This window comes from Rhodococcus wratislaviensis, assembly GCF_041228765.1.
GTDB classification, from domain to species: Bacteria; Actinomycetota; Actinomycetes; order Mycobacteriales; family Mycobacteriaceae; genus Rhodococcus_F; species Rhodococcus_F wratislaviensis.
Genome location: NZ_CP150488.1, coordinates 4,672,683 through 4,784,979, shown reverse-complemented (window position 1 = coordinate 4,784,979; position 112,297 = coordinate 4,672,683). Strand labels below are relative to the sequence as shown.

Annotated in this window: 114 protein-coding genes and 3 pseudogenes (1 of these 117 running past the window's edge); 57 read left to right on the top strand and 60 right to left on the bottom strand. The window is 65.8% G+C overall.

What is annotated here, in order from left to right; translation table 11 throughout:
- A protein-coding gene (locus tag WKC72_RS22160; RefSeq protein WP_112298273.1) for a GTP cyclohydrolase II crosses the window boundary here: on the bottom strand, nt 1–165 show its beginning. The gene continues 1,107 nt to the left of window position 1, outside the view; 165 of the gene's 1,272 nt are visible here — the first part of the coding sequence; it begins with the start codon at nt 163–165; the stop codon falls past the left edge of the window.
- Between the two features lie 270 nt (nt 166–435).
- On the opposite strand from WKC72_RS22160, the gene WKC72_RS22155 reads away from it, so the two are divergent.
- On the top strand, nt 436–1,821 hold the full coding sequence (locus WKC72_RS22155; protein ID WP_370179185.1) for a DUF2252 domain-containing protein: 1,386 nt from the start codon (nt 436–438) through the stop codon (nt 1,819–1,821).
- A gap of 242 nt (nt 1,822–2,063) precedes the next feature.
- Here WKC72_RS22155 and WKC72_RS22150 read toward each other — a convergent pair whose 3' ends face one another.
- Nucleotides 2,064–2,357 (bottom strand): hypothetical protein, encoded by a 294-nt coding sequence (locus WKC72_RS22150; protein ID WP_370179183.1) that lies wholly within the window; start codon nt 2,355–2,357, stop codon nt 2,064–2,066.
- A 183-nt stretch (nt 2,358–2,540) separates the two neighbouring features.
- On the opposite strand from WKC72_RS22150, the gene WKC72_RS22145 reads away from it, so the two are divergent.
- Nucleotides 2,541–3,149 (top strand): TetR/AcrR family transcriptional regulator, encoded by a 609-nt coding sequence (locus WKC72_RS22145; protein WP_112298275.1) that lies wholly within the window; start codon nt 2,541–2,543, stop codon nt 3,147–3,149.
- 70 nt (nt 3,150–3,219) lie between these two features.
- Here WKC72_RS22145 and WKC72_RS22140 read toward each other — a convergent pair whose 3' ends face one another.
- Nucleotides 3,220–4,014, bottom strand: a complete 795-nt coding sequence (locus WKC72_RS22140; RefSeq protein WP_052033254.1) for an IclR family transcriptional regulator — start codon at nt 4,012–4,014, stop codon at nt 3,220–3,222.
- An 87-nt stretch (nt 4,015–4,101) separates the two neighbouring features.
- Here WKC72_RS22140 and WKC72_RS22135 point away from each other — a divergent pair, with 87 nt between their 5' ends.
- From WKC72_RS22135 to dmpG, 3 genes are read left to right on the top strand one after another with little or no spacing between them, the layout of a single operon-like run.
- Nucleotides 4,102–4,914 (top strand): 2-keto-4-pentenoate hydratase, encoded by an 813-nt coding sequence (locus tag WKC72_RS22135; RefSeq protein ID WP_370179180.1) that lies wholly within the window; start codon nt 4,102–4,104, stop codon nt 4,912–4,914.
- Nucleotides 4,911–5,882: an acetaldehyde dehydrogenase (acetylating) gene (locus WKC72_RS22130; protein ID WP_370179178.1), complete on the top strand. Its 972-nt coding sequence runs from the start codon at nt 4,911–4,913 to the stop codon at nt 5,880–5,882. Before WKC72_RS22135 ends, WKC72_RS22130 begins: the two co-directional genes overlap by 4 nt.
- Nucleotides 5,879–6,892 (top strand): 4-hydroxy-2-oxovalerate aldolase, encoded by a 1,014-nt coding sequence (gene dmpG / locus WKC72_RS22125; RefSeq protein WP_370179176.1) that lies wholly within the window; start codon nt 5,879–5,881, stop codon nt 6,890–6,892. The genes WKC72_RS22130 and dmpG overlap by 4 nt, the downstream gene beginning before the upstream one ends.
- A gap of 136 nt (nt 6,893–7,028) precedes the next feature.
- Here dmpG and WKC72_RS22120 read toward each other — a convergent pair whose 3' ends face one another.
- Both WKC72_RS22120 and WKC72_RS22115 read right to left on the bottom strand, forming a co-directional pair.
- Nucleotides 7,029–7,406 (bottom strand): hypothetical protein, encoded by a 378-nt coding sequence (locus WKC72_RS22120; protein ID WP_370179174.1) that lies wholly within the window; start codon nt 7,404–7,406, stop codon nt 7,029–7,031.
- Nucleotides 7,403–8,047: a TetR/AcrR family transcriptional regulator gene (locus WKC72_RS22115; protein ID WP_370179172.1), complete on the bottom strand. Its 645-nt coding sequence runs from the start codon at nt 8,045–8,047 to the stop codon at nt 7,403–7,405. Before WKC72_RS22115 ends, WKC72_RS22120 begins: the two co-directional genes overlap by 4 nt.
- Nucleotides 8,048–8,181: 134 nt before the next feature.
- Between WKC72_RS22115 and WKC72_RS22110 the strand changes: the two genes are divergently transcribed.
- The 7 genes and pseudogenes from WKC72_RS22110 (at nt 8,182) to WKC72_RS22080 (ending at nt 14,663) form a co-directional block, all read left to right on the top strand.
- Nucleotides 8,182–9,816 carry a bifunctional 3-(3-hydroxy-phenyl)propionate/3-hydroxycinnamic acid hydroxylase gene (locus tag WKC72_RS22110; RefSeq protein ID WP_370179170.1) on the top strand — a complete coding sequence of 545 codons (1,635 nt, stop codon included), beginning with the start codon at nt 8,182–8,184 and terminating at the stop codon, nt 9,814–9,816.
- A complete protein-coding gene (locus WKC72_RS22105) occupies nt 9,813–10,667 on the top strand; it encodes an alpha/beta fold hydrolase (RefSeq protein WP_370179168.1) in 855 nt (284 codons plus the stop codon). The genes WKC72_RS22110 and WKC72_RS22105 overlap by 4 nt, the downstream gene beginning before the upstream one ends.
- 9 nt (nt 10,668–10,676) lie before the next feature.
- Entirely contained in the window at nt 10,677–11,732 is a 1,056-nt protein-coding gene (locus WKC72_RS22100; protein ID WP_112298283.1) for a VOC family protein, read from the top strand.
- 84 nt (nt 11,733–11,816) lie between these two features.
- Nucleotides 11,817–12,548: pseudogene (locus tag WKC72_RS22095) on the top strand (amidohydrolase family protein); the annotation flags it as partial.
- 70 nt (nt 12,549–12,618) lie between these two features.
- Complete coding sequence (locus WKC72_RS22090; protein ID WP_370179165.1) at nt 12,619–12,903, top strand: amidohydrolase family protein; 285 nt, start codon at nt 12,619–12,621, stop codon at nt 12,901–12,903.
- Nucleotides 12,904–12,953: 50 nt separating this feature from the next.
- Complete coding sequence (locus tag WKC72_RS22085; RefSeq protein WP_370179163.1) at nt 12,954–14,054, top strand: calcium:proton antiporter; 1,101 nt, start codon at nt 12,954–12,956, stop codon at nt 14,052–14,054.
- A 78-nt stretch (nt 14,055–14,132) separates the two neighbouring features.
- Complete coding sequence (locus WKC72_RS22080) at nt 14,133–14,663, top strand: hypothetical protein (protein WP_255221529.1); 531 nt, start codon at nt 14,133–14,135, stop codon at nt 14,661–14,663.
- Nucleotides 14,664–14,669: 6 nt separating this feature from the next.
- Here WKC72_RS22080 and WKC72_RS22075 read toward each other — a convergent pair whose 3' ends face one another.
- The gene (locus WKC72_RS22075) at nt 14,670–15,203 is read right to left on the bottom strand and encodes a PadR family transcriptional regulator (RefSeq protein WP_370179160.1); all 534 of its coding nucleotides are present in this window, start codon (nt 15,201–15,203) and stop codon (nt 14,670–14,672) included.
- A gap of 103 nt (nt 15,204–15,306) precedes the next feature.
- On the opposite strand from WKC72_RS22075, the gene WKC72_RS22070 reads away from it, so the two are divergent.
- On the top strand, nt 15,307–15,789 hold the full coding sequence (locus WKC72_RS22070; protein WP_370179158.1) for a DUF1707 domain-containing protein: 483 nt from the start codon (nt 15,307–15,309) through the stop codon (nt 15,787–15,789).
- Between the two features lie 38 nt (nt 15,790–15,827).
- On the opposite strand, the gene WKC72_RS22065 is transcribed toward WKC72_RS22070, so the two are convergent.
- On the bottom strand, nt 15,828–16,538 hold the full coding sequence (locus WKC72_RS22065; protein WP_370179156.1) for a tyrosine-protein phosphatase: 711 nt from the start codon (nt 16,536–16,538) through the stop codon (nt 15,828–15,830).
- Nucleotides 16,539–16,754: 216 nt separating this feature from the next.
- Here WKC72_RS22065 and WKC72_RS22060 point away from each other — a divergent pair, with 216 nt between their 5' ends.
- The 3 genes from WKC72_RS22060 (at nt 16,755) to WKC72_RS22050 (ending at nt 17,624) form a co-directional block, all read left to right on the top strand.
- Nucleotides 16,755–17,081 carry a hypothetical protein gene (locus WKC72_RS22060; RefSeq protein ID WP_268790506.1) on the top strand — a complete coding sequence of 109 codons (327 nt, stop codon included), beginning with the start codon at nt 16,755–16,757 and terminating at the stop codon, nt 17,079–17,081.
- Between the two features lie 94 nt (nt 17,082–17,175).
- Nucleotides 17,176–17,370: a hypothetical protein gene (locus WKC72_RS22055; protein WP_037233944.1), complete on the top strand. Its 195-nt coding sequence runs from the start codon at nt 17,176–17,178 to the stop codon at nt 17,368–17,370.
- 5 nt (nt 17,371–17,375) lie between these two features.
- Nucleotides 17,376–17,624, top strand: coding sequence for a hypothetical protein (locus tag WKC72_RS22050; RefSeq protein WP_037233947.1), 249 nt, complete (start codon nt 17,376–17,378; stop codon nt 17,622–17,624).
- Between the two features lie 23 nt (nt 17,625–17,647).
- On the opposite strand, the gene WKC72_RS22045 is transcribed toward WKC72_RS22050, so the two are convergent.
- The 5 genes from WKC72_RS22045 to WKC72_RS22025 are packed head-to-tail and all read right to left on the bottom strand — an operon-like array spanning nt 17,648 to nt 22,034.
- The gene (locus WKC72_RS22045; RefSeq protein WP_112298289.1) at nt 17,648–18,061 is read right to left on the bottom strand and encodes an OsmC family protein; all 414 of its coding nucleotides are present in this window, start codon (nt 18,059–18,061) and stop codon (nt 17,648–17,650) included.
- A complete protein-coding gene (locus WKC72_RS22040) occupies nt 18,058–19,422 on the bottom strand; it encodes an LLM class flavin-dependent oxidoreductase (protein WP_370179152.1) in 1,365 nt (454 codons plus the stop codon). The genes WKC72_RS22045 and WKC72_RS22040 overlap by 4 nt, the downstream gene beginning before the upstream one ends.
- Before the next feature lie 12 nt (nt 19,423–19,434).
- Nucleotides 19,435–20,520 (bottom strand): NrtA/SsuA/CpmA family ABC transporter substrate-binding protein, encoded by a 1,086-nt coding sequence (locus tag WKC72_RS22035; RefSeq protein ID WP_037233956.1) that lies wholly within the window; start codon nt 20,518–20,520, stop codon nt 19,435–19,437.
- A 36-nt stretch (nt 20,521–20,556) separates the two neighbouring features.
- Nucleotides 20,557–21,294 (bottom strand): ABC transporter ATP-binding protein, encoded by a 738-nt coding sequence (locus WKC72_RS22030; protein WP_370179149.1) that lies wholly within the window; start codon nt 21,292–21,294, stop codon nt 20,557–20,559.
- Nucleotides 21,294–22,034 (bottom strand): ABC transporter permease subunit, encoded by a 741-nt coding sequence (locus tag WKC72_RS22025; RefSeq protein WP_370179147.1) that lies wholly within the window; start codon nt 22,032–22,034, stop codon nt 21,294–21,296. The genes WKC72_RS22030 and WKC72_RS22025 overlap by 1 nt, the downstream gene beginning before the upstream one ends.
- Before the next feature lie 348 nt (nt 22,035–22,382).
- Between WKC72_RS22025 and WKC72_RS22020 the strand changes: the two genes are divergently transcribed.
- Together WKC72_RS22020 and WKC72_RS22015 are read left to right on the top strand one after the other, a co-directional pair.
- A complete protein-coding gene (locus WKC72_RS22020; RefSeq protein ID WP_268790504.1) occupies nt 22,383–23,006 on the top strand; it encodes a GntR family transcriptional regulator in 624 nt (207 codons plus the stop codon).
- Nucleotides 23,007–23,114: 108 nt separating this feature from the next.
- Nucleotides 23,115–23,837 (top strand): DUF3105 domain-containing protein, encoded by a 723-nt coding sequence (locus tag WKC72_RS22015; RefSeq protein WP_370179144.1) that lies wholly within the window; start codon nt 23,115–23,117, stop codon nt 23,835–23,837.
- A 289-nt stretch (nt 23,838–24,126) separates the two neighbouring features.
- On the opposite strand, the gene WKC72_RS22010 is transcribed toward WKC72_RS22015, so the two are convergent.
- The 3 genes from WKC72_RS22010 to WKC72_RS22000 form a co-directional block, all read right to left on the bottom strand.
- A complete protein-coding gene (locus tag WKC72_RS22010; RefSeq protein ID WP_370179142.1) occupies nt 24,127–25,095 on the bottom strand; it encodes a nucleoside hydrolase in 969 nt (322 codons plus the stop codon).
- A gap of 93 nt (nt 25,096–25,188) precedes the next feature.
- On the bottom strand, nt 25,189–25,554 hold the full coding sequence (locus WKC72_RS22005) for a peroxiredoxin (RefSeq protein WP_037233968.1): 366 nt from the start codon (nt 25,552–25,554) through the stop codon (nt 25,189–25,191).
- 50 nt (nt 25,555–25,604) lie between these two features.
- Nucleotides 25,605–26,060, bottom strand: coding sequence for a hypothetical protein (locus WKC72_RS22000; protein WP_370179140.1), 456 nt, complete (start codon nt 26,058–26,060; stop codon nt 25,605–25,607).
- A gap of 9 nt (nt 26,061–26,069) precedes the next feature.
- Between WKC72_RS22000 and WKC72_RS21995 the strand changes: the two genes are divergently transcribed.
- The gene (locus tag WKC72_RS21995) at nt 26,070–26,603 is read left to right on the top strand and encodes a poly-gamma-glutamate hydrolase family protein (protein WP_235214357.1); all 534 of its coding nucleotides are present in this window, start codon (nt 26,070–26,072) and stop codon (nt 26,601–26,603) included.
- 4 nt (nt 26,604–26,607) lie between these two features.
- On the opposite strand, the gene WKC72_RS21990 is transcribed toward WKC72_RS21995, so the two are convergent.
- On the bottom strand, nt 26,608–27,876 hold the full coding sequence (locus WKC72_RS21990; RefSeq protein ID WP_370179137.1) for a serine/threonine-protein kinase: 1,269 nt from the start codon (nt 27,874–27,876) through the stop codon (nt 26,608–26,610).
- A 165-nt stretch (nt 27,877–28,041) separates the two neighbouring features.
- Between WKC72_RS21990 and WKC72_RS21985 the strand changes: the two genes are divergently transcribed.
- Nucleotides 28,042–28,230 carry a hypothetical protein gene (locus WKC72_RS21985; RefSeq protein WP_370179135.1) on the top strand — a complete coding sequence of 63 codons (189 nt, stop codon included), beginning with the start codon at nt 28,042–28,044 and terminating at the stop codon, nt 28,228–28,230.
- A 23-nt stretch (nt 28,231–28,253) separates the two neighbouring features.
- On the opposite strand, the gene WKC72_RS21980 is transcribed toward WKC72_RS21985, so the two are convergent.
- The 8 genes from WKC72_RS21980 to WKC72_RS21945 all read right to left on the bottom strand — a co-directional run bounded on the left by WKC72_RS21980 (nt 28,254) and on the right by WKC72_RS21945 (nt 36,195).
- Complete coding sequence (locus WKC72_RS21980) at nt 28,254–28,469, bottom strand: hypothetical protein (protein WP_268790499.1); 216 nt, start codon at nt 28,467–28,469, stop codon at nt 28,254–28,256.
- Nucleotides 28,469–28,657 carry a hypothetical protein gene (locus tag WKC72_RS21975; protein ID WP_268790498.1) on the bottom strand — a complete coding sequence of 63 codons (189 nt, stop codon included), beginning with the start codon at nt 28,655–28,657 and terminating at the stop codon, nt 28,469–28,471. Before WKC72_RS21975 ends, WKC72_RS21980 begins: the two co-directional genes overlap by 1 nt.
- Nucleotides 28,654–29,280: an NAD(P)/FAD-dependent oxidoreductase gene (locus WKC72_RS21970; RefSeq protein WP_370179132.1), complete on the bottom strand. Its 627-nt coding sequence runs from the start codon at nt 29,278–29,280 to the stop codon at nt 28,654–28,656. The genes WKC72_RS21975 and WKC72_RS21970 overlap by 4 nt, the downstream gene beginning before the upstream one ends.
- A gap of 32 nt (nt 29,281–29,312) precedes the next feature.
- The gene (locus tag WKC72_RS21965; RefSeq protein ID WP_370179130.1) at nt 29,313–29,564 is read right to left on the bottom strand and encodes an AAA family ATPase; all 252 of its coding nucleotides are present in this window, start codon (nt 29,562–29,564) and stop codon (nt 29,313–29,315) included.
- Between the two features lie 95 nt (nt 29,565–29,659).
- Nucleotides 29,660–30,775 carry a CapA family protein gene (locus tag WKC72_RS21960; RefSeq protein ID WP_370179128.1) on the bottom strand — a complete coding sequence of 372 codons (1,116 nt, stop codon included), beginning with the start codon at nt 30,773–30,775 and terminating at the stop codon, nt 29,660–29,662.
- Between the two features lie 89 nt (nt 30,776–30,864).
- The gene (locus WKC72_RS21955; RefSeq protein WP_037233983.1) at nt 30,865–31,254 is read right to left on the bottom strand and encodes a hypothetical protein; all 390 of its coding nucleotides are present in this window, start codon (nt 31,252–31,254) and stop codon (nt 30,865–30,867) included.
- Nucleotides 31,255–31,397: 143 nt separating this feature from the next.
- Nucleotides 31,398–34,436: a serine/threonine-protein kinase gene (locus WKC72_RS21950; protein ID WP_037233986.1), complete on the bottom strand. Its 3,039-nt coding sequence runs from the start codon at nt 34,434–34,436 to the stop codon at nt 31,398–31,400.
- A 352-nt stretch (nt 34,437–34,788) separates the two neighbouring features.
- A complete protein-coding gene (locus WKC72_RS21945) occupies nt 34,789–36,195 on the bottom strand; it encodes a diguanylate cyclase domain-containing protein (protein WP_370179125.1) in 1,407 nt (468 codons plus the stop codon).
- Nucleotides 36,196–36,330: 135 nt separating this feature from the next.
- Here WKC72_RS21945 and WKC72_RS21940 point away from each other — a divergent pair, with 135 nt between their 5' ends.
- The gene (locus WKC72_RS21940; protein ID WP_174233728.1) at nt 36,331–36,813 is read left to right on the top strand and encodes a hypothetical protein; all 483 of its coding nucleotides are present in this window, start codon (nt 36,331–36,333) and stop codon (nt 36,811–36,813) included.
- 81 nt (nt 36,814–36,894) lie between these two features.
- Entirely contained in the window at nt 36,895–37,107 is a 213-nt protein-coding gene (locus tag WKC72_RS21935; protein ID WP_037233989.1) for a molybdopterin-binding protein, read from the top strand.
- Nucleotides 37,108–37,143: 36 nt separating this feature from the next.
- On the opposite strand, the gene WKC72_RS21930 is transcribed toward WKC72_RS21935, so the two are convergent.
- Together WKC72_RS21930 and WKC72_RS21925 are read right to left on the bottom strand one after the other, a co-directional pair.
- Nucleotides 37,144–38,421, bottom strand: a complete 1,278-nt coding sequence (locus WKC72_RS21930; protein WP_128638496.1) for a sensor histidine kinase — start codon at nt 38,419–38,421, stop codon at nt 37,144–37,146.
- Between the two features lie 81 nt (nt 38,422–38,502).
- Nucleotides 38,503–39,660 (bottom strand): hypothetical protein, encoded by a 1,158-nt coding sequence (locus WKC72_RS21925; protein WP_255221694.1) that lies wholly within the window; start codon nt 39,658–39,660, stop codon nt 38,503–38,505.
- Nucleotides 39,661–39,928: 268 nt separating this feature from the next.
- Here WKC72_RS21925 and WKC72_RS21920 point away from each other — a divergent pair, with 268 nt between their 5' ends.
- On the top strand, nt 39,929–40,846 hold the full coding sequence (locus WKC72_RS21920; RefSeq protein ID WP_370179121.1) for a hypothetical protein: 918 nt from the start codon (nt 39,929–39,931) through the stop codon (nt 40,844–40,846).
- Nucleotides 40,847–40,911: 65 nt separating this feature from the next.
- Nucleotides 40,912–41,229: a hypothetical protein gene (locus tag WKC72_RS21915; protein WP_037239461.1), complete on the top strand. Its 318-nt coding sequence runs from the start codon at nt 40,912–40,914 to the stop codon at nt 41,227–41,229.
- Between the two features lie 38 nt (nt 41,230–41,267).
- Here WKC72_RS21915 and WKC72_RS21910 read toward each other — a convergent pair whose 3' ends face one another.
- Nucleotides 41,268–42,182: an exodeoxyribonuclease III gene (locus WKC72_RS21910; protein ID WP_112298302.1), complete on the bottom strand. Its 915-nt coding sequence runs from the start codon at nt 42,180–42,182 to the stop codon at nt 41,268–41,270.
- 155 nt (nt 42,183–42,337) lie between these two features.
- On the opposite strand from WKC72_RS21910, the gene WKC72_RS21905 reads away from it, so the two are divergent.
- The 6 genes from WKC72_RS21905 (at nt 42,338) to WKC72_RS21880 (ending at nt 47,950) form a co-directional block, all read left to right on the top strand.
- Nucleotides 42,338–43,912, top strand: a complete 1,575-nt coding sequence (locus tag WKC72_RS21905) for an LVIVD repeat-containing protein (RefSeq protein WP_370179118.1) — start codon at nt 42,338–42,340, stop codon at nt 43,910–43,912.
- A complete protein-coding gene (locus tag WKC72_RS21900) occupies nt 43,902–44,555 on the top strand; it encodes a DUF305 domain-containing protein (RefSeq protein WP_128638493.1) in 654 nt (217 codons plus the stop codon). Before WKC72_RS21905 ends, WKC72_RS21900 begins: the two co-directional genes overlap by 11 nt.
- 308 nt (nt 44,556–44,863) lie before the next feature.
- The gene (locus tag WKC72_RS21895) at nt 44,864–45,622 is read left to right on the top strand and encodes an SDR family oxidoreductase (RefSeq protein WP_112298305.1); all 759 of its coding nucleotides are present in this window, start codon (nt 44,864–44,866) and stop codon (nt 45,620–45,622) included.
- Between the two features lie 75 nt (nt 45,623–45,697).
- On the top strand, nt 45,698–46,330 hold the full coding sequence (locus WKC72_RS21890; RefSeq protein WP_037239451.1) for a VOC family protein: 633 nt from the start codon (nt 45,698–45,700) through the stop codon (nt 46,328–46,330).
- A 557-nt stretch (nt 46,331–46,887) separates the two neighbouring features.
- Nucleotides 46,888–47,298: a hypothetical protein gene (locus WKC72_RS21885; RefSeq protein WP_245973244.1), complete on the top strand. Its 411-nt coding sequence runs from the start codon at nt 46,888–46,890 to the stop codon at nt 47,296–47,298.
- Between the two features lie 151 nt (nt 47,299–47,449).
- Nucleotides 47,450–47,950 (top strand): helicase associated domain-containing protein, encoded by a 501-nt coding sequence (locus WKC72_RS21880; protein WP_112298306.1) that lies wholly within the window; start codon nt 47,450–47,452, stop codon nt 47,948–47,950.
- 54 nt (nt 47,951–48,004) lie between these two features.
- Here the strand turns inward: WKC72_RS21880 and WKC72_RS21875 are convergent, their stop codons facing one another.
- Both WKC72_RS21875 and WKC72_RS21870 read right to left on the bottom strand, forming a co-directional pair.
- Nucleotides 48,005–48,643 carry a carboxymuconolactone decarboxylase family protein gene (locus tag WKC72_RS21875; protein WP_112298307.1) on the bottom strand — a complete coding sequence of 213 codons (639 nt, stop codon included), beginning with the start codon at nt 48,641–48,643 and terminating at the stop codon, nt 48,005–48,007.
- 28 nt (nt 48,644–48,671) lie between these two features.
- Nucleotides 48,672–49,238, bottom strand: a complete 567-nt coding sequence (locus WKC72_RS21870; protein ID WP_112298308.1) for a VOC family protein — start codon at nt 49,236–49,238, stop codon at nt 48,672–48,674.
- A gap of 86 nt (nt 49,239–49,324) precedes the next feature.
- On the opposite strand from WKC72_RS21870, the gene WKC72_RS21865 reads away from it, so the two are divergent.
- The 6 genes from WKC72_RS21865 (at nt 49,325) to WKC72_RS21840 (ending at nt 55,207) form a co-directional block, all read left to right on the top strand.
- Nucleotides 49,325–49,960 (top strand): TetR/AcrR family transcriptional regulator, encoded by a 636-nt coding sequence (locus tag WKC72_RS21865; RefSeq protein WP_112298309.1) that lies wholly within the window; start codon nt 49,325–49,327, stop codon nt 49,958–49,960.
- A 44-nt stretch (nt 49,961–50,004) separates the two neighbouring features.
- Complete coding sequence (locus WKC72_RS21860) at nt 50,005–51,270, top strand: CaiB/BaiF CoA transferase family protein (protein ID WP_370179113.1); 1,266 nt, start codon at nt 50,005–50,007, stop codon at nt 51,268–51,270.
- Nucleotides 51,267–52,190, top strand: coding sequence for a hydroxymethylglutaryl-CoA lyase (locus tag WKC72_RS21855; protein ID WP_370179111.1), 924 nt, complete (start codon nt 51,267–51,269; stop codon nt 52,188–52,190). Before WKC72_RS21860 ends, WKC72_RS21855 begins: the two co-directional genes overlap by 4 nt.
- Nucleotides 52,191–52,270: 80 nt before the next feature.
- Nucleotides 52,271–52,657: a nuclear transport factor 2 family protein gene (locus WKC72_RS21850; protein WP_112298841.1), complete on the top strand. Its 387-nt coding sequence runs from the start codon at nt 52,271–52,273 to the stop codon at nt 52,655–52,657.
- A 1-nt stretch (nt 52,658) separates the two neighbouring features.
- Nucleotides 52,659–53,843: an acyl-CoA dehydrogenase family protein gene (locus tag WKC72_RS21845; RefSeq protein ID WP_112298312.1), complete on the top strand. Its 1,185-nt coding sequence runs from the start codon at nt 52,659–52,661 to the stop codon at nt 53,841–53,843.
- Nucleotides 53,840–55,207, top strand: a complete 1,368-nt coding sequence (locus WKC72_RS21840; protein WP_370184450.1) for a phosphotransferase family protein — start codon at nt 53,840–53,842, stop codon at nt 55,205–55,207. The genes WKC72_RS21845 and WKC72_RS21840 overlap by 4 nt, the downstream gene beginning before the upstream one ends.
- Before the next feature lie 76 nt (nt 55,208–55,283).
- On the opposite strand, the gene WKC72_RS21835 is transcribed toward WKC72_RS21840, so the two are convergent.
- The 7 genes from WKC72_RS21835 to WKC72_RS21805 form a co-directional block, all read right to left on the bottom strand.
- The gene (locus WKC72_RS21835) at nt 55,284–56,348 is read right to left on the bottom strand and encodes a branched-chain amino acid ABC transporter permease (RefSeq protein WP_370179108.1); all 1,065 of its coding nucleotides are present in this window, start codon (nt 56,346–56,348) and stop codon (nt 55,284–55,286) included.
- The gene (locus WKC72_RS21830) at nt 56,345–57,229 is read right to left on the bottom strand and encodes a branched-chain amino acid ABC transporter permease (protein ID WP_112298314.1); all 885 of its coding nucleotides are present in this window, start codon (nt 57,227–57,229) and stop codon (nt 56,345–56,347) included. The genes WKC72_RS21835 and WKC72_RS21830 overlap by 4 nt, the downstream gene beginning before the upstream one ends.
- A gap of 16 nt (nt 57,230–57,245) precedes the next feature.
- On the bottom strand, nt 57,246–57,953 hold the full coding sequence (locus WKC72_RS21825) for an ABC transporter ATP-binding protein (RefSeq protein WP_112298315.1): 708 nt from the start codon (nt 57,951–57,953) through the stop codon (nt 57,246–57,248).
- Complete coding sequence (locus WKC72_RS21820; RefSeq protein WP_112298316.1) at nt 57,950–58,735, bottom strand: ABC transporter ATP-binding protein; 786 nt, start codon at nt 58,733–58,735, stop codon at nt 57,950–57,952. Before WKC72_RS21820 ends, WKC72_RS21825 begins: the two co-directional genes overlap by 4 nt.
- Nucleotides 58,732–59,967: an ABC transporter substrate-binding protein gene (locus WKC72_RS21815; protein WP_370179104.1), complete on the bottom strand. Its 1,236-nt coding sequence runs from the start codon at nt 59,965–59,967 to the stop codon at nt 58,732–58,734. The genes WKC72_RS21820 and WKC72_RS21815 overlap by 4 nt, the downstream gene beginning before the upstream one ends.
- Nucleotides 59,968–60,079: 112 nt before the next feature.
- Entirely contained in the window at nt 60,080–61,612 is a 1,533-nt protein-coding gene (locus tag WKC72_RS21810) for a long-chain fatty acid--CoA ligase (RefSeq protein WP_112298318.1), read from the bottom strand.
- A 44-nt stretch (nt 61,613–61,656) separates the two neighbouring features.
- Nucleotides 61,657–62,583, bottom strand: a complete 927-nt coding sequence (locus WKC72_RS21805) for a cyclase family protein (RefSeq protein ID WP_128638482.1) — start codon at nt 62,581–62,583, stop codon at nt 61,657–61,659.
- A gap of 150 nt (nt 62,584–62,733) precedes the next feature.
- Between WKC72_RS21805 and WKC72_RS21800 the strand changes: the two genes are divergently transcribed.
- Both WKC72_RS21800 and WKC72_RS21795 read left to right on the top strand, forming a co-directional pair.
- Nucleotides 62,734–63,693 (top strand): GlxA family transcriptional regulator, encoded by a 960-nt coding sequence (locus WKC72_RS21800; RefSeq protein WP_128638481.1) that lies wholly within the window; start codon nt 62,734–62,736, stop codon nt 63,691–63,693.
- Nucleotides 63,694–63,825: 132 nt separating this feature from the next.
- Entirely contained in the window at nt 63,826–64,464 is a 639-nt protein-coding gene (locus WKC72_RS21795; protein ID WP_037239444.1) for an HD domain-containing protein, read from the top strand.
- Between the two features lie 16 nt (nt 64,465–64,480).
- On the opposite strand, the gene WKC72_RS21790 is transcribed toward WKC72_RS21795, so the two are convergent.
- Nucleotides 64,481–65,704: an MmgE/PrpD family protein gene (locus WKC72_RS21790; RefSeq protein ID WP_037239442.1), complete on the bottom strand. Its 1,224-nt coding sequence runs from the start codon at nt 65,702–65,704 to the stop codon at nt 64,481–64,483.
- Between the two features lie 445 nt (nt 65,705–66,149).
- Between WKC72_RS21790 and WKC72_RS21785 the strand changes: the two genes are divergently transcribed.
- On the top strand, nt 66,150–67,454 hold the full coding sequence (locus WKC72_RS21785; RefSeq protein WP_370179100.1) for an MFS transporter: 1,305 nt from the start codon (nt 66,150–66,152) through the stop codon (nt 67,452–67,454).
- 176 nt (nt 67,455–67,630) lie between these two features.
- On the opposite strand, the gene WKC72_RS21780 is transcribed toward WKC72_RS21785, so the two are convergent.
- The 3 genes and pseudogenes from WKC72_RS21780 to WKC72_RS21770 all read right to left on the bottom strand — a co-directional run.
- On the bottom strand, nt 67,631–68,182 hold the full coding sequence (locus WKC72_RS21780; RefSeq protein WP_370184448.1) for a UTRA domain-containing protein: 552 nt from the start codon (nt 68,180–68,182) through the stop codon (nt 67,631–67,633).
- Nucleotides 68,183–68,290: 108 nt separating this feature from the next.
- Nucleotides 68,291–69,548: pseudogene (locus WKC72_RS21775) on the bottom strand (IS256 family transposase).
- Between the two features lie 138 nt (nt 69,549–69,686).
- Nucleotides 69,687–69,848: pseudogene (locus tag WKC72_RS21770) on the bottom strand (GntR family transcriptional regulator); the annotation flags it as partial.
- Between the two features lie 367 nt (nt 69,849–70,215).
- Between WKC72_RS21770 and WKC72_RS21765 the strand changes: the two are divergent.
- The 5 genes from WKC72_RS21765 to WKC72_RS21745 all read left to right on the top strand — a co-directional run bounded on the left by WKC72_RS21765 (nt 70,216) and on the right by WKC72_RS21745 (nt 75,901).
- Complete coding sequence (locus WKC72_RS21765; protein WP_037239438.1) at nt 70,216–71,406, top strand: acyl-CoA dehydrogenase family protein; 1,191 nt, start codon at nt 70,216–70,218, stop codon at nt 71,404–71,406.
- Nucleotides 71,403–72,614, top strand: a complete 1,212-nt coding sequence (locus WKC72_RS21760) for a CaiB/BaiF CoA-transferase family protein (RefSeq protein ID WP_037239432.1) — start codon at nt 71,403–71,405, stop codon at nt 72,612–72,614. Before WKC72_RS21765 ends, WKC72_RS21760 begins: the two co-directional genes overlap by 4 nt.
- A gap of 7 nt (nt 72,615–72,621) precedes the next feature.
- Nucleotides 72,622–73,599 carry a CoA ester lyase gene (locus WKC72_RS21755; RefSeq protein ID WP_037239430.1) on the top strand — a complete coding sequence of 326 codons (978 nt, stop codon included), beginning with the start codon at nt 72,622–72,624 and terminating at the stop codon, nt 73,597–73,599.
- 30 nt (nt 73,600–73,629) lie between these two features.
- A complete protein-coding gene (locus WKC72_RS21750) occupies nt 73,630–74,133 on the top strand; it encodes a MaoC family dehydratase (RefSeq protein WP_037239473.1) in 504 nt (167 codons plus the stop codon).
- 331 nt (nt 74,134–74,464) lie between these two features.
- The gene (locus WKC72_RS21745) at nt 74,465–75,901 is read left to right on the top strand and encodes an aldehyde dehydrogenase family protein (RefSeq protein ID WP_037239428.1); all 1,437 of its coding nucleotides are present in this window, start codon (nt 74,465–74,467) and stop codon (nt 75,899–75,901) included.
- Nucleotides 75,902–76,123: 222 nt separating this feature from the next.
- Here WKC72_RS21745 and WKC72_RS21740 read toward each other — a convergent pair whose 3' ends face one another.
- From WKC72_RS21740 to WKC72_RS21725, 4 genes are all read right to left on the bottom strand, one after another.
- Nucleotides 76,124–76,861 (bottom strand): IclR family transcriptional regulator, encoded by a 738-nt coding sequence (locus WKC72_RS21740; RefSeq protein ID WP_037239426.1) that lies wholly within the window; start codon nt 76,859–76,861, stop codon nt 76,124–76,126.
- A 109-nt stretch (nt 76,862–76,970) separates the two neighbouring features.
- Nucleotides 76,971–77,417, bottom strand: coding sequence for a PaaI family thioesterase (locus tag WKC72_RS21735; protein ID WP_037239423.1), 447 nt, complete (start codon nt 77,415–77,417; stop codon nt 76,971–76,973).
- Between the two features lie 190 nt (nt 77,418–77,607).
- A complete protein-coding gene (locus WKC72_RS21730; protein WP_037239421.1) occupies nt 77,608–78,492 on the bottom strand; it encodes an alpha/beta fold hydrolase in 885 nt (294 codons plus the stop codon).
- Nucleotides 78,489–78,896, bottom strand: a complete 408-nt coding sequence (locus WKC72_RS21725; RefSeq protein ID WP_037239417.1) for a hypothetical protein — start codon at nt 78,894–78,896, stop codon at nt 78,489–78,491. The genes WKC72_RS21730 and WKC72_RS21725 overlap by 4 nt, the downstream gene beginning before the upstream one ends.
- A gap of 484 nt (nt 78,897–79,380) precedes the next feature.
- On the opposite strand from WKC72_RS21725, the gene WKC72_RS21720 reads away from it, so the two are divergent.
- Nucleotides 79,381–80,442, top strand: a complete 1,062-nt coding sequence (locus WKC72_RS21720) for a 3-isopropylmalate dehydrogenase (RefSeq protein WP_037239414.1) — start codon at nt 79,381–79,383, stop codon at nt 80,440–80,442.
- Here the strand turns inward: WKC72_RS21720 and WKC72_RS21715 are convergent.
- Nucleotides 80,402–80,785 (bottom strand): helix-turn-helix transcriptional regulator, encoded by a 384-nt coding sequence (locus WKC72_RS21715; protein ID WP_037239412.1) that lies wholly within the window; start codon nt 80,783–80,785, stop codon nt 80,402–80,404. The genes WKC72_RS21720 and WKC72_RS21715 overlap by 41 nt on opposite strands.
- Before the next feature lie 104 nt (nt 80,786–80,889).
- Here WKC72_RS21715 and WKC72_RS21710 point away from each other — a divergent pair, with 104 nt between their 5' ends.
- Both WKC72_RS21710 and WKC72_RS21705 read left to right on the top strand, forming a co-directional pair.
- Complete coding sequence (locus WKC72_RS21710) at nt 80,890–82,176, top strand: MFS transporter (RefSeq protein WP_037239470.1); 1,287 nt, start codon at nt 80,890–80,892, stop codon at nt 82,174–82,176.
- A 142-nt stretch (nt 82,177–82,318) separates the two neighbouring features.
- Nucleotides 82,319–83,332, top strand: a complete 1,014-nt coding sequence (locus tag WKC72_RS21705; protein WP_037239410.1) for an alcohol dehydrogenase catalytic domain-containing protein — start codon at nt 82,319–82,321, stop codon at nt 83,330–83,332.
- A 29-nt stretch (nt 83,333–83,361) separates the two neighbouring features.
- Here WKC72_RS21705 and WKC72_RS21700 read toward each other — a convergent pair whose 3' ends face one another.
- From WKC72_RS21700 to WKC72_RS21685, 4 genes are all read right to left on the bottom strand, one after another.
- Nucleotides 83,362–83,793: a DUF5313 family protein gene (locus WKC72_RS21700; RefSeq protein WP_268790477.1), complete on the bottom strand. Its 432-nt coding sequence runs from the start codon at nt 83,791–83,793 to the stop codon at nt 83,362–83,364.
- A gap of 50 nt (nt 83,794–83,843) precedes the next feature.
- Nucleotides 83,844–84,320, bottom strand: a complete 477-nt coding sequence (locus tag WKC72_RS21695; RefSeq protein WP_037239406.1) for a MarR family winged helix-turn-helix transcriptional regulator — start codon at nt 84,318–84,320, stop codon at nt 83,844–83,846.
- Between the two features lie 73 nt (nt 84,321–84,393).
- Nucleotides 84,394–85,041, bottom strand: coding sequence for a hydrogen peroxide-dependent heme synthase (gene hemQ / locus WKC72_RS21690; RefSeq protein WP_052033558.1), 648 nt, complete (start codon nt 85,039–85,041; stop codon nt 84,394–84,396).
- A gap of 51 nt (nt 85,042–85,092) precedes the next feature.
- On the bottom strand, nt 85,093–85,920 hold the full coding sequence (locus tag WKC72_RS21685; RefSeq protein ID WP_370179091.1) for a sulfurtransferase: 828 nt from the start codon (nt 85,918–85,920) through the stop codon (nt 85,093–85,095).
- Between the two features lie 105 nt (nt 85,921–86,025).
- On the opposite strand from WKC72_RS21685, the gene WKC72_RS21680 reads away from it, so the two are divergent.
- Nucleotides 86,026–87,708, top strand: coding sequence for a nitrite/sulfite reductase (locus WKC72_RS21680; protein ID WP_370179089.1), 1,683 nt, complete (start codon nt 86,026–86,028; stop codon nt 87,706–87,708).
- Nucleotides 87,709–87,780: 72 nt separating this feature from the next.
- On the opposite strand, the gene WKC72_RS21675 is transcribed toward WKC72_RS21680, so the two are convergent.
- From WKC72_RS21675 to WKC72_RS21665, 3 genes are all read right to left on the bottom strand, one after another.
- On the bottom strand, nt 87,781–87,945 hold the full coding sequence (locus WKC72_RS21675; protein WP_167344056.1) for a hypothetical protein: 165 nt from the start codon (nt 87,943–87,945) through the stop codon (nt 87,781–87,783).
- Complete coding sequence (locus WKC72_RS21670) at nt 87,945–88,271, bottom strand: ANTAR domain-containing protein (protein ID WP_037239398.1); 327 nt, start codon at nt 88,269–88,271, stop codon at nt 87,945–87,947. The genes WKC72_RS21675 and WKC72_RS21670 overlap by 1 nt, the downstream gene beginning before the upstream one ends.
- A 175-nt stretch (nt 88,272–88,446) precedes the next feature.
- Nucleotides 88,447–89,241: a class I SAM-dependent methyltransferase gene (locus WKC72_RS21665; RefSeq protein ID WP_235214729.1), complete on the bottom strand. Its 795-nt coding sequence runs from the start codon at nt 89,239–89,241 to the stop codon at nt 88,447–88,449.
- Between the two features lie 168 nt (nt 89,242–89,409).
- On the opposite strand from WKC72_RS21665, the gene WKC72_RS21660 reads away from it, so the two are divergent.
- Nucleotides 89,410–89,868, top strand: coding sequence for a hypothetical protein (locus WKC72_RS21660; protein ID WP_037239394.1), 459 nt, complete (start codon nt 89,410–89,412; stop codon nt 89,866–89,868).
- A gap of 44 nt (nt 89,869–89,912) precedes the next feature.
- Here WKC72_RS21660 and uvrA read toward each other — a convergent pair whose 3' ends face one another.
- The 5 genes from uvrA to WKC72_RS21635 all read right to left on the bottom strand — a co-directional run bounded on the left by uvrA (nt 89,913) and on the right by WKC72_RS21635 (nt 98,061).
- Nucleotides 89,913–92,450: an excinuclease ABC subunit UvrA gene (gene uvrA, locus WKC72_RS21655; protein WP_037239392.1), complete on the bottom strand. Its 2,538-nt coding sequence runs from the start codon at nt 92,448–92,450 to the stop codon at nt 89,913–89,915.
- Between the two features lie 205 nt (nt 92,451–92,655).
- Nucleotides 92,656–93,822, bottom strand: a complete 1,167-nt coding sequence (locus WKC72_RS21650; RefSeq protein ID WP_370179086.1) for an NAD(P)/FAD-dependent oxidoreductase — start codon at nt 93,820–93,822, stop codon at nt 92,656–92,658.
- Nucleotides 93,823–93,870: 48 nt separating this feature from the next.
- A complete protein-coding gene (locus tag WKC72_RS21645) occupies nt 93,871–95,019 on the bottom strand; it encodes a Glu/Leu/Phe/Val dehydrogenase (RefSeq protein WP_037239379.1) in 1,149 nt (382 codons plus the stop codon).
- Nucleotides 95,020–95,055: 36 nt separating this feature from the next.
- Nucleotides 95,056–96,612: an aldehyde dehydrogenase family protein gene (locus tag WKC72_RS21640; RefSeq protein ID WP_370179083.1), complete on the bottom strand. Its 1,557-nt coding sequence runs from the start codon at nt 96,610–96,612 to the stop codon at nt 95,056–95,058.
- Nucleotides 96,613–98,061, bottom strand: a complete 1,449-nt coding sequence (locus WKC72_RS21635; protein WP_037239365.1) for a VOC family protein — start codon at nt 98,059–98,061, stop codon at nt 96,613–96,615. It lies immediately after the preceding gene.
- Nucleotides 98,062–98,231: 170 nt separating this feature from the next.
- On the opposite strand from WKC72_RS21635, the gene WKC72_RS21630 reads away from it, so the two are divergent.
- Nucleotides 98,232–99,161, top strand: coding sequence for a LysR family transcriptional regulator (locus tag WKC72_RS21630; protein ID WP_037239362.1), 930 nt, complete (start codon nt 98,232–98,234; stop codon nt 99,159–99,161).
- A gap of 21 nt (nt 99,162–99,182) precedes the next feature.
- Here the strand turns inward: WKC72_RS21630 and WKC72_RS21625 are convergent, their stop codons facing one another.
- Entirely contained in the window at nt 99,183–100,313 is a 1,131-nt protein-coding gene (locus WKC72_RS21625) for a CdaR family transcriptional regulator (protein ID WP_037239359.1), read from the bottom strand.
- Nucleotides 100,314–100,609: 296 nt separating this feature from the next.
- Between WKC72_RS21625 and WKC72_RS21620 the strand changes: the two genes are divergently transcribed.
- Entirely contained in the window at nt 100,610–102,034 is a 1,425-nt protein-coding gene (locus tag WKC72_RS21620; RefSeq protein ID WP_370179078.1) for an amino acid permease, read from the top strand.
- Between the two features lie 78 nt (nt 102,035–102,112).
- On the opposite strand, the gene WKC72_RS21615 is transcribed toward WKC72_RS21620, so the two are convergent.
- Nucleotides 102,113–104,962, bottom strand: a complete 2,850-nt coding sequence (locus tag WKC72_RS21615) for an FAD-binding and (Fe-S)-binding domain-containing protein (protein WP_370179076.1) — start codon at nt 104,960–104,962, stop codon at nt 102,113–102,115.
- A gap of 51 nt (nt 104,963–105,013) precedes the next feature.
- Between WKC72_RS21615 and WKC72_RS21610 the strand changes: the two genes are divergently transcribed.
- A complete protein-coding gene (locus WKC72_RS21610; RefSeq protein ID WP_037239349.1) occupies nt 105,014–105,742 on the top strand; it encodes a GntR family transcriptional regulator in 729 nt (242 codons plus the stop codon).
- An 8-nt stretch (nt 105,743–105,750) separates the two neighbouring features.
- Here WKC72_RS21610 and WKC72_RS21605 read toward each other — a convergent pair whose 3' ends face one another.
- Complete coding sequence (locus tag WKC72_RS21605; RefSeq protein WP_370179073.1) at nt 105,751–107,475, bottom strand: PucR family transcriptional regulator; 1,725 nt, start codon at nt 107,473–107,475, stop codon at nt 105,751–105,753.
- Nucleotides 107,476–107,631: 156 nt separating this feature from the next.
- Between WKC72_RS21605 and pruA the strand changes: the two genes are divergently transcribed.
- From pruA to WKC72_RS21580, 5 genes are all read left to right on the top strand, one after another.
- A complete protein-coding gene (gene pruA, locus WKC72_RS21600; RefSeq protein WP_370179070.1) occupies nt 107,632–109,269 on the top strand; it encodes an L-glutamate gamma-semialdehyde dehydrogenase in 1,638 nt (545 codons plus the stop codon).
- Complete coding sequence (locus WKC72_RS21595) at nt 109,269–110,234, top strand: proline dehydrogenase family protein (RefSeq protein WP_370179068.1); 966 nt, start codon at nt 109,269–109,271, stop codon at nt 110,232–110,234. The genes pruA and WKC72_RS21595 overlap by 1 nt, the downstream gene beginning before the upstream one ends.
- A 291-nt stretch (nt 110,235–110,525) precedes the next feature.
- Entirely contained in the window at nt 110,526–110,795 is a 270-nt protein-coding gene (locus WKC72_RS21590) for a Rho termination factor N-terminal domain-containing protein (protein ID WP_370179065.1), read from the top strand.
- A gap of 78 nt (nt 110,796–110,873) precedes the next feature.
- Entirely contained in the window at nt 110,874–111,287 is a 414-nt protein-coding gene (locus WKC72_RS21585) for a VOC family protein (protein WP_112298844.1), read from the top strand.
- A gap of 127 nt (nt 111,288–111,414) precedes the next feature.
- Entirely contained in the window at nt 111,415–112,002 is a 588-nt protein-coding gene (locus tag WKC72_RS21580; protein WP_037239144.1) for a TIGR03086 family metal-binding protein, read from the top strand.
- Nucleotides 112,003–112,297 lie beyond the last annotated feature (295 nt).

Sequence of the window (112,297 nt, the reverse complement as noted above, 5' to 3'; positions counted from 1 at the left end):
GTTGCGGTGGGCGCGGTTGGTGGTGGTGCCGACCACCGGACCGCGCTCGGACGCCGTGGGTGCGCCCCAGTGGATCGGCAGGGCTCCGACACCGCCGCTGTGTGAGGTCAATCGGATGTGGCCGCCGGCGGACTCGGGGGTGGCGGCGACGGATTCAGCGGACATGGCGTTCCTCCGTTAAGGAAGGCCCGGCGGCACGGCATGCCGCCGGGACGTGTCTCCAGCGCCGGATGCTGCCGACCACCGGAAACCGAAGCATAACCACTCGGCCGCCACAATGTCGTGTGGCGGAGACGGCGACCCGTCCTGGCGATACGGCAGCACGATGGATCCGGCTCGCGAGGCCCATTCTTCGCAGGTAGCGACGGCAGACGCGCGCGATGGGATGGCGCCGACGAGCGGATAGCCGCGAGGACCTGGGATAGTGTCGCCGTGGTGACGAAGAATCGAGCGCGAGCCGTCGACCTGCGAACCCCGATCGAGGCGGACGACGTCTTCGCGTGTGGCGACGCGTTGCGGGCCACTGTGCCGTCGAGTGCGCACGAGAGCGCCGCGGCCGGCGCAGGACGGCCGGATGTGCTCGAATTCGTCGAGACCAGCAATCAGGGACGGCTGGCAAATCTGATCCCGCTGCGAATCGGCCGGATGATCGCCTCCCCGTTCGCCTTCTTCCGCGGCGCCGCCGGCCTGATGGCGGCCGACCTCGCCACCTCTCCGGTTACCGGATTGACAGCGCAGCTGTGCGGTGACGCCCATGCTGCCAACTTCGGCCTGTATGGGACGCCGGACGGTCAGATCGTCATGGACATCAATGATTTCGACGAGACAGTCCCCGGCCCGTGGGAATGGGATCTCAAGCGCCTCGCAGCAAGCCTGGTCCTCGCCGGACGCGAGGGCGGTGTGTCCGAAAACGGCTGCATCGAGGCCGCCGAAGACGCCGTCAAATCGTATCGACGCACCATCCGCGATCTCGCCGAACTGCCATTCCTTCAGTCCTGGAATGCGTTGCCGGACAAATCGGTGCTCGAGCGGGCAAAGGCCGACGCGCTGCTCGACGACTTCGACAAGGCTGCGCAGAAAGCACGACGTAATACGAGCGAGAAGGTGGCGGAGAAATGGACCGCCCACCTCGAAGATCACGATACCGGGATCCGCCGACGACGGTTCATCGACGACCCGCCGATCCTCACCCACGTCGATCGCGCCACCGCCGATGCCGTGACCGATGGTCTGGAACGGTATGTCGAGTCACTGCGCGAGTCTCGCAGGAACCTGATCACCCGATTCGCCGTGTCCGACGTCGCGTTCCGGATCGTCGGAACCGGCAGCGTGGGTCTGCGCAGCTATATAGCCCTGCTGCACGGTAATCGGGACGAAGTGCTCGTACTTCAACTGAAGCAGGCCCGGCCGTCCGCACTATCGGCGTATCTACCTGTCGACGAGCCGAAACACGAGGGCAAGCGGATCGTGCACGGCGCCCGGCTGGTGCAGGCGGAATCAGACATTCTGCTGGGCTGGACGACCATCGACGGCCTCCCTTACATCGTGCGGCAGTTCCGAAACCTCAAAGGGGACATCGATCCAACCGGTCTGGAACAAGACCATCTCGACGACTACGGCCGGCTCGCCGGCGCCCTGCTCGCGCGTGCACACACCCGCTCGCTCGATCCGCGGGCGCTCGCCGGCTACTTCGCCAGCGACACGGACCTGGACGAGGTGATCGGACGGTATGCCGTCAGCTACGCCGATCAGACCGAATCCGACCACGCAACGCTGGTCGCCGCGGTGAAATCGGGGCGGATCGCAGCAGAGCCGGCCTGACCCGGCACGGCGGAATTGCCCAGTGCGGAACGTGTAGCCAAGGGGTGGCGAGCCGAGAAAGGTCGCCACTCCCCCGAGATACGAGGCGCGGTTGCACCTCGTATCCACCCGAGCCGGAATGCCTCGGATGCGTGAGTGTGAGTGGCGACCTCTTTCGTCGCAACCAGAACATACCTCGCTCCCCCGACACGAATTGTCACCCGTGAGGCCAGCGGTGCGAGTGAGAGCCTCCGCTCGCGCCGCTACAGGCGTTCACAGGGCTCGGCAGCTGCCGACCGCCCGCGCCGCCAGCTCATCCACCGGACGGACACGGCAAGCACACGCGGTACGACGAGATACACCGCGGTGGGAACGACTACACCGGTGAGCGACAGGGCCCGCAGCCACGTCGGCCAGGCGGCCGTGATCGGGCCCGACAAGGCCATAACGGTCATGCCCAACGTGACGAGCGGGAATATCGACACCCAGGTGGCGACCACCCGCACGTGGATGGACGGAGGCGGCGCCGGCACGAGATCCCGAGCAAGCCGGTTCACCCGTACAGGCCTGTACCTCGTAGTCGTCGGAGCGAGATGTTCCACCACCGCGGATGCGAGAACGAGAGATTCCATCCTGAGGCAACCCTTCCCAAAACTCCAACTATTCAGTTGCACTTTGACCGTAGAGCCCGAGGCGGCAGATTGCAACCAAACAGTTGGAGTCTGTCGTAGGATGCAGCCGTGGCGTGGGATACCGAACGAACCAAGAAGCTCCTCATCCAGGCCGGAGTTACCGAATTCAGCTCGTTCGGCCTGGCCGGTGCCCGTGTCGATCGGATCGCCGACACAGCAGGAGTGAACAAAGAGCGCATCTACCAGTACTTCGGCAAGAAGGAGGCGTTCTTCAGCGCGGTCCTCGAACACGAACTGGCAACCACGCTGGCCGCTGTCGAACTCTCCGGTCACGGGGTTCCCGCCATCGCAGACTATGCCGGTCGCCGATTCGACTACCAACGCGAGCACCCCACTTTCACGCGGCTGCTGTTCTGGGAAGGACTCGAGCTCGAGGCACCTGTCGCGGAAGCATCACGACAGAAGCACGCTCGAGCGTTAGTCGCCAGCGCACGGGAAGCGGTCCCCGAACTGTCCGAGAGCGATGCACAGGAATTGCTCATCACTGTGATCACGCTCGTCGACGGATGGGTAGCTCTCCAGACCGCAGACCGGCTGTTCTCGACACCCCTTCCGCGTGGTCGCGACCGGGACTCGCGCCGACGCGACTTCATCGTCCTGACAGTCGAGGCCGCGACCCAGGCCGCACTCACCCGAGCCCAGTCGGCCCGGACATAGCCGTCGCGTCATCTCTGCGAGGGTCAGGTATCGGCGCGGGCGAAAGCCAGCAAAAGCGGCCATCGGCGCTTCATGCTCGACGGTCTCGATCACCACCCTCGGTGAGTGCACGGGTAATGCTCAGGGCGGTCGTATGCACAGCGGGACCGACTCGTCGGATGTCGACCTTGCCGATCCACCCGGACGCGGAGACGGCCGCCACCGGCGGACCGTCGTCGACGCGAACGGCGCTGGCAACGCATGCGACGCCCGGCGCCGACTCCTCGTGCTCGTAGGCGATGCCGCTCGAAGCGATCCGCCGCAACTGCCGCACCAGCGGCCCGGGCGCGGTGATGGTGCGTGGACCGACCCGGACCAAGCCGGCTGCCAGCACGTCGCCGATCACCTGAGGCGATGCTCCCGCGAGCAGGGCCTTACCCACCCCGGTGGCGTGCGCGGGGAGACGACCACCCACGCCGGACGGCAGCCACGGTGCGTCCCGCCCCGGCAGGATCTCGACGTAGACCACCTCGGTGCCGTCGAGGATCGCCAGATGCACGGTCTGCCGTGTCGCCTCCCGCAGGTCGGCGAGGAACGGCAACGCCACCTCGCGGACCGACCGGCGACGAGAGGCCCGCTCGCCTAGCTCGAACAGCCGAAGGCCCAGCCCCACCTTGACACCCCGGCGTTCGAGAAACCCGACGCCTTCCATCTCCTTCACCAGCCGCGACACCGTCGCCTTCGGTATCCCGGTCCGCCGGGTCAACTCGTTGACGCCCAGCGCCGTGTCGGTGGGACCGAAGGCGGCGAGCAGATCCGACATTCGCCGGACCACCGATGTCGGCTCGTCACCCCGTTCCACAGTGTTCCGTTCTACGGGACTCATTCGTTGAGTATCACCATCCGGCCCGGCACAGTACAACCAACAACGCACCCAACATCCATCTCGAACCAGCCCACCGTGAGGTCATCGATGCCAACCACCACGCCCGAAGCCCTGTCGAATTCGTCGATCGTGGCCGCAGCCGACCGACTTGCGGCCGCAACCGCGGGTCCGTGCGCACCCGTGCGAGATCTACTGGGAGTCACCGATATCGACGCCGCCTACGCCGTCCAGCAGCGGTTGACCGACCTCCGCGTCGCCGCCGGCGGCACCATCACCGGACGGAAGATTGGCCTGACCTCCCCCGCCGTGCAACAGCAACTCGGAGTGGACCAACCGGATTTCGGTGTGCTGTTCGCCGACATGGACGTCACCGGCCTACCCGAGGTCCCGAGCGGCCGGTTGCTGCAACCGAAGGCCGAGGCCGAAATCGCCTTCGAACTCGGTGCCGACCTCGTCGACGGCGACCTCGGCCTCGCCCAGGTGCGCGCCGCCGTCGCCCGCGCCGCAGCAGCCCTCGAGATCGTCGATTCCCGCATCGCCGACTGGGACATCACCATCACCGACACCGTCGCCGACAACGGCTCCTCCGGACTCTACGTCCTCGGCGAAAGCTGGCTCACCCTAGACGAATTCGAACCCCGCGAGGTATCCATGCGCCTGTTCTCCGGCGAGGAATTGGTGTCCGAGGGCACCGGCGCCGCCTGCCTCGGCGACCCCCTCGAAGCCCTCGCCTGGCTCGCCCGCACGGCCCGCGACTACGGCCACCCCCTGCGCGCCGGGCAGGTCATCCTCTCCGGTGCCCTCGGCCCGATGGTCCCCACTCCACCCGGAACGGTCATCCGCGCCGAACTGTCCACCCTCGGCACCGTGACCGCCGCCTTCTCGAAGGACAACGCATGACACACACCCACAAGATCAAAGTCGCGATCATCGGATCCGGGAACATCGGCACCGACCTGATGATCAAGGTCCTGCGCAACTCCGACAGCCTCGAGATGGGCGCGATGGTCGGTATCGACCCGACTTCAGACGGCCTCGCCCGCGCCGCCCGCCTGAATGTGCCCACCACCGCCGACGGCGTGCACGGCCTCATCGCCCTCGACTGCTTCGACGACATCGACATCGTCTTCGACGCCACCTCCGCCAAGGCCCATCAGGCCAACGCCGCAGCGCTGGCCCCCTACGGCAAGAAGCTCGTCGACCTCACCCCCGCCGCGATCGGCCCGTTCGTCGTGCCCCCGGTCAACCTCGACGAGCACCTCGACTCCGGCGTCGACAACGTCAACATGGTCACCTGCGGCGGCCAGGCCACCATCCCCATGGTCGCCGCCATCTCCCGGATCACCCCCGTCGCCTACGCCGAGATCGTCGCGTCCATCGCCTCCAAATCCGCCGGACCCGGCACCCGCGCGAACATCGACGAGTTCACCGAAACCACCTCGCACGCCGTCGAACAGGTCGGCGGCGCCGCCCGCGGCAAGGCCGTCATCATCCTCAACCCCGCCGAACCACCCCTGCTGATGCGCGACACCGTCCTCGCGCTGATCGGCGACGCCGACCACGACGCGATCCGCGGCTCCGTCGCGGAGATGGCCGCCCGGGTCGCCGAGTACGTCCCCGGCTACCGGCTCAAGCAGGACGTCCAGTTCACCCCGATCCCCGACGGCGAACCCGTGCACACCCTGCTGCCCGCCGGCGGCGGCCCGGTCACCACCAAGGTGTCGGTCTTCCTCGAAGTCGAGGGCGCCGCGCACTACCTGCCCGCCTATGCCGGCAACCTCGACATCATGACCTCCGCGGCCCTGCGCACCGCCGAGTCCATCGCCCGGCGCATCCAGACCACGATCCCCGCGGAGGCACACCAGTGACCGACACCCAGCTCTACATCCAGGACGTCACCCTCCGCGACGGCATGCACGCCGTCCGGCACCGCACCACCCCCACCGACGTCGGCCACATCGTCGCCGCTCTCGACGCGGCCGGTGTCGACGCCATCGAAGTCGCCCACGGCGACGGACTGGCCGGCGGCTCGCTCAACTACGGTCCCGGCAGCCACACCGACTGGGAATGGATCGAGGCCGCCGCCGACAACCTGAACCACGCCACCCTGACCACGCTGCTGCTGCCCGGTATCGGCACCATCGCCGAACTCGAACACGCCTACCAGCTCGGTGTCCGCTCCATCCGCATCGCGACGCACTGCACCGAGGCGGACGTGTCCGCCCAGCACATCGCCAAGGCCCGTGAGCTCGGCATGGACGTCTCCGGATTCTTGATGATGAGTCACATGAGCACCGCCGACGACCTGGCCAAGCAGGCGAAGTTGATGGAATCGTATGGGGCGCACTGCGTCTACGTCACCGACTCCGGTGGCCGCCTGACCATGGACGGGGTCCGCGACCGGGTTCGCGCCTACCGGAACATCCTCGACCCCGCCACCCAGATCGGCATCCACGCCCACGAGAACCTGTCACTCTCGGTGGCCAACAGCGTCGTCGCCGTCGAGGAGGGCGTCACCCGCGTCGACGCATCCCTCGCCGGGCACGGCGCCGGCGCCGGCAACTGCCCACTCGAGGCATTCGTCGCCGTCGCCAACCTCCAGGACTGGAAACACAACTGCGACCTGTTCGCCCTCCAAGACGCCGCCGACGACCTCGTCCGGCCCCTGCAGGACCGGCCCGTGCGCGTGGACCGGGAAACCCTCACCCTGGGCTACGCCGGTGTCTACTCCAGCTTCCTCCGCCACGCCGAAACCGCCGCCAAGCAGTACGGCATCGACGTCCGCACCATTCTCCTCGAAGTCGGCAAACGCCGACTCGTCGGCGGACAGGAAGACATGATCACCGACATCGCGCTCGATCTCAGGTCCGAGGACTGAACAGCTCGAAGCGCAAGTGAACGGGCGACCGCTGGGTAGTTCTCGGCCCGGCGGTACGCCCCGCCCTTCCAACTCGTCTTCGGGCGATCAACGTAAATGCTATGAACAATTCAACCAAGCTCGAGCGTTCGTAACTCTACTGTGTCACAGCGCTATCCACCTGTCCGCGGGTGCGATGCCTGGGTTGAACTGCGGCGCGGCTGTCCAACTCCACCCAGGTCGGCTCGAAATCATTGTGGCCGAGGCATTTTCCCTGGGCATTCGATACCAACACCACACCATCTGCGTTGAGTTCGTCGAAGACCCGTCCGATCTCGCCCCAGACCCGTCGATGTCGGGCAGGAGCACTCAGGAGAGGATCCCGGTTGCGATTTCCGAGCGGTGCATGAGGTCGATCGCCGATGCCGGTGACCAGTCCGGGGTGGCCAACCCCCGCGGTGAGGCCGCGGTCGTCGAGCATCCGACGATAGGCGGGTGGCATCAAATGCCGGTGGGTGTCGATGCGAGCGGTCACGAATGCTCCTGGGTCGATTTCCGGTTGCCGGCCCGAAGCCCGGTGAGTGCGTCGAAGACGAGCGAGGCGTGCAGTTCGAACAGAGCGAGGAGGTCCACGGTGTCACCGCCGATCTCCTTGGCGATGAACAGACCGTCTGCCGATGCCACGGCATACGTCGTCAACAGGTGAACGGAGGCGCCGTCCAATTCGGGTGCGAACTCCCGGACCGTGTCCGCTATTCGCCGGGTGGCTTCGTCGCGGACTTCGAGGAACATCGTTCGGGCGCGTGGTTCGGTCGGACGACGCTCGAGTGCCAGCATCAGTCCGAGCCGTAGGAAATCGGGAGAATCGAGCAGCGCCTTGGCGATGTGGATCGACATCGCCGTGATGCACTCACGAGGCGTCCCCTCGGCCGGCAGGGTGACCGCTTCGAGCCAACTGGCGAAGGAACGCTCGATCACCGCCGCGATCAGATCGTCCTTGTCCTTGAAGTGCCAGTAGATCGAACTGGCGGGCAAACCACACGAGGCACTGACGAGTGCGATCGAGGTTCCGTCGTATCCACGTTCGCTGGCGACCTCGACAGCCGCGTCCAGAATGCGGCGCCGCGATTCTTCGCCGTTCGAACGTGTACGTCGCGGTTTCCGGCCCTCGGGCATTCGTAACCTCCACAGGTTGTGTCTTGACTCTCAACGTATCCCATCTTACTGTAGCGATCAATACATATTGTAGTGACCACTACATTAAGTAGTGGCAGCGGTGGAGATACTCCACCCGGCGAGAGGTCCTCGAAGTGCCCGACACGACATACGACGTAGCCGTCATCGGCTACGGACCTACTGGTGTGACCGCCGCGAACCTATTGGGAATGAACGGATTACGCGTTCTGGTCATCGAGCGTGACCCGAACATCTACGGGCGCGCCAGAGCAATTTCCACAGACGAAGAAGTGCTGCGGATTTGGCAACAGGTAGGCCTGGCCGACCGCCTGAACGTTGAGATGCTGCCGGGTAAGCCGGTCAACTTCGTCGATTCCCACGGTAAACCGTTCGTCCGCATAGCCCCGGTCTCGCGCGGCGCGGGGCACCCGCCCCAGCAGTTCATCTATCAGCCGGCCGTGGAGAAGACACTTCGCAGCGGTGTCGAGCGGTTCCCCAATGTCGAGCTATTACTCGAACACGAGTGCCTGCGGGTGGTCCAGGACGGCACCGGCGTGCAGCTCATGCTCGCCGACCTGACGACGGACGTGTTCACGCGCGTTCGGGCGTCGTATGTGATCGCGGCTGACGGGGGGTCGAGCCCGACTCGCGGGCAGCTGGGCATCGGATTCGAAGGACAAACCTACGAGGACCGATGGGTGGTCATCGACACCAAGGTGCTCCAGGAGTGGCCGGGCCACGACTCGTTACGTTTCCACTGCGACCCGGCCCAGCCCACTGTCGACTGCCCCACGCCCCTCGGTCATCACCGCTGGGAATACCCGGTTCCCACCGGCGCCGACGAGAAGGAACTGGTCGCCCACGATGCCATCTGGGCGGTCCTCGAACAGCAGGGCATCACGAACACCCAGGTCGAGATCCTGCGCGCGGTCGTCTACAGCCACCACGTGCGGTTCGCCGACCGGTGGCGCGTCGGGCGGATATTTCTCGCAGGAGACGCCGCACACGTGATGCCACCCTGGATCGGGCAGGGAATGTCGGCGGGGGTGCGCGACGCGGCGAACCTGTGTTGGAAGCTGGCAGCCGTCGTCACCGGGTCGTTGCCCGAGGCGGTCCTCGATTCCTACCACATCGAACGCATGCCGCACGTCCGCGAAGTGACCCGCAGAGCCGTGAAGACCGGCAACATCATCACCGAACGCCGCCCTGCGATCTCTGCCCTGCGCAATCACGGTCTGCGACTGGCAACCAAGGTGCCGGCAGTGAACAACTGGCTCCGTGACAGTCGCTGGATCCCGGCAGCGTTCTACCCCGAGGGGTTTCTCGCAACGTCGCCGACAACCAGGCTGCCCGGTCGCGGCGGCACTCGCGCCATCGGCCATCAAATTCCGCAACCGTGGGTCCTGGACGAGAAAGGCGAGCGGGAACGGCTCGACGACGTCCTCGCTGGACAGTGGGCAATCCTTCGGGCTGGAAGCTCGGAGGGCACCGCCTCCTGGACGGCGGCCGGTGTCCCCGTGCTCGACATCCTGCCGGCCGGGGCGTACGCGCGAGAAGGGGCGATCGTCGACGCCGACGATGTCCTCATCGACTGGATCCGCGGCAAGAACGCCACCGTGCTCGCGATTCGACCCGACGGATTCGTCTACGCGGCAGGCGGACCCGACACCGGTCTCGCTCGAGCGCCACAGGGCCTCGATCTGCACGTATCCCCCGTGACCGTCCCGACGATCGACTCATTCGACCACCTACCTCGGAGGACCAAGTGACCACCTCGACCATGACCGAGAAGACAGTGCACGTCGGCGGTAAGGACATCTTCTACGCCGAGACCGGAGAGGGTCCGGTCGTGGTGCTCCTCCACGGCGGCGGACCCGGCGCGTCCGGCGTGTCGAACTACTCGCGCAACATCGACGCACTCGCCTCGTCGTTCCGCGTCATCGTTCCCGATCTGCCAGGATACGGGCGGTCGACGAAAGGCGTCGATCAGAGCGATCCGTTCGGCTACCTCGCCGATGCGATCCGCGACCTGCTCGACGACATCGGTGTCGACAAGGCCCATCTGCTCGGCAACTCCTACGGCGGTGCGTGCGCGTTGCGGCTCGCGCTGGACACCCCGGGCCGCGTCGGCCGCATGGTGCTCATGGGACCCGGCGGTATCGGTACCACCCGCGGCTTGCCGACGCCCGGCCTCAGATCGCTGCTGGCCTACTACGGCGGGGACGGACCGTCGCGGGACAAGCTCGAGTCGTTCATCCGCGACTACCTGGTATTCGACGGCGCAGCCGTTCCCAACGCGGTGATAGATCAGCGTTTCCAGTCGAGCATCGACCCTGCTGTGGTCGCCGACCCCCCTTTGCGACGCCCGTCCGGCCGCAATGCGCTCGGGACCCTGTGGCGCATGGACTTCACCCGCGACAAGCGACTGTCGTCGCTGCAGACCCCGACCCTCGTGGTGTGGGGCGCCGCAGACAAGGTGAACAGACCGTCCGGCGGCCGCATGCTCGCCGACACCATGCCGAACTGCGACCTGCTGCAGGTCTCGAACGCCGGCCACTGGGTCCAGTGGGAACGTGCCGAGTTCTTCAACGACGTCACCCGCACCTTCCTGTCGGCCTGAGGACACCAGATGAGCACACACACGCTGAACAGTGAAGACACGGCCGCCGACGATGCGGTCGTCGGCCCGTCCGTCTTCGGCAACGTCCAACTCGGGTACATCGTCATCGAGACCCGCAAGTTCGCCGACTGGAGACGCTTCGGGGCCGAAGCCATCGGCATGCACGTCGACGACTTGGACACCGGACGCATCCGATTCCGCATGGACGACCACGAGTGCCGCTTCCTGCTGCAGTACGGCCCCGCCGAGGACGTCACCGCCATCGGCTGGCAGATCGACGACCACGAGACGTTCGACCGCATCGTGGCGAGGGTCGTCGCGAACGGAGTCCCCATCGATGAGGGCACTGCCGACGAAGCCGCGCTTCGCGGAGTGGAACGGCTGCTGCGTTTTCCGGGCCCCAAAGGGATCATCCAGGAGATCTTCACCCGAGCACTGATCAGTGCGACGCCTCTCGTGATGAAGAATCACGCCTTCGTCACCGGTGCCGGTGGCATGGGACACGTGGCGATCACATCGAAGGAGCCGTACAAGCTGCGCGGCTACTACGACACCGTCTTCGATGCTCGCCTGACGGACTACATCGACGAGACCATCAGCGGTCTGACGCTCGAGATTCGATTCCTGCGGGTCAACGAACGACACCATTCGATCGCGATCGCGAACGTCCGGGGCATGAAGATCAACCCGATCCGCACGCGAATCCAGCATCTCAACATTCAGGTGGCCGAGCTCGACGACATGATCCAGTCATTCGAGCGGGTGAAGAAACTGGGCTTCGGGATGGCCCTCGGTGTCGGTCAGCACACGAACGACCGTGAACTCTCGTATTACGCCCAGACCCCGTCGGGGTTCGAATGGGAGGTCGGCTGGAATCCCCTCGTCATCGATGAGAACACGTGGGAGCCCGCAACGCATCAGGGCATCAGCATCTGGGGCCACTCACGCTCGGGGCAGACCGTGATCGACAAGCTGGCACAGTTCAAGGCCGCCGTTCACTGGGCCGGCGTGGCAGAAGAGACCGTCCCCGCCCTCAGCGGGAACGGAATACCCGACTACCAGTAGTCCTCCGGATCCTTTCGAGGGAATCCGTCAACGGTGTGGCGACACGACACAAGGAGCTCAGTGAACAACAACAACGGTGCGACGATGACGCGGCGAGGGCTTCTCGGTGCGACCGCCGCTGTGGGAGCGGTGCTGGCAGTGGGGCGAACAGCCTCCGCGGCGCCAGCGGTGGATGCCCAACTGCCCGCTGGTAACTACCGCATCGATCTGCATGCGCATTTTCTGCCACCCGAGTATCGGTCCGCGCTGTTGTCGCACGGGTACGTCACCATCGGCGGATACCCGACACCCACCTGGTCACCAGAAGCGGCACTCGACTTCATGGACCGATACGGCATCGGCGCCCAAGCACTGTCCGTCTCCGATCCGGGGGTTTCTTTCCTACGCGGCAGGGAAGCCAACGACCTGGCCCGCTACTGCAACACCTATGCCGCGAATCTGTTCCAACAGCACCCCACACGATTCGGTGCGTTCGCGGTGCTGCCCATGCCCGACGTCGCCGCGTCGATCGCCGAAGCCGAATATGCTTTGGACACATTGCACCTCGACGGTGTCGTGTTGCTGTCCGCGTACGACGGAATCTATCTCGGCGATCCGCGCTTCGATCCGTTGATGGCAGTCCTGAACGCCCGCGGCGCCTACGTGTTCGTCCACCCCGCATCCGTTCCCGGGGATGCGAAACCGGAGTCGCCGATACCGGATTTCGTCGAGGAGTTCACCTTCGACACCACTCGTGCGGCGACGTTGACGATCGCGACCGAAACGCTGACGCGTTTCCCAGAACATTCGCTTCCAGCTCGCACATGCCGGCGGCACATTGCCGTTCCTGTCGCACCGCATCGGTCTCGCCGCGCAGACTCCGATCGCAGACCTCTGGCCCGCGGGCGTGCAACGGCTGTCGGTTCTGGACGTGAAGAACCGCGTCAACCGATTCTTCTACGACACCGCACTGAGTCCCGCTCCACCGTCGATGACCAGTGTCCTGGCAGTGACATCGAAGGACCACGTCGTCTTCAGCTCGGACTGGCCGTTCAGCCAGGTCACGCTCCTCGAGTCCGGTGACCCTCAGCCAGAGTTGAGCGAGACATTCTCGGCAGCGGATCGCGTGGAGATCGAACGAACGAATCCGCTTCGCGAACTGCCCAGACTGTCCGCGGTGCTGGGCGGCTGAAACTCGGCATTGCCGTGCACGTCAGCGGACCGAGCTGGCAAGGTCTAATCATGGCGTTCGGGTGGCGGTCGGTCACTGCGGAGTGGCCGCTGCTGATTCCACCGGTCTCCGTTGCGGTGTTGGGCGTGACCTGGGGCCGAGACATCGGCACGGTTCTGGCGCTCGTCGTAGCGGTGGTGCTGGTCGGTGCAGTGCTGGCTGCTGTTCATCACGCCGAAGTGGTTGCACACAGGGTCGGCGAGCCGTTCGGATCGTTGATTCTCGCTGTCGCCGTCACCGTCATCGAGGTCGGATTGATCGTGACGTTGATGATCTCCGGTGGCCCGGCGACGGCCTCGCTTGCCCGCGACACGGTGTTCGCGGCGGTGATGCTCACAGTCAACGGCATCATGGGGTTGTCGCTGTTCGTCGGCTCGCGAAGATACGGGGTCGCGCTGTTCAACGCGGAGGGTACCGGCGCCGCACTGGCGACGGTGGCGTCACTGGCCACCTTGAGCCTGGTGCTGCCGACCTTCACCACGAGTCGGCCCGGTCCCGAATTTTCTTCGGCACAATTGATATTCGCCGCAGTGGCCTCGCTGGTTCTGTACGGGATGTTCGTCCTCACCCAGACCGGACCGCATCGACACTTCTTCCTGCCCGTCATCGCCGATGAACCGGTGGACGCCGATGGCCGGAACGCCGCACCCCCGACAGGCAGGATGGCGGGAATGAGCCTCGCCCTGCTGGTACTGGCGTTGTGCGCCGTCGTGGGATTGGCGAAGGTCGAGTCCCCTGCGATCGAGGACGCGGTCGAGGACGCCGGATTGCCACAATCCATCGTCGGCGTGGTCATCGCGCTGCTCGTGCTTCTGCCGGAAACCCTCGCCGCGGTGCGGGCGGCGCAGAGAAACCGGATCCAGATCAGCTTGAATCTGGCCCTGGGATCGGCGATGGCCAGCATCGGTTTGACCATCCCGGCCATTGCCGTCGCCTCGATCTGGCTGGACGGCCCACTTCTGCTCGGACTCGGTCCCACTCAGGTCGTGCTACTCGCCATCACCGTGGTGGTGGGCATGCTGACGGTGGTCCCCGGGCGTGCCACCCGCCTCCAAGGCGGCGTCCACTTGGTGCTGCTGGCTGCTTACGTGTTCCTCTCCGTCAACCCCTGACCATCGCCCGGCGCCTCACCGCTCACGGAGACGTCACCAGCGAGCCTCCCCGAAATGCGTTCGGGTAAGTTTCCGCGCATGAGAACCGCATCGTGGGTCAGCGCGGCGGCTGCGGTGCTGTTCGGTGCCACCACCGCCGCAGCGTGGCGGAAGGCAACCCTCGCCGAACAGGCCAGACACGAGGCCGAGGCCGCGCTGGACGCGGCGCTCGACCAAGTCGCCGCGTTGACCCGGATCGCCGAAGCCGCGCAGCGAGCATTCCCACAGCCGCAGCACGTCGAGTTCGACGTCCAGCGCATCCGTGGACCCGTCGACCGATTCCGGCTCCGCAACGTGGGAACCGGTACCGCCACCGACGTGCGGTTCATCGTCGATCCCGCCGAGGAGCAGAACCGCCGGATTCCCACGCCGCAATGGCTGCAGGAAGAACCCGTGACGTTGCTGCCGAAGGAATGGGCCGAATTCGCCGCGAGCGCGTTGTCTCCTGTCGGCGGCTCGTGGCGAATAGTGTTTCCGGCGTTCGTCACCGTGATCTGCAACGAAGCCGGTGCGCCGCAACTGGTGGACCTGCCGACGACTGTCGGTGCCGAAGACGGTGTGATCGGCTGACAGTCCTCAGAGACCTGTCTGCCCCTGACCCAGACGGTTCCCGACACGATCGAACCATTCGAGTACCGCACGTTCGTACACGATCCCGAAGTCGAGTGTGGCCAGCGCGAATCGGTTGGAACCGTGCGCTGCGGCGTCACGCTCGTATTCGGCGAGCTGGCGCTCGTGCGCTGCGCGGTGTGAGTCCAGCATCGCGGCCAACCGCTCGGGCGGAAGGTGCGCGCCGAACGCGACGGTGAGCAGCATCGGATAGCGAATGTTCTCCGGGCCGGGGTCGCGCTCGATCCAGTCCGCGAACGCCTGGCGACCATCCTCGGTGAGCGTGTAGGGCTTGCGCTCTCGGGCGCCCCGTTCCCCCGCCTCGATCAACCCGGCACGCTCCATCGCGGCGAGTTCCCGATACACCTGGCTGGTCGTGATCGACCAGAACTTGCCGATGCGTTCCTGCGCGGTCACCACCAGATCCCATCCCGTTTTGGATCCCTCGTGCAGGAACCCGAGGAGCGATGCCGCAGTGGCATTGAGGGGGCGTTCGGCCATGGCACGGTCCTTCGCGCAGTCGGGGGTTGACATTCCACTGTGGCATATCGATCATGGTAGTAGCGACATTCCATAGTGGAATGTCATCGCCGAGGAGGGTCCGATGCAGGACGCGGACAACATCCGAATATCCGATTCCGAACGCGAACAGGTCGTCGGTGAACTCGGGCGGCACCTCACCGCCGGGCGACTGACCATCGGCGAGTTCGACCAGCGGGTGGCACAGGTGTATCGGTCGACCACCCAGCAGCAGGCGCATGAGGTGTTACGTGATCTTCCGTCGGCACCCTCCGCGGTCGCCACCGCGCGGCCCGCGGCACCGACGATCCGCCCCGCGCGTCGTCTCATCCCGGGTCACCAGCGGATCGAGTGGCTCGCCTGGCTCGCCGCCGGAGGAATCAACATCGTGATCTGGGGCATCGTCTCGCTCGCGACCGGCGTCATGATCTACCCGTGGCCGGTCTGGGTGATAGGCCCGTGGGGCTTGGTGCTGCTGGGCAGGACACTGCTCGGCCGCGAGGGCGGCTGCAGCAGAATCACCGGTGCTCCGCACGACGACCGGACGAGAGTCGCCGTGAGTCGCTGAGTCCCGCGGAAGAACGGCGGTGCGCCCGGGTCCGTCGGTCACCCGGTGAAACGCGCGATCCAGAGCCGGATCGTCTCGTCGGTGGCACCGTGCGACCGCAGCCACGCGTGCATGCCACCCGGGTGGGTGTCCCAGCGGGCGAGGACACCCTCGATGGCTTCGGGGACCGCACCCCGCAGATCGCGGTCGCTGGGATGCGCCCGGCCGAGTTCGGGAGCGAAGCGGGTAATGCGGGCCACGACGGCGTCCATGTGCTGGTTGGTCGATTCGTAGTCGGCGACGATGTCGTCGGGCTCGACTCCGGCCGTGCGCAGCAGCAACGCCACCGCGACCCCGGTGCGGTCCTTACCTGCCGCGCAGTGCAGCAACACCGGGCCGGGGGCGGTGGCCGCCACCTGCAGGACGTCCACGAGACGCTCCCCCGCATTGTTCAGAATCCCGAGATAGACGTCGGCGAGCCGGTCACCCTGGTTCGGCGCGGCGACCTCGGCATCGGACAGCAGCGAGATCCGGTGCACGGCGGTCTTCTCAGACCGCAGCGGATGCTCGCGGGTCGCGAATTCCTGGGGACTGCGCAGGTCGACGACGGTGCGGGCCGGCCACTCCTCGACCGTGGTCGGTCGGGCATCGCCGGGCGCGGGCAGAGCGCTGCGGTAGAGCACCCCGGCCCGGGTCCGTCGCCCCTCGGTGAGCGGAAGCCCGCCGAGGTCGCGCAGGTTGGGGAGGACATCGAGGTCCGTGACGGTCATAGGAGCTTCCTTCCGAGGCGAGAGGCCGTGACCAGGCAGAACGGCCCGTGTCCCCGCCGGACGAGGGCCGCGGGGACCAGAAGATAGGTATACCCCCCGGTGATTCGGCCGATGCGCCATCTCCCCGCAGTCGGCGATGATGTGACCTGTCTCATACTCACGAACCGGGGTCGCCCGTTGGTCCGACGCCGCCACTGACGGAGGGTGCTCGCACCGATGAATGCAGAACCGATTACCTGCGGTGACTACGTCACGGCAACCTTCGCGCGCGACTTCGTCGCCGAGGGTTTCGACCACGACGCCGTCGAACGCATCCACAGCGGTCTGTTCGACGAGTGGAGTCATGCCCTTGCTCAATCGGGTCTGTTCACCAACAGAACCGTCGCGGCGGCGCTGCACTCCTGGCAGGACGATCCGCACTCCCTCCTCGACGCCCTGCTCGCGAACGCGGACGAGATGACCCTCAAGCGCTACGACCTCGTCTGGGAGGCACTGGAGCGCGCCCACGTCGGTTCGGCCGAGCCTGTCGCCGAATACGCATGACGCTGCCGCCGACAGCAGTGGCGCCGCGAAGTCCGCCCCGGCCGTTCAACCCCACTTTCACAGACACCGCCGACCACACCGACGAACGAGAGCAATGAGCACCAACACGTATCCCACCATCGAAACCATCCGCATCGGGCAGTCCGGTCACGAATGCCGCTACTGCGGGCACACCGTCGCCAAGGACGGTCCGGGCTACCGGCACACCACCACCGGTCAGTACCGCTGCGATCCCGCCAGCCGAGCATTGAACGAATCCCGGCTGTCCAACAGCATGGTTCGGAGCTGAGCACGATGAACGTGCAGACGATGCCGGTGAGCGAGGCCCCCGAGGGGCTCGGCCGGTTCCGCGACGCGGTCGATGCGCTGCACGCGTTCGACAGTCCCGGCCACCGGACCGACCCTCACACGGCACTGCTGTTCGACAGTCTCGTCGATGATCTGATCGAAGCAGCCCAGACGGCCGCGGGCGACACGGTTCCACAGCGCGACATCTTCGCCGTGATCGACACCGCGATCTCTCGCACACGCCCGTCACTCTGAATCTGCGCCACTCGCGACCTCGACTAGGGGTGGGCAATGACGGTCAAATCGATTCCACTCCCCCGCCCGATGGTGTTGTAGATCGGGCAGGACGCCGCGAACTTCGCCGCCAGTGAGTCGGCCGTCGGCTGGTCCACCCCGTGAATCTCGATGCGCACTTCAGTGAAGTCGTAGCGAGTCGGGTCGGTCGTACCCCGTCGATGGGACGCGTGTACCTCGATGTTGTCGACGCGGATGTCGTCGGCCTCGGCGTTGGACTGAATGTTCGCCATTGCGCACGAAACGATCGCTGCCAGGAGCAGTTCGCCGGCCTGAATGGCCTCGGCCGGGCCGAACCGTGAATCCGAGACGAGGTGGTTCTCGCGGGCATCGAGGATGAATCGTCCCGGCGCCCCGGATACCGTGTGCCCGGACACTTCCGCGACGCCGGAGCTCACCGCGCGGCCTCGGCGGCTCGACGCACCCGGTTGGCCCACTCCCCGCTCTGCACTCGGGGTAGCCCGAGGTTCTCGCGCAGGGTGCTCCCCTCGTAGTCCTTGCGGAACAGTCCTCGCCTCTGCAACTCGGGAACCACGTGGCGGGTGAAGTCCTCGAATCCTCCCGGCTGGTACGGAGCCTGCACCATGAATCCGTCGCAGGCCCCCCGCCCGAACCATTCCTCGAGCCCGTCGGCGACTTCTGTTGCAGTGCCGATGAATCCACCTTCCACGCGACCGCCGTAGCGCTTCCCGAGCTCACGCAGGGTCAGCCCCTCCCGCTCGGTCATCTCCCTGACCTCCTGGTAGTGGCCTTCGACGCCGGGAACCTCGACGTCGGGGAGTCGCTCGTCCAGTGGGAACGTCGACAGGTCCACGTCCAAGTGGTAGGCAAGTGTGGACAATCCACCGAGGGGCGGTACGAGGTCGAAGAGTTCTTCGAATGTCTGCTGCGCGATCGCCGTCGTGGCCCCGACGACGGGCGCGATGGACGGGAGGATCTTCACAGCCTCGGGGTCGCGGCCGTGAGCGGCAGCCCGTTCCTTGATCTCCTTGTAGAAGTCCTGCGCGGACTCGAGTGACGCGTGGCTGCAGAAGATCACGTCGGACCACCGTGCTGCGAAGTCCTTGCCCTTGGCGGACGCACCGGCCTGGATCACCACGGGGTAGCCCTGTGGAGGCCTGGGGACGTTCAGCGGCCCCTGCACGGTGAACCAGTCGCCCTTGTGACGGATCGGGTGCACTCGATCCGGGTCGGCGAACAGGGGCTGTTCGGTATCGAGGACGAGAGCGTCGTCCTCCCAGCTGTCCCAGAGCTTTCCCGCAACCTCGAGGAACTCGTCTGCCCGCTCGTATCGCTGTTCACGGGGAAACTGTTCGTCCCGGTTGAAGTTTCGCGCTTCCGACTCCTGGAAGGAGGTCACCACATTCCAGGCCGCACGCCCCTCGGTCAGGTGGTCCAGGGTGGCGAAGGATCGCGCGACGGTGAACGGTTGCGCGTACGTGGTGGAGACCGTGGCGGCGAGGCCGAGATGCGAAGTGACCGCACCCATCGACGACAGCACGTGGAGCGGGTCGAGGCGCATCGAACCGAGTGCACCGTTGCGTAGCTGGGTGTCGGGGCTGCCGCCGAAGCGGTCGGGCACGGAGAGGATGTCCGCGAAGAACGCGAGATCGAAACGAGCGTCTTCGAGCGTGCGGGCGATGTTCTGGTAGTAGCCGGCGCTGAGCCAGCCGGGTACCGACCCCGGGTACCGCCAGCCGCCGGGCCGACCCGGGCCCGCGGTAACGAAGGCGGCCAGATGCATACGGGAGGAAGACATGTGTGATGATACCTACTTCGCGAGAGCCTGAGTAATGACTGACTTGATCGAGTCGAAACGCGAATCCTGCAACCAGGTGGTGACGTCGACCCGGTCCGGGTACACACCGAGGTCGTGGAAGTTGTCCGCGAGGTCCTGGGTTCCGTTGATCGCGGCCGCATCCAGCGCAGTGAATTCACCTGCGCCGGAATAGGACAGGCGTCTCGCCTTCACAAGGTCGAGATACACCTGCTCCTCGAGATCACTGTTCCCGAATCCACCCAGTTCGGCGAACGCGGAGACCGCGACCTCGGGGTTGCCGTCGATCCAGCGTTGCGCATCGCGCACGTTCCGAACCAGTGTGGCCGCGGCATCCGGATGGTTGAATGCGAAGTCCTCACTCGCGACGAAGAAGGCGTAGTCGTACGTCTTCACGTCGGGAAGTGCGACCGCGTTGTGTTTGCGCTTGGCCAACTCGATGGTGGGCTGCCAGCTGATCCACGCGTCGACCTTGCCCTCCGCGAAGGCGGCCTCCGCATCTGCGGCGGGAAGATTGACGTACTCGATGTCGTCGAGTGTGAGGCCGACCGACTCCAGATACTTCACCAAGCTGTACGTGCCGGTGGTGCCGCGATGATCCGCGACTTTGCGTCCTCGCAGATCTGCACCCGACTTGATGTCCGATCCCTGCGGAACCAGGATGTCGACCTCGTTGGCGGGAAGTGGATATGCAACCAGCGGAACGATCGGCACACCACCGCCGATGGCGTAGATCACCGCAGTGGCAGTGGCGAAGGAGAAATCGACACTTCCCGATTTGACGGCCTCCATCACCGGGAGTGAAGCCGGGAAACCGGACGGCCACTGGACGGGGACCCCTAGATCCGTGGCGAGGTCGAATCCGCCCAGGTTGTTGCGCAGGATCGTGCCGGGCTCAGCCTTCCCGTCGCCGATCAATGCGTAACGAACCTCGGTCAGCGGGCCACCCGCCGCGCCGGATGCCGACGCACCGCAGCCGGTCAGCGAGAGGGCGGAAAGACCCAGGACTCCGGCGCCGGCGGCCCTGAGGAATCCTCGCCGATCGAGGGCGCGGAGTTGTGAAGTGACGCGGGGTGACATGAGGTGAGGGCCTTTCAATGGGACCAGGAGGTGGGACTAGGGATAAGAGAGCGCGTTGTCTGCTTGGAGGAGTCCGTCGAGCAACTCCTCTTTCCAGGCCGCGAGTTGGGCGTCTCCGCGGTGTCGTGGTCGGGCGTGCGGGATCCTGAGATCACGGGTGATGCCCTGTTCGGTGAGGAGCAGCACGCGGTCGGAGAGCACGAGCGCCTCTTCCACGTCGTGGGTCACGAGCAGAACCGTCCTCGGCTGCTCGGCCAGGACGCGTTCGAGAAGTTGCTGCATCGCCACGCGGGTGATCGCGTCCAGGGCGCCGAACGGTTCGTCGAGCAAGAGGACATGAGGCCGATGCAGCAACGCCCGGGCGAGCGCAACCCGTTGACGCTGCCCTCCGGAAAGCTCTGACGGCCAGTCTCTCTCACGCCCCGACAGACCTACATCGCGCAGCAGCTCGAGGGCGCGTTCGCGTTGACTCCGAGTTCCGAGCTGCACGTTGTCCAGGACGTTCCGCCACGGAAGCAGACGGTCCTCCTGGAACATCATCCGCGACATCGTGCCACCGGAGGTGCTGCCGGTGGATTCGACGGCGCCGTGCGTCGGTTGTTCGAGCCCGGCGATGATCCGCAGAAGCGTGGACTTGCCGACTCCGCTGGGGCCGAGGAACGAGACGAACTCACCGGGTGCGACGGTCAGGTCGAGATCGTGGAGAACCGTCTTGTCACGGTATCGGTGCCCGATGCCGATCAGATCGAGGCCGACGAGGTTGGTGGCAGGCATCAGCGATTCCCTCCCTGATAGTGGGGATTCCAGCGCAGGACCCGGGCCTCGATCAGCCTGGTGACCTGGTCGGCGAGCAGTCCGGCGACGGCGTACAGCAGGATTGCGAGAACGATGCGGTCATTGCGCAGCATGTCCCGGCCGTTCTGAGCGAGGAATCCGATGCCCTCGCTGGTGGCGATCGTCTCGGCGATCACCAGCGTCAACCAGGCGACGCCGAGTGCATAGCGGATTCCCGTGAGAATCATCGGCATGGCTCCGGGAACGATGATGTCGCGGATTCGGGCGCCTCGACCCAGCCCATACGACTCACCGAGCTGAACGAGTTTCGGATCGACCGTACGAATTCCCGCGACCGTGTTGAGGTACACCGGAAAGATCACACCCAGCGTGACGAGCACGACTTTCGGGAGCTCACCGATACCGAACGCCGCGATCAGAAGCGGGACCAGGGCGAGGTGTGGAAGCGCACGCAACATCTGCAGGGTGCGGTCCACAAGTCCCTCGGCGATCCGCGAGAGTCCGACGACGAAGCCGAGCACGAGTCCGATCGACGCTCCGAGGGAGAACCCGATCAGGATTCGGCGCAGGCTGACCGTCAGGTGCTTCTGCAGTTCTCCGGCGGTCCACAGCTGGTCTGCCGTGGCAAGGACCTTGCTGGGCGGAGGCAGGATGGAGGGTGAGATCGCCCCGGTCGAGGACGCCCACTGCCAGCCGAGGATGACAAGGACGGGCACCACCCATGGCAGCAACAGTGACGGTTGAAGTCGGTGCCGCGCGCCGGCACCGCGCGGCCGACGACGATCCTCCCTCGCCGGCTCCGGCCGAGTGATGCGTGGTGCGGCAAGTTTCGTCTCAGACATCTCCGACGACGCCCGATCCGACAGTTCCTGTTTTCCGGCTGAGAGCTCGGCGTGCTGAGTCGATATTCATGGCTACTCCTTGTGCTGACGCGGAGGAGCCTACGAACATCTGCACAACTATGTCTGCATCTGTATACACATGGATTCAAACTCTTTACTCGGGTTGTTCACCTCTGGTAAGGCTTGCTCCGTGGCATGGCGTTCGTGCCCGGACAGGGGAACTCGATGGAGAGAGAATCGTCGGCGTACAAACAGCTGCGTGAGCGGATCACCGGCGGTGCCGACCGGCCCGGGACGATGTTGATACCGGCGACGATCGGCGCGGAGTTGGGACTGTCTCGTACACCGGTGCGGGAAGCGTTGCAGCGACTCGAATACGAGGGCCTGGTGGTGCAGGCGCCGCGTGGGTACCGGGTGCGCGAGCGCACCCCCGAGGAGGTGCTCGAGATCTGCGAGGCACGGATCGCACTCGAGTCCGCGATCGCGTACTCGGCCGCGACCCGCCACACCGAGTTGGACCTGGCGCGGTTGAGCCGGTTGTTCGAGCAGGCAATCGAATCACCCGATCCCTCGACAAGCCTGGCGCTACACAATGAATGGCACAGCGCGCTTCGCAGCGCGGCTCACAATCAGACGATCACCCAGCTGATGGACCGGCTCGACGCTCAGTTGCGGGTTTATGACGCGGAGGAGGCCCAGGCTTCCTCCAATCTGGAGCAAATCGAAACGGAGCACCGCGAGATCCTGACCGCCGTTCAGAGCGGCGACGCCGAAAAGGCGCGGATCCTGATGATCGCGCACCAGACTCGTACCCGTGATCTGCGAATCGCAGCAATGGCCCGGCGGTAGTCGCCGGCGCCGCACCGGCGAGCAACCGGGCGTTATCCCACCGTCTACTACCATGCTTCGTGGATGGGGATGCGCGGTCAGGGCGCCCGGTGAGACGAAGGATGGGCAATGACGATCGACCGCGGACAGGACCCGAAATCTCGACCGTCCCCAGGAAGACGGCGGCGCCTGCCCTGGCTGCTGCTCGCCGCCGTGGTGGTCGTCGTAGGAGTGGTCGCCGTCGTTGCCTACACCCTGGCCTCCGGAGCCGACGACGGCCGCGAAGCCCATGACTTCGCGCCGAGCGCGGACAATCCTGACCCGTCGCTGGGGATCGAAGGGATCGTCACCGTCGACTATCCGCCCGCCGCCCATGTCCAGGCGCTGCAGCGGGTGGCCTACGACCAGAGTCCCCCGTTCGGTGGCGCACACGACCAGTACTGGGCCACGTGCACCGGCATTGTCTATCCCGCAGCGATTCGCAGCGAGAACGCCGTGCATTCCCTCGAACACGGGGCCGTGTGGGTGACCTACGACCCGGAACGACTGAGCGCCGACGACGTCGCAACATTGGCAGCGAACGTCGACGGCGAACCGTACACCCTGATGTCGCCGTACCCCGGGCTCGATTCGGCGGTGTCCCTGCAGTCGTGGGGTCACCAACTGAAGCTCGACGACGCCCACGATCGGCGCATTTCCGACTTCCTCACGGCCTTGCGCCAGAACCCGAACACCTACCCGGAACCGGGGGCAACCTGCTCGACGGTGCGCGGTGGATTCGATCCGGCCGACCCGCCACCATTCGATCCATCCGCGCCGGATGCCGATGCGTTTCCGGTCGACGGCAAGTAGCCGCGTCACCGGACATTTCCACCCCTCTTCGGACGAGATCGGGTTCCTGCGGTCGAAGCCGAAATTCATCTACCGAAAATGTGCCCGGTTTGTCGATATCGCGATCGCCGATTCGACGAATAAGTAGGAGCACATGAGGAGGTGAGAGCGATGTTGGCGGCACATCTGTTGTCCGGTCTGACCAGTGAAGAAGTCGATCTGATCGTGGCGGAGGAACTGCATCTGCTCGACGCCGCCGCATGAGGGGCGTCGACGCCGTGTCGAATACCGACAGGTGACACGGGCACTGCTAGCGCGCGCCCGATCGCGGAATAGCGTCGAGCGTGGCGGCGATCCGCGCTCCGATCGAACCGTAATCGAGGTCGGTCACGAATCGGTGTGCCGGCCCCCGTACTGGAGTGACGCCCCACACGGCGGCCCGGCCGTCCTCGTGGCGCACCGTGGGTTGGGCATCGTCGGCGGCCAGCACGACCGCGGGGTCGAGCATCACGGCGGCTGCGACGGAATCGTGTGCGGTGTAGATCGGATTCTCGGCGCGGTATGTGCTGGTGCAGTAGCGGTGATAGTCCTCGGTGATGTCGCGGACGAAGGTCGCGGTCTTTCCTACCGCAGAACGAGCGACGAGATCGGCCCAGGCCAATCGGAGTCGGCCGGTGACATTCATTCCCACCCACGTAATCTGCCCAGGCGCCGCGGCGACCACCGTGGCCGCGCCTGGATCGTGGTTGGTGTTGGTGTCACCCTTCCCGAGGAACTGTGGTTGTACTGCTGCCTCGACGCCTCTACGGGAGGCGGTTCCCATGCCGCCCATGACGGTGACCGAACGGTACCGGGTCAGCAGCCGTGGGTCGCGTGTGACGGCGGCGGCGATGTTGGCCAGCGGACCCAGGCACAGCAGGTCCACCGCGCCGGGCCGGTCCTCGGCGACGCGGAGCAGTTGATCGACGGCGGACTCGGGCGCCGGATACACGCCCGGTGGCGGCCGATATCCGCGGTCGCCGAGTCCGTCGAGTCCGTGCCGGGAGCTGGTGGCAGGTGGCGGCCCGGGACGTGGTTGTCCGATGCACACCGGAACGTCGTGTAGGCCGGCGACGGACAGCACGGTGAGGGCGTTCCGCGCGGCCTGCCGTTCGGTGCAGTTCCCGAACACGGTTCCGACACCGACGATCTCGGTTCCGGGGTGGTGTGCAACGGTGAGCAGGGCGAGGGCATCATCGACTCCGGTGTCGGTGTCCGCGAGTACGTAGCGGTCCGTCACTTCCGGTCCTGTCCCCCGTGATTCCAGATCGGAATCGACTCGATTACACTCGCGCGCAGTGTAACTGGACCCGGCTCCCACTGGTTTCGCCGGTCAGTAACTGAACGTGACCGCCCCTTCGTCGCCTATCCACTTCCACATCGGTACCGTCCCGGCGAGTTCGGCATTGGATACCAGCGCGTCCTTGTCGAGGTGCTTGGCCTCGAAGCAGATCGGGCACACCATGTAGATGCCGCCCGCGGTCTCGAATCGTGCTGCCAGATCGGGAAGCGGCGGACAACCTTCGCATGCCACGCCCTGAATAGTGCCGTCGAGCGCGAGCCGTACCGCTTCCTTCGTGAGAAACATCAGCGTCTCGCGCTGTTGTTCTGCCGCGCCGACCGCGACCAGAAACGCAACCGTCACCTTCTCGGCGTCCTCGAGACCGGTGGTGAGACTGACCACTGCTTTATTACTCATGGATTCGAGTCTTCGCCGCGCGAGGACTGCCGACAAGGGGGCTCGTCGCGTCACAGGATTCGCGCGTCGAGATCGGTGGCGATTGTGTGTTTCGACCGCACCCGCAACGGATTCGCGCCTAACCTGAAGAGGTGTTCGAACAGCATCCGTTCCAGCCGGTTTCGATGCCGTTGTGCCTCGCAGTACGTCACGATCGCTCCACCGGCGCGTCCACCGGCGAACGTATCGGGATTCACCCGCGGATGTTGACTCGGATGGGAGCGGAGCCGCGTCAGCAGGCTCGTGTCAGCCACGGGGGAACGACCGCACTGTTCACGCTGATCCCGGATACCGATATGGAAGAAGTCGACACCATCCGGATAACGGAGAGTGGCTGTCGTCGGCTCGGCGCGGCGCCGGGACAGACGGTGATCCTCGACTTTCGGTGCATCGACCCCGCCATGACCGAGAAAGAGGCCGAAATAGAGGGTGAGTTCATCGAGCGACTCGAAGACGACGGGCGACATCACCGTCTCGTGGTCCTGGCACCGCACGGTGGGGCCATCGAAACCCGAACGGATCAGCAGGCTGAGCAGGTCGTCGCTTCACTGGGATCACACGACTCGACGCTGTGGGCGTGCAAAGGGTGGGGACCGATAGGCCACGCCTATCGGGCATGGCACATTTCCTCGACTGATCTCAGCGTCCACAGCTTTCCGCTCCTGCGCTCGCTGTCGGCGAGACGATTCCAGTGGGCGCTGTCGTTTCACGGCTACAGAGGAAACGACGTCCTCATCGGCGGACTCGCTCCCGCGCGGCTCAAGTCGGACCTCCGCAACGCGATCGCGAAGGCAGTCGACGGAAGCGGAATCCGCGTTCGCGTGGCCCACTCCGGAGAACGGTATTGCGGTGAATCCGCATCCAACCTCGTCAACCGCCTGACTGCCGATGCGGCCGGCGGAATCCAGATCGAACAATCCCGACCCGCACGAATGCTGCACGGCCGAGCGATCGCTGCGGCTGTCAGCGAGGTCTACGACTCCTGGATCGCCGCCGACAATCGTCGGTGAGACATCACGGGCCCGCAGGAGCCCAGCACGGGCCGTCCGGGGGCGGGGTGTGCTCGTATCCCGGATAGCACGGCAGCACCTGCGGGGCAGGCGCGGGCGCGGGTGCAGGGGCCGGCACGGGTGCCGGTGCATTCGCCGGTGGCGAGCCGGGCGGGAGACACGGACCGTCCGGGGGCGGGGTGTGCTCGTAACCCGGATAGCACGGCAGCACCTGCGGAGCGGACGCTGCCGGAGGCGGTGCGGGTAGCGGCGCTATCGGTGGTGATTGCGGTGCCGGAGTCGGTGAAGGTGGGACCTCCTCTCGAACGGGAGCCTCCGCGACCGGCGCCTGAGTCGGTGGTGGTGCTTGCACCGGCGGCACCTGCTCGGCAGCGGTCGGGTTCGTCATGGCGGTCGGTGACGACGACGGCGAAGCCGGTCCGGCCGCGCCCGAGGACGGCGTGGGCACGGCGACGTCGGGCGATGACGCTCCCGACCCGATGATCACACCACCGACGATTGCGGCAGCGATGATCGCGGCGAGCGCAAGTCCGGCGACCACGAGACGGCGATTCCGGACGATCGGTGGGGTCGCGGGAGTGGTCTCGGCGGCAGGCTGCGGTGGTGGCGCCGCGAGACGAGCGGCAGCCGCCAGCTCGCCCGCAGTCCGATAGCGCCGCGCGGGGTCGACCGCCGTTCCGCGTGCGATCACGGCGGCCATGCCGACGGGCGGCGTCGGGATCGCCGACGTCGGGAACACCTCGCCGGTGAGGCACTCGTACAACACGCAGGTCAGGCCGTAGACGCCCGACGCGGCGCCGAGGATCATCGGGAGCCCGACATCGGTGAGCTGGATCAGTCCCCCGTCCTGCACGACGACGTTCGCCGACGACACTTCCTGCTCGACCAGCCCGGCCGCCCGCACTGCCTCCAGCGCCGACGCCAGCTGCTCGACAACGCCGACCGCGCGTGATATCTCCATCGGCCCAGTGGTCGCGAGGATCGTCCGCAGGTTCGTGCCCTGGGTCGTCGGCGTTGCGAGAAAGAGTCGGTTGCCGATCTGCCCGAAGTCGTGGATCGGTACCACGTGCGGGTTCCGGATGTGCGCCGCGATGCCGGCTTCCCGTTCGAACCGATCGCAGAATTCGTCGTCCTCGGAAGCGTCCGGCGGCAGTGCCCGCACCACGACGTGACGGAACGTGACCGTGTCGAACGCCGCCCACACCTCGCCGCTCACATCGACCGTCAGCGGACGGTCCAGCCGGTACTTGCCGAACAGCGTTCCCACTTGCATTGCCACTCTCCGCGCTCGAATCGGCCGCGTCTGCGGAACTGTGCACCCGAAATTCTAGGCCGTGGCGGCCATAGGGTCTCGTTGGAGCCCGGTAGTGTCCTCGTATGCGCAGAACGCACCTAGGCTCGCCCCGGTCCGGGGCCGCCCCGACTCAGGAGAAACCTGATGCGTACTGCATTCTGCAATGCCCTCCTTTCCGTGTTCGATCACCGGATCTGTTGTGGGCGGATTCCCGAATGGACCGCGCACGTCGGTCAGCCGTGGGACACCTACGACGTCGCACCGTGGAATCTGTACAACGCGATCTGGCGGATCCAGCACTGGATTCGCAGCGGCGTCGACGCTGATCGGTGACCTTGTCCCGCTCTTCGGCGGCGTCAGATTTCTACTCGGGCGCCGCCCGGGGCGGGGTGCCACACGTTCTGACGCAGGACTCGCAGGAGGGTCCCTGGGCTCATCAGCCGCTCGGGACGATCGACCAGGGCGGCGACGCGGATGAAGGCGGTAGCGAGCACGGGATCGTGCTCGGCAGCTTCGTGTAGGCGCAGGATGTAGGCATTGCCGATCCGCATCTTCGGGCTGCGGTTTCCCATCACTTCGGGAAAGCCAAGTCCCCGCCGACGGACATCTCCCACACCTTCGCGACATCGCGAAAGAAACCGCGTGCGTGTGGCTCGGTGCCTCGCTGCAGGTGACGGTGCAGTGTGAGCGCCTCGAGCGCCGCCACGGTCATCCCCTGCGCATAGATCGGGTTGAAGCTGCACAGGCCGTCCCCCGTCACGGGAAGCCGGCTGGGAGGATCGACAGTCGTTCGTACCGTCTGCGGACGCTCGCCGGAAACCGGAAGGTCCGGGCTTGCTCGAGCGGTTCTGCGTCCCGGATCACCTCGAAGAGGTCGGGGATCCCCAGGGACCGGGCAAAGTCGAGGTAGCCGTCTGGATCGGCCGGCGGATAATCGCCGAGCATCCCCATCAGCGTCACCAGGAAGCGGTTTCCCTCGAGCAGCTGTAGCGCGCCCCCTCGCGGAGAATCGGGTGTCGGACCGATCACGATCCCTCGGTCGTCGCCCAACCCCGGCGCCGGGGCACGGTAGATGCGGGTAGCGTAGCCGAGGCCGACGTGCACCCTGTCCTCGTCCGGGCGTCCGAAGCCGAGATCCGCCAACCACATTGGGGCACGCGAGCCCCGTCCGGTCGCGTCCACCACCAGGTCGGCGTCGAGGATCTCCTCGGTACTGCCGTCGGCCCGCCGGAGAACGCGGGCTCCGGTGACGCGAAGGCGGTCGGGCGTCGTGGTGATGCCCGCGGCATCGCAGCGATCCACGATGGTGACCCCTTCCAGTTCGCCCACCCGGGCACGCACGTAGCCCTCCAAGAATGGTCGGCTGGCGCTCACGACGGTCATTCCGCTCACCGGCTGTGGAAATCGGTGCCCACTTAGGCATCGCGCCCGTCGAGCCGGGCGACCGACGCGCCCGTTTCCGCCGCGATCTCCGCGAACTCGCCCAGCAACGTGGTCTTCCCGATCCCTCCGGGGCCGTGCAGGAACAGCACGGACAACTGCGGATCGGCCGACTCCAGTCCGGCCCGAACCAATTCGCGCTCGACCCGGCGCCCGACGAAGGTCCGCCTGCGCCTCGAATTCAGGACGTCTCCGAGCGGTATCGAGGACTGTGCAGTGCCCTCCATACGTCCAATCCAGAAGCAGGGCCCCTCCGACAAAACCTTGGTGGGATCCGCTCACGGTGTGCGCTGCGCACCCCGCTGCGGCACACACCCGCCACTTACCAGTTCGCGTGCCTCGCGCGGGCGACGAGGACGTCGTCGCCTGCATCGATGCGGGTGCCGAAGCCGCGGCTGATCCCGTCGAGAACCCGCCGTAGCCATTCGGTGTCACGTGTCGACGCGCGTTGCAGTCGCATCTGCCGGGATCTCATCGGCACCATTCGCAGCTCGCACAGTTCGCGGGTACGCGCGTCGAGGGTCACCAGGTAGAGCAGCCGCAGATCGTCGCGGTAGCCCTCGTGTCCCCCGATGCCCTCGTAGTCGTTGATCAGGTCGCCGCAGCCGTACAAGATCGGATGGCCACGGTAGATCTCGACCGGGCGCGGGTGATGCGACGAGTGCCCGAAGACCACGTCGACGCCACCGTCGACGAGCCGATGCGCGAATTCGACGTGAGCATCCGGCACGTCGTAGCCCCAGTTCGAACCCCAGTGCAGAGAGACCACCACCACGTCCGTGTTCCGTCGTATCAGCCGCGTCCGGTCGAGCACACGGTCCGCCTCGGCGCCGGTGGGCTCCGAAAGGAACGCGACACCAGGCCGGCCCCGGCGGGCCGCCCCGCGCGGCGAGACTCCGCTCGACGTCATCCCTGCCGCCCAGATCAGCAGCCGACGACCCGCCCCGGCCTCCACGACCACGGGACACCACGCCTGCGCCACGGTGCGCCCCGCTCCGACGGTCCGCACGCCGTTGCGGGCCAGCGCGTCGAGGGTCTCCACGAGCCCATCGGCACCGAAGTCGAGTAGGTGATTGTTCGCCAGTACGCAGACGTCGATCCGCGCAGCGGTGAGCACCCCGAGGTTCGACGGATGCATTCTGTAGTTGATTCCCTTGGAGGCGAAGCGGGCACACGTGGTGACGGTCGTTTCGAGATTGATCACGCGCGCGTCGGGCTCGGCCGCGTCGAGGACGGGCAACGCCTCACCCCACGGCCACCCGAACCCGACGGGGCCGCGGATCGAGCCATTTCGCTTCTCCGCCGATGCCACGTACTCGCGGGCGTCGTGGACGCAGCGCTCCCTCAACTCCGGGTCGCCGGGAAAGGGGAGGATCTGGTCGACTCCCCTACCGGTCATCACGTCGCCGGCGAGGAACATCGTGATGGTGTCGGACATCGAAATCCTTTGCGACAGCACAAGTGCCGGGAACATACTCGGCGACCGACATCACGGCTCGGAGAATGCACCCGCCGCTCGCACCGTCATCAGGCTCGCGCGCCGGCTCTGTCGAGCTGGGAGACCCGTTGCGGGCTCAACTCGAGGATGACGCCGATATCACGCACCGAGAGACCCGATCGGCGCAGATGCGCGACCGCGGCCCGCGAGGCACGCGCTGCACATTCCTGCGCGTGGGCGGCGGACTCGACCTGCAAGTGGGCCGCTCGAGCCTCCATGAGCGCCGCCGAATCCCCGATCTCGTAGTCGAGGATCACCTCTACGTCCTCGGCCGGCACATCCTCGACCAGATGCACGGCATCCGCCACCATGGCAGAAACCTGATCGAGCCGCCGCGCCTGAGTGACAGCCGCCTCGACTCCTGGAACCTCCACCACCCACCAGCCGCCACGACGGGTGGCCTTCGCCGTCACCTTCATCACGAACCACTTCCTGCCCGGGTCGCATCTCATCCGAAACCCGCCCCCTCCAACGACAAGTCTAGTCCCCCTCTACTGAGCACAACTACACGGACAGAAGACATTCGGAAAATCGACCCATCGACACCCGGCACCCGGCACTCTCACCAGAAATCCAGTGCCTGGGCGGTCGCGGTGGACTCCGCGTGGGTGGGCCGTAGGGCGCCGCCGATGGCGTAGACGGTGTGACCGACCGTCGCAACGGACATGCCGTGAGCCCCCGTGGGCATGGGCGGCAATGGTGACCAGGTCCCCGAGGCCACGTCGTAGGCCTCGACCGTCGACAGCACCTTGGTCGGTTGTTCACCACCGACCGCGACGATGCGGCCGTCGATGAACGCCGCACCGAGCCCACCGCGAGGGGTCGGCATGGCCGGCAACGTCGTCCACGTTCCCGCGGCGGGGTCGTAGCGTTCGACCGCGGCGGTGTTCTGATCCGATGCCAGATCCCGCCCGCCGATCGCATAGAAGTAGGTCCCGTCCGACACCCCGGCCAGATGCTCCCGTGACGTGGGGATGTCCGAGACGGTCGTCCACTTCGTGCCGTCGAACACTTCGGTCGTCGGCACCAGTGCGCCGTTCGCCTGCCCTCCGGCCACCACGATCCTGTCGCCCACCACCGCTGCCGCACCAGCGGACCGGGGCTCGTTCAGTGGGGGCAGATCCACCCACTTGCCGTTCCGCAGCGCGAGCACCCGGTCGGACGTCGTCCCGCTGAGATTCGGGCCTTTCGGCACCCAGCCGCCGAGGACCACCAACTCGCCCCCGTACTCGACGGCCATCGCATGATTGAGGGGAACCGGAAGGTCGGGGCCCGCCTTCCAGGTGTCGATGGCGGGGTCGTTCCCCTCGACCTTCGGGGTCGACCCCGCATTGTCGAGTCCGCCGAGCACCCAGATCGTGCCGTCCGCGACGGCCGTCGCCGTCTGCTGACGAGCGATCGGCGCGTCCTTCAGCGGACGCCACGCCGGCGCCCATTGGGTCTTGCGGGGCGCGATCTGCAGGGCCTCGGAAACAGCGGTCGATTCGGCGTGTGTCGGTTTGATGCCGCCGCCGACGGCATACACCGTGTTGCCGACCGCGCCGACCGCCATCCCGTGCCGCGGCGTGCGCAGGGCCGGCAATTCCGACCACGTCCCGGCCACCACGTCGTAGGCCTCGACCGTCGACAGCACGCGAGTCGGTTCTTCACCACCGACCGCGACGATGCGGCCGTCGATGAACACCGCACCGAGCCCACCGCGAGGAGTGGGCATGGCCGGCAACGTTGTCCACGTTCCCGCGGCGGGATCGAACCGTTCGACCGCGGCGGTGTTCTGGTCCGACGCCAGATCCCGCCCACCGATCGCATAGAAATACGTCCCGTCCGACACCCCGGCCAGATGCTCCCGTGGCGTGGGGACAGGCGCGACGGTCGTCCACTTCGTGCCGTCGAACACCTCGGTCGTCGCCACCAGTTGACCGTTCGCCTGTCCCCCGGTGACCACGATCTTGTCGCCGACCACGGCCGCGGCCCCAGCCGCCCGCGGTGCGTTCAGCGGCGGCAGGTCCACCCACCCGCCGTCGCGCATGGCCATCACCCGATCGGAGTCGACCGCGGTCAGATTCTGACCTTCCGCTTTCCAACCGCCGATCAGTACGGGTTCGTCGTTGTAGGTGACAGCCATCGCATGATTGAGCGGGACCGGAAGGTCGGGGCCGGCCTTCCAGGTGTCGATGGCCGGGTCATAGCCCTCCTGCTGGGCGGAGACGCCGTTGTCGTCCAACCCTCCGAAGACCCAGATCGTCCCGTCCGCGACTGTCGTTGCCGTCTGCTGGCGGGCAACACGGGCATCCTTGACCGGTCGCCACGCCGCAGTCGGGTCGACGGCAGGAGACGCGCCGGCGTCCTGGACGGTAGGTCGTGCGGTGCCTGGGCCGGGGGTTTCCCGAAGCACGAGGTACCCGCCGCCGGCCAGCACCAGCGCGACGACCAGTGCCAGGACGGTCAGGACCGCGCGCCGACCTGTGCGGGACTCTCCGATGCTGCCCGATTCTCCGGTCGGCGGCCAGGGCGGCGGGCCATTCGGCGGCCAGAACGGCGGTCCCGACGGATGAGAATCCGGCTGGAGCTGCTGGGTCGGTTCGCCCCACGGACGCTGACCGCTGTCCGAACCTTCGTATTGGATGCGACGGTATCCATCGGCACCGGAATCCGACGGGCGCTCCTCGGTCGCCTGCGCGGCCTCCAGGGGTGCCAGCGCCATCGCGTCCGAACGCAAACCGATGTGTTGCTGAGCAGCTTGGAGTTCGTGTCCGAACTCCTCGGCAGACGCCGGCCGGGCAGCGGGATTCGTCGCCATCGCCCTCTCGATCACAGCGCACACGCCGTCCGGGATGCCCTGTGCGCGCATGTCCGGCACCGGCTGGCTGCTGATCCTCACGAACTGCGCAACGAGCTCCTCACCGGTCTTCCGTTCGAACGCCGCCCTCCCCGCGATCAGCGAGAAGATCGTCGCGCCCAATCCGTAGACGTCGGATCTCGCCGTCGGCGATTCCCCGTTGAGCACTTCCGGCGCGGTGAACGCCAGCGACCCGGTAAACCCGCCGGTGGCCGTTTCGTACCCGCCGGCGATGTGCGCGATACCGAAATCGGTGAGCTGCGGCTCGCCGTAGTCGGTGAGAAGGATGTTCGCGGGTTTGATGTCGCGATGCAGCGTGCCGGTCCGGTGCGCCGTCTCCAGAGCTCCCGCCAACTTCACCCCGATGCTGATCGCCTCCGGCCAGGGCAACGGACCTTCTCGGCGTATCTGGACCGCCAGCGAATCGCGTGGGTGATAGTGCATGACGATGTACGGGCGACCGGCGTCGGTCACGCCTACCTGCAGTATGTTGACGATGTTCGGGTGGCCGGAGAGCCCACCCATCGCGTAACCCTCCCGCAGGAAACGCTCACGATTCTCCGGGTCCAGGTCCGACGTCAGGACCTTGATCGCCACGATTCGACCCAGCGAACGCTGCAGACAGCGGTACACCACACCGAAGCCGCCCCGGCCCACCTCCTCGGCACCTGCGAACCCGGCGGCGTCCAACTCGGCCACGATCCCGTGGCCGACTGCACGGACCGACGCCGCCTGTGTCGCATGTGGGTCGAAATCGGCCATCGGGCGCCTCAGTCCTGTCCGACATCCACGACGACGTCGCGGCGATGCCCGCCGAGTGGGGCAGGCTTCGTACCAACGTGCGCACACGTGTTCATCGCATTCACCTCTGATGCAGGTCGACCAGACACGCCGATGCGTTCACCAGCAGTCGACGACGCGAATATCTTTCTGTCACAAGGGCGAAGCGCGGAGTCTTCTCGTCGGATGTCGACGGGATCCGCCCTGTCCAGAAAGTATTCGACGGGTCGAGATCCGCGTCAAGATGACAATATCCCCTCCCTAGGGTGCCTATCGGCGGCCGCGACTTCCTGCCACGTCGGCCACTGTGCACCGATCAGGCTCTGGTGCCGTCCTAGAAGGTGCCGTCGTAGAGCGCGTAACCGCCCGGCCCCGTAGCTTTCGCCCGATACATCGCCGAGTCGGCCCGGCGGACGAGTTCTTCGCGGGTGCACTCCGGATCGGACAGTGCGACACCGATACTGGCACTGATCGGCCAGTCGAGAGATTCTGCCCGGTTCAGGTCGGCGAGGCTTCCGGTGATCCGGGCGGCAATTGCCACCGCCTCCGTTGCACCTGCGACGTGCTCACACACCACCACGAATTCGTCACCGCCGAGGCGGGCAACGGTATCGCCCGGGCGCACCGCCGACCGGAGATGCCTGGCGAGAACGATCAGTGCGTCGTCGCCGCCGGCATGGCCGAGGCTGTCGTTGACGATTTTGAAGTCGTCGAGATCGACCAACAACAGCGCCACGCGGGTGCCGCCGCGCGGCGCGACGTCCAGGGCCTCGTCGAGCCGACGGCGGGCCAACGCACGGTTCGGTAACCCGGTCAGCGGATCGTGCAAGCTCTGGTGCACCAACGCGGCTTCGGCCTCGATGCGGCGGATAGCCGCGGACAGCACCGCCGTCACCGAGCGCAGAAAGGTCAGATCACGGTCGGTGTATTCGCGGGGACGACGACTGTGCGCGGTCAACACACCCCAGACCGCTTCGGAGCCGATCGGAACGCACACCCCGCTGTGCAGCCCGCGCCCCGTCATCCCGACAGTGGAGAACCGGGTCTCGTGGACCCGATCGGCGCACACGATCACCGACCCGCTGGCCGCGGCAAACCCGGGTTGCGACCCCCTTCCCGGGGCGAACACCGTCGGCGAGGGCTCGGGTCCCCGATAGGCCAGCACGGCGAGGGCGCCGTCGTCGGACATCTGCGCGATCGACGAACACTGCACACCCATCAGTGCGGCAGCCGCACCGGCCGCCGCACCGAGGAGTTCGTCGAGGTCTCCGCCGACGGCGAGTTGGCTCAAGTCGGCGATCGCCTGCTGCTCGCGGGCCCGGTACGCGGACTCCCCCAGAGCGCGGTGCAGGCGTTGTTCGTCCACTTCTGCACCGCGGCGATCCTGCGCAATCGATGCGATCAGCGACGGCCCGGTCCGCGTGTACTGCAGCACGAATGTCGAGATCAGCATCGGGATCGGCTCACCCGTCACGAAATGGCGGAATTCCGTCAGCCCGTTCCACTCCCCCCGCTCGACCAGAGCCGACTCCACCTCACGGGCCTGCACGAGGCCGACATCCGTGAAAAGCTCCGCCGTCGTCCTCGCGTACGCGTGCACGGCATCTCCCAATCCGAGCAGACCGACACCCGCGGGATTGACATACACGATCCGCCCCGACACGAATTCGGACACGAACACTAACGCCGGAGTGTGTTCGAGGACCGCGAGCAACATCCCCGAATCCGGCAGAGCCTCCATGGATACTCCCTCCCCTGCGAACCTTCCGTCCCACACCCGCCTGTGACCCCCTCCACGATAAGCGGCCTCCACAACACCGCGGCGGTGCGGGCGTGGCACGTTGATTCTGCCTCGATGTAGGTGCACCATCGGGGCATGCGCAGAGTGCGTTGGCCGGCATTCGCGCCGCCGGCAGCCAGTGGGACCGCAGTGCACGGTCCCACCATCCTGGCGTCCAAGACTCACATCACCCTCGACTTGCTCGGAATCGTCGCCTTCTCGTCCGGAATCCACGTCCGTCTCGCGCTGACCGCGACCGGGCGCGCCGCCGAACGTGCGCGTCACGAGACACGATCGCTGTCCGATCCGACCGATCCCGACACCCAGTGGTCGTATCTGTCGGTGCTGCTGCAGCTGGGGTCTGTGGAGGGCGAAGCCGACCCCTACCTGCCACGATCCGGTTCGCCGCTGAAGTGGGGCGGGGTACCCGCTTACCGTACGGAGCCGAATTATTGGCTCGGAACGTGTACGCGCCCGCACGACATCATGATCGCGGCGGGGTGGCCGGAGATAGGCCTGGGCCCGACCTGTGTCACTGCCCTCCTCGAACCGAGCCCGTCCACTGTCACATCCGACTGATCCGAACACGTTCACTCCACTCGCATTCCGAGGTGGTTGCGGCTAGCGTCGGACGGACATGGCCTGAGATGGAGGCTCACGATGCGTTTGTCCACCCGGAACCAGCTCAGCGGAACGATCACCGAGGTGACCCTCGGCAGTGTGATGGCCACGGTCAAGGTGAAGCTCGACGGCGGCGAGCAGATCGTCACCGCATCCATCACGAAGGAGGCGGTCGAGGAACTCGGCCTGAAGTCGGGTGTGGCTGCGACGGTGCTCGTGAAATCCACCGAGGTGATGCTCGGCGTCGAGTAGCCCCCGAACCTCAGCAGTTCAGAGACCCGCGCACTGCTAGTACGCCGAGGTGGTGAGGGAATCGGGTGCTGTCACGATCTCGAATGGCATGTCGATGTGCGCAACCGTCCCGGATCGGGATCCGGGGTGGACGGAGAAGCTGCCCCCGGCCGCGACGACACGGAGTTCGTGCGATGTCAGTCCGATGTGGCCTCTGCTGAGGCTTCGATCGATCGCCTCACGGGAGATGCCGCACCCGTCGTCGGTGACATCGAGCACCGCATGCTCACCCCACCGCGCCAGCTCGACTCGGACGGTACGGGCTTGCGCGTGTTTGACCACGTTGCTGAGCAATTCGCGTGCCGCACTGAACAGCACATCATCAGCCGATGTGCGCAAGTCGTCGACCCACTCCGACGTCAGGAGCTCCACGTCGAAACCGCCACGCGCCTGGGCAGAGCGAGTGAGATCGCCGAGAGCGCGAGCGAGACCGACACGATCGAGCACAGTGGGGTGCAGCTCCGAGACGGTCGCCCTGAGCAGGGTCGCGGATTCGGTGAGTGCGTGGGTGATGCGATCGACCGCCTCCGGGTCGGCACTGCCGGTGAGGTCGTCGAGGTCCATCTTTGCGGCCAGGACGAATTGGAGCGCCCCGTCGTGGAGTTGCTCGGACAACGCACGTCGTTCGCGTTGTTCGAGACCCATCAATTCGGCGAGCAGGGCGGTGCGGTCGCGAACCAGGTGACCGATGGTCAGCACTCGGGACCGTTGGATTCTGCTGAGCATGACGGCGCCCGCACCGAGGACGGCGAGGGCCATCGTGCTGAGCAGGATGGAGGCCCAGGGTTCTTCGTTCGAGGCCATCGTGGCCCAGCTGGCTGCCAGGAACACCAAGACCGTAGGCACGACCACGGACGCACACACGCCCGGGCGCAGCTGCGTGGAGGCCAGCAGCGGGATCACGAACAAACCGTTGCTCAGGATGTCCGCGGTCCAACTCTGTTGTGCTGCAATACCAGTCAACAGGGTGAGGCAACCGAGTACCGCAAGGTCGACGAACAGCGCGAGCCACATCGCGTTCACCGGCCCCGGACCGCCCCGACGAGTCCACAGCGCGAGCCCGCCGGACCAGAGTGCGTAGCAGATCAGGATCGCGACGCAGACGCCCGCATCGTTCATCGGCGGGACGAAGGCGAGCGTCAATGCGATGAAGAGCACCAGCACGCCACGAAGTGCGAGTTGCAGATACGCGCCGCGATAGGCGTGTTCGAGGATGATGCGTTCGAGATCTGGGCTGCCGCCGAGATCCGCGGGTAGTACCGATGACTCAGCCATGGGACGGCCTCCTCGGCCGGGCGACTCCGACAGGAAGATGCCAGGACATCAACTGCTGGACCTGCGACAATGCCCAAGATTCTAGCACCGGCGAGTGGCGGAACCACTGGACTCGACGGTCTGCTCGCGGGCCCTGCGGATCTCCGCGAACTGCGCCTCGAGTTCGCCGTGCAGTCGCTGATTGTCCAGCGCCAGAGTGGTGGCGGCCCGCACGGCCGCCAGAAGCCGCGGCTGGTCGGCGACCGCCCGGTCGTACACCAACGCCCCCACCAGGACACCGTCGCGGATGAGGGCCGTGGCCTCGCGGGGATCGTTCCTGGGTGGCAGAACCTGGGGACGTCCCTGCGCGTCCACATACCCGTCGTGCGCGCGGGAGAACGACCACAACGACAGGTTCGGGTCGCGCAATGCCGCCCGCAGTGCGTCGATGAAGCCGTCACCGAGCGGGGTGGTGCCGATCTCGATCATCAGGTTGCGTACCGCGGCTCGGGCGACTCGGTAGCGCCACATCCCGACCAGCACCGCAAGCGGGATGAGTGCAGTCGACGGATATCGCAGAAGCAGCGTCCACGCATGCTGCGGGCTGTGCACCCACACGGAGACCAGCGGTGTCCAGGCGGTTGCGGCGGTCCCGAGCAGAGCGGCGATCCACAGTGGCGCCACAGCCGCCCGGTAGGCCGGAGAACCTGACCTCCACCGAGTGACCACGACACCGATCAGGACCACACCGAGGGCGATCCCCACCGCACCGAACATCACCTGCAACGCCGCGAAGACCCGCGGGTCGTCACGCACCAGGAGCAGATTCAACGACGGCGGATGAGCCGGGCTGATGCGGTGAGTGTCGAGGAAGGCAAGCTCGGACACGACGGCGACCGCGTAGTACGCGTAACCTCCGCCGACGAACCATCGCTCCCACCGGCGGCGCAACCGCCCCCAGGGAAAACTGAGCACAAGTTGGATCAGCACCGGAATGTACATGTTGGTCAGCGCCGCACCTGCCGTGAACAGCGCCGGAACAGTCGAGAGCCGAAAGCCCTTCACCAGCCACAGCAGCCCGGCGGCAACCAGCAGCCACCCCAGGTTGTCCTGCGGCCGGTGGCTCTTGGCGACCAGGCCGGCCGCCACGAACACCACTCCGACCAACACGAACAATGCCAGTTCCGTCGCACTGAACACGCCCCGGCACACCTGCCAGTCGACCGATGCCGCCACCGCGACCGCCAGTACGGCGGTCACCAGGGCGGTTGCACTGTGCGCGCGAAGGCTCACCGGGCGCCGCCCGCGAGTCCGGACAATTCGAGGAACACGAGATCGATCCTCGTGGGAATCCGGATCCGGCACCATCACCACAGGGTGGGGTAATGCGACACCTGGGTGGACCTTCTCGACACCTCCGGTCACGTGTCGCCGGCAGTGTTCGGGACGGATCGATCGATGCCACGCGGCACACCGGTATTCGTGGGAACATCTCATCCGATCGGTCCAGCAGACTGACGAGAGAGGGATGTGGTGCATGACCAGGATTCGGCCCGCGGTGGCACTGGCATCGATTGCCGGTGCCTCATTGCTGTTTCTTGCGGCCTGCACCCAGGACGCATCGTCGACCGGTGGCACCGAATCGGCTGCGCCGAGCACCTCCGGCGAGGCACCGGCAGCGGAGGCACCTGTCAACGGTGTCGATGCGAAGGAGTACGCCGCCGGCGATCCGGAAACCGATTCCTACGGCTTCGTCACACCGTCAGGGAAATGGCTGTGCGCGATCATTCCCACGAAGAAGTTGGCCGGATGCGCCTCTCATCCCACCGCGGGGCCATTGGGAGTTCCGGGAACTCCGCAGATCGCGTCGCCCGACGGCGGCCCGCCGGCGGAGGCGAACGTCATCGCGGTCGAGGCGGGGAAGGAGCCGAGCTTCCAGAACTGGAACCAGGCACCCTTTCCCGGCAACGCCCACGTCCTCCCCTACGACACCACGCTGGCGATCGACGGATTCAGTTGCAATGTGCAGTTCTCCGGCGTCTCGTGTAGGGAGGATGCAACGGACAAGGGGTTCACCATCTCCACCAGCGGCTACAAGTTCGAGTACACCCCGATACCTGTGAGCCTCCCCAGTGCGATCCCGCCGCCGATCGCGCCCACTCCAGCGCCGCTCCCCCAGCAGGCACGCGGATCGAATCAGTGTGGCCCCATTGTCTATCCGGAGACCGGCAAGCCTGCGACCGTGGTCATCGTGAAGGGAACACTCCGTTGCGACGAGGCGCACACCATGCTCACGAAGTATTTCGCCGCGCCTGACAAGAGTGAACCGGTGTACAGCTTCGACGGCTGGGAATGCCGCCTCGCGGGAGACCCGGGATCCGCGGAGATCGGCTACACGATCAACTGCACCGACGGCAACGGGAACACCGTAGTCGCACAGCCGTAGACCGATCACCCGCGATTTCAGGGCAGTACCCGCGAGACTCGACGCTCGATGTCTACGCTGGCGTTATGCAACCACCGAATGACCGGGCCGGCACTTGGGAAGGTTCCTGGCTCGCGGCGATGACGGTGATCAAGAGCGCTCAGCGGGTTTTCACGCCTGAGAATCGACCTCCCTCCGAGCTCATTCCCCTCGTCGAACCCCTGAGCCGGTTGGGTGATGCGCTGCGGGCTACACCGCCCGACCCCGAAGAGTCCCGCCGTCGCGCAGCCGACCTGGTGGCCGATCGAGACCTGATCGAGTGGGCATGTCGGCCGGACCAGCCCAGCGAGATCCGGGAGTTCGGGGCGACCTTGGCCTTCTTGTCGATGAAACTGACCACCTGAGTTCCAGGTTGCCGACGCCGCACAAGGGACCGGACCGCTCAGAAGTCGTAGTCCACGACGACCGGAGCATGATCGCTCATCCGCCGGTCGGCTGCCGGATCCCGATCGGTGCCGGCCGTGACCGCGGCCCGAGCCAGTTGCGGCGTCGCGAGGTGGTAGTCGATGCGCCAGCCGATGTCGTTCACGAATGACTGCCCCAGCCACGACCACCACGAGTACGGACCGTCGGCGTCCGGATGGTGTCGCCGGACGACGTCGACGAGGGTGCGCGGCGACAAGATGGAGTCGAACCACTCGCGTTCCTCAGGCAGAAAACCCTCGGCCTGATTGCTACGCCGCCAGTTCCGTACATCGGAACGGGCGTGCGCAATGTTGAGGTCACCCATCAGCAGAAGCTCCCTGCCCCGTGCGCGCGCCGTGCGCCGCGAGCGGGTCAACTGTCGCGCGAACGCGGAGAGGAAGCGCATCTTGCGGTCGTACCGGGCTCCGCCGTCGGGCGCCTCCCGCATCCGCCCGGGCTTCTGGAGGTGGGCCGGAAGACCGCCTTTCGGCAGGTACATCGACGCCACGGTGATCGGCGCCTCGGCGAGGTCGACCTCGACGTACCGACCCTGGTTCGCGAACTCTCCCAGACCCCGAGCCAGTGGCTCCGGGCCCAGTTCGGCGCTCTCGGTGTGCATTTCACCCGGTGCACGCATCAGTGCCGTGCCACTCCACGTCCGGACTGCGACGGGCGCACGCCGAGTCAGGACCGCGACACCGTTGCGGCCCGCGACATCCCCCTCGTCGTACGTGAGGTGATAGTCGCCGAACACCCCCGACGGGATGGCCGCGGCACGCGCCCGCACCTCCTGAAGCGCGACCACATCGGGGCCGCGGTCGCCAAGCCAGTCCTCGAAGCCGCGCCGCTGCGCCGCGCGGATCCCGTTGACGTTGAAGGTCGCGATTCGCACGAGTCACAGTGTAGGGATCCGTCCGACGCGTCGTATCTCGCCACCGTCCACGCGCCGTCTGCCGGTTCTGCGGAGTTGACCGATTTGTGTGTGAACTCGAGTACGGGTTGCTAGCCTTCCGGTGATTGAGGCCACATTGCCGGGGGGAGTTCTCGATGCTGATCGCGCGGACAGGCCCAGGAAGTGCCCGGCGAGGTGTAGCGACCGCGGCCCTGGCGGTATCGGTCGTCCTCGGCGTCGCGACGAGCCCCGCGCCTGCCATCGCGTCAGCCGAGACGTTCTTCTTCGACGACGTCGGTTCGACGGCCGTTCCGCGGGCGAACTGCGGTCCCGGTTCGCTGCCGGAAACGGGTTTGCAGGGCGACGTTCCGGCCGAGGACCGAAACAACGGCCGAAGCACTCAGGGGTATCGATGCAACATGTCGCTGGTCGGAGGCCTACAGGATCGCGGTGGCGGCCTGCTGTCGGTGACCTACGACCACTGCTCCTACACCAGCACGTTCTTCCCCGGGAACCTGCTCAACCCCACCACGCCGGGCGTACAGGTGCTCGACGTGTCGAACCCCGCGCAGCCGGTGTTGTCCACGACGCTGAACGAGCCCGCGATGCTGGGCGGAACCTGGGAAAGCCTGAAGGTCAACAAGGCACGCAAGTTGCTCGCGGCCACGGCGGTGCCGATCGCTGCCGGCACCGGTTACTTCTCCGTCTACGACATTTCCGACTGCGCCCACCCCCGGTTGCTCAACCGTGGTGCCGGTACCGACGTCACGATGCCGCTGCCGTTCATCTCCCATGAGGGCGGCTTCTCCCCGGACGGCAACACCTACTGGGTGTCCGGCCCCGCACCGGGATTCCTCACCGCCATCGACATCACAAACCCGGCCTCGCCGCGGATCATCTGGCAGGGATTACACGGACTCGGCGGGCACGGATTCGGCATCACCCCCGACGGGAACCGGATGTACCTGTCGAATCTCGGTGGGATCACCGTCCTCGACATCAGTGCGGTGCAACGCGGCGACCCGTATCCCACGGTGCCGCAGGTCGCCACCTACCTGTGGACCGACGGCTTCTTCAACCAGCACAGCATCCCGGTCACATATGGGGACAAGCCCTACATCTTCACCGTCGACGAAACCGGCGGTGGTGGAATCAAAGTGTTCGACGTCGCCGACCCGGCGCACGCCGAGATCGTGCAGAAGATCAAGCTCGAGATCCAGCTTCCGGCCAATACCGCCGCCAACCTTCGGTCGTCGCAAGGCGGCTCGGTGTTCTCCTACGATCCGCACTACTGCGTGGTCGATCGCCCAGCCGACCCGACCGCGCTCGCGTGCTCCTGGGAATCGTCCGGGATCCGCGTGTTCGATGTTCGCGATCTGAGCCGCATCAGCGAGATCGCCTACTACAACCCGCCGGCACAGACCGGCAAGAACGTTCAGCTCACCAACTCACCGCACGCACTGTCCTCGCTGATCGGTGTCTCACTCTTCAATTTCGTTCCGCTCGCCCGCGCCGTCTTCGAGGGCAAGACGGACCCACGGGTCGCGTTCGGACCGCGCGCCGGAATGGTCGCGTTCGGCGACCTGTCCGCGGACTGGTGCTTCTCGCCTCCGGAGTTCCACGGCAACCAGATCTGGACCTCGTGCAGCGACAACGGCTTCATGGCGTTGCAGCTCGACGACGCCGTTTATCAACCACCGGCGAATCAGGCTTCGACCTATGGGCAGTGACACCATGCCCTCGTCGTTCCGCCGTCCCCTCGTCCTACTGCTGTGCGCCATCGTGCTCGGTGCTGCCGGGGTCGCCGCCGGAATGTTGCTGCAGTCGGAGCGCGACACGAACCCCGGCGGGGTCCAGTTGTCATCAGCGGACATCGGCTTCGCACAGGACATGTCGGTGCACCACGAGCAGGCCGTGCTGATCGCCCAGACGCTGCCGCAGGACGTCGATCCGCAGGTCCGGGTCATCGCCGACCAGATCGTCGTCACACAGACCTCCGAGATCGCGACGATGCGCGGCTGGCTCAACCTCTTCGACGAGCCGTTCACCACCCCGCACCCGATGCAGTGGATGCACGGATCGGATCACGCCATGAGCGACCCGGGCGGCGCACCCATGCCGGGAGCAGCGAGTACCAACGAGATCACCCAGCTCGCCCGCCTGCGCGGAGCAGATGCCGAGACACTGTTTCTACAGCTCATGATTCGGCACCACCAAGGGGGCGTCGACATGGCCGAGGCCGCCACCCACGCGGTTGCATCCGAACCGATCCGCCGCATCGCACGCGGGATGATCCGCGACCAGAGCAATGAAATCGCGGTGATGACAGCCATACTCGACACTCGAAACGCGAGACCGCTCCCCCACCCGTGAGGAGTTGAGGCTCTCGACCGGCACATCTCGAAAGACCACCCACGATCGTGTGCCGACGGTAGTCGCCCCCTCGGGTGCGTCCGCCCTTGCCCGGCCGCGGCGACTGTAGAAGCATTTCCGTAGGTGGACGCCGTCCGGCGACTACATGTCACGCCACTGCCGGGATCGAAACGGTGCAACCCGCGACGGCGTCCCCTGGGTCGCGATTGGTCCTGCCGACGGCTGCGGCGGGCCCGAGGAGGAAGCGTGGGAGCTCTGCTCGCAAGCATCCCGGCCATCGGCAGCCGACGCTACCGATCGGAGAAACTATGACCACCGAAACCACTCCAGTCTCCATCCAGCGCGAACCGGAACTGGCCGGACAAACCGTGGTCGTGATCGGCGGCAGCGCAGGCATCGGCCTCGAAACAGCTCGCCGCGCCCGCGCCGAGGGCGCCGAGGTCGTCCTCACCGGCCGCAACCCCGACCGGCTCGAGCAAGCAGCGACAGAAGTCGGCGCGCAACGCACCGCGGCCTTCGACGCCAACGACACGGCCTCCTTGGCGAGGTTCTTCCAGGAGCTGCCGACACCGATCGACCACGTGCTGGTCACGGCCGGGGGCCCGCGCTACGCGCCGCTGCTCGAAATGGACTCCGACGAGGTGCGCGAGCAACTCAGCGGACATGTGGTGCTGGGGCTCGAGGTCGCGCGCAACGCGGCGAGCAAGATGAGGCCCGGAGGCACGCTGCTACTCATGGGCGGAACCGGTGGCCGGCGCATCGGTCACGGACTGGGGATCGCCTCCGCCGCCACTGCGGCACTTCCCCCGTTCACGGCGGCCCTCGCGCTCGAGCTCGCGCCGGTGCGCGTCAACCTCATCGCCGCCGGCTTCGTCGACACCCCGCTGTCGGCTTCGCTGCTCGGAGATCGACTGGACGAGCGCCGGAACGAATTGCGGGCAACGCTTCCGATCGGCCGGGTCGTCGGCCCCACCGACGTCGCCGCACTGGCCGTCCACATCATGAGCAACACCGCGCTCACCGGTGCGACGTACGACATCGACGGTGGTCAGCAGTTCGTCTCTTGATGTCCAGACATCGAAACGTGGGTGGGTCGAAGGACCACCCCGATCAATCCCCAACTCGACCAGAGAGGCAACCAAATGAGCACGAATGAAGTTCACACCAACGAAGCGACCGACACGAATGTCGTGTCAGTCGACATGAAGCTGGAGGTCGTCGTCATCCCTGTCACGGATGTCGACCGCGCTACCGAGTTCTACACCCGGCTCGGTTGGAGACAAGACGTCACACCGCCGGGATCCGGCGTCGTCCAGTTCACCCCGCCCGGCGCCGACGCCTCGATCCATTTCGGCGCCGACCTCACAACGGCCGCACCCGGTTCCGCCAAGGGATACCTCATCGTCTCCGACATCGAGGCTGCCCGTGACCAGCTGGTTGCCGCCGGCATCGAGGTGACCCTGTTCCACCTCGGCACGGACGGCCCAGGCGACGGGCTGGACCCGGACCGTCGCAGCTACTTCTCGCTGGCGTCGTTCAGCGACCCCGACGGCAACGCCTGGGTGCTGCAGGAGATCACCACCCGGCTTCCCGGGCGCATCGACACCGCCGTCACCTCGTTCGGCTCTGCACGCGACCTCGCAACCGCGCTCCGGCGCGCGGCGGCCGCCCACGGCGGGCACGAAGAGCGCACCGGTGAGGAAGACCCGAACTGGCCCGACTGGTACGCCGAGTACATGGCCGCCGAACAGTCCGGGGCCGACCTGCCCACGTGAGGAGTTGTGAACGCCACGGCCATCTGCCGTGTCCACCGCGAGGCAGGCCATCTCCGACTCGCCCGAGCGGATCGAGCCATCCGCACGCGACCGTCACGAACTCCGTTGCTGCACAGTACTTTCGAGAACCCTCGCGCCGGGGATCCGCCGGATGTCGGGACGTTCGGTGAGGGACCTCGCGGCGGCACGACGACCGGAGCAGATCGCGCCGTCCATTCGAGGTGAGTCACAACTCGTCGACGCACGGCGATATCCAGACCATGAGAGGCGACACGCGCACACTGATTCCGTTCGTGGCAATGGTGACATGCATCGCCCTGGCTGCGGGCTGCCAGTCGACCAGCGAACACACCGGATCCGTCGACGGGACGACGATCCCGTGGGCCACGGTCCCCGCCGCACAGTCCGGTGGAGGTGCCGCGCCCCACCCACCGGATCCTCCCCCACCGACGGACCCGAACGTGGGTCCCGGTTCCCCCGGCCCTCCCACACCGACAACACCGACAACACCGGGCCCGACGATATCCGGCATCCCAATCTTCCCGCACACAGCGCTGGTGACTCCACCCGTCCCCGGAGTTACGGCCAGTGGCGTGCACGTCGAGCGGCACGACGGGTTCGATCGCATCGTCTACGACTTCGGCGGCACATACGCGCCTGGCTGGCGCGCCGAATACGTCGCCGAGGCAACGCAACGCGGTCGAGAGACCGCGACACGAATCAACGGTCGATCGATACTGCAGATCTACTTCTTCGACACGGACTCCTCGGCCGAGAGTGGGATCGCCGCGTACAACGGACCGAACCCCTTGTCGGACCCCGCGGCGTACAGCGTCGTCGAGGTACACCTCACACCGAATTACGAGAGAGGCACCCAGTCGTTCGTCGGCCTCCGTACCGACTACCCGCAGTTCCAGGTCACGACTCTCACAGAACCGACGAGAATCGCCGTCGACATCCACGACTAGCACCGCATTCGGGCACTCGTCGCCCCGGCAGAGATTGCATTCCCGGGGCGACACGAGCCGACTTTCGTGACAGATCGTCAAACTCGTTGACATACTTGAAGTGATGACTATCCGGATAACGCTCGACGGCTTTCACAAGGATGCGATCTCGATGCGAGATAACAGGCCCGCAACCTCCGCACTGCAGCTCTACCGCACCTTTCAGCACCAGCACCCCCGAACTCCGGTCCCGGCCGACTACGTCACCGAATGCGGTTTCCGACTGGGACGTTGGCAGGACCGCCAGCGGATTGCCCGCATGCTCGGCACACTGCCGCCCCAGCGCATCGAGCAACTCGACGCGATCGGATTTCTGTGGAGTGATGACGACGACCCACTTCCGGCCGTGTCACGTACCGACGCCAAGCGGCGACGGATGCTCACCGCCATCGCCGCCTACCGCGAAGAACACGGCAACGCACTTGTTCCCGCGAACTATGTCACCGCAGACGGTGAACAGGTGGGCCAATGGCTCTACCGGGCGGTGAAGAAGTGGAGGGCCGACGCCTTGCCGGACAAGGAGCGTCGCACACTATCCGTGCTCGGCGTCTCCCCCGGTCCACGACCACGAGGCCCCCGAACATCAGCACACCTTGTCGGACACGTGAGGTAAGGCGGACAGCACGCAGGCCGAATAGTGTTGCTGTACAGATGTTCGAGTATCAGGTCATTCCCCGGACAGGTCGGCCGAAAGATCCCGAACCTCGACACCTGCAGGAATCTCGACCTCGGCGACCAACTCGGGCCGGTCGTCGAATTCGAGACGAAGAGCGCGGCACATGGTCGCGTGCATGTCGTAGAGGCTGGTGATGTAGGTCAGTTCCAGAATCTCGGGATCCGTCAGGTGGGTCTTCAGGACCGCGAATACCTCGTCCGGTACCCGGCCGCCGTCGTACACGAGGCCGTCGGTGTAGGCAAGCACGGCCCGCTCGAGTGCGGAGAAGCAGTCGCTGATCTGCCAGTGCGGAACGGCCGCGATCTTCCCCTCGGGCATCCCGAGGGAACGCATCTGCTTGCAGTGCTGAGAGAAGACGAATTGGCTTCCGCGCGCGTACCCGGCCCGGCCCTGCCCCAGTTCGCGCAGCAGCGGGTCCAGGGAGGCATTGCGGTAGAGCGAGAACCCGCGTACGGCGTGCCGGAACACATCCGGCGACTGGGCGAATACGGTCCACCAGTCGCCGGGAGTGCCGTGGACGGTGCCGTGATCGACGGCGGGATCTTTGTCAGGCCCGAACAGTCGATCGTAGAAGAAGAGGATCTTCTCGTCGGCGACTTCGGCGCGGGGCACTTCACGTAAGCGGGGCACTGCGGCTCCTTTCGGACGGCGGGCAGGGTCAGGATGCGGTGGGTACGCGCCGGTCGGCGGCGGTCCTCGGTTCGTGCGAGACATCGGCTTCGGTGAAGGTGCGGGTCCAGCAGGCGAATTCGAGCAGGACGCCATCCGGGTCCTGGAAATAGAACGAGCGCACGAAGGTGCCCGGGTGCACGTGCCGGGACACGCCGGAGGGACTGTCGTCGTGGTTGAGTATCCGGCTGACCTTGATTCCTTCGGCCTGCATCCGGCTGTAGTACTCGTCGAACTGTTCCGGGGGCACCGCGAACGCGACGTGATTCATCGATCCCACCGCACTGGCGAGTTCGCCCTCGTCGGGCAGTCCTTTGGGGGCGGCGAGACCGGGCGCGGCCTCGGGGGAATCGGCTAGCCAGAAGAAGGCAATGGTGTTGCCGTTGCCGCAGTCGAAGAAGAAGTGCTGACCCAGGTCCCCCGGCAGCTCGATGGTCTTGATCAGGGGCATGCCCAACACGCCCGAGTAGAAATCGATGGTGCGTTGCATGTCCGAGCACACCAGCGCGAGGTGGTTGATACCACGAAGTTCGTACTTGGAGTTCGAAGTGCTCATAGCGGTCCTTCCGATGTGGTGAAGTCGTCGCGAGAAGGGTTAAAAAATGACTTGACAGTCATGTCATCTATTGGGAGAGTTTGTCTGTGAGCAAGTCATCTGTCAATACCCCGTCCACGCCGGCGACGGCCGACACCCTGACCGCGCGTGGTCGCAAGACGCGTGACGCACTCCTCGACGCCGCGCAGAAGGTGTTCGAGACGGTCGGATTCCTCGACACCAGGGTCGAACACATCGCCCAGGAGGCGAAGGTCTCCTACGGCACCTTCTACCGCTATTTCGAGTCGAAGGACGACGTGTTCCGGGAGCTGAGCACGCGACTGTTCGAGGACATGCACCGCCGGGAGCCGACCGATACGGATTTGTCTCCGGCGGAGAAGCTGATCGCCTCCAACCGCTCGTACTATCAGGCCTATCGCCGAAACGCCCGACTGATGGCGATCGTCGAACAGGTCGCGACGTTCAACGCCGAGTTCCGCGAACTCCGACACGAGCACCGTCGTCAGTTGATCGACCGGACCTCCCGCGCCATCGCACGCTGGCAGCAGGACGGCCTGGTGACGGCCACCCTCGACCCGGTACTGGCAGCCCGCGCCATGGCCGCCATGGTCGACCACACCCTGTACCTGTGGTTGATCCAGGGCGACGAGGCCGACGAGGCGGCTCTGCTCGACACCCTCGACCAGATGTGCCTCGGCGCACTCGGGCTGAACCGGGATTGAGCACCGAATTTTTCATCCCTTCTCATCCCCCAAAGGCAAGCACCATGACAACGCATGCGCCGCCCTCGACCGCCACTGATGAGATCCCCCCGGGCGCACTCGACGGCCTGCGGGTACTCGAACTGGGCACCTTGATCGCCGGCCCCTACTGCGGACGACTGCTCGGAGACATGGGGGCCGACATCATCAAGATCGAGGCCCCGGATCGTCCTGACCCACTGCGGGATTGGGGGCAGGCAGAGGGTGGACACCAGTACTTCTGGTCCGTGCACGCCCGCAACAAGCGATGCGTCAATCTCGACCTGCGAACCGAAGCAGGACGGCAGATCTTCCTCGACCTCGTCGCCACCGCCGACGTCGTCGTCGAGAGCTTCCGGCCCGGAACCCTCGAACGCTGGGGCGTCGGCTACGACGTCCTGCGGGAGATCAACCGGAGGCTGGTCTTGGCACGGGTCTCCGGATACGGCCAGACCGGGCCGTACGCCGGCCGTCCCGGATACGCCTCGGTCGCCGAAGGCGTCAGCGGATTGCGCCACCTCAACGGGTTTCCCGGACAGGCGCCGCCGCGGCTCGCCCTCTCCCTCGGAGACAGCCTCGCCGGGATGTTCGCCTTCCAGGGTGTCCTCGCGGCACTGATCGCGCGCGAGCGCACCGGACGGGGACAGATCGTCGACGCCGCGCTCACCGAGGCAGCCCTGGCAATCCAGGAATCCACCGTTCCGGACTACCACAAGACCGGGCACGTCCGGCAGCCCTCCGGCACCCGACTCGATCGCGTCGCACCGTCCAATCTGTACCGGACGCAGGACGGACTGTGGGTGATCATCGCGGCCAACCAGGACACCCTGTTCGCGCGCCTCGCTGCCGCGATGGGTCGTCCGGAGCTGGCCACCGAGATCCGCTACGCCACCCACACGGCGCGCGGTGATCACCAGGACGAACTCGACGCGCTCATCGCGGAGTGGGCGGCCGGCTTCCCGGCCACTGACCTGATCGAACTATTGACCAAGTTCGAGGTGGTCACCGGACCGGTCAACACCGTTGCCGAGGTACTGGCCGACCCGCAGTTCAACGCACGCGAGATTTTCGTCGACCATGTCGACCCGTCCGTCGGGCCCGGAGACGAAGGATTCGACCCGGAACCGGTGAAGGGAGTCGGGGTCATCCCGAAACTCAGCGAGACCGCGGGCGGGGTCCGCTGGGGCGGGCCAAGCAGACCGGGAACCCACACCGACGAGGTCCTCACCGAGCTCCTCGGTTACGACGCCGAACGGCTCGCCGCGCTGCGCGATCAGGGCACGATCTCATGATCGAGACCCCACCGAGGGTCGACATCCGCGAGGTCGGACCCCGCGATGGACTGCAGATCGAGAAGCCCATCTCCACAGAGGCCAAGCTGAAGCTGATCGACGCACTCGCGGCCACCGGCGTCGGGCGCATCGAGGTCACGTCCTTCGTCTCCCCCCGAGCCGTCCCGGCATTGGCCGACGCCGAGGCCGTCGCCGCCCACCTCCGCCGCTGGCCGCAGGTAACGTTTTCGGCGCTGGTGGCCGGTCTCGGCGGGGTGAAGCGGGCACTCACGGCCGGCGTGTCCCGCCTCGAGTACGTCGTGTCCGCCTCCGACGGGCACAGCCGAGCCAACGTCGGCCGCAGCAGCGAGGAGTCGATCGCGCTGATCGCCCCCGTCGCCGAACTGGTCCACCAGGCCGGCGGCCATCTCGAAGTGATCATCGCCATCGCCTTCGATTGTCCGTTCGACGGCCCGACCCCACCGGATCGGGTGGCCGAAATCGCTCGCCGTGCAATTCTTTCGGGCGCGGACGCCCTGTCGGTCGCCGACACCATCGGTACCGCGACACCGGTGCGCACCACCGACGTGCTCACCCGGGTACGCGCCGCCGCCCCCGACATCGATCTCGGCCTGCACCTGCACAACACCCGCGGTCAGGGCCTCGCCAATGCATGGGCGGCGTACACCGTGGGCATCCGCCAATTCGACGCCTCCGTCGGTGGCCTCGGTGGTTGCCCTTTCGCGCCCGGCGCCAGCGGCAACATCGCCACCGAGGAACTGGTCTACATGTTCGAAGATGGTGGCATCACCACCGGCATCGACATCGACAAGGAACTCGTCGCCGCTCGACTGGCTGAGCGCCTGCTCCACAAATCCCTCGCCAGCGGACTGCTCCAGGCCGGAGGCCTACCGGTACCGGCCGGCACCGCCTGCAATTGACCACCTCGCTGCCGCCATTAGGACGGACGACCCGCTTCGCCGCCCACAGCGGTAGCACCGCACGGAAGTGACGAATGATCATGAACGACTTGGCCGATCGCTTCTTCGCCGCCGTCAGTGACGGCGACGAGACGACGCTGACCGAACTTTATGCACCTGACGCACGGATCTGGCACAACGACGACGGGCGCGAGCAGACGGTCACCGAGAACCTGCGCGTGCTGCGCTGGCTCTCACGCACCCTCGACGACCTGCGCTATGAGGACATCCGCCGGCACGAGTTGCCGGACGGCTTCGCTCAGCAGCACGTACTGCGCGCCACGTTGCCCGGGCACGGGCTGCTGGAGGTGCCGGCGAGCCTGTTCGTCCGCGTCGTCGGCGGCCGGATCACCCGCATCGACGAATACGTCGACTCCGCCGCCACCCAGCCTCTGCGCACGCTGGCCGCCCACCCACGGGAGCACTGACATGACCGACACCCGTTCCGACGTTCCCCTCGCCGAACTGTGCGCGCGGATGCGCTCGTTCATCGACGAGGCCGTCATCCCCGCCGAACCCGTCCTGGTGAACGAGGACGGGGCCGCGCACGAGGCACTCGCCGAATTGCGCGAGCGAGCCAAGGGACTCGGCCTGTGGGCGCTCGGCCACCCCGCCGAACTCGGGGGCGGTGGCGTCCCCTTCCTCGACTTCGTCTACCTCAACGAGATCATCGGACGGTCGGAATTCGGTCAGATGGCCGTCGGCTCGGTCTCCATGCAGGACACGCTGATGCTGCACAAACACGGCACCCCCGAGCAGAAGCAGAGATGGATACCCCCGATGGTCGCCGGCGACCTGCTCCCCTCGGTCGGTCTGACCGAGCCGGAAGTGGCCGGCTCGGATCCCACTCTGGTCGCCACGCGTGCCGAGCTCGACGACGACACCTGGGTGATCAACGGGCACAAGTGGTTCACCACCGGAGTCCAGGACGCGGGCTACTGTTCGGTCTTCGCCCGGACCGAACCCGACACCACCCCGCGGCACGAGCGCATCAGTGCGATCATCGTGCCGACCGACACCCCCGGGTTCGAGATCGTCCGCTCGATCCCCACGATGGGGCACAATCCGAGTGATCACTACGAGGTCCTGCTCACCGACGTCCGTGTTCCGGCCTCCGCCCTCCTCGGCGAGCGCGGCAAGGGTTTCGCGGTGGCCCAGGACCGGCTCGGCCCTGGGCGGATCTTCCATTGCATGCGCTGGCTCGGGCAGGCGCAGCGGGCATACGAGCTGATGTGTGACCGCGCGAACACCCGCTTCACCCACGGTTCCCTGCTCGCCGAAAAGGGCGAAGTGCACCGCTACATCGCTGAATCCGCCGCCCAGATCCACGCCGCCCGGCTCATGACGCTCGATGCCGCCCGAGCGATGGACGCCGGAGAGGATGCCAGGGTACGCATCGGGTTGGTGAAGTTCTGGGGTGCCCGCATGCTGCACGACGTCGTCGACCGTGCCATCCAGATCCACGGAGCCCTCGGTCTGACCGCCGATACCCCGCTCGAACGGATGTACCGGCAGGCGCGGTACGCACGAATCTACGACGGACCCGACGAAGTTCACCGCATGTCCACCGCCCGTCGGTTGCTGCGCGATCCGGAGGCCGCCCCGTGGCGATGACTCACGCCCCCGTCACCCTCGAAGACGGCGTCCGCGCCGTTCTGACTGCCGCCTACGGAACAGGGACGACCGTCGGGGAACCCCGGCAACTCACCGGCGGTGCCAGCCGGCAGGTGTGGGCCGTCGACGCCGAGAGCCCGGACGGGCGTCCTCTTCCGGTGGTGCTGCGCCGCGACCCTCCCGGGCACGGCGACGTCGCCCGGATGCGTACGGAGGTGGCGTGCCTGCGGGCCACCGCCTCCGCCGGGGTCCCGGTGCCCGCGGTCCTCGCTTCCGGCGACACCGCGCCCGGCATCGACGCTCCGTACCTGCTCATGGACAAGGTCGAGGGAGAAGCACTCCCCCGGCGGCTGCAGCGGGATCCGGCGTTCGAGGCGGTGCGCCGCCACCTCGCCGTGGACATGGGTTACGTGCTCGGCCGGATCCACCGCACTCCCCTGGACACTCTCGACATGCTCGACGCCACCGACCCGGTGGACGCGATCGAGGCCGTCTACCGCGACCTGAACGATCCCCGTCCGGCGGTCGAGGCGGGCCTGCGGTGGTTGCGCGACCACCGCCCGACCGATCGCCCGCATGCATTGGTACACGGCGACTTCCGGATCGGAAACCTTCTCGTCGACGGAACCGGCATCCGCGGGGTGCTCGACTGGGAACTCGCCCACCTCGGTAATCCCGTCGAGGACCTCGGCTGGCTGTGTGTGCGGGCCTGGCGGTTCGGTGCGCCCGCGCCGGTCGCCGGCATCGGCACCCGCGAACAGCTCCTCGACGGCTACGAGAAGGCCACCGGGACACGCCCCTCGGTGTCCGAACTGCACTGGTGGGAAGCCTTCGGAACGCTGAGATGGTTGGTACTGAGCAGGTTTCAGGCCGAACGTCACTTCGGTGGGGCGGAGCCGTCCCTGGAGTTGGCGGCAATCGGACGGCGGGTCTGCGAATCCGAGTACGACTTGCTCGATGTGCTGGGTTTGCTCGACGACTCCGTGCCTACTCCACCGCCCACCCCGCCCGGACCCGCCGTGCACGGGCGGCCCAGCGTCACCGAGATCGTCGATCTGGTCACCGACACGCTGGCGACCGACATCGGCCCCACCCTCGAGGGCACGCACGAACGGCAGCGGTATCTCCTGCGGATCTGCGTCAACCTGCTGCGCACCGCGGGACGCGAACTCGACGCCGGGAACGGCATCGATTCCGTTCTCGGTGACGCCCTCGGTGCACTCGGGTGCGCCTCCGAGGCCGAGCTCGCCGCCCGGCTGCGCGAGGGAGCGGTGGACTGTTCGAACGACGAAGTGCGCCGCGCGATCTCGATTGCGGTGCTGGCCCGTCTGCGTGTGGCCGCTCCCCGGCACCTGAACCGATAGAACGCGAACAACAGGCAGTGCCCGGCGGATCCGTCCGCCGGGCACTGCCTGTTTTCGACGAAGCCGATGTCGGTCGTCAGTGGGAGACTGCCAGTTCCCGTGGATCCTCGTCGGCCGTCGTCGCCGGCCGGGTGTGTCGACGGGTTCCGGGAATCCTGCTCACCAGCGGCCCCAGCGCCCATCGGACCAGGCTGATCACCCCGTACGGGAGGACGAAGATGAAGACGATCAGCGCCGCCCCATAGGTCATACCCGCCGCCGATTGATTGATCTCCGCTGTCCACTGCGGCACGTACTGCACGAAGAACGCACCGAACACGACGCCAGGAACGGTGCCGAGGCCGCCGATGACGATCATGGTGATGAAGGCGATCGCCAACGGCAGCCCGAATGCCTCGGGGCCGACATACTGGACCACGAAGCTGTACAGCACGCCGCCCACACCGGCGAGGGCCGCGCTGAGCGCGAACACCGTCGTCTTCGTGCGGGTGGCCGGGACACCGAGGGTGGTGGCCACGGCTTCGTATTCTCGGATTCCGATCAGTGATCGCCCGATCCGGCCCGCGGAGAGCCGTCGCACGACGAGGTAGGCGATCAGCGCCACCGCCAGGCACAGGTAGTACACCCACTGGTCGCGTTCGAGCCCGCTGAATCCGGGCGGTTCGGCGCCGGCGATGTTGATTCCCGCCTGCCCGTCGGTGACGTGTTCGAACCGCTTGATCACCGCGGGGGTCACCAGCGCCAGACCCAGCGTGGCAAGCGCCAACTGGAGTCCGTACAGGCGAAGGGCGGGCAGACCGAACAGGTACCCGATGACGTAGCAGACCGCGAACGCGATCGGAAGGAGCAGCAGGTACGGGACGCCGTGGTTCTCGACCAGCACCGCGCTGAGGTAGGCGCCGACGGCGAAGAAGAAGCCGTGGCCGAGCGAGATCTGACCGGTGTTGCCGGTCAGCAGGTTCAGCCCCAACCCGACCACCACGTACACCAGCACCATGGAGCGGTCGAAGTTGACGTACGGCGCCGACACCAGCGGTGCCACCGCCGCTACGAGGACCACCAGTGCGACTGTGGCCCTTGCCAGCCACCGCGGTGGTTCGAGTTCGGCGCGGGGCCGGCGAAGCAGTTCGATAATTCTCATACCCGGGCCACCTTCCGCGCACCGAACAGGCCCTCGGGTTTGAGGAGCAGCACCCCGAGGATGAGGGCCAACGCCACGGCCTGTTTGAAATCGTGTCCGATCCAGGAAACGTAGGTTCCGGCAAGATTTTCCGCGACACCTACGCACAACCCGCCGACAAGAGCGCCGACCGGGCTGTCGAGGCCGCCGAGGACGGCGGCGGCGAATGCGTAGATCAGCGAGGCGACGAGCATGTTCGGTTGCAGGAACAGTTGCGGCGCCGCGAGGGTGGCGGCGAGGGCCCCGACGGCCGCGGCGAGGCCCCAGCCGATCATCAGCATGCGGCCGACGGGGACCCCGATCAGTTGCGCGGAGTCGGGGTTGGCGGCCGCCGCCCGCATCGCCAATCCGACCTTGGTGCGTTGGAACAGGACGAACAGCAGCGCCGCGACCACGCTGACGGCGCCGACGATCACCAGTGACTGCTGGGAGACCGCGACCGGACCGAGGGTGAGCACCCGTCCGGCGGCGATCGCCGGGAACTCCTTGCTCTGCACACCCCAGATCCACCCTGCGGCACTGTTGAGTACCAGCATCAGGCCGAGTGTGATGATGACCAACGGCATGTGGTTCGGTGAGGACGCCAGCGGCCGGATCAGTACTCGTTCGGCGGCGGCGCCACCGATGAAGGCCACCACCATCGAGCCGAGGACAGCGAGGAGCAGTGGCGCACCCCACTGGTGGAACTGCCACGCGAAGAAGGCCGAGAACATCGCCATCTCGCCCTGCGCGAAGTTGACGATCCCGGAGGCTCGGTAGACCAGGACGATGCTCAACGCGAACGCGCCGTACAGTGCGCCCCACGTGAGCCCGTCCACCAACTGTTGAAGAAATACATCCATGACCACTCTCCTGTGCTCAGTAGCCGAGGTAGGCGCGTCGCACCGACTCGTCGTGGGCCAATCCGGCGGCGGCGCGTTGGGTGACGACACGACCTGCATCGACGAGCACCGCGGACGTCCCGATGTCGAGGGCCAGGTGCGCGTTCTGTTCGACGACGAGGATCGTCGTGTCGGTTTCCTCGCTGATCCGGCCGAGCACGCGAAATACCTCCTGGGTGATGCGTGGTGCCAGGCCGAGGGACGGCTCGTCGAGCAGCAGCAACCGCGGGCCTGCCACGAGGGCCCGGGCGATCGCGAGCATCTGTTGTTCACCGCCGCTGAGCCCGCCCGCCTGTTGCCGACGTCGTTCCCGTAGCCGCGGGAAGAAGTCGTACCAGTGCTCGATCGCCCGGTCGGTGGCGGCGACCGAAGTGGTGTATCCACCGACGCGGAGGTTTTCCTCCACCGTCAGATCTCCGAACGTGCCTCGTCCCTGGGGGACGTGGGCCACGCCGAGTCGGGCGATCCGGTCGGTGCGCATGCCGGTGACGTCGCGGCCGTCGAGGGTGATGCGCCCTGTGGTACGCACCAACTGGCAGATCGATCGCAGAATGGTGGTCTTCCCGGCGCCGTTCGCGCCGAGTACCACGGTCACCTGCCCTGCCGGCACCTGGAAGTCGATGCCGTGCAGCACTTCCGCGCGCCCGTACCGGGCATGCAGGTTTTCGACGGTGAGCATGTTCATGCGGCACCGCCCAGGTATGCCTCGATGACCTCGGGATGGGCAGCGACCTCGGCCGGTTCGCCCTCGGTGACCTTCTGCCCGAAGTTCAGCACCACCACGCGGTCGGAGATCGACATCACCATGGCCATGTGGTGCTCGACGAGCAGCACCGAGAATCCCCGTTCGTCGCGCAGGCGTCGGACCGTGTCGGCGAGTTCGAGGACCTCCTCGTGGATCAGGCCGTTCGCCGGTTCGTCGAGCATCAGAAGTCGGGGTCGTTGCATCAGTGCGCGTGCGAGCTCGACCCGTTTGAGCGTGCCGTAGGGCAGGTTGCCTGCCAGTTCGCGGCCGACGTGCTCGAGATTCATCGATTCGAGCAGCGCCCAGGCCTCCTGCTGTTCGTCGGCCTCCTCCCGGCGGGTGCGCGGCAGTCCCAACGCGGTGGCGAGGAAACCTGCCCGGGTGCGTGAGTACGCCCCGGTAAGGATGTTGTCGAGCACCGAGAGCGTCGGGAACAAGCCGATGTTCTGGAACGTGCGCGCGATTCCGGCGTCGGCGACAGCGTCCGCCGACAGCGCGAGCAGATCGGTGGACCCGAAGGTGATCTGTCCCGAATCCGGTTGGTACAGCCTGCTGATGCAGTTGAACAAGGTGGTCTTCCCGGCGCCGTTCGGGCCGATCAGCCCGACGATCTGTCCGGGCTCGATCGTGAACGACGGTCCATCGAGGGCGACGACTCCGCCGAACCGCAGGCGAACGTCGCTCACCTGCAGCGCGGGCACATCCGGGGGCCCGGCGCTCATCGGTCGGTGCTGCGGGTGACCACAGCGTCGTAGTGCCAGCTGCCATCGCGGAAGGTCATCGGAGCCATCGAGGTGATCGCGTACGGGTAGTCCGCGCTGGTATCGAAGGTGACGCCGTCGATGGACAGGTCCGTGGTGACTCCGTGCAGGTTCTGGACGGAGTCGAGCAGATCGGCGCGGGTGCACCCCTTCATCTGTTCGAGGGCGGCGACCAGCAGCTGAGCAGTGTTGTACCCGGTCGCCGCGATGGTGTCGGTGGACTTGATCGCATCGGCGTGCCGCTCGGCGAATGCCCGCCAGTTGCGCATGCCCGGTCGCTGGTCGTGGTCGGTGCTGCTGGCGTCGTAGATCCAGGAGAAGGAGTGCACATCTTCGGCGGCGTCGAGACCGGCCGGGGCCAGGACGAAGTTGGTGTCGGTGGCACCGGAGTAGATGTAGGTCTCCGGCTTCCAGCTCAGCTCGTGAGTTTTCTTCAGGGTCTGTGTCACGAAGCTGGCGGTGGCGAAGTTGACGAACACGTCGGCCCCGGAGTTCGCGAGGTTGACGACCTGGGAATCCACGGACGGTGTGGTCTGTTCGTACGACTGCTGCGCGACGATTCGCGCACCGCTGCCGTCGAGGGCGGATGTCAAGGCCGCGAGGCTGCCGTTGCCCATGCTGTCGTTCGGATACAGCACCCCGACTTTCGCTTGCGGGTGATCTCGCAGGATCTGCTCGGCGCGCTCGGCGACCTCCCAGCCGGTCTGCGGGTTGACCGCACCGGCGACCACGGGCCGTTTGTCGAGGGTGGCGAGCAGTTCGTCGGTGCCGGTCATGGGGAACACCAGCGGGACGTTCTTCTGCGCGAGATAGTCGACGACGGCGAGGGTCGACGCGGTGCCGATCAGGTTCTGGATCGCGAACACCTGCTGCTGTTCGACCAGCGACCGGACGTTGCCGACCGTGCGCGCCGGGTCGTACCCGTCGTCGAGTGCGGTGTAGACGATCTTGCGGGACTTGCCATCACCCATGGCGACGCCGCCCGTAGCGTTCAACTCGTCGAACAGGGCCGATGCCGCGGTCGCCTGAGGCCCGGCGATCGATTGCACCAAGCTGGTGCCGAAATGGATCTCGGTGTCGGTGATGCCCGGGTCGCAGTCACCTGCGGCGGTCGCAGTGTCGCGGCCCGAGCATGCGCTCAGGGACGCGGTGGCGCACAGGGCTGTCAGGCCCACGGCGAGGATGCGTTTCATGGTCGCTCCATGGTGGAAGGCGTGGAAGCCCGAAGTAAGTCGGGCTCAGGTATTTTCGGCAGGGCGCAGCGACGGCGACCGGGAGTCGTCGCCGCCGTGCGCTGTGTGGGGCCTAGACAGTTACGTGAGAGAAGCGTTCACGCAGGTCTCGTTTGAGGACTTTTCCGGTGACGTTCCTGGGCAGGGTGTCGATGAAGACGACCCGCCGGGGTACTTGGAATCCGCCGAGTTGTTCTCGGCAGGTGGTGATGATGTCGTCGGCGGTGGCGGTGGCGCCTTCACGGAGAACGACGACCGCACAGACTAGTTCTCCCCAGGTCTCGTCCTCGACGCCGATCGCCGCGGCCTCGGCGACGGCGGGGTGACGGTAGAGAGCCTGCTCGACGGTCAGAGACGCGACATTCTCCCCGCCGCTGATGATCAGATCCTTCTTTCTGTCGATGATGTAGACGAAGCCCTCGTCGTCTCGGCGGACCAGGTCGCCGGTGTGGAACCATCCGTCGGTGAATGCGGAGGCGGTCGCGTCCTCGTCGTGCCAGTAGCCGGTCATCACCTGGTCGCCGCGGATCACCATCTCCCCCACCTGACCGGTGGGCACGTCGCGCATCGTGTCGTCGACGATGCGGATGTCGACCAGGCGCATGGGTTTGCCTGCGGCGGAGAGTAGTTCGCTCTCACCACTTGCGGCACGCCGGTGCGCGTCGTAGTCGAGGTGCAGCACGTTGCCGGCGAGCTCCGTCATGCCCATGCCCTGGTAGAAGTCGCAGCGGAGGCGTTCGAGCCCCTGACGCAGTACTGGGGCTGGGATTGCCGACGAGCCGTAGCCGATTGCCTGTAGGGAGCTGAGGTCGTGGTCGTCGAGCGCGGGATCCTGGAGCAGAAAGTTGATCATGGTCGGTGCCAGGCCCGTCTGCGTGACCTGCCACCGTTCCACGAGACTCAGGAACGTCGCATTGTCGTACGTGCGGAGAATGCCGACGGTGCAGCCCATCAGGTGGTTGAGCAACGTCACGTACCCGCCGACGTGGCACAGCGGGAAGCAGAACAGGAAGACCGTGTCCTCCGGCAGTGCCCACTGCAGCGCCGACGACGTGATCCCGCTGACCAGGTTGCGATGACTGATCATCACACCTTTCGGCGTGCCGGTGGTGCCCGACGTGTACACCAGCCACGCAATGTCGTCCGGTGCCGGCCGCACCGCCGGCGCCGGCGCCGGCCCGTCGCCCACGAACTCGTCCCAGCCGAGGGGTCCCGGGGCGGTTCCGATGGAGACCACGGTGTGCACGGACGGGATTCGATCGCGAATCTGTGCGATAGTGCCGGCGAACTCCGCGGCCATGATCAGCACGGTCGCACCGGAGTGCTCGATCAGCGCGGCGATCTGGTCGGGATGCAAGCGGAAGTTGAGGATGGTCAAGGCCATCCCGGCCATCGGCACACCGTAGTAGCAGTCGAAGTATTCGGTGCAGTTCGTGGACAAGATTGCGACCCGGTCCCCCGGAGCCGCGACGCCGAGCAACGCGCCTGCAAGCCTTCTGCTGCGGTCACGCAGCTCGGAGTAGGTCACTGCCTCGTCCTCGAATCGCAGCGCGATCCGGCCGGGATGTTTGCGCGCGCCGTACTCGACGATGTCGCTGACCAGCATTCAGTTTCTCCTAGGTACTGGTGAGGTGGCGGTGGAATCGGTGCTCACCGGATCGCGAGGGGGTTGATCGGCGATCCCACACCGCGAGTGAACTGTAGGGGCGGTCCGGCGTAGAAGAAGTCGTAGATGCCGTCGGCAGCGCAGGAGGCGGACAGCTCCTCGAAGTCGAGCAACTCGGCAAGGGTCATGCCCATGTCCCGGATGAGCACCATGTGAAGCTCGAACAACGCCCCGGGGTTCTCACCGGGCATCACCTCGACCGCCCAGTTGTCCGAGCCCACCACCGCGACGTCGCGCTCGCGCAACCAGGACGCGCACGACAGACTCAGACCCGGTTCACCGGCCATGAAACCCGCCGGGTCGTGATCGGCGAGAAACTTTGCGCGCCAACCTGTGCGGATCATCACGATGTCGCCCGAACCGATCTCGACGTTCTGAGCTGCGGCGACGGCGTCGAGTTCGTCCGGAGTGATAGCGGTCCCGGCCTCGAGCCAGTCCACACCGCGCGCCCGGGCCACGTCGAGCAGTACGCCGCGCCCGGCGATCCCCTTCGCCTGGGTATGAATTCCGCACTTGTCGGCACCCTTGACGGTGACGCCGGATCCCGGATGCCCGTTGTAGAGCTGATCGTCGTAGTGCACATGGGACAGCGAGTCGTACTGCGAGCCCGCCTGCAGCGGCATGAAGACATAGTCGTCGGCCCATTTGAAGCCGCCGGGAAGCACCTGCTCCTGCCCGTTCTCGGCCATCAGCCGGATCGGATTGATCCGATTGCCTCCCGGCTGCGGCCCGTCACCGTCGAGTGGGATGCCCAGTTCGAAGATCGTGCCGGTCCGAATCAACGCTGCGGCGGCCGCGACACACTCGGGCGTGATGAGGTTCGTGGTCCCCCGCTCGTCGTCGACGCCCCAGCGACCCCAGTTGCTCACCTGTCGGCCCAGCTCTCGCATATCGGATACGGACGTGGTCATCCTGCCTCCTCGGCAATCGAACAAAGTATGACGTGACAGTCATGTCAACTATGCGAATTGTGACCTCCAGCACCCCCGGTGTCAACACCGGAACTACGGAAGGGTCCGAGCCTGCCGGCCATGGAAACACGATGCGAGGAAGATGAGCTCATGGATGTGCCCCACCGTGTCGGCGTGCTCGTGTTCGACGGCGTGAAGATGCTCGACGTCGCCGGTCCATCCGAGGTCTTCACGGAGGCCAATCGACTCGGCGCCACGTACGAGTTGGTGCTGTGCTCTGTCGGGGCGGTCGACGTGACCGCGTCCACCGGGATGCGGATTTCCGTCGATGCCGATGCCGCGGACACAGGTCATCTGTCAACCGCGCTGGTGATGGGCGGCGATATTTTTCCGTCGACGCCGGTGAGCCCGGAACTCGCCGGTGCGGCCACCACGCTGGCCGGCGATGCCGACCGGATGGCCTCGATCTGCACTGGTGCGTTCATCCTGGCGGCGGCCGGGCTCCTCGACGGCCGGCGCGCGACCACCCACTGGCAGCACGCCGCTACCCTTGCGCGCGGGTATCCCCGGATCACCGTGGAACCCGACGCCATCTTCGTCGAGGACGGCACCATCTTCTCCTCGGCAGGGGTCACAGCCGGCATCGACTTGGCCCTGGCTCTCGTCGAACGCGATCACGGCACCGAACTGGCACGAGCGGTAGCCCAGTCGCTCGTGGTGTTCCTGCAGCGACCCGGCGGTCAGTCTCAGTTCTCCCCCAGCTTGCGCGGGCCGCGGCCCCGCACCGGACAGCTCCGCGAGGTGGTCGATGCCGTGGCCGCAGACCCCACCGGTGACCACTCCATCACCCGACTCGCCGCGCGCGCCAACGTCAGCCCCCGGCATCTCACCAGGCTGTTCCAGGACGAGCTGGGCACCACCCCGGCCAAGTACGTGGAGCTGATCCGATTCGACACCGCCAAAGCCATGCTGAATGCAGGACACACGGTGACTTCCGCGGCTCAGCACAGCGGGTTCGGCAGCCCGGAGACCTTACGACGCAGTTTCATCCAGCATCTCGGTGTGTCGCCCCGGGCGTATCGGCAGCGATTCCACTCCACCCAGCGCTGAAAGCAGCCGCCAGGGCATGTCCCGATCTGTGCGGAAGTGGGCCGGAATGCCGGTTTCCGCCGCGGTTGACGATGCCACTGTGAAGTAGAGCAGCCGCACCCCGCGGACCACTACTCCGGAAGCGAGAAACGCATGACCGACACTGTCGCAGGCATCGACATTCCCGACACCGCCCTGGTCACCGAGGCAACCGAACTGGTGCGGGAGGCCGCGAACCCGTTGATCTACCACCATTCCCGCCGCGTGTTCCTGTTCGGTTCCCTCCGAGCCCGTCACCAGAAGGTCACGTTCGATCCCGAGCTGCTGTACGTCGGAGCGATGTTCCACGACCTCGGCCTCACGACGAAATACCGCCGCACGGATCAGCGATTCGAGATCGACGGCGCCGACGAGGCCCGCAATTTTCTCCGCTCCCACGGAATCGGCGAAGACGAGGCAGACACCGTGTGGACGAGCATCGCACTTCACACCACGCCCGAGATTCCACTGCATATGGCACCGGAGATCGCGCTGCTCACCCGGGGAGTCGAACTCGACGTACTCGGTATCGGCTACGACGCGATCACCGACGAGGAACGCGCCGCCGTCGTTGCCTCCCACCCGCGGCCGAACTTCAAGAACGAGATCCTCGCTGCCTTCACGGGCGGTCTCGAAGACCGCCCAGACACCACGTTCGGCAACGTGAAGGCCGATGTGCTGGCACACTTCGTACCCGGCTTCGTTCGGGGTGACTTCGTCGATGTGATTCTGAATTCTGCTTGGACTGAATGATTTCCGTCCCGGTTCCTCAGTTGACACCGCCCGGCAGAAGACGTTGCAGCATTGCTGCTGCCGAAATCCAGTCCAGCTCCACTATCTCGGCTGCGCGTTCGTCACCGACACACCCTCGAACTTTGGCTTCGAAATCTGTGACGGATGCCGGCCGGCCCGGATGGCCCGTGGGCAGTTCAACCACGGCCTCGAGATGTGATCCGTCACGGAGTTCGACGATTACCGTGCAGTCTCCATCGAGCACACCCTCCCCCACGGGCTCGGCGACCACGCTTACGCTGTCTAGGATGTTCCGAACTTCCGGCCGCTGCACGGCAGCGTCGGTGAAGCTCCCGATATCGGGGAACCCGTCCAGCAGGGCGGCCGCTATACCGTAGTTCAGCGAGAACTTGCCTTCCAGACCCGAACTCGGATAGTTATGGATCAACGGCAGTACCGCGCTGCGCGGAGTGTGCAGCCGTATGCGGGCGATGTCGTCGATCGACAATCTACCCAGCGACCGGATCGCAGCGATCGGACGCTGGAGCGCGTAGCAACACGGGTGAAGCTTCAGCCCGAGACCATCCGGAATGATGGGACCTTCGACCTGCGGTGATCTCCGACCTCCGACGAGCCGGAACCATTCACCGACTGCCCGAGGGTCGGCGGTCGCGCCGGCTGCGGCGAGTCTGGCCGCTCGCACACCGGCCTGGGCAGCGAATCCGACCTGCATCGACTTGCCTGCGGTACCGAAGGCCTGGCGGACGCCACCTGCGCCGGGGACAGCGTGCGCCATCGCAATCGCGATACCGTCAGAATCGAGCCCCAGCGACAGCCCCGCCGCAACAGCAGCCGCGATGGCACCGACCGTCGCGGTGGTGTGCCATCCCTGCGTGTAGTGGTTCCAACCGAGCGCAGTACCCAGACGCGCCATCACGCCCGCCGCCGCCAGATACTCCCGCGCACCGCCGCCCGCCGCCAACGTGGCAGGAACGCAGACCACACTGATGTGCGTCGTGGATGGTATGTGCAGATCATCGAAATCGAGCACGTGTCCGACCGCTGCCCAACGCAACGCAGCAGGCAGACCGTCCGTCCACGCTGCTACCGGATCATCCATTGCAGCAAGGGTCACTGCAACGGTATCGACAAGCGCACGTCGAGCGAGTTCGAGTTCCGCGGGCCCCGGCTCGATGCCGGCGGCCCACCTTGCGAGATCGTGCGCGCTGACACTGGTTGATTCGTGCGGCGCAATCGCCATAGCCCACTCCTTTTCCGCACCGGAGCGCCCGGTGCGCTAGCTGAGCATTCAATGGCACACCATACCGTTGAACGGCACACAGGACAAGCAATCGTTCCTCGGTTCGGCATGAAGCCGCCCTTGCGTATCCGCGCCCGCCATCGCGCCCACCTGGCTTGTAGGCCAACATACTTCACCGCAGATGATCCTCGTGAACCAACCTTGACAGAGTGTGATCCGAGGCACGATACTCATTTTCCGAAACACTGTGCCGTTATGTAGCACACCAGGGTCGTTGCAGAGATCGAATCAATCGCGGAGCTTCCCCGATTCGGGGTTCGACGCCTCGGGCCCTGGACGGTCCAGTGCCTCAAAACTTCGCCCACGACGTGAACCTCATCGAGCCACAGGCAGCCAGAAGCCCTGCGGAACCACGCGCAACGCCTTCAGAGAAAGACACTTCGCAATGAGAATAGAGACATCCGATAAACCGGCCATCTTGAACCCGAGGCGACAGCTGATTGCCGGCACCATCGGGCACTCGGTCGAGTTTTTCGATTTCCTCGCGTACTCGTACCTCGCGGTCTACTTCGCAACTTCCTTCTTTCCCTCTTCCGAATCCTCGGGATTGGTCCCGCTCCTGAGCGCCTTCGGCGTTTTTGCCGTCGGGTTCCTCGCCCGTCCGCTGGCAGGGCTCTTCATCGGACTCTTTGCAGATCGGTACGGCCGCCGGCGAGCCTTGAGTCTCACCATCAGCCTCATGGCCGGCGGCAGCCTGCTCGTCGCGGTCTGCCCCACGTACAGCCAGATCGGTGTCGCCGCGCCCATAATTCTCACTGTTGCCCGCATTCTGCAGGGGTTGTCCGCTGGCGGCGAGTACACGACTGCGGGTGCCTTCATCGTCGAATCCGCCCCCGACGGTCGACGTGGTTTCTATTCGAGCTTCATGTTCGTCGCGTCGGGCATGGGGAAATTGGCATGTCTGGCCTTCATCACCGCGTTCGTCGCGCTCATCGGTGAAGATGCGATGCGCGACTACGGTTGGCGAATCCCCTTCGCCGTTGGCGCCTTGGCCGCGGTCGTGGCCTGGTACATTCGCCGCGGAACTCAGGAGACGCTCGGAACTACCGTCTCCGACGACGGCGCGGCACCGGTGAGCCGCAACCCGCTCAATGCTCTGCAGCGTTACCCCAAACAGTCCCTCATCGTGTTTGCCATCGCAACCGGAATGGGTGTTGGACAATATTTTTGGGCTACATACCTGACTACGTACTTCCAGATCCAGAACGGCGCCTCCGCCACCACCGCAATGACGGTCGGCATTATCACGCTGATTCTCTACACGATCGCACAGCCGGTAGCCGGGCTCATCTCCGACAGGTACGGGCGTAAACCATGCATGTACGTATTCGGCATCGGCACCATCATTGTGACGCCTTTCCTGCTGTCGATCACGAGTTCGAACTTTGCGGTACTCATATGCATTCAGCTCGTCGGGCTTCTGTTGCTCAGCTTCTGCACGTCGATCACGTCAGCTGTGATGGTCGAAAACTTCCCACCGCACGTGCGAGTGAGCGGCCTAGGCTTTCCCTACTCGCTCTCGGTGGCAATCTTTGGTGGAACGGTCCCGCTTGTGGCCACCGCACTGGCCAATTCCGGTTATTCCCAGTACTTTCCGTGGTACATCGTGGCCACTGCGGTTGTTACGCTCGTGGGCGCCATATCGGTACCGGAAACGTTTCGCAGCGACATTTCGGGCGAAGAATCCTGATCGGCATTCTCCCCTGCCCGCATAGCTGACGTTCGCGCAGACATGCGGTCGAAGTCCTCGGGAGATATTACGGATTCGCTCCTTCTCGGGCCCGCCGCACGGCCCGAGAAGGGGCTTCGTAGTCCAGGCGTACATGGACGGCGGGGCGAGTCGGCTTCACTCCCAGCCACCCGTCCTCAACTTCTGCCGATGGTGTTTCGGTAGGTGTAGTGCTCGGGCAAGTAGTAGCTGACCGCCAGCTCGACTGCCCGACTGTCCGAATCGAAGTAGACGCGATCGGCGCGCAACAGGGGATGCTCGGCGGGGCAGTCGAGGTGATGGGCGATCTCCTCGGCTGCCGGCGCCACGGTGATCGACTGCACGAGTTCGACAACGGGAGACGCCAGGTGAGGTTCCAAGAGACCGATGATCGTGTGCACTCCGATCGCGCCCGGCTCCGTCCCCGCGCCGCCGCACAGGTGCTGCGCGTGAAGATCCGGCAGATGGACGGTCGTCATCGCGAACACGATTCCCGCGTGGCGGCGTACATACGCGATCGTGGAGACGAGGTCACTGTCGAGGCGTAGACGGCTTGCGGCTTCGATGTCGGCCCTCCGTCGCAGAGGCGCAACGATTTCTGTTGTGGTACCAGCGGGAAGATTGGTCAGTTCTTCAATCGGTCCGAGCCGCCGGAGGCGTCTACTCCCCAGTTCGGAGACATAAGTGCCCCTCCCCGGAACGCGATACACCAGGCCATCCGCCACGAGATCGTAGAATGCTCGCGATAGCGTCCCACGGAATGGTGTAGTTCGGATCGGTGAACCATCTGGTTCGTGATCAACGAGTCGTGTTGTAGGTTATGCGGGTTCGAGTTCTGGTGTCAACGATTGTGCCGGTGTCTCGGCGGTTGCGGCGCGTTGTTTGGCAGCGATGACCACTTTGAGTTCGTCCATGCTGACGTCGGAGACGTACCGGCGGGTGACTTGCCACTCGTCGTGCGCTTCGATCACCACCGCCGTCGCCAGACGTAAGAATGCGGCCGGGTTCGGGAAAATTTCGACGACATCGGCTCGTCGTTTGATTTCCTTGTTGAGCCGTTCGATCGGGTTGTTCGACCAGACCTTCTGCCAATGCGCCCTCGGAAACCCTCGAAACGCCAGTACATCCTCCTTCGCTTCGCGCATCATCGACGCCACCTTCGGAAACGACTCAGCCAACGTGTCCGCAACCTGGTCCCATTGCTTGGCAACAGCATCGGGTTCGGTGTGCGCGAAGATCGTCTTGATCGCCGCCATCACCGGCGGCACATGCTTCGACGAGACCACCGATCCCACGTTGCGCATGAAATGAACCCGGCACCGCTGCCAGGAAGCGCCGGTGAACTGCTGGGCTACAGCAGCTTTCAAAACCTGCATGCGCATCGGAGATCACCAAATGCACCCCCGACAATCCCCGTGCCCGCAGGCCGACAAGGAACTCGCGCCAGAAGTCGAACGATTCGCTGTCTCCGACCGCGGTGCCGAGCACTTCCCGGGTGCCGTCGATCGAGACCCCGGTGGCCACCACGAGGGCATGAGAGACCACGTGCGCGCCGATCCGGACCTTGCAGTACGTCGCGTCGAGGAAGATGTACGGAAAGCTCGTGTGGGTCAGCGTGCGCTCCCGGAACCGGGCGATTTCGGTGTCCAACCCGGCACAGATTCGTGACACCTGCGATTTCGAGAGCCCCGACTCGACGCCGAGTGCAGCGACGAGGTCGTCGACGTTGCGGGTGGAGACACCGTGGACGTAGGCCTCCATGATCACCGCGTACAGGGCCTGATCGATGCGCCGCCGGCGTTCGAGCAGGCTGGGGAAGAATGACCCTGATCGCAGCTTGGGGATCTGGACTTCGACGTCCCCGCTGGTGGTCGCGACGGTCTTGGGCCGGGTGCCGTTGCGGTAGTTGGTGCGCTCGGCGGTGCGTTCGTAGCGGCCGGCGCCGAGTACCTGGGTGGCTTCGGCGTCGATCAGCGCCTGCAGGCCGGTGCGGATCAGTTCGGCGAACACGCTCGCGGGATCGGCACCCTTGAGTGCATCGAGCTGGGTGATCAGGGCAGAATGGTCGTGGGTCATCGCGTGGTCCTTTGGTCGAGTCACTGTGGTAGGTAACTCGTTCATCACTACGCGATGGCCCACCCATAACTCGGCCACGACACGCCCGAGCTGCGGCTACGCTGCCTCACCGAATTCCCACCACTCCGCGGGACTTACCCATGCTCGCCGCACGGTCTGCCGACTCAATCCATACTTTCCGGCAAGTTCGAGCTCTGTGGGAAGCTGTCGACCACCGTGGAACTGGCCCGCAGCGATTTGCTCGCGCAGCGCGTGGGACAACCGCCGATGCGCCGGCGCCTCTTCGTTGTCGCGGCCCATGAGCCCACACCGATCCGTTCCTGTCGCCCTTCGGCATCATTCATTGCCGCGACGCGCTGTCTTCCATGCCGATCCAGAGGGATCGTCCGCGAACCATCGTAGTGGAAGTTGGCACGTTATGCCATATATCGGCACACTCCGTCGAGTCCCGGCACGCCCATCCTCCCCACTCACGCCAGGGTCTCGGCCGACATCGGAGTACGCAGACCGGGCCGACGTGGATGCACCGACACCTCGCACCAGTACGGACGACAATTCCGCGGACGCTCACCGGACCGAGGGTTGACCAACACGGCTTCAGTACGGCATCCTGATTCATATCGGAACACTGTGCCGCATAGAGGCACGGATGAAGGGTTGAAGCCTCATGACTGCTGTAGTTGACGACCTCGGGTCGTCAGGAGCCGGATATCTCACCGACGAGCGGCTCGCGATCCAGGCGATGGCGCGGGAGTTCGCCGCCAAGGAAGTGCTGCCCGTGGCGAACGAACTCGATCCGGTCAAGGGCGAGATTCCGATGGAACTGCGCCGGAAGATGGCCGACCTCGGCTTCTTCGGTGTTCTGATTCCCGAGGAATACGGCGGGCTGGGCCTCGGGGTCTTCGAATACGCCCTGATCGTCGAGGAACTTGCCCGCGCGTGGATGAGCGTGTCGAGCCTTATCGCTCGCGGACAACAATTCACCGCGGGCTTCACCGAGGAACAGCGCCGACAGTACCTCCCGCGGATGGCCACGGGCGACTTCCTCAGCGCCTTTGCCTTGTCCGAGCCCGATGCAGGATCCGATGTGGCGGCGCTGTCGACTCGGGCCCGCAGGGAAGCTGACGGGTGGCGGATCAGCGGCCAGAAGATGTGGTGCACGTTTGCCGACGGAGCCGACTACCTCCAGGTATTCGCCCGTACGTCACCCATTGACCGCGACCACCGATCGCGCGGTATCAGCTGTTTCATCATGCCGAAGCCTCGCGGTGAGCTGCCCGCGGGAGTGACGGGCACACCGGTACGCAAGATCGGATATCACGGATGGCAGACCTGGGAGTTGTCGTTCGACAACGCCTACGCAGCGGGTGACTCCATGGTCGGCCCCGAAGGCGAGGGCTTCAAGGTCGCCATGGGCGATCTCGAGACCGCCCGGATTCATACCGCCGCCCGCGCCATCGGCGTGGCACGCGGAGCGCTCGAGGACTCCGTTGCGTATGCGCGGCAACGCGTCCAGTTCGGCCGTCCGATCGGTGACAACCAGGCGATTCGGTTCAAGATCGCGCACATGGCCACCGAACTGGAGGCGGCCCGATCGCTGATGTACCGGGTGTGCACCGAAGTCGATGCCGGCCGGCGCAACACCGTCGAAGCGTCGATGGTCAAGTACCTCGCTACCGAGATGGCCGAACGAGTGACCAGTGAGGCTCTGCAAATTCACGGCGGTGCCGGATACACCACCGATTTCGCTGTCGAACGGTACTGGCGGGATGCCAAGCTCACCAAGATCTTCGAGGGCACATCCGAAATTCAGCTGAAGATCATTTCGGATTCGATCCTCGGAAGGCAGGCAAGATGAAAGAGCCGGCCGCCGGGCCACTGAGCGATGTCGTGGTGATCGACCTGACCACCATGCTGGCGGGGCCCTTCGCCACCATGGTCCTCGGCGATCTGGGTGCCGACGTGATCAAGATCGAACCCCCTCATGGAGATTTCATCCGAGAGCAGGGACCGTTCGCACCGGATGACGAACTACGCGCATTCGGTGGGTATTTCCAGAGCGTCAATCGCAACAAGCGCAGCGTCGTTCTCGACCTCACCACCGAAGAGGGACGCACCTCGCTGCTCGAACTGGTCGCGCACGCCGATGTCGTCGTAGAGAACTTCCGCCACGGCGTCATGGACCGGCTCGGGCTGTCCTACGAGCGACTCCAGGAGAAGAATCCCCACCTGGTGTACGCGGCGATCCGCGGATTCGGCGACGAACGCACCGGTAGCAGCCCGATGCGGGACTGGCCTGCGTACGACATCACCGTCCAGGCCCTCAGCGGCTTGATGGAGATCACCGGCGAGCCCGACCGCCCCCCGATCAAGACCGGTCCCGGTCTCGGTGACACCGTGCCTGCGCTCTTCGCGGTGATAGGCCTGCTGTCGGCCGTGCACCGTGCTCGCCGCGACGGCGTCGGTGGCTTCGTCGATGTGTCGATGTACGACGCCATGCTGGCAATGTGCGAACGCACCGTGTACCAGCACTCCTACAACGGCGATGTGCCGACCCGGCAAGGAAACAGCCATCCCCTGCTCTGCCCGTTCGATGTCGTGCCCGCGGCGGACGGGTGGGTCAGTATCGCCGCGCCGGGCAACAATCACTGGCAGCAACTCTGCGCGGTAATCGGACGCCCCGAGTTGGCGACGGACGAACGCACGAGGGACAACGTCAGCCGACTGGCCAATCGTGACTTCACCATGTCTGCGGTGACCGCGTGGACGACCACGCGGACCAAGGACCAGATCGTGGAAATACTCGGCGGCAAGGTCCCGGTGGCACCGGTCAATACCATCGAGGACATCTATGCGGATCCCCACGTGCGTGCCCGCAACATGCTGGTCGAGGTCGATCATCCCGGCGTATCCCACCCGCTGACGATCGCCAACACTCCGATCAAATTCGCGGATGCGCCCCCGACCCACCTCCGGCGAGCACCGCTACTCGGCGAACATACCGATGAAGTGCTGGCCCAGTTCGAAACCACCACAGCTGCCTTCCAGCTCGAAGAAACAAGATAGGGAGATCATGTCCAGAACACAACGACCGCGGCGTTCCTGCCTCGCGGTGCCCGGTTCGAGTCCGAAGATGATCGAGAAGGCGAAGGGCCTCGATTCCGACCAGGTCTTCCTGGACCTCGAGGACGCGTGTGCTCCACTCGCGAAACCTGGTGCGCGCAAGACCATCGTGTCGGCACTCAACGAAGGCGGGTGGGGATCGAAGATTCGCGTGGTGCGGGTCAACGATCTCACCACCCATTGGACCTATCGTGACGTGGTCGAGGTCGTCGAAGGTGCCGGTGAGAATCTCGACTGCATCATGCTTCCGAAGGTGCAGTCGGCTGCCCAGATCGCCTGGCTCGACTTCACTCTGACCCAGATCGAGAAGACCATGGGTTTCGAGGTAGGCCGAATCGGAATCGAGGCCCAGATCGAGGACGCCGCCGGATTGATCAACGTTGACGAGATCGCAGCCGCGTCGCCGCGTACCGAGACGATCATCTTCGGCCCCGGCGATTTCATGGCGAGCATCAACATGAAGTCGCTCGTGATCGGTGAGCAGCCACCGGGATATGGGGTCGGTGACGCATTCCACTACCCGCTGATGCGGATCCTGATGGCCGCCCGGGCGAACGGGTTGCAGGCAATCGACGGACCGTATGTGCAGGTCCGGAACGTCGAGGGCTTCCGCCGGGTTGCCGGACAGGCCGCCGCACTCGGCTACGACGGGAAATGGGTGCTGCATCCGGCCCAGATCGACGCCGCCAACGACACCTTCAGTCCAGCTCAGGCCGACTACGACCACGCCGAGAACATCCTCGCCGCGTACGAGTGGTTCACCTCCGACCGGGGCGGCCGCAAGGGCGCCGTGATGCTCGGCGACGAAATGATCGACGAGGCGTCCCGCAAGATGGCGTTGGTCATCGCCGGCCAGGGCCGCGCCGCCGCCATGGAACGCCTCGACGTGTGGAAGCCGGAAATCGAAACCGTAGAGAGCGGTGTGTGAACAGTGACGACCACGGAAAAAGAGCAGAACATGCAGTTCGGCCGGTACTTCGAGGATTTCGAAGTCGGAGCAATCTACAAGCATTGGCCAGGCAAGACCGTCACCGAGTATGACGACCACCTGTTCTGCCTGCTGACGATGAACCACCACCCGTTGCACCTCAACTCCCACTTTGCCGAGGAAACAACAGAATTCGGCCGCAATGTGGTCGTGGGCAACTACGTCTACTCGCTACTGCTCGGAATGTCCGTACAGGATGTGTCCGGCAAGGCGATCGCCAACCTCGAAATCGAGTCGTTGCGGCACGTCAAGCCGACGTTCCACGGTGACACGATCTATGGCGAAACCGAGGTCCTGGAAGTCACGCCCTCGAAGTCCAAGGACGACCGGGGCGTCGTGTACGTCGAGACCCGCGGCTACAAGCAGGACGGGCAGATCGTCTGCATCTTCCGACGGAAAGTTCTCGTTCCCAAGCGAAGCTACGGCGACGTGCGCGGCGGCGAACAACCCGCTCGACCGCTGCCACACGCGTAGTCGACTCCGGTGGGAGCGCTCCCACCCGCAAGACAAGCGGCCGCCCTCACCGAGAGACCGGATGAGAGCTGCTGGGCGGCTGCGTGATACGCGGATCGAGGTTTTCGTCCCGCCGAGCTCCGATGCGGGCTGGGTGTTCACCCGATGCAGGGAGGACCCTCAGCCCGCACGCCGGAGTTTCGACACCCCACCTCCGGGATGTCGCGATCCGGCGGCCCTTGACAGCGATCGCGGGAACGAACCAAGCTATCAACAGAAACACTGTGCCGTATATCGGCACAACCGCGGTGCGGCCGGACACCCGGGTGCACCACTCGGAATAGGAAGCACTATGCGAGAGCGTTACGAAACGTTCGTCGGCGGACAGGACGAGCGCAGTAAGAGTGGGCAGTACTTCTCCACTCGTGATCCCGCCACAGGCGACGTCATCGCCGAAGTCGCGCTCGGCGGGGCGGAGGATATCGAGGCAGCAGTTGCCGTAGCGCAGAGCGCCTTCCGCTCGTGGCGTGACACCCCGGCCGCCGCTCGCGGTCGCATTCTCCTCGAGGTAGCCCGCACACTGCGTGAACACGCGGACGAACTGGCCCGAATCGAAACACTGGACACGGGTCAGACGCTGTCGCAGTCGAAGGTGGATATCGAGACCGCCGCACGATACTTCGAGTACTACGGCGGGGCGGCAGACAAGGTCCACGGCGAAACGATTCCGTTGGGACCCGACTACCTCTCGTACACCCGCAACGAACCGTTCGGCGTGATCGGTGTCGTCACACCCTGGAATGCGCCGATCAACCAGGCCGCACGGGCCATCGCACCCGCATTGGCGATGGGCAACGTGGTGGTCCTCAAACCCGCCGAGGACACACCGCTCTCGGCACTCGAGATGAGCCGTCTCGCCGTCGAAGCGGGACTGCCCGCGGGGGTTCTCAACGTCGTCCCCGGATTCGGCGCCGACGCGGGCGCTGCCCTGACCGGCCACGACAAGGTCCGCAAGATCGTCTTCACCGGCTCGGTGGAGACCGGCCGGGCGATCATGCGGGCGGCCGCCCAACGACTGATTCCGCTGACTCTCGAGTTGGGCGGAAAGTCCCCCAACATCGTCTTCGACGACGCCGACCTCGACGCCGCCGCCGCGGGCGCCTGGACCGCCTTCACCACCAAAGCGGGTCAGGTGTGTTCGGCCGGCAGCCGGTTGCTGGTGCATTCGTCGGTGCACGACGACCTGGTCGACCGGCTCGTTCAGCACGCCAGGACAACGGTCATCGCCCCGGGGATCGAGGACCCGGACATCGGATCCTTGGCCACGCGAGGGCAGTTCGACAAGGTCCGCTCGTATCTCGAACTCGGACCCAGCGAAGGTGCACGTGTCGCTACCGGTGGACACGTCGCCGACACCGGGCGGCTGAGCCGCGGGCTGTTCATCGAGCCGACCATCTTCGTCGACGTCGACAACACCATGCGCGTGGCACGCGAGGAGATCTTCGGCCCCGTGCTGACGGTGCTCCGATTCGATTCCGATGAGGAGGCGGTCGAGATCGCCAACGACAGCGACTACGGACTCGTCGCGGGGGTCTGGACCCGGGACCACGGCCGGGCGCACCGCGTGGCCGGCGCCATCGAGGCGGGGCAGGTCTTCATCAACCAGTACTTCGCCGGTGGTGTCGAAACCCCGTTCGGTGGCTACAAGTTGAGCGGTTTCGGCAGGGAGAAGGGCTTCGAGGCGCTCAAGCACTACTGCCAGCTCAAGACGGTCACCGCCCGCCTGTGACGGCGCTGCAACTGTGCCCGAGAGGAACGGACGTTCCTCTCGGGCACAGTTGCCGACACGGGGAACCGCAAATCCAGCCGACGAATCGCCGGACCTGCGAGGGCACCACAGTCGACGCCCCCCGTGCCGCTTGTGAGGCACGGGGGCGTTTCCGGGAAACACGGCAAACGAAGTTCGTCTCCGCGGGCTAGATAAGGGCGTCCCGACCGGCTCCAGACGGGATCAGAGCAATGAACTCACATTCGCTGCAGTGTCGGAGACCTGCTTTCCCCACCAGGGCACACGATGCTCGTCGAAACGGGTCTCCGGCATCGAGATCCCGATGCCACCGACGGGGCATCCCCCCTCCCCCAGCACAGCCGCCCCGACGGCACACACTCCCATCCGGTTCTGATTGACGTTCACCGCATATCCGACGCTGCGGATCTCCTCGATCTTCTTTCGGATCGATTCGGGGTCGGTGTCTGTCTGCGGCGTCAGTTGCTGGATGGGACTGGAAAGAATTCGGTCGACCTCGTCGTCCGGCAGCCGCGCCATGATCGCCATTCCCCCCGACGTGTGCGGTAGCTGCCAGGTGCTGCCGACCTTGATGAAGGTGCGAACCGCCTGATGGGAATCCATGCGTTCGATCTGAACCACCCGCTCCGCACCATCGCGGACCTGGAGTGTGATGGTTTCGTTCGTCAGATCCCGCAGCTCACGCATCGGCTCGAGCGCCACCGTTCGCAAGTCGCCCTTGTCCCAGCCACGCCGGCCAACGGCCAGTGCGCGCGACGTGAGCTTCCATCTTGTGTACTCGCTCCCATCGCTGCGGATCCAGCCGGCGGATGCGAGCGCCTGAAGAGTCCGCTGCACGGTCGATTTCGGCAACTGAAGGGTGCGTGACAGTTCGCCTACCCCGACCGGCTGGCTCTCCGCCACAGCTTCGAGTACGCGCAAACCTCGTTCGATGCCCTGCACCTACTGTTCCTCTCCCTCGACCGCCGCTCCGCCGCGGTGCAACATTCCGTACTGTGCCGATTATCGGCACAGTATGTCGAAATGTCCAGCCTTGGTGTCCGCTACGGATTCACCGAAGCCGACTCTCGGCGGCCCCGCCGACGCCGACAGGCGGCGAACTGTCCGCGAGGATCTTGAAGACGCCCGTCGCCGTGGCCACCACCGAGTCGTTCACCCGCAGGTCGGAGTCCGCGAAGACGATCGATGCCGTGCGCCGCACGATACGGGGTGAGCTCGTCAAGAGGTCGCCGACCCGGACGATACCGAGAAAACTGACATTCAGCTGCACGGTCGCCATGTTCTGCGTGCCGGTTTCGGCGAGGGCGGTGGATCCGAGAGCGCGGTCGGCGAAGGCCATGATCAGTCCCCCTTGCACGACTCCTCGAAGGTTTCGATGCTTGACCTCGCACCGCAATCCGTACTCCCGTGCACCGCCTTCACCGTGACGCAGCAGCAGTGGACCGATCAGCCCGATGAACCCGCCGTCGTAGACCTCGTCCCATACGACTTCGCTCACGCCGAACCTCTACTTCCATCCTGGCTTCGATCTCTCACGCCCATCGACGCGAGTCGAGAGCTGACGGGCGGTGCGGAGCCGCCGACGGCGAGGTTGGAGGAACTCGCTCGCCGGCGGCCCCGCGAGGTTGCGCCGGCCGCGTGCCCGTGACCACCACGAGCAAGCGCAGGCCGCGCAACCGGTCAGTGGGTTACTGGGTAGCCGACAGCACCTTCGACGGCACAGCCGAATCACGGATTTCCCACAGCACCGGCTTGATGCAGCGGAAGAACTGGGCGGCGTCCTCGCTCATCGGGAAGTGCCCGAGGCCCGCCATCGGGACGACCTTCGCACCCTCGATCTGCGCACCGAGTTCCTCGGCTTCCTCCGGTCCCGTCGCGAAATCGTATTCGCCGTTGAGGATGTACACCGCGGTCTTCGAGGTATCGATGTTCTGTGCCGTTTCCCGAAGATCATGCTCGACGCTGTAGTAGTGGAGATCACCCTTGAACACCGGCGGGGACCCCTGACTGTAGACCCAGGTCGTTTCCCTGCGGCCGACTTCTGGAGCCGTCGGCGAGGTGAGCGCGTACATCGCCGCCGGCTTGGAGTCGTTGCTGATCTCGGGGTGGAACCAGTAGTCGAGGTAGTAGCCGGGCGAATGCAGCGCCGCTTCGAGCCCGATCACGGCACGGAACACGCCGGGGTAGTGCAGGGCCAGATCGGGAGCGAGATTGCCGCCCATCGAGCTACCCATGTAGACCGCGTCCTCGCAGTCGAGGGCCTCGGCGAGGGCCACGACGAACTTCATGAAGAAGTCCTGGGTCAGGTTGTACTCCTGCTCCCACCATCGCACCGAGAGCGGCGGCAGCGACCGCCCGTGATACGGCAGATCCCAGGTGATCACGCGGAAGTGTGACGTGATCTCCTCGTCTTCGAGCAGATGACGATACTGGCGCCCGTCACAGCCGGCGGTGTGCTGGAGAAGTAGCGGGATTCCAGAGCCGCTCTCCTCGTAGTAGACCCGGTACTCGATGTCGTCGATCGTGAGATGGACATACCGCCCGACCGCCTTGTCGAACTTCGTCGTGGTCATTTCGCCTCCTCGGCGACGTTGGTGTAGGAACGCATGAGATCGAACAGTCGCCTGAGCGCGGCGTAGTAGGCGAAGAACATCTTCATGTCTCCGCCGTAACGGAAGTTGTGTCGGGTGACCGCCGAAAAGAGGTCCTGGTAGAACGGGCGGGGCACCCGCTGGAAGAACTTGCCCCATTCTTCGATCGGCGCGGAGATCTCGATGTCGTAGTTCCGCGCAACGGTCATGAGGTTGTTGCCCTCGGGCGGCGCGATGGAATCGAGTCGACCGTCACGGATCACCAGCACGTAGGTTTCATCGCCGATCTCCAACCGGACAATGGCGTTCCAGAAGCGCGCCGCAATCTTGAATTCGGGATCCAAGTTGAGCGCGTCCGTGAACCTCTCCGTGTCCACAAATGGCATGGCCTTTCCCTTTCTAGGAAGTCGCTATTCGACCTGCGATCACACGCGGGCGGCGTGGGGTTCGCGAGACATGGCGCCCACAGACTCTCGTCGATCTGTGCCGTTCAGCGGTACGCCGTGTCACTTTTGAGTATGTGCACTGCCTCACAATTTGTCAATAAGGCTGGACGGCACCCCGGTGCCCGAACCGCCCGCTCCGTAGCGGACCGAACGAGCTTTCCGCACAGCGCAATCCGGGTGGTTGGTTTGCGATGTCGCGGACTGGATGTGAGCCTTCTGCGACTGCCCGTTCACCCGAGGCGGAATGGCCCGGAAGGTTCGACATCAGAACGTCCATCTCACTATGCGGCACGACTGTTCCAGCATGTGGGCCAGAGCGGTACCGTCAGGACCGACGCCCACATCCGCCCGCCGCACGCCTGCACCCGGGCTGGACGACTCATCCCACGCGGAATCCATCCCGTGTTCGAAGTTCGGAGATCTGATGAAAATCGCAGTCATTCCCGGGGACGGGATCGGACCCGAAGTCATCGACCAGGCAGTCAGGACCTTGCACGAGGTTGCCCCTGCCATCGAAACCAGCTACTTCGACCTGGGCGCCCGAAACTACCGGGCAACAGGTCGCCTGCTCGACCGGGAAACACTCCACGAGATTCGGCAGCACGATGCGATCCTGCTCGGCGCAATCGGCGACCCGACCGTTCCCGCCGGCACGCTCGAACGTGGCATCTTGCTCGAAATGCGCTTCGCGCTAGATCATCACATCAACCTACGTCCGACGAAGACGATGCCCGGCGCGCCTCGAGTGCTTGCAGGAGATGCGAATCTCGACCTGCTGGTGGTTCGGGAAGGAACCGAAGGCCCGTACACCGGCAACGGGGGCGCACTCCGCGTCGGAACTCCCTACGAAGTCGCTACGGAAGTCAGCGTCAACACACGTTTCGGCGTCGATCGACTTCTCCGCGAGGCGTTCGAACGCGCCGCGGTCCGGCGGCAGCGGGTGACGATCGTGCACAAACCGAACGTTCTCGCGTTCGCCGGCTCCTTGTGGACGCGCGCTGCCGACGAACTGGCGACGCTGTATCCAGAAGTCGAGGTCGATCACATGCTCGTCGATGCTGCCATGCTGCATCTCGTCACAAACCCTGCCCGATTCGACGTCATCGCCACCGACAACCTGTTCGGCGACCTCATCACCGACCTCACTTCCGCCCTGGGCGGGGGTGTCGGGCTGGCGGCAAGCGCGAACATCGACGGCTCACGAAGGAATCCCGCCATGTTCGAACCAGTACACGGGAGTGCCCCGGATATCGCGGGTCGAGGTGTCGCCGATCCCACGGCCGCGATCCTCTCGACAGCGTTGATGCTGCATCACCTCGGGCTGTCGCATGAGGCGAACACCATCGACCAGGCAGTTCGGGACCACGTCGCATCCCGCGGACAACAATCCTGCTCCACCGAGGAAATCGGTGAGCAGATCAGGAGCCGAGTAGGTTCCGAATCACTCACACCGCCTCGGCGTCGGCCGGCTGCCAGTTCGCAATAAGTGCCACGAGACCGGGAAAGCGGTCGTCGAGGTCTTCCGTGCGGACTCGGCTGCGCCGCTCGAGCCCGTGCTGCCGCTGTCGGATGACGCCGGCTTCCCTGAGCGCTTTGAAGTGATGGGTGAGGCTCGACTTCGGCCGGTCGAATCCGAACCAACCGCAGGTGTGGTCGTATTCCTCCGAGCCGGTCAAGAGCCGATTGACGATTGTCAGTCGCAGCGGGTCGGCGAGAACGCCCATGACCCGCTCCAGACGTATCTCCGATGCCGCCGGTTCAGGCAGCGGCATCGGCAGGGAAAGCTCTTCGCTGTCGCTCATGCGATAGGTCGGCGCAAGATCAGTCATAGATCCAGCATAGCGCCAGTACGAATTTTGTCGTACCATCTATGTACGAGAATTATCGTACTGGTACGACCAGTATCGAACTGCACATGGAAGAGGAGACAGCGATGGCACAGACTTCGGCCGGCCCGAGGGAACTGGGGTGGTCACTCGCCGCCGCAAGTACCGTGACGGCCGTGTTCGTGCTGTCGAACGCGCCCACTCCGCTGTACACGCGCTGGCAAGCGGAATGGGGATTCAGTTCGGGAACCTTGACGATCGTGTTCGGGGCGTACATGGTCGGGTTGATCGGGACCCTTCTCGTCGCAGGGAAGCTCGCCGATCGATACGGGCGGAAGATTGTGCTCGTCCCAGGCCTGATCGCCGCGGTCACCGCAGCGGGGCTCTTCCTGTCGGCGACGAACGTACTGTGGTTGCTGGCGGCCAGGCTGCTCGCGGGGGCCGCAGTCGGCGCGGCCGTCACCGCGGGCATGTCGGCTACGATCGATCTCGCCCCCGATCACCGGCGCCGGACCGGATCCATGATCGCCTCCGCTGCAATGGTATTCGGTGCCGGACTCGGCCCCCTTCTGTCCGGGACGTTCTCCCAACTCATCGACACACCCCAGTCCTGGATATTTGGAATCGTGCTGACAGTGACGGCGCTGACACTGGTCGTCGCGATACGGCTGCCACTCCACCGCGGATTCGCACCGGACGGTCCTGTCGAGCGTCTCTGGTCGTGGCCTTCCGTTCCGCGCCCGAATCGCCGTGAACTCGTCTGGGGAGCAGCTGCATTCGCCCCGGGCATTACCTCGACCTCCTTCTTCCTCTCCCTCGGACCCTCGGTCCTCGCGACCGGCATCAACGCCCCCAGCCCGCTACTCGCGGGTGCGGCGGCATGCGGCATGTTTCTGGTAGCAACCGGAATCCAGTTCGCCCTTGCGCACCTGCGTACCAGAACCCATCTCGCGCTGAGTTCCTCCGCAGCGTTCGTCTCGATGGTGACGCTGACGGCGAGCGTCACCATCTCCGCGACACCGGCGTTGTTCGTCATCGCCGCACTTCTTGCCGGTGCCGCACAGGGCCTCGGCCAGCTTGCGGCACTGACGCTGATCGGCACCCGAATCCCCTCGAACCATCGCGCCGAAGCAAACGCGGCATTGAACATTGCCGGCTACATTCCTGCGGCTCTGCTACCCGTGGGAACGGGCTATCTGATCCAATTCGTACCCTTCAGCGCAGCCGTCATCACGTTCGCGGCAGCCGTCATGGCATTCTCCCTCGCCGCCCTGATCACCGTACGAATCAGCACAGCCGAACACCTGCGTCCCGGCGCCTCGAACGAGCACGTGATGCGCGGGGAGACGAATGCCACCGCCGAGGAAGCACTACTGGAAGGGGCGCGGCCATGACACGGACGGTCGCGTCGCCGAGCGCCTCGTGTCTTCCGGTCGATGGATCAGACCCGTCAACCCTTGTCAGGAGCTCGGCTGAGGGGCTTGACTGAAACCTGGGTCTCGATCGCCCCAGGTCGAACAGACAGGGAGGATGCATATGCCAACCCATCAGGCAGTTCACGTCCAGGCCCCCGGTGAGCCGCTGACACTCGTCGACGTCGAAACCGGGTCGCCCCCGCGCGACCACGTACGCATCGCGGTGTCGGCGTGCGGAGTGTGCGGCACCGACCACGCCTTCGTCAACGGCGCGTTCCCGGACATGTCTTGGCCCCTGACACCTGGACACGAGATCGCCGGAACCATCGCCGAACTCGGCGACGGCGTCGACAACTACGCCGTCGGCGACCGCGTCGCCGTGGGTTGGTTCGGTGGACACTGTAACCAGTGCATCCCCTGCCGTCAGGGCTCCTTCATTCATTGCGAGAAGTTGCAGGTGCCGAGCTGGCAGTACCCCGGCGGCTACGCCGAGTCGGTGACCGTTCCGGCCAACGCACTGGCCCGGATTCCGAATGAGCTGTCCTTCGCGGAAGCCGCACCCATGAGCTGTGCCGGGGTCACCACGTTCGACGCACTGCGCAAAACCAGGGCCGTCCCAGGCGACCGCGTCGCCATCCTCGGCATCGGCGGACTCGGCCACCTCGGTGTGCAGTTCGCCCGGGCGATGGGCTTCGAGACGATTGCCATCGCGCGCGGCGCCGACAAAGGCGACGACGCTCGTCAGCTCGGCGCCCACCACTACATCGATTCCACCGCCGGCGACGTCAGCGAAGCGTTGCGGGCACTTGGTGGTGTGTCAGTGGTTCTGGGGACCGCGGCGAACTCGAAAGCGATGGGTGATGTGGTCGGTGGACTGCTTCCGCTCGGTGAACTCACCGTCGTCGGTGTTACGCCCGACCCATTGCCGATCAGTCCCCTGCAGCTGATCACTCCCGGCCTCGATGTCACCGGCCACCCTTCCGGCACCGCCCGCGACGTCGAGGAGACGATGCACTTCGCGGTCCTGTCAGGTGTGCGGGCCCGAATCGAGGAACGGCCCCTGACTCGGGCGGCGGAGGCCTACGCGGCGATGGAGGAAGGACGTGCACGCTATCGGATGGTCCTCACCATGTGATTCTTCTCGGCAGGGTTGATCGCCTGCCTTCAGCGGAGTTCGTTGCCGCTCCGCCGTTCGATGCCCCAGGTGCCGGAAGGGCCGTGGAGCTTCTCGTATGCTGCCTTCTCGGCGTCATGACGTGACGCCTTCCTCGGGTTCTCCAGATCGGGCGGCAGCCCGTGCCTCTCGAGGCGTCGAGATCGGTTCTGCGCCATATACGACACTGCGTAGAACACGGCGAGGAGCACTCCGAGCAGAACCATGGAGGCTCGCAGTCCGAGCGGTCCCGGGAACAGGAAGAACGCGGCGAAGACCGGAACGAACGGGACCATGCTGCGAACGAGGTGCCGGGGAACCGCCCAGTCACCGACCAGGTCGTTGCGGACCCAGTCCTGCATGGAGTCGGGAAGTTTGCGGCCTACCGCGTAGCCCAGCCACTGTATGGGGCCGGGCCGGGTTCGTTGCGTGGTTCGCGACATGACGACTACCTGTTCACGTTGTGCTGAAGTCGAATTCGACATGATTGTCCTCATTGATCGAGCGCGCCCGCTCTGAGCGCAGCCTGATTGACGCGGGTGAGAACGTCGTGAAGTTCTTCGAGTTCGGCCAGGCTGACACCGAGCTTCTCGATCACGGCGGGCGGAATCTTCTCGGCTTCCGCACGTAGTGCAGCACCGGCTGCGGTCAGTTCGACATCCAATTGCCTCTCGTCGGCCCGGCTGCGGGTGCGCGTGATCAGCCCGGACGCCTCGAGACGCTTGAGGAGCGGCGAGAGGGTGGGTGAATCGAGTTGCAGCGCGGTCCCGATCTCCTTGACCGCCATCGGGGCCTTGCCCCAGAGCGCGAGCATGACGAGGTACTGCGGATGCGTCAGCCCCATCGGTTCGAGCAATGGGCGGTAGACGGCGAGCACCGCCCGGTTCGCGATCGCGAGCGCGAAACACACCTGCCGGTCGAGAGCGAGCAGATCGTCGCCGGCCTTCCCTTGCTGGATGTCTGCGGTCATGTCACCAGACTACCAGAATGATTCGTGCAATAACTAATATCGCACGAATCATTCTGGAGGTAGTCGACGATCGTCACGGTAGACGCGCAACGAGGGCATCCAGGCCGGTTCGCGGACCGGAGAAGAACGGCGTCTCCAGCCGAACGTGCCGGCGCGCGTCGGTCGCGCGAAGGTCGCGCATCATGTCGACGATCCGGGTCGGGTCCGGAGCCTCGAAGGCGAGGATCCACTCGTAGTCGCTCAACCCGAAGGAACTGACAGTGTTGGCCCGCACGTCCGGGTAGGCGCGAGCCGCTCGGCCGTGCTCGGCGAGCTGCCGTCGCCGTTCGGCGTCCGGCAGCAGATACCACTCGAGCGACCGGTTGAACGGGTACACGCACACGAATTGCCCCGGCTCCTCATCGGCCACGTACGCCGCGATGTGGCTACGGTTGAATTCGGCCGGCCGGTGGAGCGCGGCCGCACTCCACACCGTCGTACACGCTCGACCGAGTCGGCAGCGCCGGAAACCGGAGTAGGCGGCCTGCAATCCTTCGACGGTGTCGGCATGCGTCCAGATCATGAAGTCGGCATCTCCGCGTAGCCCTGCGACGTCGTAGATTCCGCGGATCGCGACACCGGACTCGGCGACCTCCTCGAAATAGGTCTGCACATCCTCCACGACCTCGTCACGCGCGTCCGGCAACGCGCCGGGGACCACCTGGAACACGGTGAACATCATGAACCGCACGCGTTGATTGAGTTCGGTGAAGCGAGAACCGGTCAAGGCGGGCTACCTCTCGACCGGGACGCCGACCAACGAGCCGTACTCCACCCAGGAGCCGTCGTAGTTCCGAACCTCGGGGTAACCGAGCAGTTCGTGGAGAACGAACCAACTGTGCGCCGATCTTTCGCCGATCCGGCAATAGACGATGATGTCCTTCGTCTCGTCGAGGCCGGCGTCGGCGTACAGCGCGCGGAGTTCGTCCTCGCTGCGGAAGGTGCCGTCGTCAGCGGCAGCCTTGGACCACGGCACGTTGACAGCAGTCGGGACGTGCCCCGGAACCTGGGGTTGTTCCTGCGGGAACTGCGCCGGGGCGAGGATCCTCCCGGAGAATTCGTCGGGAGACCGGACGTCGACGATATTCTTCTTCCCGATCTGCTCGACCACCTCGTCGCGGTGCGCCCGGATTCCCGACACGGGCTCGGACGCCACGTAATCGGCAGCCGGTCGGGTGACCTTCTCGCTCGACAAAGGCCGACCGTCGAGCTCCCACTTCTTACGTCCGCCGTCGAGCAGCCGGACGTCCCGGTGGCCGTAGAGCTTGAAGTACCAGTACGCGTACGCCGCGAACCAGTTGTTGTTTCCGCCGTACAGGATCACCGTGTCGCCGTTGGCAATTCCTCTCCCGGACAGCAGCTTCTCGAACGATCGCCGGTCGATGAAGTCACGGCGCACCGGGTCTTGAAGATCGCGCTTCCAGTCGATGCGGACGGCACCGTCGATGTGGTTCTTCTCGTACTGCGCGGTGTCCTCGTTCACCTCGACAAGGACGACGTCGGGGTCCTTGCCGTGTTCGACAACCCAATCGGCGTCGACCAGAAAATTGCTTCTACTCATCGTTCATCCTTCGCATGGTTGGCAACTGTAGCGTGCACGTATCATTAATGCACGATCTATTCGTCTACGCTACAGTTTCGGGCACACAGTTTCGGAGGAGCACCGATGACAACAGCGAAGACCCGCCCCGCCCAGGCGAAGGCCCCGCGCGCGGAGGGGCAATGGGCCCAGGGCGACCGTGAGCCGCTCAACGTGAACGAGCAGGTCAAACAGGATGATGACGGTCTCAACGTGCGCAAGCGGATCGAAGACGTGTACTGCCACACCGGTGTCGCCGGCATCGACCCGACCGATCGGCGAAGCCGGTTCCGCTGGTGGGGGCTCTACACCCAGCGCGCACCTGGCATCGAGGGCGGCCGAACCGCCACGCTGCCGCCGGAAGAACTCGAGGACGAGCACTTCATGCTCCGCATCCGCATCGACGGAGGGGCGCTGACCACCGAACAGCTGCGCGTCGTCGGTGAGGTCTCCCGACTGTTCGCCCGCGACACCGCGGATCTCACCGACCGCCAGAACATTCAGCTGCACTGGATCAGGGTCGAGGACCTACCCGAAATCTGGCGGAGGCTCGAAGGGGTAGGCCTCACGACCGCCGAATCCGCAGGCGACACCCCGCGCGTCGTCCTCGGCTCGCCGATGGCCGGCATCGCCGTCGACGAGGTCCTCGACGCCACACCCGCTCTGCACGAGATCACCCGCCGATTGATCGCAAACCCCGACTACTCCAACCTGCCGCGCAAATTCAAAACCGCCATCTCCGGTCTCCAGGACGTGGTCCACGAGATCAACGATGTAGCATTCATCGGCGTCGAGCACCCGGAACACGGCCCCGGACTGGATGTCTGGGTCGGCGGCGGTCTCTCGACGAATCCGCGGATCGGCGAGCGCCTGGGCGCGTGGGTACCGCTGGAAGACGTGCCCGACGTATGGATCGGTATCGTCTCCCTCTTCCGCGACTACGGGTACCGGAGACTGCGGGCGAAGGCACGCCTGAAGTTCCTCGTCGCGGACTGGGGTGTCGAGAAGTTCCGCGACGTGCTCGAAACGGAGTACCTCGGACGCGCGATGCTCGATGGACCAGCACCCGAACCGCTCGACGAACCACGTGATCACGTCGGTATCCAGCGCCAGAAGAACGGTCTCAACGCCGTGGGAATCGCACCCGTCGTCGGCAGGGTCGGCGGCACCGCGCTGACCGATTTGGCGCGAGTAGCGGAAGCATCCGGATCCCGACGGGTCCGGATCACCCCGATGCAGAAGCTCGTCATCCTCGACGTGCCCGACGAACAGGTCGACTCGCTTCGATCGAGTCTCGAAACTCTCGGGTTCCCGTCGCGCCCGTCACCGTGGCGACGGAGCACCATGGCATGCACTGGCATCGAATTCTGCAAGTTCGGGATCGTCGAGACCAAGGCGCGAGCCGCCGCACTCATCGCAGAGGTCGAGGAACGACTGGCCGACGTGCAGGATCAGCTCGAGCACCCGATCACATTGCACCTCAATGGGTGCCCCAACTCGTGCGCACGTATTCAGGTCGCCGACATCGGCCTCAAGGGCATGATCGTGACCGACGTCGATTCCAACCAGGTCGAGGGATTCCAGGTTCATCTCGGCGGCAGCCTCGGGCTGGACACGAGCTTCGGGCGCAAATTGCGCGGCCACAAGCTTCCCGCCACCGAGGTGCCCGACTACGTCGAGCGGATCGTTCGACGGTACGTGGCCGGCCGCGAGGGCTCCGAGAAATTCGCGGCCTGGGTCCAACGCGCCGCCGAAGCCGATCTTGCGTGATCGGCTCGCAATGCCGGGCATCACGCAGTCGAAGCTGAGGGACGTCCCGGAGCACCCGACCGTCGCGGTCTGCTACTTGCCGGCGTCGGTGACGGGCTCGCGCTCGGGGACTGCGGCCGCATGGTCGTTGACCACGTGCTTCCACCACGAGTCGAGCGGGCTCGGTTCCGGCCACACGATCGCGTCGGCCGGGAGCGGCCCTGTACTTTCACGCGGGTGGCTCGATTCCTGTCGCATCAACTCGCCTGAGCGTGTCGGCGGGGCGGAAGCTGGTTGACCAGTTGCTCCCACTCTTCGAATCGGGTGGCTTCGGGCGAGCGACGACGGGGCGAGGGTCCGGCAGCGAGGTCGACCAGGCTCCGGGCAGCGCCGAGGACGGTGAGGTGATGACGCCGGGCGACGTCGAGGAGTTCGTCGAACGCCTGGGCGTCGCTGCAGCCGCGACCGGCTATCAGGATTCCCTTCGCCGTGCCGAGCAGTTCGCGTCCGTCGGGACGCCTACGAGGGATCAGGCGTGTCGGGCCGGGAGTCGGAGTGAGTGGTTCGGTGCTGTCCTCGATCATTCCGCGATGCTCCTTCGCTCTCGTGCATCGGCTGCCGGCCCGCCGGTGTGCCGACGATCCCGTCCGGACGCAAAATGTGAGTCACGTCACTGTCGGTGCCTCAACAGTTGTAGCCGACGGCGCCGCGCCTGTCATCTAGACAAATGTCCAGCTGTGCCGTCACATGACAAAGCGCTCAGGTAGTGGCCACCAACAGATCTTCTCCACTCGACGGGCGCAGGCCGTCGGATCGACCGGCGAAGTAGCGCTCGGCGAGTGAAGTTCCCGCCACATGCTGCGCGCCGTCGAAGCCGGCCTCGCGGGCCAGGGTCAGCATTTCCTGCGGGGTGTAGAAACTGATGAACGGTGTTCCGGCCGCTCGTGCACCGCGCTCGGACGCCTGGAGTCCGGGGCGATCGGCGACGTCGAGAAGTTCGGTCGGCAGAAGGAACGTCATCGCCAGCGTCGAGCCGGCAGCGAGACCGGCGAGCTGGCGCAGGGTGGCCGCGGTGGCGTCTTTCGTGAGGTACATCGTGACGCCGGTCGAGACGACGACCGCAGGCAGGCGAGGATCGAAGCCCGCCGCAGCCAGCTGCTCCGACCAGGACTCGCTCGCCTCGAAGTCGACCGGCACCAGCCGCAGCCAGTCGGGAACACCCAAGCCGAGCTCGATCAGCCGTTTCCGCTTCCAGGTTTGGGGGCCGGGCTGGTCGACCTCGAACACCCGCATCCGGGAGGCGATCTCCGGCCTACGCTGGGCAAACGTGTCCAGGCCCGCCCCCAGGATGACGTATTGGACGACACCGCGGCCGGCCTGCTCGACAACCATCTCCTCGATGAAACGAGCACGCGCGACGATCGCCGCCCGAAACCCGCTGGTGCCGGCCGGGTCCATGTCCGGGCGAGCCCGCCAGCCCTCGTCCGGCGCCGCGAGCTGCAGGCCGATCTCGTCGACGAGAACGTGCGGTGGAGCGTCGACCTGTAGGTGCATCGCCCGCCACAGGGCAACCCGCACGGCCGTACTGTCCGGTCCGTCCGTCTGCTTGCCTGCCGTCGCCATGACGTTCTCGCTCCTCACGGTCAGTTCTCCGCCGGCCGACGCCGCGCCCAGCTAACGCCCGCCCCACTCTCAGCGTATATACCTCGTATGAAGCCTTCAGTGAAGCGAGCCATCGGCCTGTTCACGGCCACAGCAGCTGCGTTCCTCGCGTTCGCGACACCCGCGCAGGCGACCTCCCCCACCCCGGTCTACTTCCGCGTGGGAAACTTCAACTGCTCGATCGCACCCGACGACGTCGTGGGATGCGATCTGCCACAACCATTGCCGATGGACTTTCCGATCCTCGGCGAGTTCGGATTGCCGTGGCTGGGACCCGTCCAGCATGTCGTCATCGATCGTCCCTGGCTTCCCGCTCACCCCATCTACCCGCCCGGCACCCCGTTCACCCTCCCCGGCGGCAACCCCGACATCTCCGAGGTTGCGACCAGCCAGAGCATGTACCAGAAGGCGATCACCCACGGGGGAACCACCTGTCTCGCAGGCTTCATGGGCGACCTCACCTGCACCGCCAAGGGGCACAGCTTCGTCGTCACCGTCTACGGAATCCACGCGCATTGAACCGGTTCCACACCGAGTGGATGTCGACTACGTCATACGCAACGTCACACGGCGAGGTGCCGGGCGAGGTAGGCGGCGGTGGCGGAGCCGGCCGTCTCGGCCACGACCGTCGGTGGCCCCGAGGCGATGATCCGGCCACCGTTGTCTCCGCCGCCCGGCCCGAGGTCGATCATCCAGTCCGCCGAGGCAATGACCGGCATGTCGTGTTCGACGAGTACGACGGTATTTCCCGCCGCGACGAGACGTCGCAACACCGTCATGAGGCGGTCGACGTCGGCGGGGTGCAATCCAGTGGTCGGTTCGTCGAGTACGTAGAGCGTGTGCCCGGATCGGATGCGCTGCAGTTCGCTGGCGAGCTTCACACGTTGGGCCTCCCCACCGGACAGGGTGGTTGCCGATTGGCCGAGTCGCAGGTATCCGAGACCGACTTCGACCAACATGTCAAGGCTTTTCGCCGCTGCCGGAACGTGACTCAGGAACGCGCGGGCGTCGTCGACCGTCATGGCGAGAACGTCGGCGATCGTCCGGTCGTCGACGAGAATCTCGAGGGTCTCTGCGTTGTATCGTGCGCCCGCGCAGGCCGGGCAGGGAGCGGAGGCCTCGGGCAGGAACAGCATGCCGATGGTGATCGAACCGGCGCCCTCGCATTCTTCGCAACGGCCGCCCCTGACATTGAATGAGAATCGGCCCGGGTTGTATCCCCGTTCGCGGGCAACGGGGTTCGCAGCGAAGAGTCGCCGGATCACATCGAAGAGGCCGGTGTAGGTCGCGAGATTCGAGCGTGGAGTCCGCCCGATGGGAGCCTGGTCCACGCGCACCAGCCGGGTGACGTGCCCGAGCCCATGAGCGGCCACGACCGTCGGTCCGGTGTCGTTCTCGCGCTCGTCGGCCAGTACGACCGTGGAGTCGTCGGCTTCGTCTGCCCCGGCGTCGGTGCCGGCTTCGCTGTCGACACCGAGGTGTTGGGCGACGACGTCGGTGAGCACACGGCTCACGAGTGTGGATTTTCCGGATCCGGACACGCCCGTGACCGCGGTGAGCACCCCGAGCGGAATCCGCACTGTCAGATCACGCAGGTTGTGCATCGTGATACCGGCGAGTTCGATCCACCTGCCCGGACGTCCGGGCTCGGGGCAACTCTCGGGGGTTCCGAAAAGGTATCGGCGAGTCACGGATTCGGGAACGTGAGCGAGACCGTCCACCGTGCCGCTGTAGAGCACCCGGCCACCATGCTCCCCGGCACCGGGACCGACGTCGACGATCCAATCTGCCGCCCGGACGACATCGAGGTTGTGTTCGATGACGAAGACGGAGTTACCCGCCGCGCGTAGTCGCCGCACGGCGGCGACGAGCGCCTCGGTGTCGGCGGGATGCAGGCCTGCGGACGGTTCGTCGAGGACGTACAGCACTCCGAACAGACCCGATTGGAGCTGGGTGGCCAGCCGCAGGCGCTGAAGTTCGCCCGGCGAGAGGGTGGTGGTCGATCGGCTGAGGCTCAAGTATCCCAGCCCGAGCTCGGTCAAACCCTCGAGGCGGCCGAGAAGATTGTCCACCAATGCCGCTGATGCTCGATCTGTTGCGTCACTTGCGGCGGATTCGTGGGATGCGACGACGGCGTCGAGGACGGCTGCCAGATCAGCCAGTGACAGATCCGTGGCGTCGGCTATGTCGAGGCCGGCGAACCGTACGGCCAACGCCTCTGGGCGTAGCCGTTTGCCATTGCATGCACTGCAGGGGCGGGACACCAGGTATCGGGTGACCTTCGCCCGCTGGGTTGCGCTCTTCGTCGTCGCGAAGGTGTGCAGAACGTAGGTGCGGGCACTCGAGAACGTTCCCTGGTAATCGCGCACCATCTTGCCCGGATCGCGCACGGGTGACACCGTGACCGTGGGTTGCTCATCGGTGGTGAGGATCCACTCGCGCTGGTCCTCCGGCAGCTCGGACCAGGGGCGGTCCACGTCGATGCCGAGTGTGTCCAGGATGTCACGGTAGTTCTTCCCCAGCCAGGCGCCGGGCCATGCGGCGACGGCGCCGCCGCGGATACTTCGGCTCGGGTCCGGCACCAGGGCATCGATGTCGACATCGTGGGTGCGGCCGAGCCCGTGACAGGCCGGGCATCCACCTTCGGGTGTGTTGGACGAGAAGGCGTTCGAGTCGAGGACGGGAGCGCCCAGCGGGTAGGTTCCGACTCGGGAGAACAGCATCCGCAGCACGTTGGAGATGTGGGTGAGGGTGCCGACCGACGATCTGGCGGAGGTGTGACCGCGGGCCTGCTGCAATGCAACCGCCGGTGGAAGCCCGGTGATGTCCCCTACCCTGGGTGCTCCGATCTGATCCATCAGCCGTCGCGCGTACGGGGTCACGGACTCGAGGAAGCGTCGTTGCGCTTCGGCGTAGATGGTGCCGAAGGCCAACGAAGACTTACCCGATCCCGAGACTCCCGTGAACGCGACGATGCAGTCCCGGGGAATGAACACATCGACGTGGGCAAGGTTGTGTTCGCTGGCGTCGAACACTTCGATTCCGCCGAATGCCTGGGCACGTAACGGTTCAGCCTGCGGTGCGGGATCGAAGGTGGGCACAACTGCTCCAGGTGTCGGTTCGTGCTCGGACAGGTTACGTACCAGTCTTCCTCGAGGGGTGGAACCATGTGTACCGGCGGCGCTCCCGCGGGGAGAGTCCGCCCAAATTCCATCGGCTTGCGCTGCGTGCGAACCCAATCGGCGGGATGCCTCGTGTCCTCGGGCCACTCGGCAGGTGATTGTCTGGCGGTGTAGTGGGTGGAGGTCAGACGATGTTCGTCTCACCTGCGCCGATACCGGCCTGCGCGAAGCGTCCCAGGGCGAAGGAGCTGATGTCGTATCCGGGCTCCTTGCCGTGGTAGAGGTCGCACACGATTTCACCGGTCGCCGGTCCCATCAGGAAGCCGTGGCCGGAGTAGCCGGTGGCGATGAACAGGCCCTCGACCTCGGTGGAGCGGTCGATGATCTGGTTGCGGTCGGGGGTGACCTCGTAGAGGCCGGCCCACCCGGTGCTGATGCCGTAATCCAGTACGGCCGGCACCCGGGTCTCGGCGATCGCGCCCAGTCCCATCAGCCAGTCCTCGAGTTCGAACTTGAGGTTGAATCCCTCGCGCTCGTTCGGGTCGGACCAGCCGAGAAGCAGACCCTTGCCTTCCGGGTGGAAGTAGAAGTTCGACGGGAAGTCGATGGTCAGCGACGGCGAGGACTCGGGCAGCTCGGAGAGCGGCTCGGTGAAGGCGATCTGTCGACGGACGGGAACGACGGGGATGTTCACCCCGAGCATGTCGCCGATGCCGGCCGACCAGGCTCCGGCGGCGCAGACCACGGTGTCGGTCTTGATGCGTCCGTGTTCGGTCACCACAGCGGTGATCGTGCCACCTGTGCTCTCGATGTCGGTGACCGCGCAATGACGGATGATGCGGGCGCCGTGTCGTCGGGCAGCGGCGGCGTATCCCATCACGACCGATTCGGGGGTGGCCTTGCCGTCCTGGGGCGACCAGGACGCGGCGAGGAGTCCGTCTGTACTGATGAGCGGCGAAATCTTCTGCGCTTCTTCGGGGGTGACCATGCGGCTCGGAACGCCGTGGCGGTTCTGCAGCGCGACGCTCTCGGTGAAGATGTCGATGTTCGTCTGGTCCGAGAGGAGGTAGAGGTAGCCGTCGCGGCTGAAGTCGATCTCCTGGTGGTACTCCTGCGCGAACCGCGAATACACGTCGAGGCCGCGCAGACCGATCGCGATGTTGGCCTCGTTGCTGAAGGAGGCGCGAACACCGCCGGCGGCCTTGCAGGTCGAGCCGCACGCCAACTCGTCCTTCTCCAGGAGGACGACGTCGGAGACCCCGGATTCGGCGAGGTGGAACGCAATGCTGGCGCCGATGACGCCGCCGCCGATCACGACGACGGATGCCTGCTCGGGGAGTTCCTTGCTCATGTCGTCCTCTTCTTTCCTTCGAGAATAGAGATGTAGTGCCCGGGTCGGTCAGAATGCGGCGTTCTGCGGGGCACGCCCGCGGAGCACCATGGCTTCGCGAACGCGCTCCTGGGCGGTGGCGCGGGCCACCTCGTGGGTGGTCCGACCCTGAGCCTTCGACGCATCGAGGGTGTCGATGGTGCTGGCGCGCAGCTTGTTCGAGATGTTGTCGAACACAGCTGCCGGTTCGGGACGGATTCCGGAGAAGCGGGCATCCATCGCCACGGCTGCGGCCACCACACCGCCGGCGTTGGCGATGAAGTCCGGAACCACGGTCACGCCGCGGTCGAACAGCACCGACTGCGCCTCGGGGCTGCTCGGCAGGTTCGCGCCTTCGATGACGATCTTGGCCGGCAACGTGCGGGCGAGATCGGCGTCGATGACGTCCTGCAACGCTGCCGGGATCAGGACGTCCGCCGTCACCGAGAGTTCTTCCCCGGCAGCGAGAGGCTTGGCGTCGGAGTACTGGTCGACCAGTCCGTCACCGTACTGATCGCGCAGGTCGAGCAAGGTGGCGACGTCGAGCCCGTCCGGGTTGTGGATGCCGCCCTGCGAGGTGGACACAGCGACGACGGTCGCCCCGAGTTCCGCGAGGCGCTTCGCGGACGCAGCTCCGACCGCTCCGAAGCCCTGAATGGACACGCTCAGCGAACCGGTGGACAGGCCGAGGGCTTGCGCAGCGGCGTCGGCCGACTCCGCGACACCGTGGCCGGTGACCCCGAGCTGGTCGTACGGGAGCCCGCCGAGCGCGTGGGGGGTGCCCACCGCGCCGCCGCGACCGCCGACCTCGTCGAGCATGATCGCGGCGTCCTTCTCGGTCAATCCCACGTCGAGTCCGAAAACGTACTCCTCGGGGACCTCGTTGCGCAGTGCCCGGACGAAGGCACGCAGGACCGCTTCCTTGGAGGAGGCGGTCGGGTCGGCCCAGATGCCGGCCTTGGCGCCGCCGTAGAACAGGTCGACCCCCGCCCACTTCCAGGTCATGTTGCGGGCCAGCCTGGCGACCTCGCCGACACTGACCGTGGTGGACATGCGGGTGCCGCCCTTGCCCATTCCGCGGGCGGTGTTGTCGATGACCAGAACGCCGCGCATGCCGGTGCGTGCATCGGAGACACACACGACCTTCTCCGGGCCCCATTCGTCGATCAATTCGAACATCGTCGTTGCTCCTCGTGCGATTCGAAAGGGGGGATGTCAGCCGAAGTTGACGCCCTGAGCGAGGGGCACCTCGCGGGAGTAGTTGATGGTGTTGGTCGCGCGGCGCATGTAGGCGCGCCAGGCGTCCGAGCCGGATTCGCGGCCGCCGCCGGTGGTCTTCTCGCCGCCGAACGCGCCGCCGATCTCTGCGCCGGACGTGCCGATGTTGACGTTGACGATGCCGCAGTCCGAACCGTCGGCGGCGATGAATCGCTCCGCCTCACGCTGGTCGGTGGTGAAGATCGACGACGACAAACCCTGCGGGACGTCGTTGTGCAGGGCGATCGCTTCCTCGAACGTGTCGTAGGTCAGCACGTAGAGGATCGGGGCGAAGGTTTCGTCCTTGACGATCTCACTCTGGGTCGGCATCCGCACGATCGCCGGCTCGACGTAGTACGAGTTTTCGCTGCTCGGGCGGCGCTTGCCGCCGACGAGGATCTCGCCGCCCTGTGCGACAGCCTTGTCGAGGGCTGCGGTCATGTTGGCGTGGGACTTGCCGTCGATCAGCGGGCCCACCAGGGTGCTGTCGGCGAACGGGTCGCCGATCGGGAGGCGGCCGTAGACCTGGGAGATCCGGTCGATCAGCTCGTCGGCGATGTCCTGGTGGACGATGATGCGGCGCATCGAGGTGCAGCGTTGGCCGGCGGTGCCGGCGGCGGCGAAGACGATTCCGCGGGTGGCGATGTCGAGGTCCGCGGACGGGGTGACGATCGCAGCGTTGTTTCCGCCGAGCTCGAGGATGGCGCGGCCGAAGCGGGCGGCGACGCGGGGAGCGATCTGCTCACCCATCCGCTCGGAACCGGTGGCACTGATCAACGGCACCTTCGGGCTGTCGATCAGGGCCTGGGTGTCGGCGGCGCTCGCCGAGACGAGGACGTTCAGGTTGGCCGGGGCGCCGGATTCTCTTGCGGCACGGTCGAACAGCGCCGAGCAGGCGGCGGCGGTGAGGGTGGTCAGCTGCGCGGGCTTCCAGATCACCGAGTCACCGCAGACGATGGCAAGAGCCAGGTTCCAGGACCATACCGCGGCCGGGAAGTTGAACGCCGAGACGACACCGACGACACCGAGCGGGTGCCAGGTCTCCATCAGTCGGTGTCCGGGACGCTCCGAGGGCATGGTGCGGCCGTCGAGCTGCCGGGACAGACCGACCGCGAAGTCGCAGATGTCGATCATTTCCTGAACCTCGCCGAGGGCCTCCGAGCGGATCTTGCCGACCTCGATGCTGATCAGGTTGGCGACGTCTTCCTTGTGCTCGGTGAGCAGTTCGCCGAGGCGTTTGATCAGGAATCCGCGGACCGGGCCGGGAACGGTGCGCCACTGCAGGAAGGCCTCGTGGGCGGCATCGATCGCGGCCTCGACGTCGGCGGCGTCTGCGGCGGGATAGTCGAAGAGGCTCTCCCCCGTGACCGGGGAGCGGGTGGTGATGGTGTTGTCGACCCCTGCGGTATCGAGTACGGCCGGGTCGACCCCACATCGCTGCAGGCTGGTGCGTGCGAGGGTGCGCAGTTCGTCGGTGGTGGGCAGGGCGATGGTCTCGGCGACAGCGGTGCTCATTTACTTGACTCCTTGGGTAGCGATGGGTGCCGGTTCTTCGATGGGTCCGCGGATTCCCAATTGGTTGGCAACGTGATCGAGGGATGCGCGGCGGATCCCGTCGTAGAGCGTGTACTGGTCGTGCAGTGTGCGACCCAGAACTCCTTCCATCCAGGCGGCGTCGATATCGGTCGTCGACTGCGTGGTGTCCTTGTGTCCGTCCGAGGTCAGATTGGACTGGAAGATCCCGGCCGCGGATTTCGGCAGAAAGTCCTCGTAGACGATCGGCTCCGGGCGGACCCAGCCCTGATCGATCAGATCCTGTAGTGATCGTCCGGGCACCGTGCCGTTGCGTTGCTTGTCGGTGTCGACCCGGTAGGTGAAGTACGCCAGATCGTGGAGCGCGAGCCCCTGTTCGGTGGCGGGCACCTGCTGGTTCCACAGCGCCGCAGCGATCTCGTTGCGTACCTCGGCCGACACCGGCGCGGTCGCGGCCGCCTCCCTGACGGCCTGCTCGATCTCGCAGGTCAAGCGGTCGTAGACCTCGCGGCCGCGGACGGTGGCGGCGATGCCGCGGGCCTCGACCTCACCGAAACGCACTCGCAGTGAACCCTTCTCGACACTGCCGTCGGCCTCGCGGAACACCCGTGGTTCCGCGAGAGCCCGGAACGAGGTCTGCCGCAACAGCAGATCCGGACCGGCCCATCGCGGCGGACCCTGGATCGTGTCGATCATGTCGATCCGGCGACGCTCCATGCGGGCGTAGAGACCGTCGATGTCGAGCACACGCGGGGTCAGGTGGTTGATGTGTGTGCTGGCGACACCACCGATATCGGCGGCCACCGAGGAAACCTGCTCGAGTTCGCGGTACCAGGCGCGGTCGACGGCCTCGGTGGACAGCGTGAATGCCGCAGTGGCCAACGTCAGGAACATCTCGGCGTCACCGGAATTCAGCCCCCGGTACTCGGTGGCCCGGTCGGCGAGTACCAGCAGTTCGGCGGTGAACAGCCTGCGCTTGGCGAGGAAGCTTTCGAGGCGTTGCTGCAGATCGGCGCTGAAGAAGCGGCGATCCGAGGGCACCAGCATGGAGGTGAACACCCGGAAGGGGTTGCGCGCCAGTTCGTCCGGGCTCGTCGGACGGAAAGCCGTCGAGACGACCGGAACCGAACTGGCAGCGGCCTCGCGCAGGTCGTAGAACCCCACCGGGTACATGCCCATTGCCGCGAACACGCGGGCGACCTGGGCCATCTCCTGGGGGGTGCCCACTCGGATGGCTCCGTGACGTTCGGCGGTGATCCGGGCGATGGAACCCAGACGTTGTGCGCCCGCACCGAGATTCGACAGCACGGTGTCGTTGACGGCCTGCGATACCTCGAGCAACGTGGTGTATGCGGGAACTTCCTTCCCGTACATGTGCGAGAGACGGCGAGCGAACTCGGCGCGCAGTTCCCACTGCTGGGTGATCGGCATGGCGTGCAACTCCAGGGTCGACGAGGATCGGGTGAGATCGAGATCGTGGTCGCCGGCCGGCTCCGAAGAGCCCCGACGTGTCCGACGTTTCGTTCCGCACGTTCATCGTGGTCCGCGGAAATCAATAGCACCAGCGAAGAAAGTTAGCCACAACCGTTTAGAATCTCTATATGAATATGAGCTTGGCGCACCTCGTCGCACTTCGAGAGCTGGCCCGGCGCGGAACGATGGTCGCGGTCGCCGAGGAACTCGGGTACACCGCGGGCGCCGTATCGCAGCAGATCGCAGCCTTGGAGAAAGCCGTCGGCTCCCGGCTCGTTACCAGGGTGGGTCGCAATGTCGTGCTCACCGATTCCGGCACCGTCCTGGCCGAGCATGCAGTGAAGATCTTGAGCGCGGAACAGAGTGCCCTCGACGCGCTGCGCGCGGTGCACGACGACGTCGCTGCGCCCCTTCTTCTCGGCACCTTCGGTAGTACCGCTGCGGCGTTGTTGCCACCGGTGGTCGCCGCAGCGCAGCGCAAATACCCGCATCTCGCCCTGAGCAGCCGGGAACTCGACGTCGACGAGGCCGCCACCGCGGTCCAACGCGGTCAGGTCGACGTCGCCTTCGGGTTGGACTACCCCAATTCACCGATGCCCCGCACACCGGATATCGAGATGATCACCCTGCGCAGCGAGCGATTCGGGCTCGCCGTCTCCTCTGGCGCCTACGGCATCCGCACCGAAGGGACCATCGATCTGCGCGAGGCCGCGGAGTGGAACTGGATTCTGCCGCCTGCGGAGACTCAGTTCGGTCGCGCTGTCCGCATCGCCTGCCGCCAGGAGGGTTTCGAGCCGATCGTGCGGCACGAAATCGTCGATACCGCGGTATCTCTGGCACTGGCCGGGAAGGGGCTGGGGGCCGCTCCGGTCACCGACATGATGATCAGGCTCAACAGTTCGGTGCCGATCATCCGGGTCGACCTCGAGCAGGAGATCGGTCGGCGGATCGTCCTCATACGCCTCGCCGGCTCGGAGACCAGGCCTACGGTGCGGGCCATCACCGACATCGTTCGCGCCGCGGTCGACCCGGCGTCGACGACGGCCGAGAAGATCTGATCGCCTGATCGGACACAGCAGTCAGGTCTGCTCGCCGTTGCGGCCCTCCTCGGTGCCGAGGTGCTCGAAGATGAAGCGCCCGAGGGTGAGGCCGACATGCAACTCGAGGCGCTGCGCACCCACCGAGAGATCGAGGCCCGTGATTTCCTCGATCTTCGCGAGGCGGTAGTACAGCGTCTGACGGTGAATGCCGAGGACACCGGCCGTTGCGCCGGTGTCACCGGCCTGGTCCAGGTAAGTCTGCGCGGTGACGAGCAGGTCGACGTTGCGGTGGTCGAGCAGGGCCCGCACGGACGGGGTGAGGACTGCATCGGCGACGACGCCGGTGGGCCCGCACGAGGACAGCCGGTAGACGCCGAGTTCCTCCCAGTACGCGATCGGTCCCATCGATCCGTCGTGCCGGGCGACCCGGACGCCGAGTTTGGCTTGCTGCCAGCTTCGGCGGGCAGCTCGCAACCCCTGGTACGAACCCCCCACCCCGACCAGGGCTCCGGCACCCGCACCGCTTTCGGCAATGGACCGAACGGGGTCTACGGCGCCGTCGACGGCGGGAACCATGACCGCGGTCAGGGATCCGATCGGTGCCAGCAGAGTGCGTGTGCCGGGGGCGGGCAGGAGACCGTCGACGGCCAGCACGGTCAACGCGCCGCCGTCCGGAAAGAGCCCGGAGTCTTCGATGCGAGTAATCGCACGGGCGAAGGCCTTTCGGTCGCCTTCGAGGAGGTCTGCGACGGCGACCGCCATATCGTCACGGCCCCGGGCGGTGTGTGCGAGTTGCGCCCCGGCCTGGCCGGCCAGGGACATTGCGGGGGTGAGATCGCCGTCGGACACGGCGCTGTTCTCATCCGGCAGGACGAACAGATATCCGTACGCCGCGCCTGCGTAGCGAGCCGGAAGACAGATCCGCGGCGACGCTTCGATATCCGGATTCTCTGGCGTGATCACCGGGCGCGTGGTATCAGCAATCCCGAAGCTTTCGTACCACGCGCGAGCCTCCGGCGGGCAACTGCGCGTGAGGATCGACTGCACCCGATCCTTGTCGACGTCCGGCGACTGGGTGCTGTAGGCGATCAGCGAAAAGGCCCGGTCGACCAGGACGACCGATGCCGACAGGCGTTCGGCCACCTCGGTGACCACTTCATCGAGATTCACTTCACCATCTCCGTGAACAGCGTATTTCGTGAGCGATAACTATGGCGATCATTCGGAGTCGGCCATACATGTGTCTGACTGACGGGGCGGAAAGTTCTGGCACATGTCCCTAGCATGCTACGCGGTGGGCCGTTACGTTGATCACACACGAACGGAAGTTCGCCATCTCGCCGGGCCCTGGACGGCACTTCCGTCCTCGGCCCGTCACGGTATCGCGGCGTCCGATCACGCCTGCGACCACCGGGGCACAGTTCGCGCTTTCGATCTCGTGTCCGACTCGACCTTTGGAGCGTTTGATGTCCACTCTCGAACAACCGCCCGAGACGTTGCAGAAGTCTCTGAAACAACGACACCTCACCATGATCGCGATCGGGGGTGTCATCGGCGCCGGCCTCTTCGTGGGCTCGAGCGCCCTGCTACACACCTCCGGCCCCGCCGCATTCGTGTCCTACGCCATCACCGGTGTCGTCATCGTCCTCGTGATGCGCATGCTCGGCGAAATGGCCACCACCAACCCGTCGACCGGGTCGTTCGCCGGCTATGCGCGCAAGGCCTTCGGGGGGTGGGCCGGCTTCACGACCGGCTGGCTGTACTGGTTCTTCTGGGTCGTCGCGGTCGGCGCCGAAGCCGTCATCGGCGGCAAACTGCTGCAGCGCTGGATCGACCTGCCCTCCTGGGTGATGGCGGTCGTCCTGCTGTTGGCCATGGTCGCCACGAACCTCCGCTCGGTCCGCAACTTCGGCGAGTTCGAATACTGGTTCGCAGGAATCAAGGTCGCCGCGATCCTGCTGTTCCTCGCCCTCGGTGCCGCCTACGTCTTCGGGCTGTGGCCCAGCCATTCCGCCGATTTCTCCAACCTCACCGATCACGGCGGCTTCACCCCCAACGGCTGGACCGTCATTCTCTCCGGCGTCGTCGTCGCCGTCTTCTCCATGGTCGGCCCCGAAATCGCCACCATCGCCGCCGCCGAATCCGCCGAGCCGGAAAAGGCCGTCGCCAAGGCCACCAACTCCGTGATCGCCCGCATCGGGTTCTTCTACATCGGCTCCGTGCTGCTGCTCGCCATCATCGTCCCCTGGACCGACGTCGCGGTCGGCCAGTCGCCGTTCGTCGACGCCCTCACCCACATGGGCATCCCCGGCGGACCCGACATCATGAACGCCGTGGTGCTCGTCGCCGTACTCTCCTGCCTGAACTCCGGCCTCTACACCTCCTCGCGGATGCTCTTCACCCTCGCGCACAAAGGCGATGCGCCACAGAGCATCGCAAAGCTGGACAAGCACGGCGTCCCCCGCAACTCGCTGCTCCTTGCCACCCTCGTCGGCTTCGCCTGCATCGGCCTCGACTACCTCTCCCCCGACACCGTCTTCGCCTTCCTGCTCAACGCCTCCGGCGCCACCATCCTGATGGTCTACCTCATGATCGCGATGTCGCAGATCAAACTGCGCGGCCTGATGACCCGCGAAGAAGTCGCGCAACTCCGCCTGAAGATGTGGCTGTTCCCCTACCTGTCGATCCTCGCCGCCGGCGGCATCCTCGCCGTGCTGGTGTCGATGTTCTACGTCGAATCGTCCCGCTCGCAGATCTCCCTGAGCGTCGGAGCCCTCATCGCGACGTTGATCGCCTACCGGCTTCGCCGGCGCATCAACCCGCAGAGCCCGCTCGCGAACAACATCTCCGCTCCCGCTCCCGGGCCGATCACCAGGCCCGCCTCGAAGTAAGACCCGAGAGGGGTGCTCCCGCACATGCTGTGCGGGAGCACCCCTCTCGAAGTTCATCGTCGGAGGGACCACCGAGCGTCAGTCCTGTCTTCGCGCAGCATCGGCGTCGAGCTGCGCGGCGAGCAATTGCGCCAAGTGGTCACCGCGGCGATCGGTCAGATCCGACAACTGGGTCCGGCAGGAGTAACCGTCGGCCAGGATCGTGGTGTCCGCATCCGCCCCGGCCACGGCGGGCAGGAGCTGCTGCTCGGCGACCGCCACCGACACTTCGTAATGCCCCTTCTCCACCCCGAAGTTGCCGGCCAACCCGCAGCATCCGCCCAGCCGCTGAACCTGTGCACCGGCCCTCTCCAGAAGCTGCGCGTCCGGACTCCACCCCATCACCGAATGATGGTGGCAGTGCGGCTGCGCGACAACGGACTTGCCTTCGAGAGACGGCGGTTCCCACCCTCGGTCCGTCAACAGTTCCGCGAGGGTGCGGGTTGCGTCGGCGACCGGTTCGGCCGCCGACCTACCGAGCAGTTCCGCGGCGTCCGAGCGCAGCACACCCGTGCAGGACGGCTCCATTCCGACGATCGGAATTCCGGCCGCGGCGCTACCGGCCAGTGCGTCCACGGTGCGGCCGAGGATCTTCTTCGCCGCGGTGAGCTGCCCGGTGGAGATCCAGGTGAGCCCGCAGCACTGCTGCTTGTCGGTCAATTGCGGCCGGTAGCCGGCGGCCTCGAGAACCCGCACCGTGGCGTGTCCGACCTCGGGGGTGAAGTAGTTGGTGAACGAGTCCACGAACAGCAGCACCGGGTCACCGGTGGTGGCGCGGTCGTGCTCCGTGGTCTTGAACCAGGACCGGAACGTCTGCTTCGCGAACGGTGGGATGGTGCGGCGCTTGTCCACCCCAGCCGACGACAACGCCAGCGGTCCGATGCCGGGAACCCGCATCGTGGCGTTGACCAGACCGGGTGCGTGGCCGGCGATCTTCGCCCAGCGCGGAAGCCATCCCAGCGAGTAGTGCGAGGCGGGGCGGATGCGGCCCTTGTAGCTCTGGTGCAGCACTTCGGATTTGAACGCGGCCATGTCGACACCGGTCGGGCAGTCCGAGGAGCAGCCCTTGCAGGACAGACACAGGTCGAGGGCGTCGTGCACCTCGGGCGAGCGCCAGCCACCGTCGATGTCGGTGCCGTTGATCATCTCCTGGAGCACGCGCGCACGGCCGCGGGTGGAGTCCTTCTCCTCGCGGGTCGCCTGATACGACGGGCACATCACTCCCCCGGTGGCGGTGTTGTCGGCCCGGCATTTTCCGACGCCGGTGCAGCGGTGCACCGCCTGGGTGAAATCTCCGTCGTCGTGGTGGTAGGCCAGGGCCAGGTTGCGGCGCAGGAGTGGGGCTGCGGGAATGCGCAGGTCCGCGTCGACCGGGCGCGGGTCGACCACAACACCGGGGTTGAGGATGTTGTCCGGGTCGAAGACGTGCTTGACGGCAGCAAAGAGGTTCATCGCGTCCGGTGAGTACATCAGCGGCAGGAGTTCGCTGCGGGCGCGGCCGTCCCCGTGCTCACCGGACAGGGATCCGCCGTAGCCGGCAACGAGTGTGCTGGCCGCGATCAGGAAGTCCCGGAAGATGCCGTCGCCGCCGGGCTTGTCGAGCGGCCAATCTATGCGCACGTGCATACAGCCGTCACCGAAGTGCCCGTACGGCAGTCCGGTGACGTCGAATTCGTCCATCAGGGCGTCGAAGTCGCGTAGGTAGTTGCCCAGCATGGCCGGTGGCACGGCCGCGTCCTCCCATCCCGCGTGTGCGGGAAGGCCGGCAGGACTGCGGCCGGCGAGTCCGGCACCATCGGCGCGGATCCGCCACAGCTGGGCGGTGCGGCCCTCGTCGGTGACCACGAGGCTGTCCACGGCTCCGCAGTCGCGTCCGACCTGCCGGGCCCTGGCGATGGTCTCGTCGAGGTCGTCGCCGACGACCTCGACGAACAACCAGGCCGCCCCCGCGGGCAACGGCGGAACCGCATCCGGGCCGCGGCGCTCACGCACCACCTCGACGATCCGGGAATCGATACCCTCGCAGGCGGTCGGATCGAACTTCAGCACCAGCGGGGTCGCGTCACCCGCCGACGCGATGTCGGCGTACCCCAGCACGACCAGGACGCGGTGGGCGGGCTCGGACACCAAGCGGACTGTCGCGCGGGTTGCCACCGCGAGGGTGCCCTCCGTGCCGACCAGCATGCGAGTCACATCGAACCGATTCTCCGGCAGCAGGTGTTCGAGGGCGTATCCGGACACCTGACGGCCGAATTGTCCGAGCTCGGTGCGGATGGTCGCCAAACCGGCGCGGGTGACCTGCTGTAGTGCACTCAGCGCCGGGGAGGCCGTCACCTCACCGGCCGAACCCAGTTGCAACGACTCCCCCGTTCCGGTCAGAACGTGCAAGCCCTTCACATTGTCCGAGGTCCGGCCGTATCCGAGCGTGCGTGAGCCGCAGGCATTGTTTCCGATCATGCCGCCGATGGTGCACCGGGTGAACGTCGATGGGTCGGGCCCGAATCGGAGGCCGTGCGGTGCGACGGCCTGCTGCAGCACCGTCTGAATCGTGCCCGGCTCGACGGTGGCGGTCTGTGCGTCGCTGTCGATCGAGAGCACCCGGTTCATGTGCCGGCTGAAGTCGAGAATCAGTCCCGTCCCGACGGCGTTACCCGCAACGGACGTGCCGCCACCGCGAGAGGTCAGCGGTACGCCCTCTCGGCGGCACACCGCGAGGGCGGCAGCGACCTCGTCGGCATGGCGCGGCCGCGCAACGACCAGCGGTCGCACCCGGTACAGGGACGCATCGGACGAATAGGCAGCGCGGGTGGTGCCGTCGGAGAGAACGTCGCTCACTCCCGAACTGCGCAGCTCAGCGGCCAGTGATTCAGCGGAGATCATTCGTAGCATGCTACAACCTCTAGCATGCTACGAACAGCCCCGTGTTGTTACAGTGATCGGGTGGCAGACGAAGCGCTCGAACTCGAACCGCTCACCCCGTTCGCGGGACGACGGATGGAGCAGGCGATCGCGGCGGTGCGGGCGGCCATCGACGACGGCCGCATGAAACCGGGAGTGAAGTACTCGGTCTACCAACTCGCCGAGGGTCTGGGCATCTCCCGAACCCCGGTGCGGGACGCTTTACTGCGCCTGGAAGAAGTGGGAGTCATCAAGTTCGAAGCACGCCAGGGCTTCCGCATTCTCCTCCCCCAGCCGAAGGAGATCGCGGAGATCTTCGCAGTCCGGTTGGCCCTGGAACTACCCGCGGTCCGCAAGGCCGCAGCCGTCGCCGACCCCACGCTTTCGGATGCACTGCAGCGGCAACGACGCCTGATGCAGGACGCCGCCGCCGGCGGCGACGAACACGAGTTCGCCCATCATGATCTCGGGCTTCACGACCTGATTCTCGACGCCGCCGACAACGCCCGAGCCCGCGCGATCGTCAAGACCCTTCGCGAGACCACCCGGCTACTCGGGGCCAACACCGCCGACAAGACCAGAACACTCACCGACATCGACGACGAGCATGCGCCCATCATCGATGCCATCATCACCGGGGACCCCGACGGAGCCGAAGCCGCCATGCGCGTTCATCTGGTCAACACCGGGAAACTCCTTGTCGCCCAAGCTGTTCTCAGCGACGACTCCGGCCTCTCCGTCGACGAGATCTGGTCCGCCGTCATCTCCTGACCAACGCATCAACCCTGCGGCGGCTTCTCCGGTGTCGCGCGCCGGTGCACGGCAAGTTGCAGTTCGAACAGCAGCCGGTCGGCGGCGTCCTGCAGACCGATCCCGATGATCTCTTCCACTCGGCGGATCCGGTACCGCAGCGTGTTGGGATGCACGCTCAGTACGGTGGCGGCATTACGAACGTCCCCGTGCTCGGCGAGGTAGGTCTCGGCGCTCTCGCACAGGTTGGAACCATGCTTGCGGTCGTACTCGTACAGCGCATCGACGCGCGGATCGTGCAGTTCCGGGTGTTCGCCGACGAGGTCGAGGATCTCCCCGAGCAGCACCGCAGTGCGGGATTCGGCGAGGGTGGTCACCCGCCCCTCCGGGAACGTCGCGGCAGTGCCGTCGAGGACCCTGTCGACCTCGATCCGCGCCGCGGCCACCTGCGCGAGATCGGGAACCGGAACGGCGATGGCGGCCCGCAGCACGATCGACCGCTTGGCCTCGAACTGGTCGACGAGCTGCCGCGTCCACGCGGTGACCCCTGCAGCGGACTTGTAGCGAGGAAGGAGCACATAGGCGCGATCACCGATCACGGTGGCGACCGAATGGCGGCTGAACGAGCTCGCGTGCAGGCGGAGCATGCTGCCCATTCCGGCGAACTCGCCGGTGGCCGTCGAGCTCTCCGAGCCGGTCGGCGCGAAGCCCACGACAGCGGCCGCGCCGCTCATCGGCAAGTTCAGGGAACTGGCCACGGAGGGAACGTCGACGCCCCCACCACGCGCACCGAACAACCGCTGGACCAGCAGCCCCTCGGTGGAGGGGGCGTTGAGACTTCGGGAGATGATCCGGGCTGCGATTGCCGAAGCGCCGCGCAACACGTCCACCGCATCGGGGTTGAACGGTGCGTCGCCCTGTTGCACCCAGATCGAACCGAGAAGCCGGGGTGCGGTCGAGGTGTCCTCGGTGGACTGGCGGATGCTGACCACCAGGCGTCGCTTGGTGGCGAGGTCCTCGTGCGCGGGCACGTCGATGACCTCGTCGCTTTCACGGAGCCGGTCGAATACTCCCCACTTCTGCAGTGTCCGCAGGTAGTCGCGCGGGCCCTCGCGGCCGAGGATCGACAAGGCTCGCAGTTCGTCTGCCGCTTCGTCGGACGCAGAGTATGCGAGCACCTTCGACTGGGCGTCCTCGATCGAGACCATCCCTCCGGCATTCTGGGCGACGATCTGCGCGAGGCCGAACAGGTCGGTGTCCGTGGCGAGCAGATCCGGGTCTGCCGGCGCGCCACGCCCGCGGCGAGAGCGGTCGAGCATGCGCTGGACCAGCGGGAACACGTGATCCCATCGGGCCTTCGGGTGCACCGCCACGAGGGCGACGCCGGCACGGCGCGCCGCCGCTTGCACTGCGCGCGACTCGTGCGCCGTCTTCGACATCACCGCATGCGGCCGGTGCTCGCGCGCACGACCGGAGACGTCGTCGAACCAGCGCACGGCGTCGGCGTCGGCAACCCCCACATGGAGATACAAATCCGGCATCGGAGATTGCGATTCGGTTTCGACCGCCAGGTCGGAGCTGTCGACGAGCGCCACCGATGCGATGAGGACGTCATCGCCCGCAGGAGCGTCGATCAGTTCGACGACGGCGGTGTCGAGAGCACGGAGAAGCTCACGCAGCGTGATGGTTTCGACAGAGGTAACGGGCGCCGCGGCTGCCGCGGCTGGGTTTCGATTTCCGGGAGTCACCGACATCGCTCCGTCCGAAAGGGGAGAAAAGGTTTAGCCAACAGTACAACCATCAGAACCATTTCTTGTTCTCCTGGCTCATTATCTGAGCCCTGTTCCGGTGTTGACTACGTCTAGTTCGAGCGGCGGTCCCCTCGCCGCCACACCCCCGTAGGAGGTTCCATGGACGCCGTCACCACCACGCCCCAGCCGATCAACGAGCCGGTGGGCTCCTTCGCACCGGGCAGCGCCGAGCGTGCCCGCCTGCAGGCGAAGCTGGCCGAGCTGGGTTCGAACCCCACCGAGATCCACAACGTCATCGGCGGTGCGCACCGGCGCGGCAACGGCCCCGCGATCGACGTCGTGCAGCCGCACCGGCACGCCGCGGTCCTGGGCACCTTCACCAATGCCGGCGCCCAGGACATCCAGGACGCCGTCACCGCCGCCACCGCCGCCGCCCCGGGCTGGCGGGCGCTGTCGTTCGAGGACCGCGCCGCGGTGTTCCTGCGCGCGGCCGACCTGCTGTCCGGACCGTGGCGTGAAACCCTCGCCGCCGCAACGATGCTCGGCCAGTCCAAGACCGCGTACCAGGCCGAGATCGACACCCCGTGCGAACTGATCGACTTCTGGCGGTTCAACGTCCAGTTCGCCCGGCAGATCCTCGCCGACCAGCCGATCTCCTCCCCCGGCGTGTGGAACAAGCTCGAATACCGCTCCCTCGAGGGCTTCGTCTACGCCATCACCCCGTTCAACTTCACCGCCATCGCCGGCAACCTGCCCACCGCACCCGCCCTGATGGGCAACACCGTGGTGTGGAAGCCGTCGCAGACCCAGGCCGTCGCCGCGTACTGGACGATGAAGCTGCTCGAGGCCGCCGGCCTGCCGCCCGGCGTGATCAACCTCGTCAACGGCGCCGGCGCCGCCGTCTCCGACATCGTTCTCGCCGACCCGCGCCTGGCCGGAATCCACTTCACCGGGTCCACCGCCACCTTCCAGCACCTGTGGCGCCAGGTCGGCAACAACATCTCGAACTACAACAGCTACCCGCGACTGGTCGGCGAAACCGGCGGAAAGGACTTCGTCCTCGCCCACAGCTCCGCCAACCCCGACACCCTCACCACCGCCCTGCTCCGCGGCGCGTTCGACTACCAGGGCCAGAAGTGCTCCGCGGCCTCCCGCGCGTTCGTCCCGAAGTCCGTGTGGGCGAAGATGGGCAACGACTTCATCGAGAAGGCGTCGACGCTGAAATACGGCGATGTCACCGACTTCTCGAACTTCGGTGGCGCCGTCATCGACCAGCGAGCCTTCGACCGCAACGCCGACGCCATCGCCCGCGCCAAGGCCACCCCCAGCCTCACCATCGCCGCCGGCGGCCACGTCGACGACAGCATCGGCTACTTCGTCGACCCCACCGTCCTGCTCGGTGACGACCCCACCGACGAGGCCTTCCGCACCGAATACTTCGGACCGATCCTGTCCGTCCACGTCTACGACGACTCCGCGACCGGATCGTTCGAGAAGGTCCTCGACCTGGTCGACACGGGGTCCGCCTATGCGCTGACCGGGTCGATCATCGCCGACGACCGCACCGCAATCGCCCAGGCCACCGACAACCTGCGATTCGCCGCCGGCAACTTCTACATCAACGACAAGCCCACCGGCGCCGTCGTCGGACAGCAACCCTTCGGAGGAGCCCGTGCGTCGGGCACCAACGACAAGGCCGGCTCCCCGCAGAACCTCCTGCGCTGGGCCTCCGCCCGCACCATCAAGGAAACATTCGTCCCAGCCACCGACCACCACTACCCCCACCAGGACATCTGATGGCACCCTCCGATCTGCTCCGGCCCGCCCTGCTCGCCGCCGCCCGCTCCCCTCGCATGGAACGGACCGTCACCAAGATCCCGGTGACCCGCAACCTGGTCGACCGGTTCGTCGCAGGTGAAACCGAGAATCAGGCCGTTGCCGCGACCACCTCGATTTTGGACTCCGGCCGCTACATCAGCATCGACTATCTCGGCGAAGACACCACCGACCTCGCCCAGGCTTCCGGAACCGTCTCGCACTACCTCACCCTTCTGTCCTCGCTGGCGCAACTGGCCCCGGCCACCGACAACGGCAATGGGCCGCGCAACATCGAGATATCCCTGAAGTTGTCCGCCCTCGGACAGTTCCTGCCCCGCGACGGTCACGACGTGGCACTCGAGAACGCCCACAAGATCTGCACCGCCGCCGACGAAGCCGGCGTCTGGGTCACGGTCGACGCCGAGGACCACACCACCACCGACTCGACCCTGTCGATCGTGCGCGAACTACGTCAGGACTTCCCCACTCTCGGCACTGTGCTGCAGGCCTACCTCAAGCGCACCGAAGCGGACTGCAAGGACCTCTCCGGGCCCGGATCGCGAATCAGGTTGTGCAAGGGTGCATACAAGGAACCGGCATCTGTTGCCTACCAAGGCAAGACCGCGGTCGACGACGCCTACCTGCGGTGCCTGCGGATCCTGATGAACGGCCAGGGCTACCCGATGGTCGCCTCCCACGATCCGGCAATGGTCGACACCGCACTGGCGCAGGCGAAGGCCACGGGTCGCACCACCGACGAGTTCGAGATCCAGATGCTCCACGGCATCCGGGACACCGAACAACTGCGTCTGATCACGCAGCAGCAACACGTGCGGGTTTATCTGCCCTACGGCGAGCAGTGGTACGGCTATTTCATGCGTCGTCTCGCCGAGCGCCCCGCCAATCTGGCATTCTTTCTCAGGTCATTGACCTCGAAGAATTAATCAGGCACGGGACGACGTCGCGGTGCGGCCCTGATTGACCCTCGCGCTCGAACCCTGGTTCGCCCACAGCACCGACAAAATCATCGCCGACGATGACGGTCTTCCCAAAAACCAACCCTGCCGTATCAGCCTTACTCGGCCGGTCGAAATTGCTCTGCCGTCGTTTGGGTTCCCTCTGACACGGGTAGGCGAAGCAAGTGTGCACTCTGCTGAGGAAGGCACAAGCTCGCCGACGACGCCCTGTCACCGATGATGCAGCACCGTCGATTGTGCTGGATGGGAGGACACGAGATGGCACGCAAAGATTCGCAACCCCAACTCAAAGACCGGGAAATGTACGAAGAACTCCGCGAGAAGGGCGATTCCAAGGAGAAGGCGGCACGAATCTCCAACGCCGCGGCCAGTCGTGGTCGCGAGAACGTCGGAAAGTCGGGCGGGAAGTCACCGTCGTATGAGGACTGGACGGTTGACGAGCTCCAGAAACGTGCCAAAGAACTAGGTTTGCAGGGCTATTCGACACTGAACAAGAAGGAACTCATCGACGAGCTCCGCAATCATTAGCCGTGCAGCTGCCCATTTGCGAGCCCACCCGGTCCTGCGCGGCCTCACCAATTGCACACAGGAGGACAGGAGAACATCGTGCTGCTCGATGGGGTCAACCACATTGCCTGGATCTCGAAGGATGCCGCCCGGTTGGGCCGGTTCTACGCCGATGTATTCGACGCCGACGTCGGACCCACACGCACCCACGGCGACGACGGCAAAGAAACGATGACCATCATCCGCATCGGCCCGCACACCGAGTTGAACATCTTCGTGATCGAAGGCAACACCGAGCCTGAGCGCCAAACACCCATGTGGGGACGGGGACGCATCGACCATGTCGGCCTGCAGGCCGCCTCACGCGAAGCATTCGCCACGATTCGGCAACGACTGATCGACAAGGCTGCCAGCGACGGAACCGTCAACGACTTCGGCGCCGTCCAGAGCATCTTCTTCCGCGACCCCGACGGACTCGAAGGGGAAGTACTGATCGCCAAGTCCTCCCAGTAGTACGCCGTGGACGGTGGCCGAAGGTCGACCCCCACGCCGATGACCCAGATTCCGACCTCGATCACTGCAGCCCGTCGTAACGTGGGATCTCCACCGATCTGCCTGACCGACGCGAGGAGTGCTGAAGATGTTCGATCTCCAACCCGCCACCGACGTGATGGCCGCTCTCGTCGAGTCCGTGCGCGACGAGCAACTCACCGCACCGACACCGTGCCCGGAGCTCACCGTCGGTGATCTCCTCGACCACATCGACGGGCTGTCACTCGCGTTCACCGCCGCTGCGACGAAGACCCCGCCGGCCGGGGGCAGCCAGCCGCCCTCCGCCGACGTCGCTCGCCTCGGCACCGACTGGCGCACCCGGCTCCCGCAGCGACTCACCGCTCTCGCCGGAGCCTGGCGTGAGGAGACGGCATGGCACGGGATGACCCAGGCGGGTGGACTCGACCTACCGGCGGACATCGCAGGCGCGGTCGCGGTGGACGAGATCGTCGTGCACGGCTGGGACCTCGCCGTCGCCACCGGCCAGAACTTCCACTGCACACCGGAACTACTCGGCGCCGCATACGGGTTCGCGAAGTCCTCGGCCGACCAGAACCCCCACGGCACACCTGGACTGTTCGGGCCGCCGGTGACCGTTCCAGACTCCGCGCCACTGCTCGAACAACTGCTCGGCCTCACCGGACGCGACCCACAATGGGTTCCCGCCGCCACATAGCGGGTATCGACCCCGAACGCGGCCGCTGCTCGAACTCGGCGATGGCGCCGAGGATCTGAAAGGACACCCGGCACACGTGGCCCGAGCCCGTTCCTCGGTGCTCACTGACGGTTTCCACGTCGTCTCGATCGACATACTTGGACACGGCGACGGCCGCGAAACGCACAGGACCAACGCTGGGTCGCCGAATTCCGCCTGACCGGGGCGGAAGGCAGTCCGTCGTTCGGCCGGATCCTCGCCGGCACAGCGCATCAGTGGCCGAACGCGCCGTCCCGGAATGCCAGGCGACCGTCGA

Excerpts from the sequence above, each read along its gene's own strand:
- WKC72_RS22140 (WP_052033254.1), bottom strand. The coding sequence starts at position 4,014 with ATGAGTCCCGTAGAACGGAACACTGTGGAACGGGGTGACGAGCCGACA.
- WKC72_RS22135 (WP_370179180.1), top strand. The coding sequence starts at position 4,102 with ATGCCAACCACCACGCCCGAAGCCCTGTCGAATTCGTCGATCGTGGCC.
- WKC72_RS22130 (WP_370179178.1), top strand. The coding sequence starts at position 4,911 with ATGACACACACCCACAAGATCAAAGTCGCGATCATCGGATCCGGGAAC.
- WKC72_RS22115 (WP_370179172.1), bottom strand. The coding sequence starts at position 8,047 with ATGCCCGAGGGCCGGAAACCGCGACGTACACGTTCGAACGGCGAAGAA.
- WKC72_RS22100 (WP_112298283.1), top strand. The coding sequence starts at position 10,677 with ATGAGCACACACACGCTGAACAGTGAAGACACGGCCGCCGACGATGCG.
- WKC72_RS22085 (WP_370179163.1), top strand. The coding sequence starts at position 12,954 with ATGGCGTTCGGGTGGCGGTCGGTCACTGCGGAGTGGCCGCTGCTGATT.
- WKC72_RS22080 (WP_255221529.1), top strand. The coding sequence starts at position 14,133 with ATGAGAACCGCATCGTGGGTCAGCGCGGCGGCTGCGGTGCTGTTCGGT.
- WKC72_RS22075 (WP_370179160.1), bottom strand. The coding sequence starts at position 15,203 with ATGGCCGAACGCCCCCTCAATGCCACTGCGGCATCGCTCCTCGGGTTC.
- WKC72_RS22070 (WP_370179158.1), top strand. The coding sequence starts at position 15,307 with ATGCAGGACGCGGACAACATCCGAATATCCGATTCCGAACGCGAACAG.
- WKC72_RS22065 (WP_370179156.1), bottom strand. The coding sequence starts at position 16,538 with ATGACCGTCACGGACCTCGATGTCCTCCCCAACCTGCGCGACCTCGGC.
- WKC72_RS22060 (WP_268790506.1), top strand. The coding sequence starts at position 16,755 with ATGAATGCAGAACCGATTACCTGCGGTGACTACGTCACGGCAACCTTC.
- WKC72_RS22055 (WP_037233944.1), top strand. The coding sequence starts at position 17,176 with ATGAGCACCAACACGTATCCCACCATCGAAACCATCCGCATCGGGCAG.
- WKC72_RS22050 (WP_037233947.1), top strand. The coding sequence starts at position 17,376 with ATGAACGTGCAGACGATGCCGGTGAGCGAGGCCCCCGAGGGGCTCGGC.
- WKC72_RS22040 (WP_370179152.1), bottom strand. The coding sequence starts at position 19,422 with ATGTCTTCCTCCCGTATGCATCTGGCCGCCTTCGTTACCGCGGGCCCG.
- WKC72_RS22035 (WP_037233956.1), bottom strand. The coding sequence starts at position 20,520 with ATGTCACCCCGCGTCACTTCACAACTCCGCGCCCTCGATCGGCGAGGA.
- WKC72_RS22030 (WP_370179149.1), bottom strand. The coding sequence starts at position 21,294 with ATGCCTGCCACCAACCTCGTCGGCCTCGATCTGATCGGCATCGGGCAC.
- WKC72_RS22020 (WP_268790504.1), top strand. The coding sequence starts at position 22,383 with ATGGAGAGAGAATCGTCGGCGTACAAACAGCTGCGTGAGCGGATCACC.
- WKC72_RS22015 (WP_370179144.1), top strand. The coding sequence starts at position 23,115 with ATGACGATCGACCGCGGACAGGACCCGAAATCTCGACCGTCCCCAGGA.
- WKC72_RS22005 (WP_037233968.1), bottom strand. The coding sequence starts at position 25,554 with ATGAGTAATAAAGCAGTGGTCAGTCTCACCACCGGTCTCGAGGACGCC.
- WKC72_RS22000 (WP_370179140.1), bottom strand. The coding sequence starts at position 26,060 with ATGTCGCCCGTCGTCTTCGAGTCGCTCGATGAACTCACCCTCTATTTC.
- WKC72_RS21990 (WP_370179137.1), bottom strand. The coding sequence starts at position 27,876 with ATGCAAGTGGGAACGCTGTTCGGCAAGTACCGGCTGGACCGTCCGCTG.
- WKC72_RS21985 (WP_370179135.1), top strand. The coding sequence starts at position 28,042 with ATGCGTACTGCATTCTGCAATGCCCTCCTTTCCGTGTTCGATCACCGG.
- WKC72_RS21980 (WP_268790499.1), bottom strand. The coding sequence starts at position 28,469 with ATGGGAAACCGCAGCCCGAAGATGCGGATCGGCAATGCCTACATCCTG.
- WKC72_RS21970 (WP_370179132.1), bottom strand. The coding sequence starts at position 29,280 with ATGACCGTCGTGAGCGCCAGCCGACCATTCTTGGAGGGCTACGTGCGT.
- WKC72_RS21965 (WP_370179130.1), bottom strand. The coding sequence starts at position 29,564 with ATGGAGGGCACTGCACAGTCCTCGATACCGCTCGGAGACGTCCTGAAT.
- WKC72_RS21960 (WP_370179128.1), bottom strand. The coding sequence starts at position 30,775 with ATGTCCGACACCATCACGATGTTCCTCGCCGGCGACGTGATGACCGGT.
- WKC72_RS21955 (WP_037233983.1), bottom strand. The coding sequence starts at position 31,254 with ATGAAGGTGACGGCGAAGGCCACCCGTCGTGGCGGCTGGTGGGTGGTG.
- WKC72_RS21950 (WP_037233986.1), bottom strand. The coding sequence starts at position 34,436 with ATGGCCGATTTCGACCCACATGCGACACAGGCGGCGTCGGTCCGTGCA.
- WKC72_RS21945 (WP_370179125.1), bottom strand. The coding sequence starts at position 36,195 with ATGGAGGCTCTGCCGGATTCGGGGATGTTGCTCGCGGTCCTCGAACAC.
- WKC72_RS21940 (WP_174233728.1), top strand. The coding sequence starts at position 36,331 with ATGCGCAGAGTGCGTTGGCCGGCATTCGCGCCGCCGGCAGCCAGTGGG.
- WKC72_RS21935 (WP_037233989.1), top strand. The coding sequence starts at position 36,895 with ATGCGTTTGTCCACCCGGAACCAGCTCAGCGGAACGATCACCGAGGTG.
- WKC72_RS21930 (WP_128638496.1), bottom strand. The coding sequence starts at position 38,421 with ATGGCTGAGTCATCGGTACTACCCGCGGATCTCGGCGGCAGCCCAGAT.
- WKC72_RS21920 (WP_370179121.1), top strand. The coding sequence starts at position 39,929 with ATGTGGTGCATGACCAGGATTCGGCCCGCGGTGGCACTGGCATCGATT.
- WKC72_RS21915 (WP_037239461.1), top strand. The coding sequence starts at position 40,912 with ATGCAACCACCGAATGACCGGGCCGGCACTTGGGAAGGTTCCTGGCTC.
- WKC72_RS21905 (WP_370179118.1), top strand. The coding sequence starts at position 42,338 with ATGCTGATCGCGCGGACAGGCCCAGGAAGTGCCCGGCGAGGTGTAGCG.
- WKC72_RS21900 (WP_128638493.1), top strand. The coding sequence starts at position 43,902 with ATGGGCAGTGACACCATGCCCTCGTCGTTCCGCCGTCCCCTCGTCCTA.
- WKC72_RS21895 (WP_112298305.1), top strand. The coding sequence starts at position 44,864 with ATGACCACCGAAACCACTCCAGTCTCCATCCAGCGCGAACCGGAACTG.
- WKC72_RS21890 (WP_037239451.1), top strand. The coding sequence starts at position 45,698 with ATGAGCACGAATGAAGTTCACACCAACGAAGCGACCGACACGAATGTC.
- WKC72_RS21880 (WP_112298306.1), top strand. The coding sequence starts at position 47,450 with ATGCGAGATAACAGGCCCGCAACCTCCGCACTGCAGCTCTACCGCACC.
- WKC72_RS21870 (WP_112298308.1), bottom strand. The coding sequence starts at position 49,238 with ATGAGCACTTCGAACTCCAAGTACGAACTTCGTGGTATCAACCACCTC.
- WKC72_RS21860 (WP_370179113.1), top strand. The coding sequence starts at position 50,005 with ATGACAACGCATGCGCCGCCCTCGACCGCCACTGATGAGATCCCCCCG.
- WKC72_RS21855 (WP_370179111.1), top strand. The coding sequence starts at position 51,267 with ATGATCGAGACCCCACCGAGGGTCGACATCCGCGAGGTCGGACCCCGC.
- WKC72_RS21850 (WP_112298841.1), top strand. The coding sequence starts at position 52,271 with ATGAACGACTTGGCCGATCGCTTCTTCGCCGCCGTCAGTGACGGCGAC.
- WKC72_RS21845 (WP_112298312.1), top strand. The coding sequence starts at position 52,659 with ATGACCGACACCCGTTCCGACGTTCCCCTCGCCGAACTGTGCGCGCGG.
- WKC72_RS21840 (WP_370184450.1), top strand. The coding sequence starts at position 53,840 with ATGACTCACGCCCCCGTCACCCTCGAAGACGGCGTCCGCGCCGTTCTG.
- WKC72_RS21835 (WP_370179108.1), bottom strand. The coding sequence starts at position 56,348 with ATGAGAATTATCGAACTGCTTCGCCGGCCCCGCGCCGAACTCGAACCA.
- WKC72_RS21830 (WP_112298314.1), bottom strand. The coding sequence starts at position 57,229 with ATGGATGTATTTCTTCAACAGTTGGTGGACGGGCTCACGTGGGGCGCA.
- WKC72_RS21825 (WP_112298315.1), bottom strand. The coding sequence starts at position 57,953 with ATGAACATGCTCACCGTCGAAAACCTGCATGCCCGGTACGGGCGCGCG.
- WKC72_RS21820 (WP_112298316.1), bottom strand. The coding sequence starts at position 58,735 with ATGAGCGCCGGGCCCCCGGATGTGCCCGCGCTGCAGGTGAGCGACGTT.
- WKC72_RS21815 (WP_370179104.1), bottom strand. The coding sequence starts at position 59,967 with ATGAAACGCATCCTCGCCGTGGGCCTGACAGCCCTGTGCGCCACCGCG.
- WKC72_RS21810 (WP_112298318.1), bottom strand. The coding sequence starts at position 61,612 with ATGCTGGTCAGCGACATCGTCGAGTACGGCGCGCGCAAACATCCCGGC.
- WKC72_RS21805 (WP_128638482.1), bottom strand. The coding sequence starts at position 62,583 with ATGACCACGTCCGTATCCGATATGCGAGAGCTGGGCCGACAGGTGAGC.
- WKC72_RS21800 (WP_128638481.1), top strand. The coding sequence starts at position 62,734 with ATGGATGTGCCCCACCGTGTCGGCGTGCTCGTGTTCGACGGCGTGAAG.
- WKC72_RS21795 (WP_037239444.1), top strand. The coding sequence starts at position 63,826 with ATGACCGACACTGTCGCAGGCATCGACATTCCCGACACCGCCCTGGTC.
- WKC72_RS21790 (WP_037239442.1), bottom strand. The coding sequence starts at position 65,704 with ATGGCGATTGCGCCGCACGAATCAACCAGTGTCAGCGCGCACGATCTC.
- WKC72_RS21785 (WP_370179100.1), top strand. The coding sequence starts at position 66,150 with ATGAGAATAGAGACATCCGATAAACCGGCCATCTTGAACCCGAGGCGA.
- WKC72_RS21765 (WP_037239438.1), top strand. The coding sequence starts at position 70,216 with ATGACTGCTGTAGTTGACGACCTCGGGTCGTCAGGAGCCGGATATCTC.
- WKC72_RS21760 (WP_037239432.1), top strand. The coding sequence starts at position 71,403 with ATGAAAGAGCCGGCCGCCGGGCCACTGAGCGATGTCGTGGTGATCGAC.
- WKC72_RS21755 (WP_037239430.1), top strand. The coding sequence starts at position 72,622 with ATGTCCAGAACACAACGACCGCGGCGTTCCTGCCTCGCGGTGCCCGGT.
- WKC72_RS21750 (WP_037239473.1), top strand. The coding sequence starts at position 73,630 with ATGCAGTTCGGCCGGTACTTCGAGGATTTCGAAGTCGGAGCAATCTAC.
- WKC72_RS21745 (WP_037239428.1), top strand. The coding sequence starts at position 74,465 with ATGCGAGAGCGTTACGAAACGTTCGTCGGCGGACAGGACGAGCGCAGT.
- WKC72_RS21730 (WP_037239421.1), bottom strand. The coding sequence starts at position 78,492 with ATGACCACGACGAAGTTCGACAAGGCGGTCGGGCGGTATGTCCATCTC.
- WKC72_RS21725 (WP_037239417.1), bottom strand. The coding sequence starts at position 78,896 with ATGCCATTTGTGGACACGGAGAGGTTCACGGACGCGCTCAACTTGGAT.
- WKC72_RS21720 (WP_037239414.1), top strand. The coding sequence starts at position 79,381 with ATGAAAATCGCAGTCATTCCCGGGGACGGGATCGGACCCGAAGTCATC.
- WKC72_RS21715 (WP_037239412.1), bottom strand. The coding sequence starts at position 80,785 with ATGACTGATCTTGCGCCGACCTATCGCATGAGCGACAGCGAAGAGCTT.
- WKC72_RS21710 (WP_037239470.1), top strand. The coding sequence starts at position 80,890 with ATGGCACAGACTTCGGCCGGCCCGAGGGAACTGGGGTGGTCACTCGCC.
- WKC72_RS21705 (WP_037239410.1), top strand. The coding sequence starts at position 82,319 with ATGCCAACCCATCAGGCAGTTCACGTCCAGGCCCCCGGTGAGCCGCTG.
- WKC72_RS21700 (WP_268790477.1), bottom strand. The coding sequence starts at position 83,793 with ATGTCGCGAACCACGCAACGAACCCGGCCCGGCCCCATACAGTGGCTG.
- WKC72_RS21695 (WP_037239406.1), bottom strand. The coding sequence starts at position 84,320 with ATGACCGCAGACATCCAGCAAGGGAAGGCCGGCGACGATCTGCTCGCT.
- hemQ (WP_052033558.1), bottom strand. The coding sequence starts at position 85,041 with ATGATGTTCACCGTGTTCCAGGTGGTCCCCGGCGCGTTGCCGGACGCG.
- WKC72_RS21685 (WP_370179091.1), bottom strand. The coding sequence starts at position 85,920 with ATGAGTAGAAGCAATTTTCTGGTCGACGCCGATTGGGTTGTCGAACAC.
- WKC72_RS21680 (WP_370179089.1), top strand. The coding sequence starts at position 86,026 with ATGACAACAGCGAAGACCCGCCCCGCCCAGGCGAAGGCCCCGCGCGCG.
- WKC72_RS21675 (WP_167344056.1), bottom strand. The coding sequence starts at position 87,945 with ATGCGACAGGAATCGAGCCACCCGCGTGAAAGTACAGGGCCGCTCCCG.
- WKC72_RS21670 (WP_037239398.1), bottom strand. The coding sequence starts at position 88,271 with ATGATCGAGGACAGCACCGAACCACTCACTCCGACTCCCGGCCCGACA.
- WKC72_RS21665 (WP_235214729.1), bottom strand. The coding sequence starts at position 89,241 with ATGCACCTACAGGTCGACGCTCCACCGCACGTTCTCGTCGACGAGATC.
- WKC72_RS21650 (WP_370179086.1), bottom strand. The coding sequence starts at position 93,822 with ATGAGCAAGGAACTCCCCGAGCAGGCATCCGTCGTCGTGATCGGCGGC.
- WKC72_RS21645 (WP_037239379.1), bottom strand. The coding sequence starts at position 95,019 with ATGTTCGAATTGATCGACGAATGGGGCCCGGAGAAGGTCGTGTGTGTC.
- WKC72_RS21640 (WP_370179083.1), bottom strand. The coding sequence starts at position 96,612 with ATGAGCACCGCTGTCGCCGAGACCATCGCCCTGCCCACCACCGACGAA.
- WKC72_RS21635 (WP_037239365.1), bottom strand. The coding sequence starts at position 98,061 with ATGCCGATCACCCAGCAGTGGGAACTGCGCGCCGAGTTCGCTCGCCGT.
- WKC72_RS21630 (WP_037239362.1), top strand. The coding sequence starts at position 98,232 with ATGAATATGAGCTTGGCGCACCTCGTCGCACTTCGAGAGCTGGCCCGG.
- WKC72_RS21620 (WP_370179078.1), top strand. The coding sequence starts at position 100,610 with ATGTCCACTCTCGAACAACCGCCCGAGACGTTGCAGAAGTCTCTGAAA.
- WKC72_RS21615 (WP_370179076.1), bottom strand. The coding sequence starts at position 104,962 with ATGCTACGAATGATCTCCGCTGAATCACTGGCCGCTGAGCTGCGCAGT.
- WKC72_RS21605 (WP_370179073.1), bottom strand. The coding sequence starts at position 107,475 with ATGTCGGTGACTCCCGGAAATCGAAACCCAGCCGCGGCAGCCGCGGCG.
- pruA (WP_370179070.1), top strand. The coding sequence starts at position 107,632 with ATGGACGCCGTCACCACCACGCCCCAGCCGATCAACGAGCCGGTGGGC.
- WKC72_RS21595 (WP_370179068.1), top strand. The coding sequence starts at position 109,269 with ATGGCACCCTCCGATCTGCTCCGGCCCGCCCTGCTCGCCGCCGCCCGC.
- WKC72_RS21590 (WP_370179065.1), top strand. The coding sequence starts at position 110,526 with ATGGCACGCAAAGATTCGCAACCCCAACTCAAAGACCGGGAAATGTAC.
- WKC72_RS21580 (WP_037239144.1), top strand. The coding sequence starts at position 111,415 with ATGTTCGATCTCCAACCCGCCACCGACGTGATGGCCGCTCTCGTCGAG.